This window comes from Nocardia sp. NPDC050718, assembly GCF_040654235.1.
Taxonomy (GTDB): Bacteria; Actinomycetota; Actinomycetes; order Mycobacteriales; family Mycobacteriaceae; genus Nocardia.
The window spans coordinates 1,569,317-1,653,631 of record NZ_JBFAHQ010000001.1 but is presented as its reverse complement, the minus strand read 5'-3'; the positions used below and the strand labels follow the sequence as shown (position 1 = coordinate 1,653,631).

The 84,315-nt window shown below is 69.8% G+C and carries 74 protein-coding genes (1 of these 74 running past the window's edge); 32 read left to right on the top strand and 42 right to left on the bottom strand.

What is annotated here, in order from left to right:
• Nucleotides 1-1,010 precede the first annotated feature (1,010 nt).
• Complete coding sequence (locus tag AB0H54_RS07740; protein ID WP_357343600.1) at nt 1,011-1,496, top strand: hypothetical protein; 486 nt, start codon at nt 1,011-1,013, stop codon at nt 1,494-1,496.
• 34 nt (nt 1,497-1,530) lie between these two features.
• Nucleotides 1,531-3,273, top strand: coding sequence for an NTP transferase domain-containing protein (locus AB0H54_RS07735; protein WP_357343598.1), 1,743 nt, complete (start codon nt 1,531-1,533; stop codon nt 3,271-3,273).
• A gap of 36 nt (nt 3,274-3,309) precedes the next feature.
• Here AB0H54_RS07735 and AB0H54_RS07730 read toward each other — a convergent pair whose 3' ends face one another.
• The 3 genes from AB0H54_RS07730 to AB0H54_RS07720 are packed head-to-tail and all read right to left on the bottom strand — an operon-like array spanning nt 3,310 to nt 6,703.
• Nucleotides 3,310-4,098, bottom strand: a complete 789-nt coding sequence (locus AB0H54_RS07730; RefSeq protein WP_357343596.1) for a hypothetical protein — start codon at nt 4,096-4,098, stop codon at nt 3,310-3,312.
• An 8-nt stretch (nt 4,099-4,106) separates the two neighbouring features.
• Nucleotides 4,107-6,359: a hypothetical protein gene (locus tag AB0H54_RS07725; RefSeq protein ID WP_357343594.1), complete on the bottom strand. Its 2,253-nt coding sequence runs from the start codon at nt 6,357-6,359 to the stop codon at nt 4,107-4,109.
• 20 nt (nt 6,360-6,379) lie between these two features.
• The gene (locus AB0H54_RS07720) at nt 6,380-6,703 is read right to left on the bottom strand and encodes a type VII secretion target (RefSeq protein WP_357343592.1); all 324 of its coding nucleotides are present in this window, start codon (nt 6,701-6,703) and stop codon (nt 6,380-6,382) included.
• 592 nt (nt 6,704-7,295) lie between these two features.
• Between AB0H54_RS07720 and AB0H54_RS07715 the strand changes: the two genes are divergently transcribed.
• Nucleotides 7,296-7,454: a hypothetical protein gene (locus AB0H54_RS07715; protein WP_218717989.1), complete on the top strand. Its 159-nt coding sequence runs from the start codon at nt 7,296-7,298 to the stop codon at nt 7,452-7,454.
• A gap of 50 nt (nt 7,455-7,504) precedes the next feature.
• On the opposite strand, the gene AB0H54_RS07710 is transcribed toward AB0H54_RS07715, so the two are convergent.
• The 4 genes from AB0H54_RS07710 to AB0H54_RS07695 are packed head-to-tail and all read right to left on the bottom strand — an operon-like array spanning nt 7,505 to nt 12,871.
• A complete protein-coding gene (locus tag AB0H54_RS07710; RefSeq protein ID WP_357343590.1) occupies nt 7,505-9,478 on the bottom strand; it encodes an ABC transporter ATP-binding protein in 1,974 nt (657 codons plus the stop codon).
• Nucleotides 9,475-10,341 (bottom strand): ABC transporter permease, encoded by an 867-nt coding sequence (locus AB0H54_RS07705; protein WP_357343588.1) that lies wholly within the window; start codon nt 10,339-10,341, stop codon nt 9,475-9,477. Before AB0H54_RS07705 ends, AB0H54_RS07710 begins: the two co-directional genes overlap by 4 nt.
• Complete coding sequence (locus tag AB0H54_RS07700; protein ID WP_357343586.1) at nt 10,338-11,297, bottom strand: ABC transporter permease; 960 nt, start codon at nt 11,295-11,297, stop codon at nt 10,338-10,340. Before AB0H54_RS07700 ends, AB0H54_RS07705 begins: the two co-directional genes overlap by 4 nt.
• On the bottom strand, nt 11,294-12,871 hold the full coding sequence (locus tag AB0H54_RS07695; RefSeq protein ID WP_357343584.1) for an ABC transporter substrate-binding protein: 1,578 nt from the start codon (nt 12,869-12,871) through the stop codon (nt 11,294-11,296). Before AB0H54_RS07695 ends, AB0H54_RS07700 begins: the two co-directional genes overlap by 4 nt.
• A gap of 273 nt (nt 12,872-13,144) precedes the next feature.
• On the opposite strand from AB0H54_RS07695, the gene AB0H54_RS07690 reads away from it, so the two are divergent.
• The 5 genes from AB0H54_RS07690 to AB0H54_RS07670 all read left to right on the top strand — a co-directional run bounded on the left by AB0H54_RS07690 (nt 13,145) and on the right by AB0H54_RS07670 (nt 19,999).
• Nucleotides 13,145-15,577 (top strand): arylsulfatase, encoded by a 2,433-nt coding sequence (locus AB0H54_RS07690; RefSeq protein WP_357343582.1) that lies wholly within the window; start codon nt 13,145-13,147, stop codon nt 15,575-15,577.
• A 259-nt stretch (nt 15,578-15,836) separates the two neighbouring features.
• A complete protein-coding gene (gene mtnA, locus AB0H54_RS07685) occupies nt 15,837-17,510 on the top strand; it encodes an S-methyl-5-thioribose-1-phosphate isomerase (RefSeq protein WP_357343580.1) in 1,674 nt (557 codons plus the stop codon).
• A 3-nt stretch (nt 17,511-17,513) separates the two neighbouring features.
• Entirely contained in the window at nt 17,514-18,089 is a 576-nt protein-coding gene (locus AB0H54_RS07680) for a cupin (RefSeq protein WP_357343578.1), read from the top strand.
• Nucleotides 18,086-18,778, top strand: a complete 693-nt coding sequence (gene mtnC / locus AB0H54_RS07675; protein ID WP_357343576.1) for an acireductone synthase — start codon at nt 18,086-18,088, stop codon at nt 18,776-18,778. Before AB0H54_RS07680 ends, mtnC begins: the two co-directional genes overlap by 4 nt.
• Before the next feature lie 102 nt (nt 18,779-18,880).
• Complete coding sequence (locus AB0H54_RS07670; RefSeq protein ID WP_357343574.1) at nt 18,881-19,999, top strand: hypothetical protein; 1,119 nt, start codon at nt 18,881-18,883, stop codon at nt 19,997-19,999.
• A gap of 8 nt (nt 20,000-20,007) precedes the next feature.
• Here the strand turns inward: AB0H54_RS07670 and AB0H54_RS07665 are convergent, their stop codons facing one another.
• Nucleotides 20,008-20,832 carry a hypothetical protein gene (locus AB0H54_RS07665; RefSeq protein WP_355280724.1) on the bottom strand — a complete coding sequence of 275 codons (825 nt, stop codon included), beginning with the start codon at nt 20,830-20,832 and terminating at the stop codon, nt 20,008-20,010.
• Nucleotides 20,833-21,115: 283 nt separating this feature from the next.
• Between AB0H54_RS07665 and AB0H54_RS07660 the strand changes: the two genes are divergently transcribed.
• Nucleotides 21,116-21,949 (top strand): alpha/beta hydrolase, encoded by an 834-nt coding sequence (locus tag AB0H54_RS07660; protein WP_357343572.1) that lies wholly within the window; start codon nt 21,116-21,118, stop codon nt 21,947-21,949.
• Here AB0H54_RS07660 and AB0H54_RS07655 read toward each other — a convergent pair.
• A complete protein-coding gene (locus tag AB0H54_RS07655) occupies nt 21,946-22,677 on the bottom strand; it encodes a helix-turn-helix transcriptional regulator (RefSeq protein WP_357343570.1) in 732 nt (243 codons plus the stop codon). The genes AB0H54_RS07660 and AB0H54_RS07655 overlap by 4 nt on opposite strands.
• A gap of 688 nt (nt 22,678-23,365) precedes the next feature.
• Between AB0H54_RS07655 and AB0H54_RS07650 the strand changes: the two genes are divergently transcribed.
• From AB0H54_RS07650 to AB0H54_RS07625, 6 genes are all read left to right on the top strand, one after another.
• Nucleotides 23,366-27,076, top strand: coding sequence for a nitrate reductase subunit alpha (locus AB0H54_RS07650; protein ID WP_357343567.1), 3,711 nt, complete (start codon nt 23,366-23,368; stop codon nt 27,074-27,076).
• A 10-nt stretch (nt 27,077-27,086) separates the two neighbouring features.
• Nucleotides 27,087-28,781 (top strand): nitrate reductase subunit beta, encoded by a 1,695-nt coding sequence (gene narH / locus AB0H54_RS07645; RefSeq protein ID WP_357344253.1) that lies wholly within the window; start codon nt 27,087-27,089, stop codon nt 28,779-28,781.
• Nucleotides 28,778-29,458, top strand: coding sequence for a nitrate reductase molybdenum cofactor assembly chaperone (gene narJ, locus AB0H54_RS07640; protein WP_357343565.1), 681 nt, complete (start codon nt 28,778-28,780; stop codon nt 29,456-29,458). Before narH ends, narJ begins: the two co-directional genes overlap by 4 nt.
• Nucleotides 29,455-30,210 carry a respiratory nitrate reductase subunit gamma gene (gene narI / locus AB0H54_RS07635; protein WP_355280716.1) on the top strand — a complete coding sequence of 252 codons (756 nt, stop codon included), beginning with the start codon at nt 29,455-29,457 and terminating at the stop codon, nt 30,208-30,210. The genes narJ and narI overlap by 4 nt, the downstream gene beginning before the upstream one ends.
• 88 nt (nt 30,211-30,298) lie before the next feature.
• Complete coding sequence (locus tag AB0H54_RS07630; protein WP_357343563.1) at nt 30,299-30,910, top strand: Uma2 family endonuclease; 612 nt, start codon at nt 30,299-30,301, stop codon at nt 30,908-30,910.
• A gap of 137 nt (nt 30,911-31,047) precedes the next feature.
• Nucleotides 31,048-32,472: a DUF1254 domain-containing protein gene (locus AB0H54_RS07625; RefSeq protein ID WP_357343561.1), complete on the top strand. Its 1,425-nt coding sequence runs from the start codon at nt 31,048-31,050 to the stop codon at nt 32,470-32,472.
• 3 nt (nt 32,473-32,475) lie between these two features.
• Here AB0H54_RS07625 and AB0H54_RS07620 read toward each other — a convergent pair whose 3' ends face one another.
• The 6 genes from AB0H54_RS07620 to AB0H54_RS07595 form a co-directional block, all read right to left on the bottom strand.
• Nucleotides 32,476-32,811: a hypothetical protein gene (locus AB0H54_RS07620; RefSeq protein ID WP_357343559.1), complete on the bottom strand. Its 336-nt coding sequence runs from the start codon at nt 32,809-32,811 to the stop codon at nt 32,476-32,478.
• 107 nt (nt 32,812-32,918) lie between these two features.
• Nucleotides 32,919-34,658, bottom strand: a complete 1,740-nt coding sequence (locus AB0H54_RS07615) for an amidohydrolase family protein (RefSeq protein WP_357343557.1) — start codon at nt 34,656-34,658, stop codon at nt 32,919-32,921.
• Between the two features lie 11 nt (nt 34,659-34,669).
• Nucleotides 34,670-36,322, bottom strand: coding sequence for a class I adenylate-forming enzyme family protein (locus AB0H54_RS07610; protein ID WP_357343555.1), 1,653 nt, complete (start codon nt 36,320-36,322; stop codon nt 34,670-34,672).
• 14 nt (nt 36,323-36,336) lie between these two features.
• Nucleotides 36,337-37,377 carry an NAD(P)-dependent alcohol dehydrogenase gene (locus AB0H54_RS07605; protein ID WP_357344251.1) on the bottom strand — a complete coding sequence of 347 codons (1,041 nt, stop codon included), beginning with the start codon at nt 37,375-37,377 and terminating at the stop codon, nt 36,337-36,339.
• Nucleotides 37,378-37,379: 2 nt separating this feature from the next.
• A complete protein-coding gene (locus AB0H54_RS07600) occupies nt 37,380-38,525 on the bottom strand; it encodes a serine hydrolase domain-containing protein (RefSeq protein WP_357343553.1) in 1,146 nt (381 codons plus the stop codon).
• Complete coding sequence (locus AB0H54_RS07595; RefSeq protein ID WP_357343551.1) at nt 38,522-39,895, bottom strand: NAD(P)-binding domain-containing protein; 1,374 nt, start codon at nt 39,893-39,895, stop codon at nt 38,522-38,524. The genes AB0H54_RS07600 and AB0H54_RS07595 overlap by 4 nt, the downstream gene beginning before the upstream one ends.
• 115 nt (nt 39,896-40,010) lie before the next feature.
• On the opposite strand from AB0H54_RS07595, the gene AB0H54_RS07590 reads away from it, so the two are divergent.
• On the top strand, nt 40,011-40,634 hold the full coding sequence (locus AB0H54_RS07590) for a TetR/AcrR family transcriptional regulator (protein WP_355280701.1): 624 nt from the start codon (nt 40,011-40,013) through the stop codon (nt 40,632-40,634).
• Nucleotides 40,635-40,637: 3 nt separating this feature from the next.
• Here the strand turns inward: AB0H54_RS07590 and AB0H54_RS07585 are convergent, their stop codons facing one another.
• Nucleotides 40,638-41,264, bottom strand: coding sequence for a DUF4203 domain-containing protein (locus tag AB0H54_RS07585; RefSeq protein WP_357343549.1), 627 nt, complete (start codon nt 41,262-41,264; stop codon nt 40,638-40,640).
• A gap of 86 nt (nt 41,265-41,350) precedes the next feature.
• Between AB0H54_RS07585 and AB0H54_RS07580 the strand changes: the two genes are divergently transcribed.
• Both AB0H54_RS07580 and AB0H54_RS07575 read left to right on the top strand, forming a co-directional pair.
• On the top strand, nt 41,351-41,782 hold the full coding sequence (locus AB0H54_RS07580) for a DUF6325 family protein (protein WP_357343548.1): 432 nt from the start codon (nt 41,351-41,353) through the stop codon (nt 41,780-41,782).
• Between the two features lie 12 nt (nt 41,783-41,794).
• Complete coding sequence (locus AB0H54_RS07575; RefSeq protein ID WP_357343546.1) at nt 41,795-42,142, top strand: SHOCT domain-containing protein; 348 nt, start codon at nt 41,795-41,797, stop codon at nt 42,140-42,142.
• Nucleotides 42,143-42,212: 70 nt separating this feature from the next.
• Here AB0H54_RS07575 and AB0H54_RS07570 read toward each other — a convergent pair whose 3' ends face one another.
• The 3 genes from AB0H54_RS07570 to AB0H54_RS07560 form a co-directional block, all read right to left on the bottom strand.
• Nucleotides 42,213-44,036: an alkyl sulfatase dimerization domain-containing protein gene (locus tag AB0H54_RS07570; protein WP_357343544.1), complete on the bottom strand. Its 1,824-nt coding sequence runs from the start codon at nt 44,034-44,036 to the stop codon at nt 42,213-42,215.
• A 104-nt stretch (nt 44,037-44,140) separates the two neighbouring features.
• Complete coding sequence (locus AB0H54_RS07565) at nt 44,141-46,741, bottom strand: LuxR C-terminal-related transcriptional regulator (RefSeq protein ID WP_357343542.1); 2,601 nt, start codon at nt 46,739-46,741, stop codon at nt 44,141-44,143.
• 173 nt (nt 46,742-46,914) lie between these two features.
• Complete coding sequence (locus tag AB0H54_RS07560) at nt 46,915-47,136, bottom strand: hypothetical protein (RefSeq protein WP_218718015.1); 222 nt, start codon at nt 47,134-47,136, stop codon at nt 46,915-46,917.
• Between the two features lie 187 nt (nt 47,137-47,323).
• Here AB0H54_RS07560 and AB0H54_RS07555 point away from each other — a divergent pair, with 187 nt between their 5' ends.
• A complete protein-coding gene (locus AB0H54_RS07555) occupies nt 47,324-47,746 on the top strand; it encodes an Ig-like domain repeat protein (RefSeq protein WP_357343540.1) in 423 nt (140 codons plus the stop codon).
• A 63-nt stretch (nt 47,747-47,809) separates the two neighbouring features.
• Here AB0H54_RS07555 and AB0H54_RS07550 read toward each other — a convergent pair whose 3' ends face one another.
• From AB0H54_RS07550 to AB0H54_RS07535, 4 genes are all read right to left on the bottom strand, one after another.
• Nucleotides 47,810-48,259 (bottom strand): VOC family protein, encoded by a 450-nt coding sequence (locus AB0H54_RS07550; RefSeq protein ID WP_357343538.1) that lies wholly within the window; start codon nt 48,257-48,259, stop codon nt 47,810-47,812.
• A gap of 90 nt (nt 48,260-48,349) precedes the next feature.
• Nucleotides 48,350-48,688, bottom strand: a complete 339-nt coding sequence (locus AB0H54_RS07545; protein WP_357343536.1) for a TfoX/Sxy family protein — start codon at nt 48,686-48,688, stop codon at nt 48,350-48,352.
• A 32-nt stretch (nt 48,689-48,720) separates the two neighbouring features.
• The gene (locus tag AB0H54_RS07540) at nt 48,721-49,686 is read right to left on the bottom strand and encodes an alpha/beta hydrolase family protein (RefSeq protein WP_357343534.1); all 966 of its coding nucleotides are present in this window, start codon (nt 49,684-49,686) and stop codon (nt 48,721-48,723) included.
• An 80-nt stretch (nt 49,687-49,766) separates the two neighbouring features.
• Nucleotides 49,767-50,708, bottom strand: coding sequence for an NAD-dependent epimerase (locus AB0H54_RS07535; protein WP_357343532.1), 942 nt, complete (start codon nt 50,706-50,708; stop codon nt 49,767-49,769).
• Between the two features lie 129 nt (nt 50,709-50,837).
• On the opposite strand from AB0H54_RS07535, the gene AB0H54_RS07530 reads away from it, so the two are divergent.
• Nucleotides 50,838-51,785 (top strand): helix-turn-helix domain-containing protein, encoded by a 948-nt coding sequence (locus AB0H54_RS07530; RefSeq protein WP_357343530.1) that lies wholly within the window; start codon nt 50,838-50,840, stop codon nt 51,783-51,785.
• Here AB0H54_RS07530 and AB0H54_RS07525 read toward each other — a convergent pair.
• The 7 genes from AB0H54_RS07525 to AB0H54_RS07495 all read right to left on the bottom strand — a co-directional run bounded on the left by AB0H54_RS07525 (nt 51,769) and on the right by AB0H54_RS07495 (nt 60,952).
• Complete coding sequence (locus AB0H54_RS07525) at nt 51,769-52,386, bottom strand: hypothetical protein (protein ID WP_357343529.1); 618 nt, start codon at nt 52,384-52,386, stop codon at nt 51,769-51,771. The genes AB0H54_RS07530 and AB0H54_RS07525 overlap by 17 nt on opposite strands.
• Before the next feature lie 518 nt (nt 52,387-52,904).
• Nucleotides 52,905-53,603, bottom strand: a complete 699-nt coding sequence (locus tag AB0H54_RS07520; RefSeq protein WP_355276538.1) for a CbiX/SirB N-terminal domain-containing protein — start codon at nt 53,601-53,603, stop codon at nt 52,905-52,907.
• 71 nt (nt 53,604-53,674) lie between these two features.
• Nucleotides 53,675-54,919, bottom strand: a complete 1,245-nt coding sequence (locus tag AB0H54_RS07515) for a uroporphyrinogen-III synthase (protein WP_357343527.1) — start codon at nt 54,917-54,919, stop codon at nt 53,675-53,677.
• A gap of 4 nt (nt 54,920-54,923) precedes the next feature.
• On the bottom strand, nt 54,924-55,325 hold the full coding sequence (nirD, locus tag AB0H54_RS07510; protein WP_357343525.1) for a nitrite reductase small subunit NirD: 402 nt from the start codon (nt 55,323-55,325) through the stop codon (nt 54,924-54,926).
• Nucleotides 55,326-55,388: 63 nt separating this feature from the next.
• Entirely contained in the window at nt 55,389-57,938 is a 2,550-nt protein-coding gene (nirB, locus tag AB0H54_RS07505; protein ID WP_357343523.1) for a nitrite reductase large subunit NirB, read from the bottom strand.
• Nucleotides 57,939-57,969: 31 nt separating this feature from the next.
• Nucleotides 57,970-59,430: a nitrate/nitrite transporter gene (locus AB0H54_RS07500; protein WP_357343521.1), complete on the bottom strand. Its 1,461-nt coding sequence runs from the start codon at nt 59,428-59,430 to the stop codon at nt 57,970-57,972.
• A gap of 265 nt (nt 59,431-59,695) precedes the next feature.
• Nucleotides 59,696-60,952: an MFS transporter gene (locus AB0H54_RS07495; RefSeq protein WP_357343519.1), complete on the bottom strand. Its 1,257-nt coding sequence runs from the start codon at nt 60,950-60,952 to the stop codon at nt 59,696-59,698.
• Between the two features lie 65 nt (nt 60,953-61,017).
• Between AB0H54_RS07495 and AB0H54_RS07490 the strand changes: the two genes are divergently transcribed.
• The 4 genes from AB0H54_RS07490 (at nt 61,018) to AB0H54_RS07475 (ending at nt 64,929) form a co-directional block, all read left to right on the top strand.
• A complete protein-coding gene (locus tag AB0H54_RS07490) occupies nt 61,018-61,689 on the top strand; it encodes a FadR/GntR family transcriptional regulator (protein ID WP_355276039.1) in 672 nt (223 codons plus the stop codon).
• A 208-nt stretch (nt 61,690-61,897) separates the two neighbouring features.
• Entirely contained in the window at nt 61,898-63,382 is a 1,485-nt protein-coding gene (locus AB0H54_RS07485; protein ID WP_357343517.1) for a nitrate/nitrite transporter, read from the top strand.
• Nucleotides 63,383-63,541: 159 nt separating this feature from the next.
• Complete coding sequence (locus tag AB0H54_RS07480) at nt 63,542-64,075, top strand: GNAT family N-acetyltransferase (RefSeq protein ID WP_357343515.1); 534 nt, start codon at nt 63,542-63,544, stop codon at nt 64,073-64,075.
• Nucleotides 64,072-64,929 carry a hypothetical protein gene (locus tag AB0H54_RS07475; protein ID WP_357343513.1) on the top strand — a complete coding sequence of 286 codons (858 nt, stop codon included), beginning with the start codon at nt 64,072-64,074 and terminating at the stop codon, nt 64,927-64,929. The genes AB0H54_RS07480 and AB0H54_RS07475 overlap by 4 nt, the downstream gene beginning before the upstream one ends.
• Here AB0H54_RS07475 and AB0H54_RS07470 read toward each other — a convergent pair whose 3' ends face one another.
• The 7 genes from AB0H54_RS07470 to AB0H54_RS07440 all read right to left on the bottom strand — a co-directional run bounded on the left by AB0H54_RS07470 (nt 64,930) and on the right by AB0H54_RS07440 (nt 73,272).
• Nucleotides 64,930-65,898 (bottom strand): SCO2521 family protein, encoded by a 969-nt coding sequence (locus tag AB0H54_RS07470; protein WP_357343511.1) that lies wholly within the window; start codon nt 65,896-65,898, stop codon nt 64,930-64,932.
• 41 nt (nt 65,899-65,939) lie between these two features.
• Nucleotides 65,940-66,941: an SCO2522 family protein gene (locus AB0H54_RS07465; protein ID WP_357344249.1), complete on the bottom strand. Its 1,002-nt coding sequence runs from the start codon at nt 66,939-66,941 to the stop codon at nt 65,940-65,942.
• A gap of 168 nt (nt 66,942-67,109) precedes the next feature.
• Nucleotides 67,110-68,030, bottom strand: coding sequence for an SCO2523 family variant P-loop protein (locus AB0H54_RS07460; RefSeq protein ID WP_355276050.1), 921 nt, complete (start codon nt 68,028-68,030; stop codon nt 67,110-67,112).
• Nucleotides 68,031-68,034: 4 nt separating this feature from the next.
• Nucleotides 68,035-69,891, bottom strand: coding sequence for an SCO2524 family protein (locus AB0H54_RS07455; protein WP_357343509.1), 1,857 nt, complete (start codon nt 69,889-69,891; stop codon nt 68,035-68,037).
• A 170-nt stretch (nt 69,892-70,061) separates the two neighbouring features.
• A complete protein-coding gene (locus AB0H54_RS07450; RefSeq protein WP_355276053.1) occupies nt 70,062-70,913 on the bottom strand; it encodes a TIGR02569 family protein in 852 nt (283 codons plus the stop codon).
• Between the two features lie 112 nt (nt 70,914-71,025).
• A complete protein-coding gene (gene moeZ, locus AB0H54_RS07445) occupies nt 71,026-72,207 on the bottom strand; it encodes an adenylyltransferase/sulfurtransferase MoeZ (RefSeq protein WP_355276055.1) in 1,182 nt (393 codons plus the stop codon).
• A gap of 105 nt (nt 72,208-72,312) precedes the next feature.
• A complete protein-coding gene (locus AB0H54_RS07440) occupies nt 72,313-73,272 on the bottom strand; it encodes a DUF3152 domain-containing protein (protein WP_357344247.1) in 960 nt (319 codons plus the stop codon).
• A 321-nt stretch (nt 73,273-73,593) separates the two neighbouring features.
• Here AB0H54_RS07440 and AB0H54_RS07435 point away from each other — a divergent pair, with 321 nt between their 5' ends.
• On the top strand, nt 73,594-74,256 hold the full coding sequence (locus AB0H54_RS07435) for a TetR/AcrR family transcriptional regulator (protein ID WP_019048689.1): 663 nt from the start codon (nt 73,594-73,596) through the stop codon (nt 74,254-74,256).
• Between the two features lie 197 nt (nt 74,257-74,453).
• Here AB0H54_RS07435 and AB0H54_RS07430 read toward each other — a convergent pair whose 3' ends face one another.
• Complete coding sequence (locus tag AB0H54_RS07430) at nt 74,454-74,681, bottom strand: DUF3107 domain-containing protein (RefSeq protein WP_355276057.1); 228 nt, start codon at nt 74,679-74,681, stop codon at nt 74,454-74,456.
• A 100-nt stretch (nt 74,682-74,781) separates the two neighbouring features.
• Nucleotides 74,782-75,318 carry a YceI family protein gene (locus tag AB0H54_RS07425; protein ID WP_357343506.1) on the bottom strand — a complete coding sequence of 179 codons (537 nt, stop codon included), beginning with the start codon at nt 75,316-75,318 and terminating at the stop codon, nt 74,782-74,784.
• 100 nt (nt 75,319-75,418) lie between these two features.
• On the opposite strand from AB0H54_RS07425, the gene AB0H54_RS07420 reads away from it, so the two are divergent.
• Nucleotides 75,419-76,291: a helix-turn-helix transcriptional regulator gene (locus AB0H54_RS07420; RefSeq protein ID WP_357343504.1), complete on the top strand. Its 873-nt coding sequence runs from the start codon at nt 75,419-75,421 to the stop codon at nt 76,289-76,291.
• 3 nt (nt 76,292-76,294) lie between these two features.
• Here the strand turns inward: AB0H54_RS07420 and AB0H54_RS07415 are convergent, their stop codons facing one another.
• Entirely contained in the window at nt 76,295-76,984 is a 690-nt protein-coding gene (locus AB0H54_RS07415; RefSeq protein WP_355276063.1) for a ferritin-like fold-containing protein, read from the bottom strand.
• A 28-nt stretch (nt 76,985-77,012) separates the two neighbouring features.
• Entirely contained in the window at nt 77,013-78,065 is a 1,053-nt protein-coding gene (locus tag AB0H54_RS07410; protein WP_357343502.1) for an alpha/beta fold hydrolase, read from the bottom strand.
• Between the two features lie 457 nt (nt 78,066-78,522).
• Here AB0H54_RS07410 and AB0H54_RS07405 point away from each other — a divergent pair, with 457 nt between their 5' ends.
• The 5 genes from AB0H54_RS07405 to AB0H54_RS07385 all read left to right on the top strand — a co-directional run bounded on the left by AB0H54_RS07405 (nt 78,523) and on the right by AB0H54_RS07385 (nt 83,424).
• Nucleotides 78,523-80,268: a DEAD/DEAH box helicase gene (locus AB0H54_RS07405; protein WP_357343500.1), complete on the top strand. Its 1,746-nt coding sequence runs from the start codon at nt 78,523-78,525 to the stop codon at nt 80,266-80,268.
• 106 nt (nt 80,269-80,374) lie between these two features.
• A complete protein-coding gene (locus tag AB0H54_RS07400) occupies nt 80,375-81,613 on the top strand; it encodes a hypothetical protein (protein WP_357343498.1) in 1,239 nt (412 codons plus the stop codon).
• Between the two features lie 36 nt (nt 81,614-81,649).
• Nucleotides 81,650-82,267, top strand: coding sequence for an acid phosphatase (locus AB0H54_RS07395; RefSeq protein ID WP_357343496.1), 618 nt, complete (start codon nt 81,650-81,652; stop codon nt 82,265-82,267).
• Complete coding sequence (locus AB0H54_RS07390) at nt 82,264-82,743, top strand: GNAT family N-acetyltransferase (RefSeq protein WP_357343494.1); 480 nt, start codon at nt 82,264-82,266, stop codon at nt 82,741-82,743. The genes AB0H54_RS07395 and AB0H54_RS07390 overlap by 4 nt, the downstream gene beginning before the upstream one ends.
• Before the next feature lie 3 nt (nt 82,744-82,746).
• The gene (locus AB0H54_RS07385; protein WP_357343492.1) at nt 82,747-83,424 is read left to right on the top strand and encodes an endonuclease V; all 678 of its coding nucleotides are present in this window, start codon (nt 82,747-82,749) and stop codon (nt 83,422-83,424) included.
• Nucleotides 83,425-83,427: 3 nt separating this feature from the next.
• On the opposite strand, the gene AB0H54_RS07380 is transcribed toward AB0H54_RS07385, so the two are convergent.
• Nucleotides 83,428-83,847 carry a hypothetical protein gene (locus AB0H54_RS07380; protein ID WP_355276542.1) on the bottom strand — a complete coding sequence of 140 codons (420 nt, stop codon included), beginning with the start codon at nt 83,845-83,847 and terminating at the stop codon, nt 83,428-83,430.
• A gap of 129 nt (nt 83,848-83,976) precedes the next feature.
• Between AB0H54_RS07380 and AB0H54_RS07375 the strand changes: the two genes are divergently transcribed.
• Nucleotides 83,977-84,315 carry the 5' end (the start) of a diacylglycerol kinase family protein gene (locus tag AB0H54_RS07375; protein WP_355276076.1) on the top strand. It continues 606 nt past the right edge of the window, so 339 of the gene's 945 nt are visible here — the first part of the coding sequence; it begins with the start codon at nt 83,977-83,979; its stop codon lies off the right edge, out of view.

The following is an 84,315-nucleotide window of genomic DNA, read 5'->3' as shown; positions in this document are numbered from 1 at the left end:
CCGAGGGCGAGTGCAGCGGCGGACGCGAACCCGGTCGCACCGGCGGCGGCGTCAACGACCCACCGACATCGGAACTCCACACCGGTCCCGAGGTCCGAGTCGGAGCCGAATGCCGTTCTTGGGGCAGCTCAGTGCTCATCCGGAAACGACTGCTGGACAGTCGGATCCGAAGGGGCCACGGGTCTCGACGGTGGCGTGATGGGCGACGATCGGCGAATCGGTCCGTCCGCGTGGGTATCCGCCGAGGGCGAGTGCAGCGGCGGACGCGAACCCGGTCGCACCGGCGGCGGCGTCAACGACCCACCGACATCGGAACTCCACACCGGTCCCGAGGTCCGGGTCGGAGCCGAATGCCGTTCATCAACAGGAGGTTCGGAGTCCCGCACCGGACCCGACGCCCGCGTCGACGCCGAATGCCGGTCATCAATCGGCGGCTCGGTGCCACGCCCTGGACCCGCCGTCCGCATTGGAGCCGAGTGTTGTTCATCGACGGGAGGTTCGGAGCTTCGCATCGGACCCGATGTCCGCGTCGGAGCCGAATACCGATCATCCACAGAAGGTTTCGGGGTGTCCGAGTCGACGGGGCGCACCGCAGAACCATTCGATGCTGCCTGAGGTCGCGGCCCTCCCGGCTGACCGGGCGGCTGTCCCGGGGTCTGGCGATTCCCCGCCACCGGAGCCCCACCACGCCGCTGATTCCCCGGACTCTGCTCACCGCCTGAACGCCGCTGCTCCGGCAGCTGAGCCCAGCCGGGCTGTTCCTGCGCGAGCGGCTGCGCCCCACCCGACTGCGAATGCCCAGGCGGCTGCGCCCCACCCGACTGCGATTGCCCAGGCGGCTGCCCCACACCGGACTGGCGATGTCCGAGTGGCCGCATCCCACCGGGCTGCGGGTGCCCCGGTAGCCGCACCGCGTTGGGCAGGTCCTGCGCGAGCGGATGCGCCTCACCCGACTGAGGAGGCCCCAGTGGCTGCTGGTGCCCCGGCGGCTGAGCCATGCCGGACTGCGGATGCGCGAGCGGATGCGCCCCGCCGGATTGCGGATGCCCTGGCAGCTGAGCCATTCCGGGCTGGTGGATCCCCGCCTGCACGCCGCCGGGCTGCTCGTATCCCGTGCCCGGCGTCTGCGCCGGACCCGGTCCCCCGGCCCCCGGCGAGAACGCCGAGAACTGCCGCCCCGCACCGACACCGCGCTTCCCGGGCGAACGCGAGGACTTGATCCACCAGAACACCAGCGCGCCGAGGATCGCGAACACCACCGACCACACCAGGTAGACGACGAGGATCTCCATATCGCGCTCGACGAGCCCGACCACCACGCCGAGCGCGCCGAACAGTCCGCCGAGCGTGGCGACCACGAACAGGAATCCCCGGACCACATCACCGAGCATCGTCGGCTGACCCGGCCCACCTGCACCGGACATCCCCACCCCCTTGCCGAACCGCGACGCCCCGTCCGGGCGCTCGAGCATCGACGTCACACCCCGCTAGCATGACTTTCGTGCCGATTACCCTACGCCGGATCAGCCGATGACCGCCGCCGATGCGATCGTGCTCGCGGGTGGGCGCGCGAGCCGGATGGGCGGGGTCGACAAACCGGCGATCGTGATCGGCGGTCGATCGATGCTCGACGCCGCGCTGGCCGCGGTGGGCGCGCGCGGCGAGATCGTGGTGGTCGGTCCGCATCGACCGGAGCTGGATCCGCGGATCCAGCAGGTCAGGGAAGTCCCGCCCGGTTCGGGTCCGGTGGCGGCGATCGGCACCGGACTGAGCGCGCTCGGCCCGGACCCGGCGCCGTGGATCGTCGTCCTCGCCGCGGACATGCCGTTCCTCACGCCCGCCACCGTCGACGAATTACTGCGCCGCGCAGCCGAATCGACCACCGACGCGGTCTTCGCGATCGATGCGTCGGGCCGCCCCCAGTACCTGGTCGGCGTCTGGCGGCGCACCGCCCTCGCCGCGGCCCTAGCCGGGCTGGACGCGCTGGTGAATCAGCCGATGAAGGCGATCGTCCCCACCGAGACCACCCTGATCGAGCTGCCCGGCACCGGCGACTGCGACACCGAGGAGGAGGTCCGCCGGGCCCGCGCGACGATCGCCGACCGCGCCACGACCCGCCTCGACCTCACCGCGGCCAGGGCCCGCATCGCCGCCGAGCTGACCCCGCTGGTCGCCTACGAGGCCGAGCTGGGCGAGGTGAGCGGCGCCGCGCTCGCCGCACCGATCGTCGCCGCGGGCGCGCTGCCCCGCTTCGACGTCTCCGCGATGGACGGCTACGCCGTGTGCGGCGACGGCCCCTGGCAGTTGCGCCGTGACATCGGCTTCGCGGGTGGTGCTCGCCCGGTCGGCCTGCTGCCCGGCGAAGCGGTCCGCATCGCCACCGGCGCGCACGTCCCCGACGGCACCACCTCCGTGCTGCGCGACGAGTTCGCCGACGTCACCGGCGACGCACTCACCCGCCGCCCCGACACCCCGATCCGCGGCGATGTCCGCGCCCGCGGCGAGGACCAGATGATCGGTGACCTGCTCGCCCCCGCGGGCACCCGCGTCACCGCGGCGCTGCGCTCGGCGGCCGCCTCGGTGGAGGTCACCGCCGGACTGGTCCGCGGCCCGGTCCGGGCCCGGATCGTCATGACCGGCGACGAGATCCGCAGCACCGGCCCGCTGCAAGCCGGGCAGACCCGCGACTCGATCGGCCCCGTCCTGCCCGATCTGCTCGCGGGTCTCGGCGTCACCGTGATCGACCGGGTGCACCTGCGCGATACCGACCACGGCTTCGACGACATGCTCACCGCCACCGCGGGTTTCGATCTGCTGGTGGTGGTCGGCGCCACGGGCGGCGGCGCCGCGGACCAGCTGCGCTCCGCCATCGCCCGCGCCGAGGCCAACGTCGTCGTCCCGCGACTGGCCATGCGCCCCGGCGGCTCCACCGTCGTCGCCGAACTCCCCGCGGGCCCCACCGTTCTCGGCCTTCCCGGCAACCCATTCGCCGCGATCGCCGTCCTGCTGGCCCTGACCCCCGCCATCGTCGCCGCCCGCACCGCCGCACCCCCGCCCCGCCCCGTCTACGGCCCCCTGCACAACGCCACCGAGACCGCGGGCCCCGTGCAGCGCATCACCCCCGCCCGCTACGTCCCCGAGGGCGGCTGGACCGCCGACACCTCCGTCCGCACCGCCCACCTGGCCGGCCTGATCGATCGCGACGGCCTCGTCATCGTCCCGCCCGACGCCACCGACGGCACCATCGTGGAATTCCTTCCGCTCCCGGGCTGAGGGTCGTGGAGGAGAGCGCGCAGCTCACGTTCGTGCTCATGCAGGCCAGCCCGGATAGGGGGAATGGACCTCGGGCGGCACGACCGGCACTGAAGGCTGCTCGACGTACTCACCCGGATCGAGGGCGGCGGGGAACTCCTTCGGGAGGCGGCAATGCTCCGGCCCGGATCCGCGTTGCACATCCGGGGTGTCCCGATTCGATCCCACGCTGATCCAATCCCCGAAATAGTTGCGAGTCGGGTAACCCACGGGTCCCGAGACTCGGGAATGAGGCTCGGCCGACCCGCCCGCGGGCACACCGAAGCTCAGCCAGAGTCCGCCCGACCGCAGTGCCGCGTACCTGCCGGAGTAGAACTCCCCTGCCTTGTTCCCGTAGGCCAGGCCGGTGCCCCACACGCATATCCGCACATTCAGCAACCAGGGAATCGACCCGACCGGCGGCGGAACCGGAAAGAACTCGACGCGTTCCAGGGATGCGTAGACCGTGCCGCGAATCGTCCAGTTCGGATCAGCTGCCCGATCGTCGAATCGCAGCGACAGCGACCTCGACAGGGAGGACGTCCCATAGTGCGATGAATGGTAGGGCACCACTCCCATTCGATCTCCGGCCAGAACGACGTCGTCCAGCCCGGCCCCGATCAGGAACGCGGTTTCGACATACGATCTGGCCTGAACAGCGACCTCGGACCGCAGATCGATTCCCGCAGGGGATGCCCAGCGAAAGTTGTACTGGTATCTGTCCTCCCACAAGGACGGTCGCCACGTGCCGTCCCCGGCACAGGCGAGCAGGACAGCAGCCTGCGCTGCCGCCAGCAACGCCACCACGTATCGCCTCATTTAGGGGCGGCTCCAGGCTCCCGCCCATGGCCGAGGTCCCATCGAGCACGGTACTCGGAGAGTCCACCGGAGTAGTTCCCCACGTGTGTGTTCAATTCCGCGAGATTGGTTTTCGATGATTGGCCCCCGTCGGAGCGGATATCTTCGAATGACCGAAGGGCCCCGGTTTCCTGGTCGAAGTACCTGCCGATGTTCGGATCCGAACGCAGATCGACGTTCCCGGGTGCGCTCGCGATACCCTGCAGAATGTTGTAGGTCTGCGCCGGAATGCTGCCGTACGGTGACGTGTCGACATGTTCCGCGACGTCGGGCACTGCGCCCAAGGTGCTGAGCCGGACGTCCGATGACACCGATTTCCAGCCGAGTTCCAGCAGATCGCCCGCACCAGGAACTCGCTTCAGGCCGAACGCCGCCACCTCACGCGCACCGTCGAACAGCGCCATCTTCTCCTTCTGCGCGGTCAGCGCGTCCGTGGTGCGGGCGCCGATCTCGAGCGCGGCGCCGTCCTGCGCAGCCTGGTCGATATGGCCTGCCCACTCGGCCAGCGAATAGTCCTTCATGCCGGTCGCCCCGAACAGCTGGTTGAGGTCGGCGACCGACTGGTAGGCGTTCGCAGTGAACCTCTTGCCTGCGTCCGGGTCGGTGTCGATCACCGCGAACACATTCTTCATCGACGACTGCGAGAAATCGCCGGCATTGTTGTCGTAGAACCCGTGCGCCACCAGGTCGCTGTCGCGCACACCGGCCATCGCGGGGATGTAGTTGGCCAGGGTGTCACCGAGCTGGGCGACCATTTTCGGGTTGGCCTCGCCGATGCTCACCGGATCCTTGTAGAGACCGTCGGGGCCGTCGGTCTCACCGGTCAGCCGGAACAGGGAGTCCCGGTGCTCGGCGACATAGTTGGCGATCTGGCGCGCCGACTGGCCCGCGTCGGAATTGATGTGGGGATTCGCGGACGTCGCGTCCGTGTCGACGGTCTTCAGCATCGTGGTCACGCCGCTGTCATCGCCGTGCCAGTTGTGGTCGAGCAAGGTTCCGATGGCGGCCTGATTGTCGAACTTCGTCCCCGGCGGCACTACCGCGTCCATGCCGTCACCGGTGAAGAAGTCGTGAACCGCGCCGCTGTCGCGCCCCGCCTGGCCGAGGATCTGGCTGGCGATCTTGTCGTCCAGCGGGTCGAACGTGTCGCCGACGTCGAAGGGCGCCGACACGACGGGGTGGTACTTGTGCGCGGCGATGTTCGTCGCCTGGTTCAGCAGCGCGCGGTCCGCGTCGGTCCCCTGGGCAAGCGACGGGCTGCCCTGCCCGAGCAGCGTCGAAATCGTCAGCAGGTCCTGCTTGGGGCCGATCGCCACCTTCGGCTCCTGCGTGAGGGTCGTCCGAACCTGCGAAGGCAACGCACCGAGGCCGCCGAAATCCACCCCCACCTTCCCGCCCTGCGCTGCCGTCAGCCCCGTCGACGTGATCTGCGGATTCGAGGCCAGTTGCATGGCGTCGGCCAGACCGGCCTGCACCATTTTGGCCTGATCGGCCGGGAGGCCGGATCCCAGCTGTGAGATCTGGGTGACCGACAGCCCGTCGAGATCCCGCATCACCGATGTCAGATAGTCGAGTTGCTGCTGGGGGATCGTCACCTGTTCGCCGCTCGACAGCGCATCGATCTGCTCGGGGCTCAGGGTCGTCGCCCACCGCAAGCGCTGGATTTGTTCCGTCGTAGCGGTCCCGTTGCGAAACGCGTCGACGTCCTCGCGGGCGAGGCGGGGATTCAATCCGGCGGTTTCTGGCGTGAGCTGGTTGATCGCGTCGACCGCCTTGCCCACCGCAGCGGCGCAGTTGTGGTCGGCCCAGCCGAGGTCGTCGGCGAGTCGCTGCAGGCGGACGGTCTGGTTGGCCGCCTCCTGCGCGCGGGTCTCGTCGTCGCTGGAGTCGTCGACCACCGTCCAGTCGTGGTGGATCGTGTAGCGGTCGCGCACCAGCGTGTCGTAGTCGGTCCGCAACTGCGAGACCGGCGTTCCCATCGCCGAGTCGCCGGTGTTCAGCGCGGTCGCCAGATCGTCGTAGGCCGCGGCGAGCACCCGCATCTGCGCGACCTCGCGCACGCAGCGAGTGTCCACCGATTGCCGTGCCAGGCCCGACCAGTCCAGCGCGTCGATGGCGCGGTACATCTGGTCGGCCGAGGTACGGATGCCCTCGGCGATGGTGGTCGCCTTGGTCGCCGTCGCGGCGAGGTCGATGTTCCAGTACCGCACCAGATCCGGACCCGGTCGCTTCACTGCGGCATCTCCCCGCTGTTCAGATCGCCCAGCGCCGCGAGCCGCGCCGCGGCGGCGAGATCGCTGTCGGTGTAGGCGTCCGCCGATGTGCGCAGCAGGGCGCCCAGTTCGCGGTACCGCCCGCCCGCCACTTTCAAGCTCCTGGTCCGGGCCGGCTCGATCTTATCCAGCTGGGGACCGACGTCCGACCCGGCCAGGAAGCTGCTGATCGTGCCGAGGAACCCCGGTGTGTCGACGACCGGCATGCGGCCGATCCCCTCGTCCGCGATCCGATCCATCTCGCCCGCGGCCGTTCGCAACTCTTCCGCCGAAACCTGCATGATCCCCCGTCCCCGATTCACGCCGAGTCGACCACCCCCGGTGCTCGGCCGTTGACGCTAGCAGCGGGAAATCCTCGCGGGCAGGGTCCGCACGCACAGTTCGATCAGTGTTCATCCGATGGCGATCTCGGCGGCGAAATGAATTGGTGTGCAACACATCACACGCGACCCTCGCACCGAAAACGACGACGGCTGCGCCTCGGACCCTTCCGTTTCGACCGACGACACCGCAGCCGCCTCGACTACTACCCCCGGGGGGGTCGGGCACGACGCCGACCGGAGCGGGTGACCCGATCATCGCCGAATCATTGGATCGCACCGGGATGAGCTGTGGGAATTTGTCGGATGCTGTTGCGCTCGCAACATCGTTACCGAGCCGAAGAGAATTGACGGAAATCCCGCAGTTTTGGCGGCGGATACCGCAATTCATGCTTGGTCAAATAATGTTCGAGAATTCGTCTCGAATCATCGACACGCCGGAAATCGGCAGGTCGGACCATTATTTTTCGCACACCTCTACCGGAGTGCATTTCCGCTGGTTATCGTTGGCGCGTTAGGCGAAACACTATCCCTCGGAAAGGACCGTGTGGAGATGGCTGACAAGTCCAAGAAAACGCCTAAGAAAATGCCCAAGCAGATGCCGCGGCAGCAGCAGCAACAGCGGCAGGAGCAGATGGGCGAGAACTCGCAAGGCATGACGCGAGCAGGTCAGGACGATCGGCGTGAACCGCGCCGCCCCGACCATCGCTGATCCACGTGTGTCGACGAGCCGCCGGTTCCCCTTCCGGCGGCTCGTCCACGTCAGGCCCCGATGCGCTGGAGCGCGCTCGCCGCGGATCCGTCCCCGCCCCGGCGCGCCGTCGACGGATCGGGAGCGGGCACCGCGTCGAGCAGGCGGCGGGTGTACTCCTGGGCCGGCGCGGCGAATACGGCGCCGACCTCGCCGGTTTCGACGATCCGGCCCTGCCGCAGCACCACCACCCGGTCGGCGACCTGGTGCACTACCGCCAGATCGTGGCTGATGAACAGGCTCGCGAAGCCGTATTCGGCACGCAGGTCGGCGAAGAGGTCGAGCACCTGGGCCTGCACGGACACATCCAGCGCGCTGGTCGGCTCGTCGGCCACCAGTAGCCGAGGCGCCAAGGCCAGGGCACGCGCCAGCGCGACCCGCTGACGCTGTCCGCCCGAGAGCTCGCCCGGCCGCCGCTGCGCGTAATCCCGTGGTAGCCGGACCGATTCGAGCAGATCGCCGACCTTGGCGCGCAGCAGCGCACCCGAGGCGGCGCGATGCACCTGGAGCGGTTCCGCGATCGCGTCGGCGACACTGCGGCGCGGGTCCAGCGAGGCACTCACGTCCTGGTGCACCAGCGCGACACTCTTGCGCAGACCCCGCAGTTCACGCCGCGACAGCCCGGCCAGCGACACACCCTGCAGCTCCACGGTTCCCGACGTCGCCGGGACCAGACCGAGCGCGGTGCGGCCCAGTGTGCTCTTGCCCGAGCCGGATTCGCCGACCAGACCGAGTACCTCGCGCGGGCCCAGCGTCAGCGAGATGTCCTGGAGCGCCGGGAAGTCGGCCGCGCCATGGCGTCCCGGGTAGGTCACCGACAGCTCGTCGATGCGCAGTACGTCACGGTAGCCGGGTTCGGCTGTGCCGCCGCCCTTCTCCGCGACCACGGCGGGACCGCGGACGACGACTCGCCGCAGGATCCGGCGAGCCCGTTCCGGCTGCTCGGACTCTCCGTCCGTCGCCTCCTCGGCCGAACCCTCAGCGGGGTCCGCACCCTCGGCGGACTCGTCGACGGCCACTCCCGCCGTAGCACCGTCAGCGGCATGCTCCGCGGCCGCGCCGTCATCCGCCACCGCGGCACCGGCGAGATCCGGCTCGGCCGCGGCCACCGCACCGGCGGCATCGCCCGCCCCGGAGGCGACCGCGTCGGGTGCCGAGGCAGCGGTCGCCGCACCGACGACCTCCCCCGCCCCGCGCTCGGACACCGCGGGCAACCGGGGCACCGCCGCCAGCAGGGTTCGCGTGTACTCCGCTTCCGGAGCGCCGAACAGCCCGAACACCGGCTGCTCTTCGACCACCTGCCCGGCCCGCATCACCACGACCCGGTCGGCGATCTCGGCGACCACCCCGAGGTTGTGGGTGATGAACAGGATGGCCGTGCCCCGCTCCCGCTGCAGGGTCCGCAGCAGGTCGAGGATCTCCGCCTGGACGGTGACGTCGAGCGCGGTGGTCGGCTCGTCGGCGATGAGCAGATCGGGGTCGCCGGACAGGGCCAGCGCGATCACGACGCGCTGCTTCTGCCCGCCGGAGAGCTGGTGGGGATACCAGTCCAGCCGCTTCTCCGGCTCCGGGATGTCGACGGCGGCGAGCAGTTCGATCGCGCGGGCCCTGGCGGCGGCCCTGTCGGTGGTGCCGTGTGCCCGCAGCGCCTGCCGAATCTGGGTGCCGATCTTCTGCACCGGGTTGAGCGCGGTCTGCGGCTCCTGGAACACCATGGCCGCCCCGGTGCCGCGCAGTGCGCGCAGCGCGGGCTCGGCCGCGTCGACGACCTCGGTGCCCGCGAGGCGGATGGAGCCCGTGGCGTGCGCGGTGCCGGGCAGCAGGCCGAGCACCGACCGGGCGGTGAGCGATTTCCCGGAACCGGATTCGCCGACGAGGGCGACCACTTCACCACGCCGGACGCGCAGGCTCACCCGGTCGACCACGGTTCGGTCGCCGAAAGCGACGGTCAAGCCGTCGATGTCGAGCACCAGATCGTCGGTCATGCCAGTCTCCTTGCCCGGCCCAGAGCCTGGGCGATCAACAGGAAGCCGAGCGTCAGCCCGGCCACGACGGTCAGCGGGCCGATCGCCATCCACGGGTTGGCGTCGAGGTTGGCGATGGACTCGCCGATGAGCGAACCGAGCGAGGGCTCCGGCGGCCGCACTCCGATGCCGATGAAGCTCATCGCGCCCTCGATGAACACCGCCAGCGACAGCGACAGCGCGAACTGCACGCCCAGCGGCTCGATCACATTGGGCAGCACGTGCTTACGCAGGGTCCACCAGGTGTCGGCGCCGATCACCTCGGACGCCTCGACGAACGGCTGTTCGCGCACCGCCAGGACGGCGGTGCGGATCTGGCGGCCGAAGATCGGGATCTCGGTGGCGATGATGACGATGACGACCGCGTGCCAGCCGGGTCCGGTGACGGCGGCCAGGGCGATCGCGAGGATCAGCGCCGGGAACGCCAGGATCAGGTCGAAGACCCGCTGCACGGTGATGTCGGCCCAGGGGTTCACGGTGGCGGCGAGCCCGGCCAGCGAGCCGATCACCGCGCCGATCGGCACCGCGAGCAGCACGATCAGCAGGTCGATCCGGATGCCGGCGAGCACGCGCGCCGCCACGTCCCGATTGAGATGGTCGGTGCCGAGCCAGTGCTCGCCGCTCGGGCCGAGCAGGTTGGCGCCGGGAATCTGGGCGAGCGGGTCGTAGGGGCTGAGGACCCCGGCGAACACGCCCGCCAGCGCGATGACCGCGATCAGCACGACGCCCGCGAGTCCCTGACCCCTGCCGAGCGCCGCCAGTGCCCCGGCCCGACGCGGTGACTCCGGCTGCGCCGCGGCCGCTTTCTCGATCGTCGCGGTCATGACCGGCCGCCGATCCGGATGCGCGGATCCAGCCAGGCGTGCGCGATATCGGTCACCAGCTGGATCACCACGAACACCGCCACCGACAGCAGCAACAGCACCTGCACCAGCGGGTAGTCGCGACGGCTGATGCCCTGTTCGATGAGCTGGCCGATGCCCGGCCAGACGAAGGCCGCCTCCACCAGCACGGCACCGCCGAGCAGCTGCCCGGTCTGCAGGCCGAGCACGGTGAGCAGCGTCGGCAGCGCGTTGCGTAGCGCGCCCCTGGTGACGATCTCGCGGTGCGAGACACCGAGCGAACGTGCCGTCAGCACATACGGTTTGGTGAGTTCGGTGCGCAACGACTCGGTGAGGAACCGGGTCAGCGCCGCGGCCACCGGCAGCGCGAGGCAGATCGCGGGCAGCAGCAGGTACTGCACGGCGATGTCGGGCCGGGCGATGAAGCCGTCCGGCGGCACACCACCGGCGGGCAGCACCGGGACGGCGACCGCGAAGACGAGCACGAGCAACGGCCCGACCACGAAGGTCGGCAGCGCGACGGCGACCGTATTGGCTGCGGCGACAACGGTGTTCAGCCACCGACTCGGCCACAGCACCGACGCGACCGAGACCACGACGCCGGTCACCACGGCCAGCAGCAGCGCCGTCACCGTCAGCACCAGGGTGTTGGTGAGACCACGGCCGACGAGATCGGTGATCTGCCCGCCGATGAGGTAGGACCGGCCGAGGTCGAGGGTGACCAGGTCACCGAGCCAGCTCAGGTACTGCACCGGAATCGACCGGTCCAGGCCCAGCTGCTGCCGGATCGCGGCGATCGACTGGGGCGTCGCGTCGTTGCCCGCCAGGATGGTCGCCGGATCGCCGGGCACCAGGCGCAGCAGCAGGAAGATCAGCACCGAGGCGCCGAACAGCACGAGCAGTGCCGACGGCAGCCGGCGCAGCAGATAGCGGGTCATGACAGGAAGGTGTCGGTGAGCACCGGTTCACGGCGCTTGGTCCAGGCGAACTCGTGCACCTTGGCGGCGGTGGAGTACTGCTGGAAACGGACGCCGATCTCGATCAGGAACAGCCCTTCCAGCAGCTGGTCGCTGACCGCGTGGAAGGCGCGCACCGCGTCCGGGCCGGTGCCCTGCGGCAGCTGCCAGGCCGCGTCCGCCGCCGCGGTGTAGGCGGGCGACTCGTAGCGGGAGGCGTTGCGACGGGCGTTGAAGGGGTAGGCGCTCACGGTGAGCGTCGACGGCACGAACTGCGCCCACGAGTGGTCGGTGACCCACAGGCCGCGGAACTGCTGGCCGGTGAGCTGTTTGACGAAGGTGGCGGCGTCGACCGGGTCGAGGGTCACCTCGATGCCGACCTCGGCGAGGTTGGCCTGCACGATCTGGGCCGTTTCCTCGTAGCCGGGGCCGAAGGTGAGCGGCAGCTTCGGCGGCTTGCCCGCCTGGGTGAGCAGATCCTTGGCCTTGGCGACATCGCGGCTGTACTTGGTGTTGCGTGATTCGTCGAAGGCGGGCGAGGTCTTGGGCCACGGCACGTTCAGCGGGTAGCCGGCGCCGCGGTAGACCTCGGCGATGATCCGCTCGCGATCGAGCGCGAAGGCGATGGCCTGGCGCACCCGCACATCGGCCAGCGCGGGCTCGGTCACGTTGACGCCGACGTAGGCCTGCAGTTCCGCGCCCTCGAGGTCGAGCACCCGATAGCCGCCCGACTTGGTGAGATTCTCGGCGTCGCGGTAGCCGAGTTCCCTGGCCACCGCGATCTGCCCGGACTTGAGCGCGTTCAGCAGCGCCTGCGGGTCCTGGATGATCGAGACCTCGACGCGGTCCAGGTAGGGGCGCTCCGGAACCCAGTAGTCCGGGTTCTTCTCGAACACGAGCTGCGAATTCGGCACGCGCTGGACGTATCTGAACGGGCCGGTGCCGATGTAGGTGTCACCGGTGCCCAGCTTGTCGATGGTCTCGCTGTCCAGGATGGGCACGGTGTCGAGCAGGTCGTAGATATTGCTCAGCGGGTGGGCCAGCTGCAGCACGATGCGGGTGGGCGAGACGATGTCGAAGCCGGTGACCGCGGTGGCGGTGCTGCGCAGCTGGGCCGACCACTTGGCGTCGGCGTAGGTGCGGATCGAGAACTCCACGTCCTTGGCGGTGAACGGCCTGCCCGAGTGGAACTTCACGTCGTCGCGCAGGTCCAGCGCGATGGACCGGCCGTCGGCGGCGAGCTGCCACGACTTCGCCAGCAGCGGTTGGGGTTCCAGCTTGTCGTTCGGGTAGCGGATCAGCGATTCGTAGACCAGGCCGATGACGACCGGCGTCGCGGCGGTGTTGGTCAGCAGGTTCGCGGGCACCAGGTCCTCGCGGATGCCCACCTTCAGGGTGCCGCCGCGCACCGGCGTCGCGTCGTCACCGCCGCCCTTCTGCTCCGAGACGGCCGAGGTGCAGGCCGCCAGCGCCGCGCCACCGAAGATGGCGGCCGCGGCGATGCCGCCGGCGCGCAGGAAGTTACGGCGATCGAGGCCGCCGGGGGTAAAGCTCATCGTGGGATTCCTCGAAGACACGTCGGCCCGCGGACGCGGACCGAACAGCGCGCAGCGGAAAGGCGCACCGGGGGAAGGGGACACATCGGCTCGTTCGGCCGCGCACGTCAGCAGACGTACGTCAGCCACGCAGGACGCGACACGAACAGCAGCAAGAGGGCTGATTCGTGGGCACGGCAGTGACGCTAACAAGTTGCGCCGCAGGGGTCACCGATTCCGCGCAGGATGCACATAACCCTGGTGACCAGCGAATATGTCACCTTTACTGCGAGCATGCCTGTTCCACCCCACGCTCGCGGTTACGAATCCTTCGGCGGCTCGGCCGGTCGCACCTCGGCCGATTCCACCCCGGAATGGACCTCGCCCCCGACCGCGCCCGCCGGCGCGCCCAATATCGTCGTCGTCCTCGTCGACGACATGGGGTACAGCGATATCGGCCCGTTCGGTTCGGAAATCGAGACGCCGACGCTGGACCGGCTGGCCGCCCAGGGCGTACGGCTGTCGAATTACCACACGACGCCACTGTGCTCACCCTCGCGCGCCGCGCTGCTGACCGGAATCAATTCCCACCGTGCCGGTTTCGGCTTCGTCGCCAATGCCGACCCCGGGTACCCCGGCCTGCGCCTGGAATTGGCCGACGATGTGCTCACGCTGCCGGAGATCCTGCGCGGCAACGGATACGCGACCTACGCCGTGGGCAAATGGCATCTGGTGCGCGACGCCACGATGAATCCGTCGGCGCATCGCGATTCCTGGCCGACGCAGCGAGGATTCGACCGCTACTACGGCTCGCTGGAGGGGCTGAATTCGTTCTACTACCCGAATCAGCTGGTCTCCGACAGTTCGGTGGTCGATATCGAGCAGTATCCGGAGGGTTACTACCTCACCGACGATCTCACCGACAAGGCGCTGTCCTATATCAAGGACCTGCGCGCCCACGACGCCACCAAACCGTTCTTCCTGTACTTCGCGCACGTGGCCATGCACGGACCGCTGCAGGCCAAAGCCGAGGATCAGGCGAAGTATCGCGGCCGCTACGCCGAGGGCTGGGACGAACTGCGCCGCAGGCGTTTCGCCGAGCAGCTGGCCCAGGGCCTGTTCCCGCCGGGCACGCAGCAGAAGCCGCGCAATACCGAGCCCGGTTACGAAGCCGCGGAATGGGATTCGCTGACCGAGGACGAGCGCCGCCGCTACGCCAAGTACATGGAGGTGTACGCGGGCATGGTCGACAGCATCGACCAGAGCCTGGGCCGCGTCGTCGACCTGCTCGACGACCTCGGCGAACTCGACAACACCATCATCGTGTTCACCTCCGACAACGGCGGCACCGCCGAGGGCGGACCGGAGGGCACCCGCTCGTACTTCGCCGAGTTCGCCCACATCGACGATCCGGACTGGATCGGCGACGTACCGCACAACGAGGACCTGATCGGCACCGCCCGGCTGGGCGTGCACTACCCGCGCGGCTGGGGTCAGGCGTCCAATACTCCGTTCCGCTTCTACAAGGGCCAGACCTTCGCCGGTGGTGTGCGGGTGCCGTTGGTGGTGTCCTGGCCCAAGGGTCTGCCGCGCACCGAGGCCGATTCCGGTATCCGGCACGAGTACGCGTACGTCACCGACCTGGCGCCGACGCTGCTCGAGCTGGCCGGGTTGACGCGGCCGACGGTGCGCAACGGGTTGTCCGCCAAGGAGTTCGACGGTGTCTCGGCGGCGGAGTTGCTGCGCGATCCGGCCGCGCCGACCCGGCACACCGAGCAGTACTCCGAGATGACCGGGCATCGCGGGTTCTATCGCGACGGTTGGAAGCTGCTGTCGCTGCACGAGGCAGGTGCCGACCTGGACGCCCCGCACTGGCAGCTGTTCGATGTGCGCGCCGATCCGACGGAGCTGCACGATCTCTCGGAGCAGTTCCCCGAGAAGGCGGCCGAGCTGGCCGCCGCCTGGGACGAATCCGCCTGGGCCAATACAGTTTTCCCTCTGCTGACCCGGGCCGACCTGTTCCGCCGCCGTCCCGAGGAAGCGCGCTTCGCCGCCCCGATCCGGTTGCTCCCCGGCACGCCGACGCTGGAGCGCTACCGCTCGCAGCGCCTCATCGCCTACCGCGACTTCACCATCACGGCCGACCTGACCGGCCGCCGAACCGGGGAGCCCGGCGCGACACCGGCGCCCCCGGTCGGCGGTGCTCTGCCCACCGGCGGCAACGCTCCCGGATCGCCGGGTACCTCGGGCACCGCAGACGCTGCGGACACCCCGGGCTACCGGCAGGGCGACGAAGGCGTGCTCGTCGCGCACGGCGACCCGCTCGGCGGCTATCTGCTCTACGTCGAGAACGGCGAGGTGGTGCTCGGCGTCAACAGCTACGGCCGCTACACGTCGGTGGCCGCACCGCTGCCGAGTGGTGCCCGCGAGATCGTGGTGCGCGCGACGATCCGTCCGCACCTGCGCTGGGACTTCGTGGTCGAGGTCGACGGGGTCGCCGTCGCCGAGCTGACCGATCAGGTGCAGCTGGTCGGCATGGCCCCGTGGACCGGCATTTCGGTGGGCGTCGACGCGCGCGGTCCGGTCGACTGGGAGCTGCGCGAACGTCGCGGAGCATTCCGGTACACGGGCGCGCTGCGGGCGATCACCTACACGCCGGGCCCGATCCAGGTACCGCAGGCCACGATCGATGCCGTGGAGCGGGAGGCCGAATTCGTCGCCGAATGATCGGCTGCGGCCGCCGGGCCGCTCGGTGACCGGACCTGGACCCAGGCCGCCGGACCACCCTGACAACCGGACCCAGCGGTCACGATCGGCCTGGGTTCGCCGGGACGCCGGTGACCCGGCCCCGCGGCCATGGGCAGGTGGCACCCGATCAGGCCGAGCGCGCCGACCGGCTCGCCCCGACCCGGACCCGGACTTCGCGCCCGGACCAGGTCGGATACCGTTTATCAGGCACGATGACCGACCCGAAGTAAGGACGCCGATGGACGACAGTTCGCTCACCTGGGACGACGGAGCGCTGCTCACCATCGACCAGCGCGGACTGCCGCACGAGGCGCGGGAACTGCGTCTCGGCACCGTCGACCAGGTCATCGACGCGATCACCACCCTGGCGATTCGTGGCGCCCCGGCGATCGGGATCGCGGGGGCGTTCGGCGTGGTCATCGCCACGAGGGCGCACACCGCCGACGGCGTGGTGGACGAGGCCGCCGTGCAGGCCGAGGCCGATCGGATCGCGGCGGCCAGGCCGACCGCGGTCAACCTGGCCTGGGCCGTCGAGCGGGTGCGTGGCCGGATCGCCGACGGTGCCGACGCGGTGCTGGCCGAGACCCTGGACCTGCTCGCCGAGGACGGCCGGGTCAACCTGGCCGCCGCCACCCACGCCGCCGACCTGGTGCAGCGGCTCTGCGGTGACGGGCAGCTGCGACTGCTCACGCACTGCAACACCGGCAGGCTGGCAACCAGCGCGGTCGGTACCGCGATCGGCGCGCTGCGGGTGCTGCACGAGCGCGGCGCTGTCGCGGACGTGATCGTCGACGAGACCCGACCGCTGCTCCAGGGCGCCCGGCTCACCGCGTGGGAGCTGGCCGAGGCGGGCATCCCGCACCGGCTGACCATCGACTCCGCCGCGGCCTGGGCGATGGCCACCGGCCAGGTCGACGCCGTGCTCGTCGGCGCCGACCGGATCACCGCCAACGGCGACGTCGCCAACAAGATCGGCACCTTCACCCTGGCGCTGGCCGCCCGCCACCACGGCATCCCGTTCCTCGTGGTCGCGCCGGAGTCCACCCGCGACACCGCGATGGCGACCGGCGCGCAGATCGTGGTCGAGCAGCGGGCGGCCGCCGAGGTCACCGGGTTCGGTGGGGTATCCACCGCACCCGCGGGCACCCCGGTGTTCAATCCCGCCTTCGACGTGACGCCCGCCGACCTGGTTACCGCCGTGGTCACCGAAAACGGTGTGGTCTACCGGAATTCGGATCGGTTCGACGAGCGGGGTCGCGCGACCACCACTGACACCGCCGCCGAGCAGGGCACCGCGATCGCGGCCACCGCGCGTCAGCTCTACGAGCGCGGCTGGATGCCGGGCACCGCGGGCAATATCTCGGTGCGGATCGACGAGGACGCGCTGATCACCGCCAGCGGCCTGTCCAAAGGCGAACTGACCGAACGGGATACGGTGCTGGTCGCCGTGGCCGACACGACGCCGCGCCCGGGCCAGAGCCGGAAACCGTCCGCGGAGACCAGCATTCACACCGCCGTCTATCGCACTCGCCAGGCCGGGGCGGTGGTGCATGTGCACTCGCCGTTCGCCACCGCGCTGGCGACCACCGCCGCGCGGCCCGGTGACAGCGTGGACACGCTGCGGATCACCGGATACGAACTACTCAAGGGCTTCGGCCTGGCCGACCCGGCCACGGTGGCGGTCCCGGTGTTCCCGAACTGGCCCGAGGTCGCCCGCATCGGCGCCGACATCGAGACCTACCTGCGCGACCACCCCGCCGCGCCACCGATTCTGTTCATCACCGGGCACGGCATCACCACCTGGGGTGACACTCTTGCCCAGGCGCGGGATCGCGCCGAATGTCTGGAAGCCCTGTGCGAGTTGATCACCCGCACCGGACGCACCGACGCCACGCCACTCGAGATCGGATAGACAATGACTCTGCTGCAAGTGATGGCCGCCGACAACGCCGCCGACGTGCGCGTGCGCACCACCGACACCGCCGAGATCGCCGCCGAGCTGGCCGAGCACGGTATCGCCTTCTCGCGCTGGGACGTCCTGGCCGATGCCGCGGGCACCGACTCCGAGGCCCTGCTCGCCCACTATGCCCCGCAGATCGGCGAGCTCAACGCCGCGGGCCGCTACGAGCACATCGATGTCGCCCGCATCCACCCCGACGACGACAACCCGGAGTGGCCCGCCACCGCGGCGGGCGCGCGGGCCAAGTTCCTCGACGAGCACCGCCACGCCGAGGACGAGGTGCGCTTCTTCGCCGCCGGTCGCGGCTGCTTCTACCTGCACCTCGGCGACGCCGTGCTGGCGACGGTCTGCGAGGCGGGTGACCTGCTCTCCGTTCCCGCGGGCACCCTGCACTGGTTCGACATGGGCACCCGCCCCGACTTCATCGCGATCCGCTTCTTCGAGGAGGCCGACGGCTGGATCGGCGACTTCACCGGCGACAAGATCAGCGCGGGCTTCCCGACGCTGGACGAACTGCTCACCGCCCCGTGACCCGCGCCGTCGTCCTCGACATCGAGGGCACCACCAGCCCCACCGACTCGGTGCGCAACGATCTCTACGGCTACACCGAGCAGCGCCTGCCCGGCTGGCTGGCCGAGAACGCTTCGGGCGCGGCCGAATCGGTGATCGCGGCGACCCGCGAACTGGCGGGCGAACCCGACGCGGACACCGACCGGATCGCCGAGATCCTCACCGGCTGGCTGCGTTCCGACGTCAAGGCCGAACCGCTCAAGGCCGCGCAGGGCGCGATCTGCGCCCAGGGGTTCCGCGCGGGCGCGCTGCACGGCCGGTTCTTCGCCGATGTCGTGCCCGCCCTGTCGGCCTGGCACGCGGCCGGTCTCCCGCTGTACGTGTACTCCTCGGGTTCCGAACGCAACCAACGGGATTGGTTCGCCTTCGCCGAGTCGGGCGACCTGTCCGGGTTGATCACCGACCACTTCGATCTGGTCAGCGCCGGCCCCAAGCGCGAGGCCACCTCCTACGACGTCATCGCCGAGCGCATCGGCATCCCGGCCGCGGAGATCCTGTTCCTCTCCGACCACCCGGACGAGCTCGATGCCGCGGTGGCCGCCGGATGGCAGGTAGTCGGCGTGCACCGCGACGGCGAACCGAACCCGCCGCGCGCACCGCACCGCTGGGTCGGGTCGTTCGCCGAGGTCGCGGTCGGCGCGAGCGCCTGACGACGGCGACGGACAGCCACAGCGGCACGCTGGATCCGCGCGGTCGCCCGCCGCGACACCGTCGCGCGGCACGACGCCCGCCGACTGATTAGTCTTCCGGACATGTGGACCCAGGGGGACAGCGACCGTCCGGCCTTGCCCGACGGTGACCAGTCAGACACCGCCTCGGCGGCAGAGCCGTTCACGATGCCCGCGCCGACGCTGCCCGAGCTGGTGCGGCCGGACACCGTGTACACCAATTCGCCGGGGGCGGCGCGGCATCTGGCGCGGTACAACGCGCGCCGGGCCGCCGTGAAACCGTCGGCGTGGTCGGTGGTGGTGTGGATGCCGCTGATCACCGTGTGCCTCACGGTGCTCGGGCTTCCGGCCCTGCCGCTGGTATGCGGGGTCCTCGCGGGCACGCTGTACACCCCGTACGCGATCTATCGCCACTTCCTGCGGCACTTCGAGGCCACGATCGGTGACACGGTGCCGGCGACGACCTGGCGGGTGCGGTTCGGCGCCGACGGGATCGCCCTCACCGATCACGACAGCTACTGCAGGATCGGCCGGGACCGGATCCGGTCGCTGTCGGTCGCCGAGCAGGTGGCCGTGCTGCGGTTCGACGGGATGCGCCTGGCCCTGCCCGCGCCACTGTTCCCCGCGCCGCTCGTCGAGCGCTGGCAGCGGGCCGCGCAGGACCCGACGAGCCTGGACGCCCTGCCGCCGCTGCCCGCGGTGCCGAGCCCGGACGTGGTCGTCACCGCAGATCACGACACCGCGCGGCTCCTGGCCGTCGCCCATCTGAGTGAACCGTGGCGCCGGGCGAAGGCCAGAGCCAATGTCGTGCTGCTGGCACTGCTCGTGGTCGGCGCTGCCGTGGTGGCGGGCCGGAATACCGGCCTGCTCGGTGCGGCGGTGCCGGTGGTCGCCGGCGTCCTGTACGCGCTGTTCGTGGGGTACTTCGCGCGGAATCCGACCGAATCGGTGCTGCGCAAGTTCCGGCACGCCGCCGTCCCCGGGGCCACGCTGTCCGCCCGATTCGGCTCCGACGCGGTGCTGGTGGCCACCACGAGCTATCTCGTTCGCCTGCCGTACACCGCCCTCGGCACCATCGAAATCCGTGGGCCGGTGGCCACGGTCGGCTACAGCGGCGTGCCGATCATGCTGCCCAGCGGGCTGTTCCCGCCGCACCTCCGGAGCGGCCTGGATGAGCGGGGCGTTCGGATCACCGTCCGCTGATCAGCGGCTCAGCTGACGTGCGCCCGGACCGCGCCCAGCTTCCCGCGCTGCACCGTGGTGAACACCCGGCGGGCGTGCACCGCGACCGGGCTGGTCGACCACGGCGCCAGGGTGGTGGTGAACATCAGTTCGCACCAGGACAGGGCCGGGATCTCCCCGGCGGCCAGGGTCGCGATCAGGGAGAGTTCGGTGTCGTGGCCGAGCCAGGACGCCACCAGCCAGGAGGCGTCGAAGCGGCCCAGGAATTCCTCGGCGTCCTCGGGCGGGCCGTTCGGTGTGTCGACGGTGAGATGGACGACGGCGGAGACGGCGTGGCGCATCTTGGCGTCCATGCCGATCGCGTCGTGCAGCAGCAGCCCCTCCAATGCCGAGCGCAGTTCCGACCAGTGATCCGTGGTGTTCTCCTGCATGACAGGCCCTTCCTGTGGTTCGGACTGCTGCTGTTCGAGACCGCCGGCGATCGAGCGGAGGGCCGGCGCCGACGGCGGCTCGGCGGGGTCGACCAGGCTGGTCAACGGACCCGAGTTCCAGTCGAGCCTGCCGAAGGCATGGCACCAGTCCTGGGCCGGATTGTCTTCGGTGACAATGAGTTCGAGGGCCAGCCCGGCCATCGACGCCGTGCAGGCCAGGGTGACGGCGTCGAGCTCGTCGTCGCTGACCGACAGGTGCAGGGTCGCCTTGTCGGCACCCGTGTCTTCCTTGGCCCGGCCTGCCAGCCAGATCGCGCGGCCCGCGGCGCCCATGGCCGCGGCCTGCCGGTCGCCGCGTGGATGATCGACATCGGCGTCGAGATAGGGGCCGTACCAGATGGCCCTGCCTTCCGCGCCACACACCGCGAAAGTGTCCGAAAGCCCGTCGCCCGCGGCGGCGAGCCATATGTGTGCGTGATTTCCGTACTCTGTCACCCTCATCAGTTCACTCCCCGAAATTCTCTGATCGAGCCGTACGTTGTTCTGGTCTGATCCAATCGGTCACGAACACGTGTGTCCATATCCCGGCGAGAATAGGCACGCCCCCCTGAGGTACATACACTCGCCAGTGAATTCACAGGACCGGCGGCATCGATGTGCCCCGGCGGCGGCGCGGAATCATCGTTAACACTTGTATGTTTCGAACATGCCCTTTGTGCACTCCGATTCGGTGAACATCCATTTCCGTACCGGCGCGGTTCGCGGACCGACCGTGCTGCTGGCGCACGGTTTCCTGATGGACGAATCCATGTTCGACCCGATCCGAACGATATTGGCGCACAACGGCATCAACGTCATCGCCTGGGATGCCCGAGGTCACGGCCGGACCGGTTACGGGGCCGACCCGCGCTTCGACTACTGGGATCTCGCCGAAGACGGTTTACGGGTGCTCGACGCGGTCGGCGTGGAATCGGCGGTTGTCGGCGGAATGAGCCAGGGCGGATATGCCGCGTTGCGGATGGCTCTGCTCGCGCCGGAACGCGTCCGCGGACTCGCCCTGCTCGATACCGAGGCGGGCGCGTGCTCCCGGGCCGACGAAACCTACTACGAGGGATTCTTCGACGAATGGTGCGGCACCGGAGAATTGGTGCCACTGGCCGAAAAATTGGCACCCCAATTGATCGGCGGCGACCGCCCGGATATCTGGCGCTGGTGGATCACCCGCTGGCTCACCCACGACCGCACGGCGCTGTTTCCGGCGGCGCGCTGCCTGATCGACCGCGATTCGGTGCTGGAACGGCTCGGCGAGATCACCGTGCCCGCGCTCGTCCTGCGCGGCGAACACGACCACAGCAGCACCGCCGACAAGTGCGCGCGGCTGGCGGCGGGACTCCCGGGCGCCCAGGGTGTGCGCATGGTGCCCGGCGCGGGTCACGGCGCCCCCGTGACCCATCCCGACGAGATCGCCGCCGCCCTGATCGAGCTGGTCACGACATGCACACCGCACTCCGCGGCGCCCGTCGCCGTCGCCGGCATCTAGCCGCCGTCGGGACCGCGCACGCCCAGGTAGTACTGGATGCGGCCGGGGTAGGCCACCGAGTCGAGGCGGAAGAGCTGGACATCGACGGTGTAGTACTCGCCGGTGTGCAGGTCGCACAGCCGCATGGCGGTGTGCTCGCGGCCGTAGACGGTGTCGCCGTCGTCCCAGATCCGGCGGAAGTCCTGGTACTGCGCCAGCTCCTCGAGCAGCTCGGTCGCCCAGTCACCGCCACCCTGCTGACCGATCAGCCCGCGCAGCCAGTGCACCGTCAGGGTCGATTCCCGCTCCCACTCCACCATCACCTTGCGCGAGAGCGGGTTGCCGAAGAACCAGCGCAGGATATTGGCGTCCTCGACCAAGCCGGGAAACGCGCGATGATAGGACTCGTTGCCCGCCAGCACATTCCAGCGCGTGTCGACATAGGCCGCCAGGTTCGGCTCCTGCAGCACCAGGGTCCGGCGCATTTCGGCGTTGATCTCGGCGCGCAGGTCCTCGACCGACGGATTGTCCACGGGCGCGAGCCCGGCCAGGTCGAACAGATGCCTGCGCTCGATATCGGTCACCGGGGCGATCCGGTCGAGGTAGCGCACCAGCGCCTCGACGACGGCCTGCGTCGGCCGGTCCCGGTCGCCGCTCTCCAGATGGGTGATGTAGCTCGAGCTGACACCGGCCGCGAAAGCCAGTTTTTCCCGGGAAATCCGCCGATCGTCGCGCAGTCGCCGCAGCAACCCGCCGAGTGTCGGCGGCTTCGGCGGACCAGCCGGCCCGTCGGACGATGACTTCGGTAGCACCGGAACCCTCCCTGTCTGCACCGCCCCATCCTGGATGACGTTTCAACCTCGAACCAATCGCCGAACGGAAAAGTTGCCGTTTCTTTATATTGACGCGTTGCCTATTGACTAGTTACCGTCCGGCAACTGTGGTCGCGGTCACGAAACACGCTGAGCTGGGGCGAATTAAAAGGATTCGAATTCTTTCCGTCCAGCAGTGCTATAGACTTCGCCGCCGCGTGGTGACGACACGATCACGACCACGATCCGGCACCCCGCGCACCAGCACCCATGGACCCCGACCAGCCCGCCGCAGTGTGCGGGGCGTCACATCAGCGCTGTTCAGCGAGCCCGTCAGGTGTGTAAACAAATGTAAACCGCCGGAGAACCAGTCGTTTCGGAAGCATCACCGCGGGCCGGGTGGCAGACCCCGCGATCCGCCCGTTCGGCCAGCTCGCGAGTCGTTCACCCAGGTCGGCCCCGGATCGCCCGCCGCCGCCGCGGCGGCCTCCGTGACCACGAGATTTCGCCGACCTCACAGCTCACCGAGGGGCCGACGGGGATGTGAAAAGTTCGTTTTGCCGGAGCACCCGGTCTCTTTACAGTTGCCCCTATCAGCCCGAAAGCACAGCTCGAAGGGGGCGTCGTGGTTAATTCGCGCACTCATGGTCCGTCGCCCACCGATATCGGCGACACGTTGCTGAACCTCGGTAAATACTTCCAGCGCGGTGAGGTCTCGCCGGACAACCGGTCGGTGTACAAGGTCGGTGGCCGCGATGCCGACGCGTTCTACCGCGACCGCTGGTCGCACGACAAGGTGGTGCGCTCCACCCACGGCGTGAACTGCACCGGCTCGTGCTCCTGGAAGATCTACGTCAAGGACGGCGTGATCACCTGGGAGTCGCAGCAGACCGACTACCCCTCGGTGGGCTCGGACAAGCCGGAGTACGAACCGCGCGGCTGCCCGCGTGGCGCGTCGTTCTCCTGGTACACCTACTCCCCCGCCCGCGTGCGCTACCCGTACGTGCGCGGCACCCTGCTGGACCTGTACCGCAAGGCCAAGGCCGAGCTCAAGGACCCGGTGCTGGCCTGGGAGTCGATCGTCGAGGACCCGGCCAAGGCCAAGGCGTACAAGACCGCGCGCGGCAAGGGCGGCTTCGTCCGCGCCGAGTGGTGGGAGGCCGCCGAGATCGCCGCGGCCGCGCACGTCTACACGATCAAGCAGTACGGGCCCGACCGGGTGGCCGGCTTCTCGCCGATTCCCGCGATGTCGATGGTCAGCCACGCGACCGGTGCCAGGTTCGTGTCGCTGATCGGCGGCTACATGCTCTCCTTCTACGACTGGTACGCCGACCTGCCGGTGGCATCGCCGCAGGTCTTCGGCGATCAGACCGACGTGCCGGAGTCGGCCGACTGGTTCGACGCGGGCTATCTGATCATGTGGGGCTCCAACGTCCCGGTGACCCGCACGCCCGACGCGCACTACATGACCGAGGCGCGCTACCGCGGCCAGAAGGTCGTCGTCGTCTCCCCCGACTACGCCGACAACACCAAGTTCGCCGACGAGTGGGTGGCGGCGCGCCCCGGCACCGACGCGGCGCTGGCGATGGCCATGGGCCACGTGGTGCTCAAGGAGTTCTTCCTCGAGAAGCAGACTCCGATGTTCCTCGACTACATCAAGTCCTACACCGACCTGCCGTACCTGATCTGTCTCGACGAGGCGGCGGATCAGAACGGCGCCCTGCCCGGGAAGTTCCTCACCGCCGCCGATCTGGGTCAGACCGGTGAGGGTGTCGAGCACAAGCCGGTGCTGCTGGATCAGGCCGGAAACCCGGTGGTGCCCAACGGTTCGCTGGGCCACCGTTTCGGCGAGGGCGACGCGGGCAAGTGGAACCTCGACCTCGAGGGCGTCGACCCGCTGCTCACCCTGCTCGGCCATTCCGAAGACGCACCGGCCACGATCGCCCTGCCGCGCTTCGACACCGACACCGCCGAGACGATCCTGCGTGGCGTCCCGACGAAAATCGTTGCGGGCAAGCGGGTCACGACCGTGTTCGACCTGCTGCTCGCGCAGTACGGCCTCGGTCGCGATGGTCTGCCGGGCGAGTGGGCGAAGGGCTACGACGACGCGGAGTCGCCGTACACCCCGGCCTGGCAGGAGGCCATCACCGGCGTCCCCGCCGTGCAGGCCGCGCGCATCGGCCGCGAATTCGCCGACAACGCCGAACGTTCCGGCGGTCGCTCGATGATCCTGATGGGCGCGGGCACCAACCACTGGTTCCACTCCGATCAGATCTACCGCGCCTTCTTCACGCTGACGCTGCTCACCGGCTGCCAGGGCAAGAACGGCGGCGGCTGGGCCCACTACGTCGGCCAGGAGAAGTGCCGCCCCGTGACCGGGTGGGCCACCCTGGCGTCGGCGTCGGACTGGCAGCGCCCGCCGCGCCAGATGCAGGGCACCGTGTTCTGGTACCTCACCAACGACCAGTGGCGCTACGACCCGTTCACCTCCGACGCGTTCGCCTCCCCGCTGGGCAAGGGCAAGTTCGCAGGCCGCACCGCCGCCGACAACATCGCCCTGGCCAGCAGGCTCGGCTGGATGCCGAGCTACCCGACGTTCAACCGCAACCCGCTCGACCTCAGCGACGAGGCCGCCGCCGCGGGCAACACCGCCGCCGAACACGTCGTCTCCCAGCTGAAGTCCGGTGACCTGCGGTTCGCCTGTGAAGACCCCGACGCCCCGGAGAACTTCCCGCGCGTGCTGACTGTGTGGCGGGCCAACCTGCTCGGCTCCTCCGGCAAGGGCAACGAGTACTTCCAGAAGCACCTGCTCGGCTGCGGCTCCAACCTGCAGACCACCGACGCCACCGGCGTGCGGCCGCAGGAGCTGGAATGGCGCGAGGAGGGCGCCGAGGGCAAGCTGGATCTGCTGCTGGCGCTGGATTTCCGCATGACCAGCACCACGCTGTTCGCCGACATCGTGCTGCCCGCCGCCACCTGGTACGAGAAGCACGACCTGTCCTCCACCGACATGCACCCGTTCGTGCACGCGTTCTCCCCCGCCATCTCCCCGCCATGGGAGGCCAAGACCGACTTCGAGGCGTTCCACCGCATCGCCCGCGGGTTCTCCTGGCTGGCCGAGAAGCACCTGGGCACCCGCCGCGACATCGTCGCGGTGCCGTTGCAGCACGACTCCCCCGACGCGCTCGCGCAGGCGGGCGGCAAGGTGCTGGACTGGAAAGCCGGTGAGTGCGAGCCGATTCCGGGCAAGACCATGCCCAAGATCGTGGAGATCGAGCGCGACTACACCAAGATCGCGGAGAAGCTCGCGGCGCTGGGCCCGCTGGTCGACACCCTCGGCGTGACCACCAAGGGCATCACCACCTACCCGGACAAGGAAGTCGAGTACCTCGCAGGCAAGAACGGCACCGTCGTCTCCGGCATCGCGGCCGGACGGCCGTCGCTGGCCAAGGACACCTTCGCCGCCGAGACCATCCTGGCGCTGTCGGGCACCACCAACGGCCGCCTTGCCGTCGAGGGCTTCCACCAGCTCGAGCGCCGCACCGGCACCAAGCTGGCCGATCTCGCGGCCGAGGCCGAGGGCAAGCAGATCACCTTCGCCGACACCCAGGCCAGGCCGGTGCCGGTGATCACCTCGCCGGAGTGGTCGGGCAGTGAGAGCGGTGGCCGCCGGTACTCGCCGTTCACCATCAATGTCGAGCGGCAGAAGCCGTGGCACACCCTCACCGGGCGCCAGCACTTCTACCTCGACCACGACTGGATGATCGAACTCGGCGAGCAGCTGCCGATCTTCCGGCCGCCGCTGGACATGACCGCGCTGTTCGCCGAACCGTCCATCGGCAATGTCGCCGGGGGCGGGGTCACCGTGCGGTACCTGACACCGCACTCCAAGTGGTCCATCCACTCGGCCTACCAGGACAACCTGCACATGCTGACGCTCTCGCGCGGCGGTCAGACGATCTGGATGTCGGACCGCGACGCCGCCAAGATCGGGGTCGCCGACAACGACTGGATCGAGGCGATCAACCGCAACGGCATCGTCGTCGCCCGCGCCATCGTCTCGCACCGCATGCCCGAGGGCACGGTCTTCATGTACCACGCGCAGGACCGCGCGGTGGACGTGCCGCGCATCGAGGGCACCGAGACCACGACCAAGGAGTCCAAGGGCAAGCGCGGTGGTATCCACAACGCGCTCACCCGGGTGCTGATCAAGCCGTCGCACCTGATCGGCGGCTACGCCCAGCAGTCCTTCGCCCTGAACTACCACGGCCCCACCGGAAACCAGCGTGACGAGGTCACCACCATCCGCCGCCGCAACCAGAACGTGGAGTACTGACATGCGCGTAATGGCTCAGCTCGCCATGGTCATGAACCTGGACAAGTGCATCGGCTGCCACACCTGCAGCGTCACCTGTAAGCAGGCGTGGACCAACCGCGGCGGCACCGAATACGTCTGGTTCAACAATGTGGAAACCCGCCCGGGACAGGGCTATCCACGGCAGTACCAGGATCAGGAGAAGTGGAAGGGCGGCTGGACGCTGAACAAGCGTGGCAAGCTGTCGCTGAAGTCGGGCTCGCGGTTCAAGCGCCTGATGAACATCTTCGCCAACCCGGATCTGCCCACGGTCGAGGACTACTACGAGCCGTGGAGCTACGACTACGACAATCTGCTGGCCTCCCCGCCCACCGACACCACCCCAGTCGCGCGGCCGAAGTCGCTGATCACCGGCGAGGACACCAAGGTCACCTGGGGCGCGAACTGGGACGACGACCTGGGTTCGGGTCCCGAAGCGGTCGGCAAGGACCCCTTGCTCGGCAAGCTCGAGGACAAGGTGAAACTGGAGTTCGAAGAGACCTTCATGTTCTACCTGCCGCGCATCTGCGAGCACTGCCTGAACCCGTCGTGCGCCGCGTCGTGCCCGTCGGGCGCGATCTATAAGCGCGAGGAGGACGGCATCGTCCTGGTCGACCAGGACAAGTGCCGTGGCTGGCGGCAGTGCATCACCGGCTGCCCGTACAAGAAGATCTACTTCAACCACAAGACGGGCAAGGCGGAGAAGTGCACCTTCTGCTACCCGCGCGTGGAGGTCGGCATCCCGACCGTGTGCTCGGAGACCTGCGTCGGGCGGCTGCGCTACATCGGCGTGATGCTCTACGACGCCGACGCGGTGCTCGAGGCGGCGTCGGTGACCGACGACAAGGACCTGTACCCGTCCCAGCTCGGCGTGTTCCTCAACCCGCACGACCCGCGGGTGATCGCGGAGGCCGAGGCGGCCGGGATCTCGCCGGAATGGATTCAGGCCGCGCAGGATTCGCCGGTCTACAAGCTGATCGTGGACTACCAGCTGGCACTGCCGCTGCACCCGGAATACCGCACCATGCCGATGGTCTGGTACGTGCCGCCGCTGTCGCCGGTGGTCGACGTGCTCAGCGAGACCGGTCACGACGGTGAGGACGCGGGCAACCTGTTCGGCGCCATCGACGCGCTGCGCATCCCGATCGAGTACCTGGCCGAGCTGTTCACCGCGGGCGAGATCGGGCCGGTGCGCGCCTCGCTGCAACGCCTGGCCGGCATGCGCGCGTTCATGCGGTCGGTCAACCTCGGTGAGGAGCCCGAACCCGGGATCGCGCCGTCGATCGGGCTCGAGCCCGAGGAGATCGAGGCCATGTACCGGCTGCTCGCGATCGCCAAGTACGAGCACCGCTACGTGATCCCGTCCGGCGCGACTTCTCGTGCGCACGAACTGGATTCGCTGGCCACCGGCTGCAGCCTCGACACCGACGGCGGACCGGGCATGACCGCGTTCGACCAGGTGGTGGAGAAGTTCTCGCTGGCCGACACCAATCAGGCCGCGCCCGAGGAGAAGTCGGGCCGGATCAACCTGCTCAACTGGGACGGCCGCAGCACCAGCGGGCTCGTGCCGAGCAGCGACAAGCTTGCGCCCACCGCGAACGGCAACGGCGCCGCCGCAGGGAGCAACGGCAACGGCAGCAACGGCGCTGCCGTCGCCGACTCCACGGTCAGCGGTGCGGCGCAATGAGTCTGCTCTCGATCCGCAGGCGGCCGCAGCCGGTCACCGCCATGCCCGAGCACGATCGGCGGGTCGTCTGGCGGCTGGCCGCGCTGCTGCTCGACTACCCCGGTGAGTCGACGCTGGCGCTGCTGGACCAGATGTCCTCGGCGGCGGCCGCATTGCCCGCCGAGGTGCGGGCGCACTTCGACGCGGTGCTGACCTATCTGCGCGAAACGCCCTCGATCGAGGTCGCGCAGAGCTATGTCGAGACCTTCGACATGCGCCGCCGCGCCAGCCTGCACCTGACCTTCTACGCCTACGGCGACACCCGCAAGCGCGGCATGGCGCTGCTGCGGTTCAAGCACGCCTACCGGCAGGCGGGGGTGGAACTCGGCGACGAGGAACTGCCCGACCACCTGCCGGTGCTGTTGGAGTTCGCCGCCACCGTCGACCCGATCGGCGGCGAGCGCCTGCTGGGTGAGCATGTGCCGGTGCTGGAGCTGCTGCGACTGTCGCTGGGCGACAACAACTCTCCCTACAGTGGCGTCCTCGCCGCGGTGCTGACGACGCTGCCGCCGGTGACCACCGCCGATCGGCGCCGCATCGCCGAACTCGCCGCGCAGGGCCCGCCCGAGGAGGAAGTCGGGCTGGAACCCTTCGCCATGGACCCCTCGTTGTTCGACGCCACGGAAGGCCGCCGATGAACGCCACCATCCCGCTCCCCGAAGGCCTGTGGCTGATCCTGCCCTACATCGCCGCCACGTCGTTCGTGCTCGGCCACGTCTGGCGCTACCGGTTCGACCAGTTCGGCTGGACCACCCGGTCCTCGCAGATCTACGAGTCCAAGCTGTTGCAGCTGGGCAGCCCGCTGTTCCACTTCGGCATGCTCGGGGTGTTCGGCGGGCACGTGATGGGTCTGCTGATCCCCGAGTCGTGGACCAGCGCGCTCGGCATCTCCGAGCACGCCTATCACCTGGTCGCGGTGGGCGCCGGGTCGGTCGCCGGGCTGATGGTGGTGGTCGGCGTCGCCATCCTCTGCTACCGCCGCATCGTCGTGCCCGCCGTGCGCAAGGCCACCAGCCGCAACGACGTGATGATGTACACCCTGCTGACGCTGGCCCTGGTCACCGGCCTGCTCAACACCTGGGGCTCCAACCTGCTGTGGGGCACCTACAACTACCGCGAGACCGTCTCCCCCTGGTTCCGCAGCCTGTTCACCATCAACCCCGAACCGGGCCTGATGGTCGGTGTCCCGTGGACCTTCCAGCTGCACGGCCTGGTCGTGCTGGCCCTGGTCGCCGCCTGGCCGTACACCCGCCTGGTCCACATGTTCAGCGCCCCCATCGGCTACCTGACCCGCCCCTACATCGTCTACCGCCGCCGCGAAGTCGACACCAAGGACAAGACCCGCTTCGCCAAGGCCTGGGACGCCCCGGTCACCCCCGACCGCTGGTAGGACCCGGTTTCCGCGCGCTCGTACCCCCTGACCCGGGCCAGTGCCATACTGGTCCGGTCAGCTGGAACACCGACTAGCGAGGGGACCGATGACTGCAGATCCGATGCCGCTGCAAGAACCCGCCGACCCCGAGGCATTCCCTGATTGGCTGGTGCCGCCGCCGGAAGGATTCACCGCCGACGATCTGGATCGTCTGACCGGCCTTCCCCCGCACACCGAGCTGATCGACGGGAGCCTCGTCTTCGTGAGCCCGCAGATGAAGTTTCATATGCGTGTCATCCGGTTTCTCGACACCGAACTGAACAGGCAAGCTCCAGAGCTGTTCGAGGTGTGCAGGGAGATGACGGTCACGATAGGCCCACGTCAACGCCCTGAACCGGACGTCATGATCGTCGACGTGGCGGCGGACACCGGGCTGGAGCAGACCACCTACCTCCCCCACGATGTCGTGCTCGCGATCGAGGTGGTCTCCCCCGACTCGGTGATCCGTGATCGCAAGCGCAAGCCGGTGCTCTACGCGGACGCAGGCATCCCCCACTTCTGGCGCGTCGAGAACGTCGACGGGCGCGCGGTCGTCTACGTCTTCGAACTGGACCCGGCCACCGGCCAGTACGCGCCGACCGGGATCTACCACGACACCCTCGAGCTGACCCTGCCGTTCCCCATCACCCTCGATCTGGCAGAGGCCACGGCACCTTAGGGCTCGGAGCCGGATGCCAACGGCGAGGCGCGGGTGATCGCGGCGGGGTGAAATCACCCGTTCCGGGTGAGGTGGGCGCGTCGATGCCGCGCTTAGCCTCGGGCGGGACCGTAGTCGGTTCCGCAGGGAGGTTTGTCATGTCCGAGACGCGGGGCTCAACGCCCGAGCAGATGCGCGCGACGATCGAGTCCATCTCCACGCCCGATGTCATCGACAGTCCGTTCGGCGTGCTGAAGTTCTTCGACGGGGTGCCGTTGCCGGAGTCGCTGGACACGCTCTACGACGGTCTCGACCTACTGCGCGGTATCGATGTGTTCCTCAACTGTGTTCCGGGTGCCTCGCTGGTCGCCTTCCGCGCTGGCCTGCGGTCGCTGGGCATCGGCGGCTACGCCATCGGCTTCTCCGATCCGCGCGCGGACTCCCGGGGCATCGCGCTGACCCCCAACACCGAAACCACCTACGGCACCACCTTTCTCGATCTGAAAGCGTGGGGGCCGACGGTGATCGAGGCACCGCCCCGGTCGATGTGCGTGATCGACGACTTCTGGTTCCGCTACGTCGCCGACATGGGTATTCCGGGTCCCGACCAGGGCGCGGGCGGCAAGTACCTGTTCGTCCCGCCCGGCTACACCGGCGACCTCCCGGACGGCTATTTCACCTACCACTCCGCGACCTATACCGACTGGGTGGTCCTGCGCGCGCTCGGCGGGGTGCCGGAGTTGCAGCGCACCCGGATCTACCCGCTGTCCGAAGCCTCGGATCCGCCCGTGAACGAGTGGATCGACTTCGCGCAGACGCCGTTCAACACCGTGCACGCCAACGACGTGTCGTTCTTCTACGAGGTCGACGAACTCGTCCAGGAGGAACCGGTCACCGCGCTCGACCCCGAACGCGCCGGACAGCTGGCCGCGATCGGCATCGTGCACGGCAAGCCCTTCGCCCCCGACGACCGCCTGCGCGCCGTTCTCGACAAGGCCGCCCGGGTCGGTGCCGGGCTGTCGCGCGCGATCGCGTTCACGCCACGGGACGAGGAGACGGTGCTCTACGGCAGCTGGCGCAATCTGTTCGTCGGCGGCAGTTACGAATTCCTGCGCGACGGCGCCCGTCTGCTCGACGCGCGCACCCGGTTCCACTACATCGCCACCGTCATCACGCCGGCGATGGCGCACGCGGTGGCCGGTGCGGGCTCGGCGTACACCTACACCGTGCACGACGCCAACGGCGACATCCTCGACGGCGCCCGCACCTACCGGCTGCACGTCGACGCCGAACCACCGGCGAAGAACTTCTGGGCCGTCGACATCTACGACACCCAGACCCGGTCGCTGTTGCAGGTCCCCGACACGCTGTGGCCTGCCGTTGCCTCGAACTCCGGCGACCTCGTCGCCAACGACGACGGTTCCTGGGACCTGTATTTCGGCCCGCAGGCGCCGACCGGCAAGGAGTCCAACTGGGTGCAGACCGTGCCGGGCAAGTCGTGGTTCCCGCTGTTCCGGCTCTACGGCCCGCTCGATCCGTGGTTCGACCAGACCTGGAAACTCAACGAATTCGAACCGATCTGAGGCTCAGCCCAGGGCCTTGCGGACGGAGTCGAACCAGGCCTGGGTGTCGACGAGACCCTTCTCGTTGTCCTTGCGGCCGCCGACGAAACCGAACAGGTCGGCGGCATAGCGGCTCAGGACGGTGGTGTCGGTCTCGTCGAGTTCGGTGAGCAGGTCGGTGTCGCCGAGCAGGTAGGCGACGACGGCGACCTGGCCCGCGGGCCAGGCCTCGCGGTGCTCGGCCCAGCCGTCGGCGCGCACGGCGCGGGCCTTGGTCAGCAGGTCGGCGCGCAGGGCGTCGCGGTCGGCGTCGCTGGGCCGACGCGGCTTGCCCCAGGTGATCCGTTTCGCGTCCGACATGGGCGATCCTCTCGCTGACGTGCGGCGTACCGGGTCGGCGGGCGCCCGGTCGTGCCTCGACTGTCCCAGATCGAGGTCCGCCGACCGCCCACCGGCCCCGCCCCGCGCTACCCGGCGCGCAGGAACCGGCCGGTGCGCTCGGCGCCGAGCGCGGGATCCTTGCTGCCCGCGCCGAACACGTACCGCCCGCCGACGAAGACCGCGGTGACCGTCTCGTCGTTGCGATTGACCATGCGCGGCAGGTTGTCGAACTCCGGGATCGGGTGCTCGGCGTACGCGTCGAGCGTGTCGTCGAGGTGCGCCGGATCGATGACGACGACATCGGCGCGGTCACCGACGCGCAGGTGGCCCGCGTCGAGGCCGTACCAGTCGGCGAGCTCGCCGGTGATCCGGTGCACCGCGTGTTCGATCGTCATGAACGGGGTGCCCGCCCGCTCGGCGTCGGCGACCCGCCGCAGCAGGCGCAGGCCGAAGTTGTAGAAGGCCATGTTGCGCAGGTGCGCACCCGCGTCGGAGAAGCCCAGCTGGATACCGGGATCGGCGGCGAGGATATTGAGCACCTCGGGCCGGTGGTTGGAGATGGTGGTGCGCCAGCGCAGCTTCGCGCCGTGTTCGACGACCAGATCCAGGAAGGCGTCGACCGGGTGCACACCGCCGCGGTCGACCCCGACCTGGCCGAAGGTCTTGCCGATCACGCTGGGGTCGGGGCAGTCGACGATGTCGGCGTCGAAGAAGTCGCGGTGCCAGACACGGGGCCCGTACTTCTGGTCGTAGTCCTTGCGGAACTTGCGCCGGTACTGCTCGTCTTGCATGAGGTGGCGCTGTTCGTCGATGTGGTTCGCCAGGTGCAGCGCGGCGGCGCCGGAACCGAACTCCTCGAAGATCGGCAGGTCGATGCCGTCGGAGTAGACCTCGAACGGCACCGGCAGGTGCTGCCAGCGGAAGTCGCCCCGCAGCGCGTTGATCGCTCGCGCGAGCAGCGGGAACACCTTGGCCACCAGCGGAATCGCCTTGATGTCGGCAGCCGAGAGCAGGCTGACCTTCAGCGGCTTGCGCCACAGGCCGATGCTGCTCGCGGCCATCGCGATCATCGTGTCGGAGCGGTTGACATCCGGTCCGCCTTGCAACGCGCGACCCCGTGTCCGCAGGATGGTGTTGAGCGTCTTACGCTCGGCCCTGGTCGAATACGTCGAGGGCAGGGTGCGCGAGCGGCACAGTTCGCCGTCGAGTTTGTCGAACAGCAGCCGCTGCGAGGACATGCCGACGAAACCCGCGTCGAGCGCCTCGGTCAGCTTCGCGGCCATGGCGGCGAGTTCGGTGTCGCTGGGCCGCACGTCCTTCCGGGTCGCGCGGTCCAGGCCCATCACCGCGGACCTGATGTCGGAGTGACCGATGAAGCTGGCCACATTCGGGCCCAGCGGCAGCGCGTCCAGCGCGGCGGCGTACTCGGCGGCGGAATGCCAGCTCTTGGTCTGCTCCACCGCCCGCACGACGTGGGCGCGCGGAATCGCCTCGACCCGGCCGAACAGGTCACCGGCGATCTCGCCGTCGACGTGCACCGTCGACAGCGAGCACGAACCGAGCAGCACGGTGGTCACGCCGTGGCGCACCGATTCCGACAGCGACGGATCGAGCAGCACCTCGACGTCGTAGTGGGTGTGGATATCGATCATGCCGGGCACGACCCACCGGCCGGTGGCGTCGACGACCCGGTCGCAGCCGGTCTCGTCGAGTGGCGTCGCCGAGATCGCGGCAACCTTGCCGTCCTTGATCCCGAGGTGGCGGATCGCGGACGCGGCGCCGGTGCCGTCGAACCAGCGGCCGCCCTTGATGATGCTGTCGAACATAGCTTTTCCTCTTAGAGCGCGAGATCGCGTCGGGTGACCTTGCCGGTCGCGTTGCGCGGCAGGGCGTCGGTGGTGAGCCGCCAGCGGGCGGGCACCTTGAAATAGGCGAGCCGCGCGGCGACGAAGTCGCGCAGTTCCTCCGCGTCGACCGCGCCGGGCTCGGCGACCACCACGGCCGCCACCTCCTGGCCGAGATCGGGATGGGCGACACCGAACACCGCGCACTCGGTGACCGCGGGATGCTCGGTCAGCACGTTCTCGATCTCGGTGGGATAGACGTTCTCGCCGCCGCGCAGGATCAGGTCGGTGCGCCGGCCCGAGACGGTGAGCCTGCCGTCGGTGACGGTGCCGAAATCGCCGGAGCGCAACCAGCGTTCGCCGTCGATGGCCTTGGCGGTGGCGGCGTCGTCGTGCCAGTAGCCGAGCATCACATACGGGCTGCGGATGCAGATCTCGCCCTCCTCGCCGTCGGGGACGACCGCGCCGTCGGCGTCGCGGATCTCCACCGCCACCCCGAAGATCGGCTTGCCGACCGAGGCGTCGTCGGCGAGCAGGTCCAGCGGCGTGGCCACCGTCGCGGCGGTGCCGCTCTCGGTGAGACCGTAGCTGGTGGTCAGCGCGAATTGCAGGGACGGGATCTTCTCGCGCAGGCTGGCCAGCAGCGCGGGCGAGGACGGTGCCGAGTTGAGCGAGAGGGCGCCCAGCGAGGACAGATCGTGCTGGGCGACATCGTGATCCAGCAACCGCGAAGCCATGGTCGGCACGGCGGCCCAGTTGGTGACCCGCTCGCGCTCGACCAGGCTCAGCACCCGGCCGACCTCGAACGCGCCGTGCGGGAACACCGCCGCCGCGCCCGTCACCAGCCGGGGGATGACGAGATTGTGCAGGCTCGCGATGTGGAACAGCGGGGCGGTGACCAGGTAGCGGCGATCACTCGGCGCGTCGCTGGGCGGCTGGCCGGCGAACGCGGCGAGCATCGCGTCGGTGAAACGGTGATAGTCGCTGATGGCCACCATGTTCCGCTGCGAGTGCACCACGCCCTTGGGCCTGCCGCTGGTGCCGCTCGTGTAGAGGATCACCGCCGGATCGTCCTCGTCGACCGGCGTGTCCGGGATCTCGCCACCGCCGAATTCGGCGATCAGGGCGGGCAGGTCACCGTCCATGGTGAGCACCGGGATATCGGTGCCGGTCTCGGCGAGCAGCGCGGCCCGTTTGGCGTCGGCGATCACCACGGTGGGCGCGGCGTGCTCGAGCCCGTAGGCGATCTCCGGCGGCGCCCACCAGGCGTTGTAGCCGACCGGGATGGCGCCCAGGCACTGCGCGGCCCAGAACGTGATCACCCAGTCCGGGCCGTTGGCGGCCAGGATGCCGACCCGGTCGCCCTTGCCGACGCCGTAGCGGGTCGCCAGCGCGGTGGCCAGCGCGCCCGCGGCCGCGGCGTGCTCGGCGAAGGACAGGCGGCGGTCCTCGGTGATCAGGTAGTCGCGTTCACCCCAGCTCCGCGAGTGTTCGAGCAGCTCACGCAGGCTGCGTCGGCGCTCGGCCAGCACCGGGATCGGCACGCCGAGAACGGGTTCGACGGTCAGCTCGAAGGGCGCGCCGGGCGCGGTCAGGCCCGCGGCGACCTTGGCCACGAATTCCTGCGGGTCAACTACATCGGTCATGGTCTTGTTCTCCATCAGGGGATGAGGACGGCGCGTCCGCGGATCGCGCCGGCGTCGAGTCGGTCGAAGGCGGTTCGGGCGTCGGCGAGGTCGAAGCGTTCGACCTCGGCGCGCACCTTGCCCGCGGCGGCCAGGGTGATCACGTCGACGAGGTCGCCGCGGGTGCCGCCGTAGGACTTGCGCACCGTGGCGCCCCACGGCAGGCCGGGTCCGCCCGCCGGGCCGGAGTCGATGCCGGGGATGCCGCCGGCCAGCCCCACCATCCGGTAGGCGCCGTTGGGGGCGACCGTCTCCACGGCCAGCTTCGCGGTGGCGTCGGCGCCGACGAAGTCGAACACCGCCTCGGCCCCGCGGCCGCCGGTCAGCTCGAGGATGGTGGCGGCGGTGTCCGCATCGGCGGTCAGCGCGACGTCGGCGCCGCAGGCGGTGGCCAGCGCGAGCTTGTCGGGATCGACGTCGACCGCGATCACCCTCGTGTCGGTGAGCGCCTTCAACAGCTGGACCGCGACGTGGCCGAGTCCGCCGATGCCGATCGCGACCGCGGTGGCGCCCGGCCACAGCTGGTCCAGCGCGCCGCGGATGGCGTGCATGGGGGTGAGCGCCGCGTCGGCCAGTGGGGCGGCCTGCGCGAAGTCCATGTCGCCGATGGGGACGAACGAGCGCACCGGGATGCGCACGTACTCGGCCATCCCGCCGTCGGGGCCGAGGCCGGGGCACGGCGGCATGGCCGTGCGACCGGCCGCCAGGCAGACGTTCTCGTTGCCGTGCAGGCACTCCCGGCACTCACCGCAGGACCAGCACAGGTACACGAGTCCACGCTCGCCGACCCGGCGGCCCGCGACCCGCGAGCCGACGGCCTCGATGGTGCCCGCGATCTCGTGGCCGAGGGTGAGTGGCCGCTCGCTCATCGGGAACGGCAGGCTCAGCACGAACGAATCCGAATGGCAGATCCCCGCCGCGCCGACCCGCAGCAGCAGATCGTCGGGGCCGAGGTCGGGCACCGGCACGGTCCGCAGTTCGAGGGTGCCCGGCGCGGTCAGCTGCATCGCGCGCATCGTCATCGCCGCTCTCCCATCGCGTCGAAGGTGGCCTTCAGATACCGGTCGCAGCGGTCGGAGCCGATCAGGCCGGTCGCCATCCGATTCATGGTGTAGGCGAAGGTGATCCGGCGATCCAGGTCGTTGACGACCATCGACCCGCCGTAGCCGGCCCACCAGCAGACCCGGCCGTCGGGGATGTGCGGGAAGGTCTGCGGCCGGGGCAGCCCGTAGCCGATGCCGAAGCGCAGCGGGGTCAGCAGGGCCAGGTCGACGCCGTCGGCCTGCTCGCGGAAGATCAGCTCGATGGTGGCGGGCGAGAGGAATCGCCTGCCGCTGAGCTCGCCGCCGTTGGCGATCAGCGACTGGATCCGGGCGACCGAGCGCGCGTTGCCGTGCCCGTTGGTGCCGCCGATCTCGGCCGCCCGCCAGGCCGGCGTCGCGGTCTCGCCGATCTCGAGCCAGGGACTGGTGAGCGTCTTGATCAGCACGCTGTCCTGGTCGAGGGTCGACAGGTCGAACTCGGGCAGTTCCGGCGGGATCAGGGTGGCGATCCGGTCGGCGTGCTCGGGACCGGTGCCGATGTGGAAATCGGCGCCCAGCGGGCCCGCCAGTTCCTCGGCGAAGAAGCGGCCGAGCGAGCGGCCGGTGATGCGGCGCACCAGTTCACCGATGAGATGCCCGTAGTTGATGGCGTGATAGCCCGACGCGGTGCCCGGCTCCCACCAGGGCGCCTGGGTCGCCAGCCGGGCCGCGGCGGCCTCGGTGTCGTAGATGTCGGCCAGCTCGATCGGTTTCTCCCAGCCGGAGACACCGGAGGTGTGCGAGAGCAGGTGCCGGACCAGGACGGCGTCCTTGCCGTTGGCCGCGAACTCGGGCCAGTAGGCGGCCACCCGCGCGTCGAGGTCGAGTTCGCCGCGGTCGACCAGCAGCAGCGCGCACAGGGCGGTCATCGTCTTGGTCACCGAGAAGACGTTGACCAGGGTGTCGGCACCCCAGCGCCGGGTCTTGCCCGGGTCGGCCCAGCCGCCCCACAGGTCGAGGACCGGCTCACCGTCGATCGTGACACACAGGGCCGCGCCGACTTCGGCGCCCCCGTCGAGTTCCTCGTCGAAAGCGGCGCGCACACCGGCGAATTCGTCGTGACAGAAACCGGCGGCGCTCATCGCGGCACCCCCGCGGTCGCCCGGGCCGGAACGGGGAGCGTATTGCCCGCCGCGGCGGCACGTTTCGCACCGCGCGCCAGCTCCTTCGTCATCGAGCGCACATACGGCTCGAATTCGATCTGGATGGTGTGCCGTGGCGAATCGTAGTAGCGGCCGGTGCGCCGGGATTCCTGCTCGCGCAGCACCGTCTCGATCTCCGCGCGCGCCGGCAGGTGGTAGCGGCCGGTCAGATAGGCGGCCACCAATTTGCTCTGCTGCTCGGCGAAGTTCACCAGCGTCGGCATCGGCTGGGCCAGGCCGAGATAGAACAGATTGTCCACCCCGGGCTTGTGCATCATCTGGAACAGCGGGAACCGGTTGGCCGCGTCGGGGACCAGCGCGGCGTCGGTGAGGAACGGGAAACTGATGTGATAGCCGGTGGCGCAGACGATCACGTCGACCTGTTCGCTGCTGCCGTCGGCGAAATGCACGGTATCGCCGTCCAGGCGGGTGATCGCGGGCTTGCATTCCACGTCACCGCAGCCGGCCCGGTGCAGGAATTCCTCGCTCGCCGACGGGTGCGCCTCGAACGGCTCGTGATCGGGCGCGGGCAGGCCGTAGTTGCGCATGTCGCCGCGATTCTTGCGGACGAAGCGCTGCTTGAGTTTGAGCGCCAGCTTGGCCGGAATCCAGGACGGCATCGAACGCCGGTCGCCCACTTCGCCGTTCACGTATTTGGGCAGCACCCAGACACCGCGACGGGCCGAGACGAACAACTTCGACGCGATGAAGCGCTGGGACAGTTCCGAGGCGATATCGAGGCCGGAATTGCCCATGCCGACCACCACGACCCGCTTGCCACGCATGTCGACCGGATCGAACGGGTCGTTGTAGGCGTGGCTGTGCATCAGCACGCCGTCGAATTCGCCGGGGTAGTCCGGGAATCGGGGATTCCAGTGGTGGCCGTTGCAGACGATCAGCGCGTCGTAGACCTCGGTGTCGCCCGCCGCGGTGGTCACCCGCCAGAGCCCGGCGTCGTCGCGTTCGGCGGCGGTGACCAGGGTGTTGAACCGGATGTGGTCGCGCAGGTCGAAATGGTCGACGTAGTCCTTGAAGTACTGCAGCAGCTGCGAATGGTGCGGGAAGTGCGGCCATTCCTCGGGCGCCGGGAAGTCCTCGAACTGCAGGCGGTACTTCGAGGTGTCGATGTGCAGGCTCTGATAGCAGGCCGACATCCCGTTCGGGTTCTTGTAGTACCAATTGCCGCCGACTTCGTCGGATGCCTCGTAGCAGTCGAACGGAATTCCGTTCTCGGCCAGTCGCTTGGCGACGGTGATACCCGAAGGTCCGGCGCCGATGACGCAGACCCTGGGCAATTCGCGTGTATCCATGCACAACTCCTGAACAGCGCGGTCGTCGATGACCGCGCCGAGTGACGTGAACCACATCGTAGCGTCTCACTAGACATGGTGTCTAGTGAATGGGCGGATCGTCTAAGATAGGCTCATGCCGACCGAACCCGCTGCGCGCCGCGGCTCCCTGCGCGAGGAACAGAAGCGCCTCACCAGGAACAAGATCGTGGAAACCGCGCGGTCGCTGTTCGAGACCGAGGGCTACTCCGCGGTCCGGGTCGACGACATCGTGGCCGCCGTCGGGTGCAGCCGGGCGACGTTCTACCTGCACTTCACCAGCAAGGGCGAGGTGCTGCGGGCGATCGCCAACGAGGGCACGCTGACCAGCGTCCGGGAGTTCTACGCCGACCTCGACCGGGTGCTCACCACCGGTTCCAGGGCCGCGTTCGAGGAGTGGATGACCCGCGCGATCTACTGGTTCCTCACCAACAAGGACATGCTCCCGGCCTGGGACGAGGCCACCGCGCTGGAGCCGGAATTCCGCGCGGTCGCGCGCGAGGGCATCATGACGCTGGCCGACAGCATGCCCGCCTACCTCGCCCGCTGGCCCGAACACCGCCGCGACGAGGCCCGGCTGCGGATCGAGCTGCTGGTGGCCCAGCTCGAACGGTTCTTCACCCGGTGGGCCATGCAGGGCGTCATCGACGTCACGGCCGAGAAGGCCGCCACCGTGCTCACCGACGTCTGGTTCCCCGCGCTGCAGACGCCGACCGAGTAGCCCTCAGCGGGTGGGCCAGCCGCCGTTGCGTTTGCTCTGGTCGATCTCGTCGTCGCCACCGCCGGCGAGGTGCTGGATCCCGAGCTTCTCGGCGAACAGGTGCCGCTGGGTGATCCAGCCGAGCAACGACAGACCCACCCAGGCCAGCACGGAGGTCACCTGCTGCCAGCCGGGCTCGGGATCGCGCAGGAACGCCAGCGAGTCGCTCATCCGGCCCAGGCCGCTGACCACCATGCTGGCGCCGCCGATCGAGGTCAGCCACAGCAGGGCGCGAGCGCGGAACTTCTCGGCCAGGAAGGCGCCCGCCACACACATGGCCAGCGCCACGATCATGCTCAGCGCGACGTTCTTGTCGCCGGGCTGCAACACCGTCGCCAGCTTGGTGCCGATCATCGCGCCGGTGAGGCCGCCGATGAAGTACGACGCGAAGCGGAACACCAGCGAGGTGATCACCCACGAGGACACCGCGCCGATCAGGCCGATCAGCACCAGCCAGGCCAGCGAGGCGTTGAACAGGTCGGCGATCATCCAGCCGAGACCGAAGCCGATCGCCAGAATGCCCAGGTGGACCGACCGGATGCCGTAGAAGCACAGCAGCGCTCCGACCACGACGACGACGATGCCATTCATACGATCCACGCTAGAACTCCGGACGCCGCCCCGGTTCACCCGATTCGGGTGAGGTGGGCGCCGCGGGATCGGCGCACGATCACGCCATGGGAACAACACCTGCGCTGGGCCCGGTCGACTTCCTCGTCCTCACCTTCCCCGGCACCGCGGTCGACGAGTCGGTCACCGACGCGCTCGCCGAGGTCGTCGAGAACGGACTGGTGACCCTGCTCGATCTGATCGTGCTGACGATGGACGACGCGGGCACCATCACCGAGAAGGAGATCGACGACGGCCTGGCCGAGGTGGGTCTCACCGGGCTCACCGCCGCCGACATCGACCTGGTCAGCGCGGCCGACGTGGAGGTCGTGCGCACCTCGATGGCGCCCGGCAGCACGTCGGTGATCCTGGTCTTCGAGCAGACCTGGGCCGCGCGGCTGGCCGGCGCCGTGCGCGGTGCCAGGGGTGAGGTGACGCTGCACGTTCAGGTGCCGCGCGATGTCGTCCAGGCCGCGGTGTCCGCGGCGACGACCGGCTAGGGAGGAATCGTCATGCCACTACGAAGGGGCCGCGTCGGGCGGCCGGGACTGCTGGGCACGATCGCCCGTACCGCGGTCGTCGCGGGCACCGCGACCGCCACCTCCAACGCCGTGAACAACCGGGCCAGGAAACGCTCGGCCGAGCAGCAGGCCTACGCCGATCAGCAGAACTACGACCAGCAGCAGGCCTATGCCCAGCAGCAGGCCTACGCCGCGCCGCCACCGCAGCCCGCGCCCGCGCCACCGCCCGCCGCGCCGGTCGACCTGGTCGCGAAGCTGAAGCAGCTGAGCGACCTGCACGCCGCCGGTGCGCTCTCCGACGCCGAGTTCGCCGCCGCGAAGGCACAGCTGCTCGGCTGAGACCACGCGCGCAACAGCGCCCCCGGCCCTGGGCGGCCGGGGGCGCTGTTCATGAACCCCGAGCTGGGTCTCAGGGTGTGACGATCGGGAACCTCGGGTCGGGCGTCTCGATCAGGCCGACCAGCGTCTTCAGCACCGCCTGATCGCCGTCCATCGTGACGCCGTCGAAGCCCTGGCCCGCGAGCCCGAGCAGCAGTTGTGTCTTGGTCAGCGTCAGGGTGAGGTCGGCGGGGCCGCGCAGCGGGGCGTGGTCGGACGCGGTGCGGTGAGTGAGCGCGCCGTTGGACATGGTCAGCCGGGTGACCGTGGCGCTGTCGGTCAGGTTCAGATCCAGCGCGAAGTCCGATTCGGCGGCGCGCAGGCCGTTGATCCGGATCGCGATCGAGTCGATGATCATGTCGACCGTCAGCGCCGCCATCATCTCCGGATCGGCGGTGTCCAGGCTGACCGGCGTCGGGCCGGTACGCAGCTCGGTCGCGCCGACGAGGAAGAAGTTGCGCCAGGTGCCGTTCTCGCTGCCGTAGCCGAGAGTCTGGTAGACCTCCGCCAGCGCCTCCTTCGCCGCGGTGTTGCCCGGGTCGGCGAAGACGGCGTGATTGAGCAGCGTGGCCGCGAACCGGTGATCACCCTCGGCGGCGTAGGCGCGCCCCTTGGCGACGACGGCGTCGACCCCGCCGTAGTCGGCGACGTAGCGCTTGGCCTGCTCCACCTCGGTGTGCTCCCACAGGTGCGCCGGGTTGCCGTCGAACCAGCCGAGATAACGCTGGTAGATCGCCTTCACGTTGTGGTTGAGCGAGCCGTAGTAACCGCGGTTGGCCCACATGCCGTCGAGCCCGGGCGGGAAGGTGAGGATCTCGGCGATCTCGGGACCGTTGAGGCCCTGGTTGAGCAGGCGCAGGGTCTGATCGTGCAGGTAGGCGTACATGTCCCGCTGACCGGCCAGCCACGCGGTCCAGTTGTCGGCACCCCAGGTCGGCCAGTGATGGGAGGCGAAGGCGACGTCGGCCTTGTCACCGAACAGCGCGATGGCCTCGTCCAGGTAGCTGGACCAGATCCGCGAGTCGCGAACGAGCGCGCCGCGCAGGGTGAGCACGTTGTGCATGTTGTGGGTGGCGTTCTCGGCCATACACAGCGCCCGGCGATCCGGGAACAGGAAGTTCATCTCGGCGGGCGCCTCGGTGCCCGGGGTGAGCTGGAAGACGATGCGCACGCCATCGATCACCTCTTCCTGGCCGGTCCGGGTGATATCGACCGTCGGCGGGATCAAGGTGACCTTGCCGGTGGAGGTGGTCATCCCGAGGCCGCAGCCGATCTGACCGTCCGGCGCCTTCGCCAGGCCGGTGCCGTACATGAAGATCGCCCGGCGGGTCATCGCGTTGCCCGCGTAGACGTTCTCGCTGACGGCGTGCTCGAGGAAGCCTTCCGGGGCGAGGATCGGCACCTCCGGGTGCCCCTCGGGAACCACGCCGCGCGCACCGCCGAAATGGTCGCCGTGGGAGTGCGTGTAGATCAGGCCGGTCACCGGCCGGTCACCACGATGCTTGCGATAGATCGCCAGCGCGGCCGCGGCGGTCTCGGCGGAGATGAGCGGGTCGATGACGATCACGCCCGTCTCGCCCTCGACGATCGTCATGTTCGACAGGTCGAAGTTGCGCACCTGGTAGATGCCCTCGGTGACCTCGAACAGGCCCTGGATGTTGCAGAGCTGACCCTGCCGCCACAGGCTCGGATCGGCCGTCGGCGGGCATGGGCCGTCGAGGAAGTCGTAGGCGCCGAGGTCCCAGACGACCCGGCCGTCGGCTGCGGTGATCACCGGCGGGTCGAGCTTGTCGATCAGGCCGCGGTTCGCGTTGTCGAAGTCGGTCGTGTTCCCGAAGTCCGGATTCGTGCTCATGGTCCACCTTGCCTCGTCGGAATCCTGGCGGTCCCGCGACCGTAGCCGCGCCGGGCGGCGCGGAAATCATCCGTTGCGGGTGAGTTTCGGCTGGGCCGGTGTCGTCAGATCAGGCCGACCCGGCGGGCGTTACCGATCGCGTCGGCTCTGGCGTTGACCCCCAGCTTCTGATAGATGCCACGCAGGTGGGTCTTCACGGTGTTCACCGAGACGCCCATGTTCGCGGCGATATTGATCGCCGTCATGCCGGACGGGAGCTGGCGCAGCACCGCGAGTTCGGTCTCGGTGAGCTGTGGCGCGTCGGTGGCGGGCGCGCGATGCGACCGGACCAGGTCGACGAACGCGTCGAAGCGGCCGAACCGCCCGCCCAGCCGGTCGAGGGTCTCGGCCGCGCCCGGCACATCGAGGAACGGGCGGATCAGCCGCTCACCGCAGGCGAGCGCGAGCGCCTGCTCGAACGCGCTCTCGGCCTTGCGCGGGCGGTCCAGCCGGTCGGCGGCGACGCCCTCCAGCAGCCAGGCCGTCACCAGCGCACCCGCCGTCAGCTGCGGGGTGCCGCCGAGGACCGGCTCTAGCAGGGTCAGCGCGGCGCTGGGCCGATGGGTGTAGACGGCCAGGCCCGCTTCGGCGACGGCCAGCTCCGGGGTCGGCCCGAACACCCGCGTCGCGTGATCGATCAGGTGCTGGGCGTCGGTCTTGGCCTGCAAGCGCAGCAGCACCCACAGCACGTCGGTGACCAGCGTGCCGATGCCGAAGGCGGCCGGGGAGTCGTCGAGCAGCCGGTGAGTTCCGGTGCAGAGCATGGTCGCGGCGGCCGCGCGGTCGGGGGCCGCGTCGAACATCAGCACGCCGGTGATCACCGCGGCTTGGCGGGCGGGCGCCGGGGCACTCGCCTCGGCCGCCGGTCCACCGGGCTGGCCCGGCGGCGGCAGCTGCACGGCCTCGCCCTGCTGGTAGGCGCCGTAGGCCGCGATCAGCCGGGCGAACACGCCCTCGGGGGCCTGTGCCAGGTCGTAGCGGTCGGCGCAGTCGATCGCCACCTCGGCCAGGGCCCGCAGGTCACCGACCCGGCCCGCGTACCCGGCGGCGACCGCGACCGCGGTCCGCGCGCGCACCGCGACGCTGCCGAGCCCCACCTCCTCCGCGTGCACGATGGCGTGCCGCAACGCGGCGGTCCCGCTGTCGAGCGCGCCACCGGTGACCTCGGCGGTGCCGCAGTGCAGCGCGGCGTAGCAGTCGAGATCGGGCTGCCCGGTGACCGCGGGCAGCGGCCAGCTCATCGAGGCCGAATCCCCCACCAGCACGGCCAGTCCCGCGCTCACCGCGCGGTCGAGCGAGGCCGTCCAGGTGTCCGGGACCAGTCGCGAGACCTGCTCGGACCCGACGTGCGCGGCCTCGAGATACACCTCGGCGGCGGCGATCTCCCCCGCCTCCACCGCGACCGCGGCGCGCAGCAATCGCACGAAGGTGTCCTCGGTCGCCTCGGGCAGGAACTCCATGGCGGCCAGCAACTGCTGGCCCGCGCCGTCGAGGACCATGCGCGGACCCCAGTCCCGCAGGAACGCCACCAGACCGGGGGTGCCCGGTTCGGCCAGCACGTGATCGAGCGCGGCGCCCGGCAGCGCGGCCGCGCCGAGCCACTCGGCGATGCGACGGTGCACCGTCGGCAGCCGGTCGGCCCGCGAGTGCGCGGCCTCGGCCAGCAGATACGCCCGCAGCAGCGGGTGGTAGCTGTGCCAGAGCTGACCCGCGTCGGCCACGGTGTGCATGGGGAAGTTGGCCCGCAGCAACTCGTCGACGATCCGCGCCGCGTTGTCGTCGGTGAGTTCCTCGGCCAGCGGCAGGCAGAACCGGGTCGGAACCGCGGTGACCAGCAGGAAATCGAGGGTCGACGCGGGCAGCGACTGCATCAGCTCGGCGACGAGGAAATCGGCGACCGCGTGCGAGGGCCGGGCCAGCGTGGTCAGCGCGGTATCGCGATCATCGCCGTTGGCGGCCACGTAGATCGCGGCGATTCGCACCAGCGCGGCCCAGCCGCGGGTCAGCGCGTGCACCATGGCGAGCTCGTCGTCGTCGAGCCGGCAGCCGTGCTGGGCGAACAGCTGGGCGATCCGCTCCGGCGACAGCGCGAGTTCGCCGACCCCGATCCGGGTGAGCCTGCCCGCCAGTTCCAGCGCGTGCCAGCGCAGCGGCGGATCGAACCGGCCCGCGAGCAGCACGGTGACCGTGCCGGGCAGATGCGCGAGCAGGTATTCCAGGCCGGCCAGTTGCAGCGGGTCGGTGATCAGGTGGGCGTCGTCGAGCACCAGGACGGTGTGCTCGCCGCGCGCCGCCAGCGCGTCGACCAGTTCGGCGGCCTGATCGGCCGGGGTGCGCAACGTGGTGTCGACGGCGTCGGCGGGCCGGTGCGTGATCCGCGCGAGCGCCGGGATCAGCTCACCGCTCTCGGCCAGCGGCGCGGTGACGGTGAGCCAGCCGACGGTGGCCGCCCTGGCCTTGCGCGACCTGGTCACCCAGTCGACCAGCGCGACGGTCTTGCCGCTGCCCGCCGGACCGGACACCAGGACGGTGTGCCCGCCCGCGGTCTGCGCGCGGTCGAGCCGGGCGCTGAGGTCACCGGAGCGCACGGCGGCGAAGGACAGCTCGGGAATCTGGGCACCGGCCACGGAGACGTTGTCAGCTAACGCGCGGTACGAGGTTGTCACCACCACACTCCTCAGCTCGTCGACCCCCTGCGGGGTCGATCCACCAGCAGGTTCGACGGTAGGCCAAACGCGACCAGCGCGTTCGCCGGAGTTGCGGCGTCGACGCGCTCGTTATGAGATCGACGTCATCGTGAGGGTTTGCCGCGACCGGCTACCGTTCGGCAACCTCACGATCAGTCGGGCAGGCGGGACATTCCGAGCAGGGTGAGCCCGAGGACATCGATGCGGGCGAGCACGCCGCGCATGGCGGTGTTGTCGGCGAGCTCGCCGTAGAGGGTGGTGGTACCGGTCGGCGAATGGGCGCTGCGCCGGAGTTCCGGGAACGCGGCGACAGCGCGTTCCGTGAGTTCGCCCTCGATGACGAACTGGTAGCGAACCGCATCCGACGTCGGCATGTGTCCAGTCTCGACGACCGGCGCGGCGATCGCCTCATCCGCACGGGATGATTCCGGCGCCACCAGCACCGACGCGGCCCCGAGAGTTTTAAACACTCGTTTTTCTGTTTCCCGGACAGCGCGCTCACCCGGTCGATAGTGTCGCCCACACCCACAGCGGTGGGCCAGCGCGAACAGGAGAACAACCATGAAGACCAACCAGGCTCGGCGGGCCGGCTTCGGACTCACAGCTTTCACCGCGGTCGCCGCGGCCGGCGTCCTGGTGGCGCCGCAGGCCTCGGCGCTCGTCCAGGGCGTCACGGTCAGCGGCAGCACCCACTACGTCGGCACCGCCTACACCGTCACCGCCGATGTCACCGCGACGTCGTTCCTGTTCAAGGTGACCTTCACCGACAACGGCACCCAGATCGGCGAGCCGGTCTCGGTCTCCGACGGCAAGGCCACCATCACCTGGACCCCGTCGACCCCCGGTTCGCACGAGATCAAGGCCGTGCAGGAACTGATCAGCTCCAAGACCGTCACCGTCGAGGTCTCGGCGAAGCCGACGACGCCCGGCGGCGGCACCGGCTCGGCCGACCTGGGCGGCCTGCTGACCGGCTCGGCGGGCTGACCGAGCACGCACCGAACGGCCGCCGCGGACTACCGATCCGCGGCGGCCGTCGACGTTTCCCGGTCAGGCCCGGTCGTAGGCCCGCTGCAACTCGGCGATGTCGAGCTTGGACATCGACCGCAGCGCGGTGCCGACCGCGATGACCCGGTCCGGTTCGCCGCTCATCAGCTTCGGCAGGACCGAGGGCACGATCTGCCAGGACAGGCCGAACCGGTCGGTCAGCCAGCCGCACGGGCCGGGCTCGCCGCCATCGGACAGGGTGTCCCAGAGCCGGTCGACCTCGTCCTGGGTGTCCACCACGACCTGCAGCGAGGCGGCGTCGGTGGGCGGATGGCCCGGTCCGCCGTTCATCAGCGTGACGGCCTGACCGTCGAGATCGAGGGTGACGACGAAGGCCGAACCGTCGCCCTGCCGGGTGACCTCGACGACGCGCGAATTCGGCACCGTCGCGGCGTAGAGCTCACCGGCCGCTTCGGCGTCGGTGTCGAACCAGAGGAAGGTGTTGACGGACATGACGTGCTCCTTCGGGAGAGTGCGTTGGCTTGCTGTCACCCTCTGGTCGGAGCCGGATTCGCCGCCTCGACACATCCGCCGAAGTTTCTTCTATTTCTTTTTTCGCGGCAGGGTCTTGGCGTAGTTCACGCCGCGCTCGACCCACTCGCGCAGCACCGCGTCGTCCTCGACGGCGGCGGTGGCGACGCGCAGCCAGCCCACCATCTCGCGCCCGCCCATCACCATCGGCGCCACCGCGTGCCCGTCGACGAGCGATTCCCCCTCCGCACGATCGACCCGCACCATCAGCCCGCCCTTGCCGCTGGCGGCGACGGCCATGTTGCCGCCCACCAGGAAGGCGAGTCCGCCGAACATCCGTTGCTCGACGAGATCCTGCCCGGGGTAGACGATCTCCCGGATGCGCTCGGCGAGTTCCTCGTCATAGGCCATGGCCCCAGTGTGCGCCGGGGCACCGACAGTTTTCAGACGCCGAGGGCGGCGGCGAACATCGGCCACGAGTCGTGCACGTCGTCCTGCCAGTACGGCCAGGCGTGTGTGCCCGCGGCGCGGAAGCGCACGTCGGCGGGGATGCCGAGCTGGGCGAGCCGGGCCGCCATCGGGCCGGTGCAGCTGCCTGCCACGGCCTCCATCGTGCCGCCGACCAGCAGCCGGTCGACCAGGACGCCGAGATTGCCCGCGATGCTCGGATCGTTGATCGCCTCGTGCTGCCCGGGAATGCCGTTGCCCGCGGACAGGTAGATGGCGGTGCCGCGCAGGCGTTCGGCCTGCACGACCGGATCGTTGACGGTCCAGGCCGGGTCGATCGGGCCGCCCCACATATTGGTGGCGTCCGCGGCGAAGGTCGCCAGCTGGGCCCGCACCAGGGCCTGCGCCACGGGGTTCGCGGTCTGGGTGCAGCCGCTGAACGCGCCGACCGCGCGGTACAGGCCGGGCGCGGCGATGGCCAGGTTCAGCGCCGAGGTGGCCGACATCGACAGACCGGCGACCGCGTTGGCGCCGGTCGTGCCGAACCGCTGAGCCAGCAGCGGCGGGAGTTCGCCGGTGAGGAAGGTGGTCCACTTGTTGCGGCCCAGGATCGCGTCGTCGCGCTGCCAGTCGGTGTACATGCTGGCCCGGCCGCCGATCGGGACGACCACGTTGACCGGCTTGTCGGCGAAGAAATCGACCACGTCGGTGCGCCGCATCCACGGCCCGCCGCTCTCCCCGCCGTCGACCGCGTTCAGCAGGTACAGCGTGGGCGCGCCCGCGCCGGGATGCGACAGCCACAGCGTGATCGGCCGGTTCATCGCCGCCGAATACACGACCACTTCGTACTGCCTGCCACCGAGCGGCCGGACGTCGATGATTCCCGGTTCGGCCGACGCGGGCGGCGCGATCACGAACCCACAACCGAGCAGGACTAGCACACAGCACAGGAGCCGACGCATCCTCCGAGCATGCCCTACCGAACAGCCGATATGCGGCATTGACCGGCCCGTGTCCGTCTCCGCGCGCGAGGCTGGCAAACCTAGGGCATCCCCGCTGTCGCGGTGCTCGAAACACCCGAGGGCAGGACCGCGCGCAGTACGTCGTCGAGCGCGGAAGCGGTGACGCCGAAGGTGGCGCGCAGGGCGGAATCGTCGGCAACGAACTCGCGGTGCGACATGTGCGCGGTCTCGAACAGCTCGCCCCAGAACGGATCGCCCTGCGCGAGCTCGGTGATCTCGGCGTCGGTGAGCACGGCGAGGTCGGGCTCGGGCGCACCGGCCAGCGCCGCCAGCCTGCCCGCGACCGTGCGCACCGTGGTGGTGAGCATCGGCGCGTGCCAGGCCCGGCCCCACGCGCGGTCGTCACGGGCGACGGCGACCAGCGCGGCCGCGGCGTCGTCGATCGCGGTGAACGAATGCGCCAGGTCCAGCTCCTGCGGTACCCGGGCCCGCGCACCCGCCAGCACGGCGGGCTGCACCAGCAGGGAGAAGACCGAGACCGCGCCGGCGCCGAGGAACTGACCGGCGCGCACCTCGGTGACGCGCAGCCTGCCCGCCTCGTGCGCGGCCAGCGCCTCGGTCCACATCCTGGCCCTGACCACGCCCTTGCTGCCGGTGGCGGCCAGCGGGGTCGTCTCGTCGACGATGCCGTCGACGGGGCCGTAGCCGTAGAGATTGCCCATCATCACCAGGTTCGCGCCGGTGGCTTCGGCGGCCGCCCGGATCGAACCGAACAGCGGCGGAACGGTTTCCGGCCAGGTGTGATACGCGGGCATGGCGAGGTTGAACACCGTCGCGGCGCCGGTGGCGTGCGCGATCAGCGCGGCGGTGTCGGTGGCGTCGAGGGCGACGCGGTCGATCCCGGGGTGCTCGGGACCGAGGCCGCCGCGGCTGATCATCGTCACCCGGTCACCGGACTCGGCGAGCGAGAGCGCGGTCGCGGACGCGGTGGCCCCGCGACCGATCACGACATGTTCTTGCATGTGAATTCCCTTTTCCGGCAGGCGATTTCGTGCGATCCGGCAACTGTTCGCCGGGCGCGAAGACAACGATGCCGGGCGCGGGCGGGCTAGACTAGTGGCCGGAATGCCAGCTATCCCAAGGATCAGGCCATGAAGACTGTCGCCGTCGTCGCCGTGCCCCCGGTGAAGTCCTTCGATCTGGCCATGCCGGGATCGCTGATGGACGCGGTGACCGTCGACGGTGCGCCGGGCTATCGGGTGCTGGTGTGCACCGCCGAACCCGGTGTGGTGCTCGCGAACTCGGGCGGGTTCGATGTGGTGATCCCGCACGGACTCGACGTGCTCGAGTCTGCCGACACGGTGATCGTGCCAAGCACCGGCGCGCGGACCGGCGCCGATCCGGCCATCCTGGCCGCACTGCGCGGCGCCGCCGAGCGGGGCACCCTGGTCACCTCGATCTGTAGCGGCGCCTTCGTCCTGGCCCAGGCGGGGCTGCTCGAGGGGCGCACCGCCACCACACACTGGGCCCTGGCCGACGAACTGGCCGGTGCGCATCCCGGGGTCCGGGTGCGCACCGACGCGCTGTTCGTCGAGGACGGCCCGGTCACCACCTCGGCGGGCGCGGCCGCCGGAATCGACCTGTGCCTGCACCTGATCCGCCGGGACTACGGCGCCACCGTCGCCAACGAGGCGGCCCGCGCCGCCGTGGTGACCCCGGTGCGTCCCGGTGGCCAGGCCCAGTTCGTCGACACCCCGCTCCCGCCGGATGACGACCTCTCACTCTCGGCCACCCGCGCCTGGGCGCTGACCAGGCTCGACACTCCCCTGTCGCTGCGCGACCTCGCCGCGCACGCCACCACGAGCGTGCGCACGCTGACCCGGCGTTTCCACGAGGAGACCGGGCTCAGTCCGCAGAAATGGCTGCTGCACCAGCGCCTGCACCGAGCCAGGGAGCTGCTGGAGTCGACATCACTGCCCATCGACCAGGTGGCCAGGCACAGCGGGATCGGGTCGGCGGAGTCGTTGCGACAGCACATGATCCGCCAGCTCGGCGTCCCCCCGAGCACCTACCGGGCGAACTTCACCACGGCCCGGTAGGCGGGTAGGGCTGATACCCCGGCGGCGGAGCCTTGGCGAAGAAGGCGGCGGACCGGGGGTTCCAGAGCAGGACGACCGCGGCCAGGCCGATGAGCACGAGCACCACGGTGAAGGCCAGCGATTGCGGGTCGGCGCCGGTTCCGGTGGCGAGCGCGCTGATCACGCTGACGGCCGAGGACAGCACATTGAGGCCGAAGAACACCGTGCCGGTGATCCGGGCCCAGTTCTTGCCCGCCCGGCAGGCGAAGGCCATCCACACCCACAGCCCCGTCGTCACCAGCGAAGTCAGGATGCCGCCCGCGAGGCCCGCGTACACGAGGACGTCCAGGTCGTCGCCACGGAACACCCCGCCGGACGCGTCCAGCGCGTCGGAGCGGATCTTGTCGATGGTGGTCAGCATGTAGGCGGCACTCAGCACAGTCACCACCGCGCCCGCCAGCATCACATAGAACGCGATCTGCACATTCTGCGGAACGACTTTCGGCCCCGCGTCGACCGGCGCGGCCGGATAGGGCGTCGCCGAGGGATACGGCACCTGCCCACCGGGGGCTGCCTGCGCGTAGGGCGTCGGGCCGTTCGACCCGGCCTGCGCGTAGGGCACCTCGGGTTGCCCTGATGTGTTCGAATATGTCTGGGGCGCAGCTGGATTCGGATAGAGCTCCCCCGCCACACCCGGATTAGGCAGGGGTGCAGCCGAATTCGGGTAGGGCGCTCCCCCCGCCCCTGGATAGGGCGGGGGTGTGGCCGGATTCGGGTAGGGTGCCCCCGCCGCGCCCGGATAGGGCGGCGGGTACGACGCCCCAGTACTCGGCGGCGGCACGGCCGGATTCGGGTAGGGCACGGGCCCCCCGGCACCGCTCGGCGGCGGGGGTACCGCCGCGCTGGGGTTGGCCGGTGCCTGCGGAACCGCGTCGGGATACGACGTCAGCTCGTCCTGCTCTGGTCGCGGACCGTCGTGATCCGCCGACGAATCTGGCACGGTGCCCCCTCCTGTGAAGTCGGGCCCAACTCTAGTCGTCGGAACCCGCCCTCACCGGACAGCGACAACGCGCGTCCGGCCCGGGTGAGCCGTCGCGCGTGGCGGCGGCGCACCTCTCGGCGCGGGCTGGAACGGAATGGTCAGCGCACCCGGGCGCGGACGAGTTCCCGTGCGGCCGTGCGGTATCGGTCGGCGATCAGCCGGACCACCGCGGGGTGCACCCCGATCGGCTCCGCGACGCCGTCGGCGCCCGCGTCGTGCAGACGCTGGTGGAACAGGCCGTGGGCCAGCAGGTAGGAAGCGATGAAGACCCGCCCCGCACCCGATTCCCGCAGTTCGGCGACGACCTCGGGCACGCGCGGCGCACCGGTCGCGACGTAGGCGATCCGCACCGGAACGCCGAGTTGCTCGGCGAGCATGCCCGCCGCCCGGCGGACGTCCTGGCGGGCCCGCGCGTCCGACGATCCCGCGGCGGCGAAGACCACCGCGTCACCGGGACGCCAGCCCGCGGCGCGAAGGCGCACCGCCATGATCCGGGTCAGCGCCGGATCGGGGCCCATGGCCGCGGTCACCGCGACCTCGGTGTGCCCGCTCTCGTCGACCTCGCGCGGCACGTCCTGGTAGACGTGGTAGCCCGAGGCCAGGAACGCGGGCACCACGACGGCCGGGCCGTCGAGGTCGCGCAGCACCTCCGACGGCGACGGGCCGAGCACGTCGACGAAGGCGGTGCGCAGCGCGGCGTTGGGCGCCGCGCCCTCGGCTTCCGTGCCGTCGGCGCCGCGCCCCGAAACCGCGGCGCCGAGTTCGGCGGCCACCGCGTCGGCGAGCGCGGCGATCATTTCCACACCGCGCGCGCTGCGGGTGCCGTGCGCGACGAGCACCAGGGCCGGCTCACCCGGCCGCGCGGTGCTCACCAGACGCCGATCGGTTGCGCCGGTCGCGGCGACCGGGCGGGCGTGCCGATCCCGGCCTGATGCGGCGGCTGCACCGGCGGCCTGCTCACGGGGGTGTCGGAGCAGTCCGCGGCGTCGAGCGCGAGCCGGTAGCCGCGCTTGACCACGGTCTGGATCGCCTTGGGCGTGCCGAGGCCTGCGCGCAGCCGGGCGATCGCGGTCTCCACCGCGTGGGTGTCGTCGCCACCGCCGGGCAGGGCCGAGAGCAGGTCCTCGCGGGACACCACCCGGCCGGGCTGCCGGGCCAGCGACCGCATCAGCGCCATCGGCGCGGGCGCCAGCTGGCGCACCTCACCGTCGACGACGACGCAGCCACCGCGCACGCTGATCAGATGACCGGCCGCGTAGATCCGGCTCGCCCGGCGCGGCAGTTCCTCGGCGACGTGGCGGGCCAGCGCACCGAGCCGCGCGCGGCCCGGCATGGTGGTCGGCACGCCGAGTTCCTCCAGCGGCGCGGCGGTGATCGGGCCGACACAGGCCGCGAGCACCCGCCCGCGCAGCGCGTGCAGCACGGACTCGAGCAGGCCGGTCTCCTTGGCCCGCATCAGCATCGACGCCACCGCCGGAGCGCTGGTGAAGGTGACGCAGTCGAGGCTGCCGGAGATGATCGACTCGATCATGGCGTCCATCGGGCCGCGGTCGGCGGGCGGCTCCCACCGGTACACCGGGACCGGAACCACATCGGCGCCCGCGCAGCGCAGCACCTCGCAGAAGTCGGGAACCGGCTCCCACTCGGTGGTCGCGCCGTGCAGCTGCACCGCGATGCGGACCCCTTCGACGCCCTCGGCGAGCAGGTGATCGAGCACCTCGGCCGAGGACTCCGAGGCAGGCGACCATTCCTCGCGCAGCTCGGCGGCGCGGATGGCGCCCTTGGCCTTGGGGCCGCGAGCCAGCATCCGGGTCGAGGCGAGCGTGTCGCGCAGCGTCTCGGCCAGGCCCCAGCCCTCGGCCGCTTCCATCCAGCCGCGGAAGCCGATGCCGGTGGTCGCGACGGTGATCTGCGGCGGATCGGCGATCAGCAGCTCGGTGACGCGCTCGAGCTCGGTGTCGTCGGCCAGCGGGATGATGCGGATCGCGGGGGCGGAGACCACGGTCGCGCCCTTGCGGGTGAGCAGGGTGCCGAATTCCTCGGCGCGGCGCGCGGCGGTGACGCCGATGGTGAAGCCGGCCAGACCGGGGCCGGTGTCGGTGGGAGAGGTCATGGAATCAGCCGTCCGAGGATTCGAGGGCCGAGACCTGCACCGGCTCGTTGGATACCGAGACGACGCCACCGTCGAGCTGGACGGCGTAGACCGGCAGGGACTTGGTCGCGTCGTCGAGACAGCGACCGTCGATCAGCGAGAAGGCCTGCTTGAGCAGCGGCGACGCGACGACGGGAACCCCGCCGCGATCACCGACGATGCCGCGCGACATCACCGCGGCCCGGCCGAACGGATCGATGTTGCCGACGGCGGCGAGCGTGCCGTCGGTGAGTAGGAACAGGGCGGCCTGCCTGCCGCCCCGGAGCAGGACAGCAACGCCGCGGCCCGGGATCAGGAAGTCGAGTCGGCACGCCTGAGTCCAGGTCGCCGTCTCCGTGGTGATGGTGGGTGTGTCGATAACGGTCATCGGTTCCTCCTCCGAACGCCTTACCTATTGGTACAGGCGCCCTGTTTCCGCAGGGTTAAGCGCTTATTTCCCGGCCGCTGCTGTGTCGGAGCCAACACCGGCGGGCATGCCGGGCAGGCCGAGAAGCACTGGCACCTTGCGCTCGCCGCTGTCGTCGAACGAGATGGTCGGGTCGGCTTCGTCAGGGGCGTTGACGAAGGAGACGAAGCGCGAGAGCTTGTTCTCGTCCTCGAGCACGGCCGCCCACTCGTCCTTGTAGCCGTCGACGTGCTTGGCCATCGCGGCCTCCAGGTCGTCGGCGATGCCGAGGCTGTCCTCGCACACGACGGCCTTGAGGTAGTCCATGCCGCCCTCGAGCGCCTCCTGCCAGGGCGCGGTGCGCTGCAGGCGGTCGGCGGTGCGGATGTAGAACATCAGGTAGCGGTCGATGTAGCGGATCAGCGTCTCGTCGTCGAGGTCGCCGGCCAGCAGCACGGCGTGCTTCGGGGTCAGACCACCGTTGCCGCCGACGTAGAGGTTCCAGCCGTGCTCGGTGGCGATCACGCCGACGTCCTTGCCGCGGGCCTCGGCGCACTCGCGCGCGCAGCCCGAGACGGCCAGCTTCAGCTTGTGCGGCGAGCGCAGGCCGCGGTAGCGCTTCTCCAGCAGCACGGCCATGCCGACCGAGTCCTGCTGGCCGTAGCGGCACCAGGTGGAACCGACGCAGCTCTTGACGGTGCGCAGCGACTTGCCGTACGCGTGGCCCGACTCCATGCCGGCGTCGACCAGGCGCTTCCAGATCAGCGGCAGCTGCTCCACGGTCGCGCCGAACAGGTCGATGCGCTGGCCACCGGTGACCTTGACGTAGAGGTCGAACTCCTTGGCGACCTCACCGATGACGATCAGCTGCTCGGCGGTGACCTCACCACCGGGCATCCGCGGCACCACCGAGTAGGTGCCGTTCTTCTGCATGTTGGCCAGGAAGTGGTCGTTGGTGTCCTGCAGCGCCGCCTGCTCGCCGTCGAGGATGTGATCGCTCGAGGTCGAGGCCAGGATCGAGGCGACGGTCGGCTTGCAGATGTCGCAGCCGGTGCCCTTGCCGTGCTTGGCGATCAGCTCGGAGAAGGTGCGGATGCCGGTGACCTGCACGACCTGGAACAGCTCGGCGCGCGACTGGCTGAAGTGCTCGCACAGCGCCTTGGACATCTCCACGCCGGACTGCTCAAGCAGCTTCTTGATCATCGGCACACAGCCACCGCAGGAGGTGCCGGCGTTGGTGCAGCTCTTGATGCCGGGGATGTCGCAGGCGCCGTCGGCGATGGCGCCGCAGATCGCGCCCTTGCTGACGTTGTTGCAGGAGCAGATCTGGGCGTCGTCGGGCAGCGCGTCGGCGCCGAGTTCGGCGCCCGCGGGCGAGATCAGCGCGGCGGCGTCGGCGGGCAGCGGGCGGCCGACCAGCGGGCGCAGGGCCGCGTACTGGCTGGCGTCACCGACGAGGATGCCGCCGAGCAGGGTCTGCGCGTCGTCGGAGACGACCAGCTTGGCGTAGGTGCCCTTGGCCGCGTCGTGCAGCACGACCTCGAGCGCGCCCTCGGTGGTGCCGTGCGCGTCACCGAAGGAGGCGACGTCGACACCCATCAGCTTCAGCTTGGTGGACATGTCGGCGCCGGGGAACTCGCCCGCGCCACCGAGCAGCCGGTCGGCGACGATCTCGGCGGTGGTGTAGCCGGGGGCGACCAGGCCGTAGCAGATGCCCTCGATCGCGGCGCACTCACCGATCGCGTAGACGCTCGGGTCCGAGGTCTGCAGGGTGACATCGGTGAGGATGCCGCCGCGGGCGCCGATCTCCAGGCCCGCGGCCTTGGCCAGCGCGTCGTGCGGGCGGATACCGGCCGAGAACACCACCAGCGAGGCGTGGATCTCCGACTCGTCCGACAGGTGCAGGGTGACGTTGTTGGCCCCCTCCTCCTCGATCGAGACGATCTTGGCGGTGCCCACGCCGGTGTGCACGTTGAGGCCGATGTCGGTGACCAGCTTCTCCAGGATCGCGCCACCACCGGCGTCGACCTGGGCGGGCATCAGGCGGTCGTTGTACTCGATGACGTGCGGGGTCATGCCCATCAGCCGCAGCGCGTTGGCGGCCTCCAGGCCGAGCAGACCGCCACCGACGACGACGCCGTGCGCGCCGGGACCGGCCGCGTCGGCGGCGGCGCGGATGCCGTCGAGGTCGTCGATGGTGCGGTAGACGAAGCACTCGGGCAGGTCGTGACCGGGCACCGGCGGGACGAACGGGTACGAACCGGTGGCCATGACCAGCGCGTCGTAGGCGATGACGTCGCCGTTGGAGCTGGTGACGGTCTTGGCCGCGGTGTCGATGGACTCGCCGCGCTGGCCCAGCCGCAGGTCGACCAGAGGGTCGCCGTCGTAGGTGTTACCGGGCAGCGCGAGCTCCTCGGCCTTCCAGCTGCCGACGTAGTAGGACAGGCCGACGCGGTCGTAGGCGGGCAGCTTCTCCTCGGAGAGGATGACGACCTGCCATTCGCCTGCCTCGTCGCGCGAGCGCAGGGCCTCGACGAAGCGGTGACCGACCATGCCGTGGCCGACCACGACCACTGTCTTGCGAGTGCTGTTCATGAGAGTGACCTCCTTGGTTGTGGTCGGGTAGTCAGCGAGCCGACGTAGTGGCCGACGAAGCGTTGTTTTCGGCCTCGAGGACCAGGGACTCGGCCTCGACCACGACATCGGAGTCGGCAGGCACGGTGGACAGGCGGGGACGGCGCAGGAACACCGTCCAGGTGACGGCCGCGCAGAGCACGTAGAAGGCGAGGAACACCCAGAACGCGGTGGTGGCCGAGGAGGTGCTGGCGTAGGAGCTGCGCAGCACCATGTTGATGCCGACGCCGCCGAGGGAGCCGATCGCGCCGACGAAGCCGATCAGCGCGCCGCCGGCGTTCTGCGACCAGGCGGCCTGCTCGGCCCGCGGGAGCGGCAGGCTCTTGGACTTGGCCTCGAACACCGACGGGATGATCTTGGTGACGGCGCCGTTGCCGAAACCGGAGAGCACGAACAGGGCGATGAAGCCGACGACCAGCAGGGCCATGGTGGCGCCGGAGGCGATCCCGTTGTTGCGGTCGGCCATCGTCGAGGCGGCGATCACGATCAGCGCGGCGGCCATCATGGCGCCGAAGGTGCCGAGCGCGACCCGGCTGCCACCGATCCGGTCGGCCATCTTGCCGCCGTAGGGGCGGGCCAGCGAACCGAGCAGCGGGCCGATGAAGGCGATCGAGGCGGCGTGCACGGCGGCCTGGGCGGCGGTGTCACCACCGGCCTTGAAGCTGATCTGCAGGATCTGGCCGAAGGCGAAGCTGTAACCGATGAACGAACCGAAGGTGCCGATGTAGAGGAAGGCGATCGCCCAGGACTGCGGCACCCGCAGGGCCTTGCCCATGTAAGACAGGTCGGCCTTCTGGTTGGTCAGGTTGTCCATGTACAGCGCAGCGCCGACCGCGGTGAGACCGACGAGGACCAGGTAGATCGCGCAGATGAGGTAGGCGTAGTCGCCGCCGAGGGTGACCAGCACCAGCAGGCCGAGCAGCTGGATCACCGGGACACCGATATTGCCGCCGCCCGCGTTCATGCCCAGCGCCCAGCCCTTGAGCCGCTGCGGGTAGAAGGCGTTGATGTTGGTCATCGACGAGGCGAAGTTACCGCCGCCGACACCGGCGAACGCCGCGACGACCAGGAAGGTCGTGTACGAGGTGCCCGGCTGGGTGACGAAGTACAGCGTCAGCAGCAGCGGGACCACCAGCAGCAGCGCGCTGAAGATCGTCCAGTTGCGACCGCCGAAGCGCGCGGTGGCCACGGTGTAGGGGATCCGCAGGAACCCGCCGACCAGGGTCGGCATGGCGACCAGGAAGAACTTGCCCGCCGGGTCGATGCCGAACTTGTCGGCGGGCATGAACAGCACCATCACCGACCAGATCGACCACACCGAGAACCCGATGTGCTCGGCGAAGACCGACCAGATCAGGTTGCGCTTGGCAATGTCCTTGCCGCCGGCCTCCCAGGCCGCGACATCTTCGGCATCCCAGTGCTCGATGTCGTGGTTACGCTTCAGCGTGCTCAAGTTGGGCCTCCCAAAAGTGCGATGGCCCAACGGTAGGAAATGGGTATTGCCGGAATGCTGCGGGAAATGTCGCGCGAATCAACGGTTTCTCACCTATGCCGCTCAGAGCGGGTGAGATCGGCCCTTTTGTTTCCGGCGTGTGACACAACGATTTCCGCAGGTAAGGAAGCGGCCAGAAATCGTCGGAATCACCCGTGAGGGTGTGACGTACACAGCATTACCCTCGACGCACACGCGCGCAACTCGAGCGGTGAGATTTCCCGGCTCAATTCCAGGTGTCTTCGAGCATGCGCGGCTTGCACGCCTGCCAGGCACCCGCCAGCAGCACGCCGAGGGCGACCAGGAGCATGCCGAACGGGACCGCCCAGCCGCCGGTCCAGGTGTGCAGCATGCCGAACAGCAACGGTCCGACGCACGCCACCGCGTAGCCGACGCCCTGGGTGAACCCGGACAGCGCCGCCGACCCCCGCGGGGTGCGGGTGCGCAGGTTGATCAGCGTCAGCGCCATCGGGAAGGTGCTCGGGCCCAGCCCCAGCAGCACCACCCACAGCACCGGGGCGCCCATGGGCGCGATCAGCAGACCGGCGAAGGCGATGACGAACAGCACCATGCAGCCGACCACGACGGGGAACGGATTACGCATCCGCGAGACCACGGTCGGCGCGCCCAGCGCGGGGATCAGGCCCATGAGCGCGAACAGGCCGACCATGCTGCCGCCGAAGCCCGCGCTCGCGCCGGCGTCGGACAGGATCTTGGGCAGCCAGGCGAACATGGCGTAGGTGGTCAGCGAGGTCATGCCGAACATCGCCGCCATCCCCCAGGCCACCGGCGAACGCCACACTTTGCCTGTCGCCGTTGACGATTCGGCGGGCAGGGCGGTGACGTCGTGGCGGTCGCGGCCCTTGCGGTCGCGCAGCACGAACACCCACGGCACCGCGGCGGCGAAGCCGACCAGCGCCCACACCCCCATCGAGATCCGCCAGCCGTGGTCCTGCGCCAGCGGCACCGCGACGAACGCGGGCACGACGGTGCTCAGCTGCACCATCACGATGTAGAGGGAGCTGATCGCGGCCAGCTGATCGGCGAAATACCGCTTCACCAGCGGCGGGATCACCACATTGCCGATGCCCATGCCGAGCAGCACCACCGCGGAGAACCCGAGCAGTTCCCCGGTGCCACCCGCGAACGCGCGCACCAGCGACCCGGCACCGGCCAGCAGCATCGCCAGCAGCACCGTGCGCTCGAGCCCGTACCGGCGCACCAGCAGCGGCGCGACCAGCCCGGCGAGGCCGAACATCGCGGTCGGCAGCATGCCGAACACCCCGACGATCGCCGTCCCGTACCCGATATCCGCGCCGATCTCCTCCGCCAGCGGACTGAACGCGGTCACCGCGGCCCGCAGCGTGAGGGCCGACATGATGATCGCCGCCAGCACGAGCAGGCGGCCTTCGATCAGCGCGCGGGTACGACTGCGCGTACCGGAATCGGGCAGGGTGCGGGCATCGGGGAGGGTCGCGGTCACTGGCAAATCATAGGATGACCCGATGATCGGTGCAATGATTTGTGAGCAGCGGTACCCTGGCTGACGTGCAACCCGTCCGGCGAACCAGCCTCATCGCTCAGGTCACCGAACAGCTTCGGGCCGAGATCCGTTCCGGCCGTTGGCCAGTGGGCCAACGGATCCCCACGGAACCCGAACTCACCGAGCTCACCGGGACCGGGCGCAACACCGTCCGCGAAGGCGTCCAGGCCCTCGTGCACGCGGGCATGCTCGAACGCCGCCAGGGCTCGGGCACCTATGTGATCGCCACCTCCGAGGTCGGCGGCACCCTGGGCAAGTACTTCGCCGACGCCGAGGAGCGCGACATCCTCGAACTGCGGCAGGCGCTCGACACCACCGCCGCGGGCCTGGCCGCCCGCCGTCGCGACGACGCCGACATCGCCACGCTGCGCCGCCTGCTCGCCGAGCGCAGCAACCGCAACTGGACCGAACCCGACCCGGTCGCCATCGCCGCCGACGTGGAACTACACCGTGCGATCGTCGTCGCCAGCCACAACGCGGTATACCTGGAGTTCTACGATTCGCTGCTGCCGATCATCGAGCACGTGATCCACGCGCGCACCGCCCGCTCCGACGACGCCTACGACACCGAGCACGCCGAACTCGTGCAGGCCGTGATCGACGGCGACGCCGACAAGGCGATGCAGGCGACCCGCTGCTTCCTCGGCTCGCTCATCGCCGAGTACCCGGATCGCTGAGAAAAGCGAACCGGCGGCTCTTCTACATCCAGGTTTCCGGCCGGTCACCGACCCGCGATTTCGGCGGTGAGCGTGAGTTGGCTGGAACGTCACCTGAGGCCATTGTCACGCAACAACCGGCTTCTACCTTTATCTCGACCCCGCAAGAAGCGCATCGAACGCCACGAAAGTCGATGCGCTTCTATCGAGCCCGATCGAGAGGAAGCCGATGACCGCAATCGCCGCCACCGGCCAGGAGACGGAATCCCCGTCCTTCGAATATCAGAAGAAGGGCCGCTGGCTGACCCAGTGGAACCCGGACAATCCGGAGTTCTGGGAAGCCGGCGGCAAGCAGACCGCCCGCAAGAACCTCTGGTTCTCGGTCTTCGCGGAGAACCTGGGCTTCAGCATCTGGGTGATCTGGGGCTCCATCGTCACCGCCATGGGCTCGGCCGGCTTCGAGTTCCTGGCCGGACTGGGCAAGGGCAACCCGACCGCGGTCAGCAACGCCCTGCTGCTGACCTCCATCCCGACCCTGGTCGGCGCCGCGCTGCGCATCCCGTACACCTTCGCCGTCCCGAAGTTCGGTGGTCGCGCCTTCACCGCGTTCAGCGCGGCGATGCTGTTCATCCCGACCCTGGGCATCCTCTACTTCGTCAACCAGCCCGGCACCCCGATGTGGGTCTTCCTCGTGCTGGCCTCGCTGGCCGGTGTCGGTGGCGGTAACTTCTCGTCGTCGATGGCCAACATCTCGTTCTTCTTCCCCGAGGGCAAGAAGGGCGCCGCGCTGGGCCTCAACGCCGCGGGCGGCAACCTCGGCGTCGCGCAGACCCAGCTGATCGTGCCGCTGCTGATCACCTTCGGCACCCACATCATGGCCAAGGACGCGGGCGGTTTCCGCTTCGGCATCACCCTGGCGGTGCTGTTCTGGCTGCCGTTCATCGCGGTCGCCACCATCGGCGCGCTGTACTTCATGGACTCCATCGCCGAGGCGAAGTCCGACGGCAAGTCCTACAAGCTGGCCCTGACCAACCGGCACACCTGGATCATGGCCTTCCTCTACATCGGCACCTTCGGTTCGTTCATCGGCTTCTCCTTCGCCTTCCCGACGCTGATCAAGGCCACCTTCCCCGACCTGGCCAAGATCGGCTGGATCACCACCCTCGGTAACCTCGCCTTCCTCGGCGCGCTGGTCGGTTCGTTCAGCCGTCCGTTCGGCGGCTGGGTCTCCGACAAGATCGGCGGCGGCGCCAAGATCACCGTCTACGTCTTCGGCGGCATGTCGATCGCGGCCGCGTTCATCGTGCTCGCGGTGGACCTGAAGAGCTTCCCGCTCTACCTGGCGTCCTTCCTGGCGCTGTTCGTGCTGGCCGGCATCGGCAACGGTTCCACCTACCGGATGATCCCGTCGATCTTCAACGCGACCGCCAAGAAGTACGCCTCCGAGCACGGCATCGACATCGCCGAGGCGGCCATCTCGGCCAAGCGCCAGGCCGGCGCCGCCATCGGTGTCATCGGCGCGGTCGGCGCCGCGGGTGGCTTCGTCGTCCAGCAGGCGCTGCGCCTGTCCAACGTCCACCTCAAGACCATGGCCCCCGCCTTCTGGGCCTACGCCGCGGTGTTCGTGGTGATGGCGGCGGTCACCTGGTGGTGCTACCTGCGCACCAACTTCGCCACCGACCGGGCGCCCTCGCTGGCCTACGCCAGCGTCTGATCCACCCAGCGAGACCCCGAAAGCCACGTTCGGCTCCCCTCACCGAACGTGGCTTTCGGCTGTGTGCCAACACTTTTCGGCCGTGGTTGTGGCCGCAATCACCGATCTGCGCTTACCCTGGAGTTCAGACTTGCACCGGGGCGGCAGAGGTGAGCGGTATTGAACATCTCGAACGAGCAGGCAGAGCTACGATTCCGATCCGCCACCGTCGACGATCTGGCCGCCATCGCCGAGCTCGAATCGCACGAATTCATGCCGCTGGCCTATCCGTATTTCGCCATCAGGCAATTGTTCGATATCCACGGAGCGCATTGGCTGGTCGCCGATCTGGCAGGTTCGATTTGCGGGTATGCGATGGTGGCGGTCGGCCGTAGCACCGCCTGGCTGATCGGCCTGGCCGTCTCGGCGGGCTATCAGGGCCGGGGTCTCGGCCGCTCACTCCTGGATCTGGCTGTCGCGCAATGCCGTTCGTCGCAGGTCGACGCTGTCTTCATCACCGTGCGCCCGTCGAATGTGCCGGCGGCGACGCTGTACAAGAATTCCGGCTTCGTCTGGGCGGGTTACGAGGACCAGTACTTCGGCGCGGGGGAACCACGAGATCTGCTGGTGCACCGCATCGTTCCCGATTGGCCGAGCGCCGATCCCACCGATCGCCGGTGGTACAAGGACCGTGGGCCGGTCGACGAGGGATGACCGACTACGCCGAACACGATCGGCTCGGCGACTTCGTCGCCTCCAAGACCACCCTGATCCGCAGGCACGCGGGCGCTTTCGCCGACGTCGTCGCCGATTTCCTGCGCGCGCCGGGACCGGCCGACGAATACGCCCTGCTCGACGAACTCAATCACCGGGTCGAGCAGTTCCTCGCCGACTACGTTCCGCCCTCGACCCGCCGCGTCGGCGACAGCCTGGTCTTCGCCCACCTCTATCGCGACGCCGATCCCGACGTGCTCGACAACGCCGGACGCGAGCTGTCCTGCGAGACCGTGCTCACCGCGCTGTTCGCCGCCGAGGTCGAATTCCGCGGCCCGCTGCGGCTGAGCCGCACCCAGTCGATCCTGCTCGCCGAGGTGTACGAGGAACTCGGTGAACAGCTCTCGGCGCACAAGCTGCCCGCGCACGCCGCGCTCGCCTACCGGCAGGCCTACCGCCTGCACACCACCACCGAGAACCCGCGCGGACAGGACCGGTGCGGGCTGAACATGGCGCGCGCCAAGACCAGAGCGCGCAGCCCACGCTGGCGGCGACTACCCGGAATGACCTCGGACCTGCTGTGCGGCTACGGCTATCGGCCGTTCCTGCTGCTGGCCTGGATCGCGGTGGAGATCGCGCTGTTCGTCGGGGTCTTCTACCTGTCGAGCACCGGGATCGGCGTCAACACCGCCGTGCGGGTGGGACTGCTGAACTTCCTGAATCCGGTGGGCACCGACGATCTGCCCAAGCTGGGTTCGTTCGCGCAGGCCACCCTGATCGTGGAGTCGTACGCGGGCATCGTGTCGACCTCGGTGTTCTTCGCGTTGCTGGTGCGGCAGCTGTTCCGGCTGTGATCACCAGCGCGACTGGCTGCGGGTGAGCGCGCCGAGCGTCGCCACCGCGACCCGGTCGCGCAGCTGCCCGATCCGGGAATTCCACTGCACGGTGAAGCCGGGTTCGGCCTCCAGACCCGTCCACAGGCCGCGCAACGGCGCCGGGGTGAAGGCGCCGGGCAACCACAGGTGCACCAGGTGCTCCAGCAGCGGGGTGAGCACCTGGGCGGGCGAACTGCGCGAGAGCTCGGCCATCTCGGCCTCGTCGATGACCTCGGTGAGCACCGTCAGCAGCCAGTCGTGCATGGCCAGGTCCTCGCAGAAGGCCTGCACCATCGCCAGTTCCGCCTCGTCGCCGACCACCACCGAGGCCAGCCGGGTCTCGTCGTCGAGCAGGACGAACGACATGCTCGGCGCCTGCCCGCGCTCCACCCGCGCGGCCCACCGCAGCCGCGACGCGCTGGTCTGGATCGGCGGCTTCTGGTTCAGCATCGGATCGGTGCGGACCCGCATGTGCAGGCGGGCCGCGATCGCGCCGGGGTCCAGCGTGGCCGTCGTCGCGTCCCCCGCACCGAGGAAACCGTCGACCAGCTGGGTGCTGATGTCCGGCGGTATCCGGGTGAGGATCTCGACGATCCCGATCCGGCCCAGGTAGTGACCCCAGCTGCGCCGATGGGTGCCCTCCCCGGCGGTCACGGTGGCCGTCGCCGAGCTCTGCAGGATCCGGCCGCCCAGCACCACGGCGTGGGCCGCGACCGTCCCGACCGCCCGCACCCGGCCCCGCGCGGGGGTGGCGAGCCGGCAGTCGACGCCCTCGGAGATCACCGGCGACTGCGCCCAGCTGACCGGACGTTCCCGCGACTGCACGCGTCGGCCCCGCACGAGAGTCAGCAATTCCGCCGCCGACCCACGGCTCAACGCCGCCGACTCCGGCAGCAGCCCGGTGCGCACTTCGCCCAGGAGCGCCAGCGGTCCACCGCTGAGATGCATTGCTGCAGCGTAGCCCGTATGCGCTGGTGACGGCATCGGATCTACAGGCTGCTGAGGAAGAAGTGCGAGAGCCGGTCGGTGACGTCGTCGGTCATCGCGATCCCCTGTTCGCCCGCGCGGCGGGTGAGCAGCCCGACGACGGCGGGGTCGGGCTGGACGTGGTCGAGGATCATCCGCACCGCGTGCTCGATGCCCACGTACCGCTGCGGCAGCAGCGACAGCGAGCGGAACGCGGCGAACGGCGCCGCCCGCTCCTGCAACCGGATCACGCTCGGGAAATCCGCCCAGCGCGCCGGCCATTCGTGCCCCGGCGGCCAGTACTCGGCATCGACGATGGCCTTGCCCTCGTAGCGGAGCATGCCGAGGCGCAGCAGCTGCCAGACCGAGGCCAGGAAGGGGCACGACCAGAGCACCTCTTGGCCCGCGCCACGATCGCGCCACATCTCGACGTCGAGGAAGATGTTGTGATTGCGCGCGGCGAACTCCACCGGCGGCCGGTAGTTGACCTCCATGGCGTGCCCCGGCTCGTGATCGCTGGACCGCTCGCCGTTGCACAGCCAGCCCGACTCCGCGGTCGGTGGCCTGCGCCCGGTGCTTCCCGGCGCCGGTTCGGCCACGATCGCGTCGGCGACCATCTGCGCCAGCGGAATCCGCGGCTCGTCGTGCTGACGGCGCAGATACCGGCTGCACCCGGCCTCACTGGCCAGGTAGTCGATCCGGACGCCGCATTCCTCGGCGATGCGCAGCAGTTTCGGCACGATCCGGCGTGGATCGGCGTCGGTCTGGAAGTAGTCGTCGAGCAGGAAGCAGGTACTCACCCGCACCCGCGAGGCGCCACCGGCGGCCTCGGCGAAGTCCTGCCTGGCGATCTCGGTGAAGGCCTCGAGCAGCGGTGCCACCCGCCGGAACTGGGCCGCGATCGTCGCTTCGCCGTTGAGCAGGTCCGACATGTAGAAGTGCCCGACCTCGATGGACACGTGCGACAGCGGTACATCCTCGACACGCACTGACGCCGTCGACTCGGCGTAGACGGCGCCACCCACAACCACAGCCCCTCGTCAACCCGTCCGGATAGAATCGTGGCGATTCTAGCCATCACGACGGCGCGCCCATCGATCGGACACGCCCATCGAATTTTCCCCTCCCCCAGTCCCTTTCGCAAGTTATGTCGCGATTGCGCGCATTGTGCCCGAGCGGGCGTTTTCCCGCGGTTACACCCGCACCCAGGTCGCGCGATCCCAGAGCCGCCGCGCCAGTTCCTCGAAGGCGTCGACGGTGGCGCGATTGGCGATGCCCGCGTTCACATCCGCGTCGAGCACGATCTGCTCCCGCCACTGCAACACGGGCTCGACCGGCGTCTCCCCCAGCAGCGCGCCCGCGCCGAGCCGGTACTCGGCCGCCAGCGAACGCAACGCGTCGTTCTGCTTGAGCAGCCACGCCGCCTGGGGGCCACCGCTGGCCGCGTGCTCGTCGGTGACGCGCGGAACGGCGGTGCGGACGAAGCGGATCCGGGCCAGCAGGTCGTCGGGGGCGTAGCCGAGTTCGACCCCGGTCTTCAGCAGGCCCTTGGGCCCGTGCACCAGCCCCTGCGCGGCCATCAGGTGCTGCCGGGTCCAGCGGTGGTAGACCAGCCAGCACACCTCCTTGTCCGGCATGTCCTGCGGGCGGGTCGCTTCCAGCGCGATCTGCATGGCCACCGACCGGCCCGCGCTCAGGTCGACGATCACCACCTTGTAGGTGCTGTCCAGATCGAGCAGCAGTTCGCGGCAGCGGCGCACCACATGCGCGTCGTTGGCCGACATGGCCTCGCCGCCGCCCTCGTCGCCGGGCAGCAGGACCAGCTTGCCGCCCCGGGATCGCTGGCTGCGCAGGGCATCCCGATTGGTGTTGGCCCGCACGTCGATGCGCTGCGGCAGGCTGTTGTGGCCGCGCAGGTACGAGTGCAGACCGCTGCCGGAGGCGGTGCCCCGCTCGACCGCGCTGATCTCGAACAGCGCGCCCGCGGTCGGTGAGCCGAAGTCGAAGTCGAGATAGGCCGTGCTGATCCCGCGCAAGCCCAGCCGGTAGGCCAGGTTGCAACTGGTCACGGACCGTCCGGTGCCGCCCTTGTCCGAGGTGGCGAAAACGATCATGGGGTCACGTGCTCCTCATCGCGTCGAGACGAGCGTAGGCGAGCCGGTCCAGTTCGATCAGGGCCGCCGAGGCGAGCGTGAACGCCGTTCCCGGTTGCAGATTCACCACGTCGCGGGCCCTGGCCAGCTGCTGCTCGACGCCGTCGAGCGCGATGCGGTTGGCCGAGGTGTCCTCGACGCTGACATTGAGCATCTCCTGATTGAGCAGGTGCTCGGCCTCGTTGAGCAGTTCGACGGCGCGCACCACCATCGCCGGGGAGCGCAGCGGCGCCTCCCGGTAGGTGCGGTCCGCGGTGACCAGGCATTCGATCACGCGCTCGGTCATGTACCAGGACGGGAGCGTCTGACCCGCCCTGGCGGCGGCACCGAAGGCCGCGCCGGGATCGTCCCACAGGCCCGCGGCGTCACCGTCGGTGATCATCCGCAGGTCCAGGTGGTCCATCACCTTCTTGGCCAGTTCCATCAGCCGGTCGCGGGCGGTGATGTTGCCGGACAGGCGGGCTGCCTGCAGGCTGCGCTTGAGCAGCACGGGCGCGAAGTCCGAGGCGATCCACTCCAGGCGGGAGCCGCCGCCGTCGACGAGTTCGCTGCCGCGCAGGGTCATCCGCACGCCGGGGTGGTGCAGGGCCAGGGACGGGTCGTCCTGGGTGGGCCTGCGGATGATCCGGCCGCGGCGGGCCAGCTCGTCGAAGATGCCGATCGCGCGGGTGAGGTCGTCGTCGGAGGCGGTGCGGGCCACCAGTTCCTGGATCAGCACCGCGGACACGATGAGGGAGAAGTAGTCCGACTCCTCGCCGTCGGAGGTCCGCCACGGGATGTCCTCCAGCGGCCAGGTGCCGCTGCCGAAGCGGGCGACCGTCGCCCAGTAGCGCTGGGTGATGTCCCAGCGGATGCGCAGCGCCTCGGCCAGGCGGTACTGGGTGTCGTCGAGCAGGTCGAGCTCTCTGGTGCGCTGGGAGAGCACGTCGTTGATGCCGTCGAGGGCGGTGATGGTGAAGTAGAGGTAGGGCCTCGGGTCGGCGTAGCCGATGCTGGAACCGATGGCGTCGGGGACGAAGTCGACCGGGTCGGCGCCCTGCACCACGCCCCAGCTCCAGCCGCACTCGAAGAGCAGATCCTCGTCGTCGAGTTCGGATTCCGGCGCCCGGCCCAGCGTGACGTCGTTGCGCAGCCGGGCGCGCACGCGATCGAGGCTGCGGGCGACGGCGTCGACGACCACCTTCTCCGGCTGCCCCGACTGGTTGAGCATGCCGAGCATCGCCTTGCCCGACGGTGAGCGCGGCGAGGCCGTGTTGACCACGAAACTGCGCACCAGGCCCGTCATCGCGGCGGTCAGCCGGGTACTCAATCCGGTACTGAGCTCGGCGATCCTGGCGCTGATGTCCTTGCGCCGCTCGGTGCGCGCCCAGCGGTCGAAGACCCGGGCGAAGCCGAGCGCGGCGATGCACAGCGTCACCGACATGGAGTAGCCGTCCACCACCTCCAGCGCGTGCTGGGCGGGTGTCGGCTCGGTGTCGCCGGTGGCGCGCAGGTAGCTGCCCGCGTCGAAGCGGGGCAGGCCGTCGGGATCGGTGTTGCGGGCCAGGTACTCCTCGACCAGGCCGAGCACCGTGATGCCGATCCTGGCCTGGCCGCCGAACGCCTCGAGGACGACCCTGACGTCGTCGGACATCGCCTCGGGGCGGTCCAGCGCGAAGCTCTCGATCTCGGTGGCCGGATACAGCAGGCACAGCAGCTGTTCGGAATCACTGATCGAATTGGCGCCGAGGACTCCGTCCCAATGCCATTTCTCGTCCCGGTAGCAGGCCGAGAGCATGGCGCTCCAAATATCCAGAATCTGTTGTCTGGGCTGGATTCTCACCCGCAGCAATCCTCACCGCTCGTGACGGGCCGCACGGGTCCCCCGGTCCGGCGCAGGACACATGGCGGCGATGCTCGATGAAGATAGCACGGGATATCCCAGGAAACGTTGGGTCTCAACGGATTTGAAACCACATCAGACCCATCGGTCACTATCGGCGCAATTCGCCCTTACAACGCCAAACGGACCATGTCCGCCGTGCGGGCCAGGCCGGGAAACGCCTCCGGGGTGGACCGCGGGTGCAAGGCGTGCACGGCCAGCCGGAAGATCAAGGCGCGCAACAACATCTGCGGCCATTCCGGCAGGCTGGCCCAGCGGTCGAGCAGGCCGTCGTCGCCACCGCCCCAGGCCAGCGCGTCGACGACCACCACCCCGGCGGCCCAGGCGGCCGGACGCCAGTACGGGGTGATGTCGGTCAGGCCGGGCGTGTGCGCGCCGGCGAACAGGACGGTGCCGAAGAGATCGCCGTGCACGAGCTGATCGGGTCCGCGCACCGGCTTGCGCAGGGTGGCCAGCTGACCGATCAGTTCCAGGCTGCGCTGCCCGTCGGGGGTCGCGGCGATCGGGACGCCGCCCGCGCGCAAGCTGCGCAGCGGCACCGATTCCCAGGCGGCCCGGTCGGCGGCCACGAACACGTCGACGTCGACCCACGGCGCGACCGGCGGCTGCACCAGGAAACGCGGACGTTCCAGGGGCGCTGTCGCCTTGTGTAATCGCAGCGACACCGACACCACCTCGTCGTGCCGCGGCTCCGGCGCGCCGTCGACGAAGGTGTCGGCGCGCCAGCCGGACACCACGTACCGGCCGTCGGTGGCGCGCACCGGGCGCGCCACCCGCAGACCGTCGACCGCCAGCGTCTCGCGCACCTTCGCCGACCACGCGGCCCGCGCGTGATCGGCCACCGGACTCAGCACCACGTCACCCAGCCGCCAGCCACCGTCCCAGTCACCGAGGGAGACCGGTGTCACTTCGCGAAGCCCGAATGTGGCCCGCACATGCTCGGGAGGTTCGACTGAGGTCACGGCCGTACCGTAACCCCGCGGCTACCGCCCGAGCCCTAAGGCACGCTGGCACACTCCACTTTGCGACCTCGCCGCAATCTTCGGCGAGGTCGGCAACAGCGCAGTTACCGGATCAGTAGACCGGCAGCGACGGATCGACCTGCTTGGCCCAGGCCACGACGCCGCCCTGCAGGTGCGTGGCGTCGGCGAAACCGGCGCGCTTGAGCGCCGCCAGCGCCTCGGCCGAGCGGATACCGGTCTTGCAGTGCAACACGATCGGCTTGTTCTGCGGCAGTTCGGCCAGCGCCTCACCGGACAGGATGCGGTCCTTGGGGATCAGCGTCGCGCCGTCGATGTGGACGATGTCCCACTCGACCGGCTCGCGCACGTCGATCAGCTCGACCTTGTCCGCGTCGAGCAGATCCTTCAGTTCGGCGGCGGTGATCGTCGACCCGGCCGCGGCGGCCACACCCTCTTCCGAGACCACACCGCAGAACGCCTCGTAGTCGATCAGCTCGGTGATCGGCTGACGCTCCGGATCGCGGCGCAGCTTGATGGTGCGGTAGTTCATGTCCAGTGCGTCGTAGACCATCAGGCGGCCGAGCAGCGTCTCACCGATGCCGGTGATCAGCTTGATCGCCTCGGTCACCATCACCGAACCGATCGACGCGCACAGCACGCCGAGCACGCCGCCCTCGGCGCAGGAGGGGACCATGCCCGGCGGCGGGGCCTCCGGGTACAGGTCGCGGTAGTTGATGCCACGGCCGTCGGGGGCGTCCTCCCAGAACACCGAGACCTGGCCCTCGAAGCGGTAGATCGAGCCCCACACATAGGGCTTGCCCGCGAGCACGGCGGCGTCGTTGACCAGGTAGCGGGTGGCGAAGTTGTCGGTGCCGTCGACGATCAAGTCGTACTCGCGGAACAGCTCGACCGCGTTGTCCGGCTCCAGCCGGATCTTGTGCAGCCGCACGTCGATCCCGGAGTTGATCTCGCGGATCGAATCGCGGGCGCTGTCGGCCTTCGACCGGCCGATATCGGACTCGCCGTGAATGATCTGGCGCTGCAGGTTCGACATGTCGACCTCGTCGAACTCGACGATGCCGAGGGTGCCGACCCCGGCCGCGGCCAGGTACAGCAGCGCGGGCGAACCGAGACCACCCGCGCCGATCACGAGCACCTTGGCGTTCTTCAGGCGCTTCTGACCGTCGACGCCCAGATCGGGGATGATCAGGTGCCTGCTGTAGCGAGCGACCTCGTCCTTGGTCAGTTCCGCGGCCGGCTCGACGAGCGGCGGCAGGGACCCGTTGAATGACACGTCAGAGCTCCTGTATCTATGGCGAAAACCGTGCGGGTTGGCAATGGTGACAACATCGCCGGCCGCGGGGTTCTTCCCGTCTATGGTCGCGCATCGCCGGGGGCCTCACCCCCTCGGGTACGGCCAGGGGTTGAAGCGGCAGGTCTTGCCGTCGGCGGGCACCACACCGTGCGGGTCGAGCAGGGCGATGTCGTTGTTCTTGGTGCCGAAGGTCTGCTGCATCATGATCGGCGCGAGTCCGCCGTCGGTCTCGCAGGGCTGGTGGCCGTGGTAGCCGATGGCGTGGCCGACCTCGTGGTTGATCTGGTACTGCCGGTAGGAGCCGATGTCGCCGTCGAAGGCCAGCGCGCCGCGCACCCAGCGCACCTCCGAGAGCACCACGCGGTCGATATCGGCGTTGTAGCAGGAGGAGTCGATCGGGATCTCGAATCCGCACGCGGCGCGGGTGCTCTCGCGGGAGGTGAGCGAGAGCCGGAAGTCGGGTTCACCGGTGTCGACGCGCTGGAAACCGAAGCGCGGGTCGTGGGTCCAGCTCTTCGGGTTGGCCAGGGTGGTCTCCACCATCTTGGCCACCGCGGCGTCACCGCCGAACGGGCCGGTGTCGATCCCGTCCTCGACCTCGACGGTGTAGCGGAACACCCGCTCGGTGCCGGTGCCGACCTGGGGGCTGGTGCCGGGCACCACATGCCAGGTGCCCGCCGCGCGATCGACGTACTCGCCGCCCTCTGGCAGCGCGCCCAGCGGCAGATCGGCGGGGAACTTCCCGTCGCCGGGCGGGGCGCCGATGATGCCGGACTGGGCGACCTTCGGGCTCAGCGCGCCGAACCCGGGTTCGACCGCGGCGGGCATCGGGCCCGCGCGCACGGCGTCGACGACGACGAGCACGGTGACGGCCAGCAACACCGGCAGCGCGTAGGCCCGCCAGCCGTAGCGGCGCACGAACCGGCCGATCGCGCTCTGCTTCTTCGCCTCCCGCTGCGGGCTGCGCGGACGGCCGCTGTCGGCGTCGGTGGGGTTCCAGCGGGCGCGCAGTGGCTGCCGCGACTTGTCGGCGGGCTGATACAGCCCGAGCGGGTCGTAGACCTGGAGTTCTCGCCCTTCTGGCGCCGACGTCACAGAACCGGACTCGGTGGGTTGCGTGGGGCGAGCGACATCGCGCCCGCCGCCGGATGGTCGTTCCGGTCGGTCGGTCACCCCACCAGATTCTCACAGTGCGCAACCCCGGCTTCGCGGCGGCCGCAGGAGATCACGCGGTTACGGCCCGGCGAACCCCGCGGACTGGTACTACATTTCCAGGGCGAAACTTGATGGGAACACCGTGCGGGTATCGTTCGTGGGATACCGGACCGCACCCCTGGGCCGGGGTAAACGACAAAGAGAGCCGAGATGACAGACCTCGTGGACCGCATGACCTCGCGCCGATCGGTGCCGGAAACGGTCCCGGCCAAGCGCGGCACCCGGCTGCCCCGTGACGAGCGACGCCAGCAACTGCTGCTCGCGGCCAGCGAAGTGTTCGTCCAGCGTGGCTACCACGCCGCGGGCATGGACGAGATCTCGCAGGTGGCAGGCGTCAGCAAGCCGGTGCTCTACCAGCACTTCGCGAGCAAGCTGGAGCTGTACCTGGCGGTGCTGCAGAACTATGTCGACATCCTGGTGTCGAGCGTGCGCCAGGCGCTGCGCTCCACCACCGACAACAAGCAGCGCGTGCGGGCCGCGGTCGCCGCGTACTTCGACTTCGTCGACAACGAGATGCAGGGCTTCCGCCTCGTCTTCGAATCCGACCTGACCAGCGAGCCGCAGGTGCAGCGCCGGGTCGAGCAGGCCACCGAGGCGTGTGTGGACGCCGTCTTCGACCTCGTCGCCCACGACTCCGGCCTGGATCCCTACCGGGCCCGCATCCTGGCCGTCGGCCTGGTCGGCGCCAGCCAGTTCACCGCTCGCTACTGGCTCGAGGCCGACCGCCCGATCCCCAAGGACGAAGCGGTCGACACCACCGTGGCCCTGGCCTGGGGCGGCCTCAAGCACGTCCCGCTGCACCCGATCGGCTGAGAACGAAACAGCGAAGGCCTGCCATCCGAACTCGATGGCAGGCCTTCGCTGTTTCACGACCTGAGCAACTGATCTCGCGAGAACATCGGTACCTCGTCGGGCACGCCCAGAACTCGAGCGGCTCCTATCCGCAAGCCCGATCAGGAGATCGGCCGGTCCCTCAGCCGTCGGCCGAAATCGCGGGGAGGCGGGACAGCTCAGACCGTGGCGAAGCCGACGCGGCCGGTCGCGGGCGAGCCGATCTCCACGTAGGCGACCTTCGCCGACTGGATCAGGAACTTACGGCCCTTCTCGTCGGTCAGCGAGACCACACCGCTCGCGCCGCTCAGCGCCTCGGAGACCAGCGCCTCGATCTCGTCAGGGCTCTGCGCGCTGTTGATGACGAGCTCGCGCGGGCTATCCGAAATACCGATCTTGACCTCCACGGCCAAACCTCCGAACGTAAGAGTCCTGTGTTGTCGACTCCAGGCTAGTGCAGGCGGCGGATGCGGGTGCCATGCCCGCCTGCGCTCTGAGCGAACGGGATCAGGCGGGCTCGATCAGTTCGATCTCCAGTTCGATCTTCACGGTGTCCGACAGCATGCCCGGCATCGGGACGCCGACGCCGAAGTCGGTGCGCTTGATCGCGCCGGTGGCGGAGAAGCCGGCGTGCCGGGTGCCGTCGGGGAAGTCGGCGACGCCGCCCCACTCGACGTCGAGGGTGACCGGCTGGGTGACGGTGCCGAGGGTGGCCTCGCCCGCGACGGTGAAGGACTCGGCGACGCGCACCGGCGCGGTGGCGCGGAAGGTGAGGGTCGGGCGGTTGGCGACGTCGAGGAAGTCGGCGGCGCGGATGTGGGCGTCACGGTCGGCGTTGCCGGTGTCGAAGGAGTCGAGGGCGATGGTGGCGCCGATGGTGGCCGCGCCCGCTTCGTCGACCACGAACTCGGTCTCGAAGCTGGTGAAGCCGCCGCGCACCTTGGCGATCCCGAGGTGGCGCACGGTGAACGAGACCGAGGAGTGGTGGGTGTCCAGCGCCCACGATCCGGTCTTGATCTGCTGGGTCTGTGTCGAGGAAGTCATGCCTCCACCCTGACCGGACCATGGTCCGCTAACCAGACCGCGCTTATCCTGGACCCCGCAGGGCGTGGCTGCGGGAGCGGGGACCGGGCACCATCGAGACATGGCAGGCGAAGACATGACAGATCGGCAGCATGCCCGGTCGGCGTTCGCGGAACTTCTGGTCGCGCGCCGGGCCGAGCTGCGGCCCGAGGACGTCGGCCTGCCCGGCGGCGGCCGGCGGCGCACCCCCGGCCTGCGGCGCGAGGAGGTGGCGGTGCTGGCCGGCGTCAGCGCCGACTATCTGGCCCGGCTCGAACAGGGGCGCGACAGCAATCCGTCGATGGCGGTCGTCGACGCGCTGGCCACGGCGCTGCGCTTCAACGACACCGAGCGCGCGCACTTCGGCTGGCTGGCCCTGACCAGCAGCGCCGAAGCGCGCTGCCCGAGCACCGCGTTCGACCCGGAGCTCGATCAGGTGCCCGCCGCGCTGCGCGGGGTCGTCGACGCGATGGCGCCGACGCCGGCGTTCGTGCTCGGCCCGCGCGCCAATGTGCTGGCCTGGAACAGCGCGTGGGCGGATCTGGTCGGCCCGATCGGCCTGCTCGACGATCCCGACCAGGTGAACCTGGCCGTGTGGACCTTCCGGCACGCGCAGGCCCGCGTCACGGTGACCGACTGGGCCCAGCTCGCCGATCACCTGGCCGACCAGCTCGCCAGGACTCGGCTGCGCAGGCCCGAGGACGAGCGGGTGGCCGGGATCATCGCCCACCTGTGCACCGAGCCGGAATTCGCCCGCCGCTGGCAGCCGCATCGCCTCGCCGAGGACGTGCCCGCCCTGCTCGGCTTCGAACACCCGGTCCGCGGCACCCTCACGTTCACGGTGCAGACCCTGGCGGCCGAGCGCGATCAACAGGTCGTCATCTGGCTGCCGCGCGAGGCAGCGGCCCGCGCACCGGAACTGCGCCTCGTGCCGGGCCACGCGGTCGGCGAGTAGTACCTACAAGCCGAGTTCGGCCATGCGGGCGGCGTGGCGCTCCTGCATCCGGTCGAACAGGGTGGCGATGCCGTTGAGGTCGCCGGTCGCGGCCAGCACCAGCTCGGCCAGTTCGTCGCGCTGGGCCATCACGTACTGCGCCTGGGTGATCGCCTCGCCGAGGAGCCTGCGGCCCCACAGGGTGAGGCGGTCGCGCTCGGAGCGGCTGGCCGCCACCGCGCTGCGCACCTCGTCGACCACGAACTGGGAGTGGCCGGTCTCGGCGAGCACGTCGCGCACCACGTCGGCGACCTCGGCGGGGAGCACGCCGACGATCTCGGAGTAGAAGTCGGCGGCCAGCCCGTCACCGACGTAGAACTTCACCATCGACTCGAGCCAGGTCGAGGGGTCGGTGGAGGCGTGGTAGGAGTCCAGCGCGCCCTGGTACTGCGCCATCGAGGCCTCGGGATCGGCGCCCCGCGCGGCCAGCGCCGACTCGAGGGTTTCGAAGTGCGCCAGCTCGGCGGCGGCCATCTTGGCGACGGCCACCCGGCCGCGCAGCGACGGCGCCAGCTTGGCCTCTTCGGCCAGCCGGTAGAACGCGGAGATCTCGCCGTAGGCGACGACCGCGTACAGCTCGGTCACCCCCGGGTGATCCGCGGCGAGCGGTTCGGTCGAGACAACATCCGGCGCGGCAGAGGTCTGTGCTCCCATGGGTATCAACCTTAGTCCCGATCGATGATCAGTCGCGCTCCGCCAGGAACTTGTCGAGGTAGGTCCAGGTGGTGTGGCGGGCGTCCGGCCCGGCCAGGATGCCGAGATGGCTGCCCGGCGCGATCTCGTAGGTGACCGACGGCGATCCGGTGAGGGTGCGCAGGCCCGCCTCGACGGCGGCCTTGGGCGTGATGACATCGGACGTGCCGCCGACCAGCAGCACCGGCACCCGTACATCGGCGAGTTCGACGACCCGGTCCCGCAACTGGAGCCTGCCCCGGCCGATGTCGTTGGCCAGGATGAACCGGCCCCAGATCTGACCGTAGAAGCGGCCGGGATAGCCGGGCATGGCGGCCTGGAACCGGTCGATGGATTCCATCTTGGCCAGCGTCTCGGTGCGGGTGATGTTGTTCGCCAGGAACATCGGCCGCGCCAGCTCGCGGTCGAAGGCGGCGAGCCGGTAGCCGATCTTGACCAGCGGCGCGGGGATGCCGCCGGCGGCGCGCACCAGCGCGGTGGTGGCCTGGCCACCGGTGATGCTCGCGACCGCGCGCAACTGCGGCATGCCGAGCATCTTGTTGTAGTCCAGCGGCGAGCCGACGCCGGTCACCGAGCGGATCGGCAGTTCCGGGTTCGCGGCGGCGGTGAGCAGGGCGAACACGCCGCCGATGGACCAGCCGACCAGGTCGACGGGAGCACCGCCGCGATCGGCGCTGGTGCGCAGGATCGCCTCGGGCAGGATGTCGGTGACCCAGTCCTCGAAGCCCATCCGGCGATCGGCGAAGGAGATGTCGCCGTAGTCGACGAGGTAGGTGGACCGGCCGGTCGAGACCAGGTGGCGGGCCAGGCTCTGGTCCGGGCGCAGGTCGAAGCAGGTCGCGGGCGCGGCCAGTGGCGGCACCAGCAGCACCGCGGAATCCGATGTGGCCGAGGGCGATTCGGATTCGTAGCGGCGCAGCAGACGATGCGGTTCGTCCCACAGGACGGTCGAGGGGGCCGGGGCCGGCGCTTCGATGCCTCCGCCGAAGCTCAGCGCCCACGCGTTGCGCGCGGCGGTGGTGACGGTCTCGGTGATGCTCACGTCAAGAATGTCTCACACGCGGTACCGGCGGTACCAAGTGAGTTCTGTTACACGTGACAGACACGCGCGAAATCGCGGCCGTCGAATTGTGCTGTGACACAGGGTGGGACCACGAGAATGTGACGTCGCACCGGTATTCGCGGCACTGTGCGCCGAGCCGAAATTCGGGCTGCGAAGAATATCACGCTACAATCTCCGTGGACAACGCTAGTTTCCTCGCCCCGGCAGACCCTGCGGGCGCGACTCTCCCGCTCTCGCGGGCGCTGCGCTCCACCGGCGTTCAGCGCGGGCGGACGGCGGCGATGTCCACGGAAAATGTGCGCGCACCGAATCCGCATCACCGATGTGCCGCGCCGATGACGCGATAGCGCTCGGTGCAGGCCCGGTGAATATCACAGGCGGATATGTGGTCGTCGCGGGCCGACCGGCCCGCCCCACCTCGTGCGTGCGAGATGCAATGACGAGGAAGGCACGAACCCTGAGCAAGATCACTGTCGAACAGGAACCCGGTTTGACCGACACTCTCCTGACGGCCGAACTGGACAACACCCACATCCCGCCGAGTTTCGCCGAATTGGGCGTGCGCGAAGAAATCGTGCGCGCGCTCGGCGAGATCGGGATCGAACGCACCTTCGCGATTCAGGAACTGACCCTGCCGCTGGCGCTGGCCGGCGAGGATCTCATCGGTCAGGCCCGCACCGGCATGGGCAAGACCTTCGGTTTCGGTGTGCCGCTGCTGCACCGCATCGCCACCGCCGACACCGGCACCACCCCGCTCGACGGCACCCCGCGCGCCCTGGTCATCGTGCCGACGCGCGAGCTGTGCATCCAGGTCACCAAGGACTTGGAGAACGCGAGCAAGTACCTGACCAACCACCAGGGCCCGCTGAAGGTCGCCGCCATCTACGGTGGCCGCCCGTACGACACCCAGATCGCCGCGCTGCGCGACGGTGTCGACGTGGTCGTCGGCACGCCAGGCCGCCTGCTCGACCTGGCCAACCAGAACCACCTGATCCTCGGCAAGATCGGCGTGCTGGTCCTGGACGAGGCCGACGAGATGCTCGACCTGGGCTTCCTGCCCGACATCGAGCGCATCCTGTCGATGGTCCCCGACGCCCGCCAGACCATGCTGTTCTCGGCGACCATGCCCGGCCCGATCATCACCCTGGCCCGTACCTTCCTGACCCGCCCGACCCACATCAGGGCCGAGGAGGCCAGCGATTCGGCGGTGCACGATCGCACCGCGCAGTTCGTCTACCGCGCGCACGCGCTGGACAAGAGCGAGCTGGTCGCGCGCGTGCTGCAGGCCGAGGGCCGCGGCGCCACGATGATCTTCACCCGGACCAAGCGGACCGCGCAGAAGGTGGCCGACGACCTGGCCGAGCGCGGTTTCGCGGTCGGCGCCGTGCACGGCGACCTGGGCCAGATCGCCCGCGAGAAGGCGCTGACCAAGTTCCGCAAGGGCACCATCGACGTGCTCGTCGCCACCGACGTCGCCGCGCGCGGCATCGACATCGACGACGTCACCCACGTCATCAACTACCAGTGCCCCGAGGACGAGAAGACCTACGTGCACCGGATCGGCCGCACCGGCCGCGCGGGCCGCACCGGTGTCGCGATCACCCTGATCGACTGGGACGAGCTGCACCGCTGGGAGTCGATCGACAAGGCGCTGGGCCTCGGCATCCCCGACCCGGCCGAGACCTACTCGCGCTCGCCGCACCTCTACACCGATCTCGGCATCCCGGAGGGCGTCACCGGCGTCATCCGCAAGCCGAAGCCGGTCCGCGAGGAGGGCGACGTCGTCGAGGAGCGCGCCGAGCGGCCCAAGTCGACCAGGAGCCGTCGCCGCACCCGCGGTGGCAAGGCCGATCCGGCCGCGGGCACCGAGGCGGCCGACACCACCGCCGACGAGTCGACCCCGGCCGACGACGCCGACGGCGACAAGCCCGCCCGCCGTCGCCGCCGTCGCCGCAAGCCCGCCGAGTCGGGCGAGGCGACCGCCACCGAGTCGGGTGCCGAGGCGGCTCCGGCCGCCACGGGCGAGTCGGCCACCTCCGGCGACACTGCCGCCGAGTCCGCGACCTCCGGTGACGCGCCCGCCGAAGCCAAGCCCGCCAGGCGCCGTCGCCGGCGCAAGCCGGCCGAATCCGCCGCCGACAGCCCGGCGACGGCCGACAGCCCGGTGACCGTCGACGCCTGACGCGGAAACACCCCGACCGCCCCCTGCCCCACGGGCCGGGGGCGGTCGCGTCTTCGCCTGTCGCCCCTGTCGGACTTGCCATGGCGCGCCGAATACACTCGCCTGTGTGCTCGCACCCGAGCGGCGGACGCGCGCCGATATCTTTGCCGCAGCAGCGATCGCCGTCACCCTCGTGCTGGCGGCGATCGTGGTGTGGGCGCGGGCCGACGCCACCGGGACCGATTCGGTCACCGCGGCCTCGCCCGCGCCGACGGTGACCGCGGCGACGCAACTTCCCGCCACCCTCAGCGAACGCTGGCACGCGGCCGACACCGCGAGCAGCCGGGCCCTGACCTCCGGCAATGTCGTGGTGACCGGCGACGCCGGCACCGTCAGCGGCCGGGACCCGGTGAGCGGTGAGCAGCTGTGGTGGTATCGCCGCGACATGCCGCTGTGCGCGGTGGAGTCCCAGTTCGGCACCGTCATCGCCACCTATCGCGATCAGCGCGGGTGCAGCCAGACCACCATGCTCGAGTCCGACACCGGCGCGCGCAAGGTCGCGCGCAGCAGCTACATGGACGACGAGATCCGGGTCACCGGCGACGGCACCTACCTGCTCGCCCTCGGTCCCGACCGGCTGGAGATGTGGCGCTCGGACCTGGTACGCACCCTCGAGTTCGGTTACGTCGACGCCCCGGTGAACCCGAACACCCAGCCGCGCACCGGCTGCGCGCTGACCTCGGCCGCGTCGAGTTCCTCGCGCCTGTCGGTGCTCGAGCGCTGCCCCGCCGACATGACCGCCCGGCTGACCGTGCTCAATCCGGCGCCGAAGGAATCGACCGACCCGGAGGAGTACGGCTCGCGGGTGCTCACCGCGCCCGGCGCGGACTCCCCCGAGGTCCGGGTGATCGCGGTGTCGGACAACAAGACCGCCGTCTACTACCCGGCCACCCCGGCGACGGCGACCGGCCTCGGCCTGCCCGCCCGGATCGCGGTGCACGACGGCACGGGCAACGAGATCGCGGTGCACCAGCTGGCCGCGCCGTGGAACCCGCGCACGACCACCGTGACCCGGCTCGGTTCGGCGATCTACGTCTTCACCGGCGACAGCCTGATCGCCTTGAGCGCGAACACCTTACAGCCGGTCTGGACGGTCCGCGACGCGCTCGGCACGCCCGCGCTGATGGCGGGCAGGCTGCTCGTCCCGGTCGCCGACGGGCTGATCGCGGTGGACACCGCCAACGGCGAGACGGTCGCCCGGATCCCGCTCCAGCGCACCGACTACCAGGGCGACACCATCTCCACCGCGGTCCTCGGCCCGACGGTCTTCGAACGGCGCGGCGGACAGCTCTACGCCCTCGGCTGACGATTCCGCCGCGACGGCGCCTGCCATGATGGACTCATGTCCACTTCCGACGTCCGGCTGGTCCTGCTGCGCCACGGCGAAACCACCTGGTCCAGTCAGCGACGGCACACCAGCCACACCGACCTGCCGCTGACCCCGCTCGGCGAGGCCCAGGCGCGCTCGGCCGGACTGGTGCTGAAATCACTCGACCTGCGCGATCCGCTGGTCTTCACCAGCCCCCGCCTGCGCGCCCGGCAGACCGCCGAACTGGCCGGGCTCACCCACGCCGCGATCGACGAGGACCTCGCCGAATGGGACTACGGCGACTACGAGGGCCTGACGACCGTCCAGATCCGCGAAACCGTGCCCGGCTGGACGGTGTGGACCGCCCCCGTCCCCGGCGGCGAGGACGCCGAGCAGGTGGGCGCGCGGGCCGACCGGGTCCTGGCCCGGGTCGAACCGGTCCTGGCCGACCGCGATGTCGTCCTGGTCGGCCACGGCCACTTCTCCCGCGTCCTGATCGCCCGCTGGGCCGAATTCGCCGTCACCGAGGGCCGCCGCTTCGCCCTGTCGACCGGCGCGATCACCGAACTCGGCTACGACCACGACGCCCACACCGTCTGGGGCCACAACCTCACCACCCGCACCGAACCCATCGAAGGAGCCGCCCGATGAGCGTGCGTCGCGCCACCCCCGCCGATGTCGCCACGATGGTCCAGCTCGTGCACGAGCTGGCCGAGTACGAGAAGGCGCCCGCGGAGTGCACGCTGACCGTCGAACAGCTCGACACGGCGCTGTTCGGGCCGGCGCCCGCGCTGTTCGCCCATGTCGCCGAGCTCGACGGAGTGGTGGTGGGGTGCGCGATCTGGTTCCTGAACTACTCCACCTGGGACGGGGTGCACGGGATCTATCTGGAGGACCTGTACGTGCGGCCGGAGACGCGCGGCACCGGGCTCGGTCGCGCGCTGGTCGCCGCGCTGGCGGCCGAGGCGGTCGCGCACGGGTACAGCCGGGTGTCGTGGTCGGTGCTCACCTGGAACACGCCGTCGATCGCGTTCTACGAAGCTCTCGGCGCCGCACCGCAGGACGAGTGGATCGGCTACCGCCTCGCGGGCGACGAACTGTCGGCGCTGGCCGCGACCGTGCGCTGAGCCGTGCGGATCGACGCGCCCCGCGCCTGGCCGCGCACGCCCGAGGAGGCGACCGCGCTCCAGGACGAACTGCGCCCGCTGGTGCGCGCGGAAAACCCCGCGCCGCCGCGATTCTCGACCGCCGCGGGAATTGATTCGGCCTACGCCGAGAACGGCACCGTGGCGACCGCGGCGGTAATTCTCGATATCGCCACCCTGGAACCGGTGGAATCCGCGGTGGCGCATGGAATCTCGACATTTCCGTATGTGCCGGGACTGCTCGCGTTCCGGGAACTCCCGGCCACCGTCGCGGCACTGGAGAAACTCACCGGCACCCCGGATCTGCTCGTCTGCGACGCCCAGGGCCGCGCACATCCGCGCCGCTTCGGGCTGGCCTGTCACGTCGGATTGCTGGCCGGAATTCCCACCATCGGTGTCGCCAAATCGGTGTGGGGCGAGTACACCGAGCCCGGCCCGCGCCGCGGCGACGCCACCGACGTCACCATCGACGGCGAGGTGGTCGGGCGCGCGTTGCGGACCCGCGACGAGGTCAAGCCGCTGTTCGTCTCGGTCGGCCATCTGATCGACCTCGACACCGCCTGCGCGCAGGTGCTCGCCCTCACCCGGGGCTTCCGGCAACCGGAGACCACCCGCAGGGCCGATCACCTGTGCCGGGCGGCGCTGCGCGCGGCGACGGGCTGAGCACTAGGCGTCCCGGTGCTCGGGGTCGGGGAGCTCGCCGTAGTCCTGTGCCATGAAGCGGCTCGACGCGGGCGCGAACAGCGCGGCCAAGCCGCCGAGCGAGATGATCGCCAGCAGCGTGCCCCACAGCGGCTGGTGCGAGTCGGTCAGCAGCGACCACGCGACCGGCAGCAGCAGCACCTGGGCGATGACGGCGATCGCGCGCCCCCAGCGCTTGCCGCGCAGCAGGCCGATGCCTGCGGCGAGCACGCCACCGAACAGCACACCGAACCACATCGCGGTGCCGACGCCGCTGGCCACCGACTGGTCGTGGCCGGTCAGCGCGCGCACCACCAGCACGACCGCGGTGCCGACGCCGGCCAGACCCTCGAGGGTCACCAGGGCGCCCGCCACCCGGATCGACGCCGGAATGCCGGTCGGCACCGGTTCGTCGTCACGCTGTTCGCCGCTGTCTGTCACGTCCTGCTCCGCCACGGCCCCCAGCCTACGACGAGCTGTCGTGGTGGCCCGGCGCGCGCCGGGTGTTCACGCCCTCCCATTACCCTCGACATCGTGCGGACGCTGCTCATCGTCAACCCGAATGCCACCTCGACCACCCCGGCGACCCGGGATCTGCTCGCCCATGCCCTGGAGAGCCGGACCCAGCTGACCGTTGCGCACACCCAGCATCGCGGCCACGCGGCCGAACTGGCCCAGTGGGCATCCACGCAGGAGATGGACCTGATCGTCGTGCACGGTGGCGATGGGACGGTCAACGAGACCATCAACGGCTTCCTGCCGGTGCCCCAGGTGGGCGACGATCAGGTCTGGCGACCGCGCCTCGGCATCATCCCCGGCGGCTCGGCCAACGTCTTCGCCCGCGCCCTCGGCATCTCCCCCGATCCGGTCACC

Excerpts from the sequence above, each read along its gene's own strand:
- AB0H54_RS07425 (WP_357343506.1), bottom strand. The coding sequence starts at position 75,318 with ATGACTTCCTCGACACAGACCCAGCAGATCAAGACCGGATCGTGGGCG.
- AB0H54_RS07690 (WP_357343582.1), top strand. The coding sequence starts at position 13,145 with ATGCCTGTTCCACCCCACGCTCGCGGTTACGAATCCTTCGGCGGCTCG.
- AB0H54_RS07710 (WP_357343590.1), bottom strand. The coding sequence starts at position 9,478 with ATGACCGACGATCTGGTGCTCGACATCGACGGCTTGACCGTCGCTTTC.
- AB0H54_RS07695 (WP_357343584.1), bottom strand. The coding sequence starts at position 12,871 with ATGAGCTTTACCCCCGGCGGCCTCGATCGCCGTAACTTCCTGCGCGCC.
- AB0H54_RS07475 (WP_357343513.1), top strand. The coding sequence starts at position 64,072 with ATGACCGACTACGCCGAACACGATCGGCTCGGCGACTTCGTCGCCTCC.
- AB0H54_RS07605 (WP_357344251.1), bottom strand. The coding sequence starts at position 37,377 with ATGCGCGCGATGCAGCTGACCGCGCCGGGCACCCTCGAACTGCGGACC.
- AB0H54_RS07705 (WP_357343588.1), bottom strand. The coding sequence starts at position 10,341 with ATGACCGCGACGATCGAGAAAGCGGCCGCGGCGCAGCCGGAGTCACCG.
- AB0H54_RS07575 (WP_357343546.1), top strand. The coding sequence starts at position 41,795 with ATGCCACTACGAAGGGGCCGCGTCGGGCGGCCGGGACTGCTGGGCACG.
- AB0H54_RS07435 (WP_019048689.1), top strand. The coding sequence starts at position 73,594 with ATGACAGACCTCGTGGACCGCATGACCTCGCGCCGATCGGTGCCGGAA.
- AB0H54_RS07535 (WP_357343532.1), bottom strand. The coding sequence starts at position 50,708 with ATGCAAGAACATGTCGTGATCGGTCGCGGGGCCACCGCGTCCGCGACC.
- AB0H54_RS07470 (WP_357343511.1), bottom strand. The coding sequence starts at position 65,898 with ATGCATCTCAGCGGTGGACCGCTGGCGCTCCTGGGCGAAGTGCGCACC.
- nirB (WP_357343523.1), bottom strand. The coding sequence starts at position 57,938 with ATGAACAGCACTCGCAAGACAGTGGTCGTGGTCGGCCACGGCATGGTC.
- AB0H54_RS07415 (WP_355276063.1), bottom strand. The coding sequence starts at position 76,984 with ATGGGAGCACAGACCTCTGCCGCGCCGGATGTTGTCTCGACCGAACCG.
- AB0H54_RS07545 (WP_357343536.1), bottom strand. The coding sequence starts at position 48,688 with ATGGCCTATGACGAGGAACTCGCCGAGCGCATCCGGGAGATCGTCTAC.
- AB0H54_RS07715 (WP_218717989.1), top strand. The coding sequence starts at position 7,296 with ATGGCTGACAAGTCCAAGAAAACGCCTAAGAAAATGCCCAAGCAGATG.
- AB0H54_RS07580 (WP_357343548.1), top strand. The coding sequence starts at position 41,351 with ATGGGAACAACACCTGCGCTGGGCCCGGTCGACTTCCTCGTCCTCACC.
- AB0H54_RS07485 (WP_357343517.1), top strand. The coding sequence starts at position 61,898 with ATGACCGCAATCGCCGCCACCGGCCAGGAGACGGAATCCCCGTCCTTC.
- AB0H54_RS07600 (WP_357343553.1), bottom strand. The coding sequence starts at position 38,525 with ATGAGCGCCGCCGGTTTCTGTCACGACGAATTCGCCGGTGTGCGCGCC.
- AB0H54_RS07460 (WP_355276050.1), bottom strand. The coding sequence starts at position 68,030 with ATGATCGTTTTCGCCACCTCGGACAAGGGCGGCACCGGACGGTCCGTG.
- AB0H54_RS07560 (WP_218718015.1), bottom strand. The coding sequence starts at position 47,136 with ATGCCGACGTCGGATGCGGTTCGCTACCAGTTCGTCATCGAGGGCGAA.
- AB0H54_RS07620 (WP_357343559.1), bottom strand. The coding sequence starts at position 32,811 with ATGTCGGACGCGAAACGGATCACCTGGGGCAAGCCGCGTCGGCCCAGC.
- narH (WP_357344253.1), top strand. The coding sequence starts at position 27,087 with ATGGCTCAGCTCGCCATGGTCATGAACCTGGACAAGTGCATCGGCTGC.
- AB0H54_RS07625 (WP_357343561.1), top strand. The coding sequence starts at position 31,048 with ATGTCCGAGACGCGGGGCTCAACGCCCGAGCAGATGCGCGCGACGATC.
- AB0H54_RS07700 (WP_357343586.1), bottom strand. The coding sequence starts at position 11,297 with ATGACCCGCTATCTGCTGCGCCGGCTGCCGTCGGCACTGCTCGTGCTG.
- AB0H54_RS07595 (WP_357343551.1), bottom strand. The coding sequence starts at position 39,895 with ATGGATACACGCGAATTGCCCAGGGTCTGCGTCATCGGCGCCGGACCT.
- narI (WP_355280716.1), top strand. The coding sequence starts at position 29,455 with ATGAACGCCACCATCCCGCTCCCCGAAGGCCTGTGGCTGATCCTGCCC.
- AB0H54_RS07405 (WP_357343500.1), top strand. The coding sequence starts at position 78,523 with ATGACGAGGAAGGCACGAACCCTGAGCAAGATCACTGTCGAACAGGAA.
- AB0H54_RS07740 (WP_357343600.1), top strand. The coding sequence starts at position 1,011 with ATGCGCGAGCGGATGCGCCCCGCCGGATTGCGGATGCCCTGGCAGCTG.
- AB0H54_RS07590 (WP_355280701.1), top strand. The coding sequence starts at position 40,011 with ATGCCGACCGAACCCGCTGCGCGCCGCGGCTCCCTGCGCGAGGAACAG.
- AB0H54_RS07555 (WP_357343540.1), top strand. The coding sequence starts at position 47,324 with ATGAAGACCAACCAGGCTCGGCGGGCCGGCTTCGGACTCACAGCTTTC.
- AB0H54_RS07420 (WP_357343504.1), top strand. The coding sequence starts at position 75,419 with ATGGCAGGCGAAGACATGACAGATCGGCAGCATGCCCGGTCGGCGTTC.
- AB0H54_RS07680 (WP_357343578.1), top strand. The coding sequence starts at position 17,514 with ATGACTCTGCTGCAAGTGATGGCCGCCGACAACGCCGCCGACGTGCGC.
- narJ (WP_357343565.1), top strand. The coding sequence starts at position 28,778 with ATGAGTCTGCTCTCGATCCGCAGGCGGCCGCAGCCGGTCACCGCCATG.
- AB0H54_RS07630 (WP_357343563.1), top strand. The coding sequence starts at position 30,299 with ATGACTGCAGATCCGATGCCGCTGCAAGAACCCGCCGACCCCGAGGCA.
- AB0H54_RS07610 (WP_357343555.1), bottom strand. The coding sequence starts at position 36,322 with ATGACCGATGTAGTTGACCCGCAGGAATTCGTGGCCAAGGTCGCCGCG.
- AB0H54_RS07585 (WP_357343549.1), bottom strand. The coding sequence starts at position 41,264 with ATGAATGGCATCGTCGTCGTCGTGGTCGGAGCGCTGCTGTGCTTCTAC.
- AB0H54_RS07515 (WP_357343527.1), bottom strand. The coding sequence starts at position 54,919 with ATGACCTCTCCCACCGACACCGGCCCCGGTCTGGCCGGCTTCACCATC.
- AB0H54_RS07660 (WP_357343572.1), top strand. The coding sequence starts at position 21,116 with ATGCCCTTTGTGCACTCCGATTCGGTGAACATCCATTTCCGTACCGGC.
- AB0H54_RS07720 (WP_357343592.1), bottom strand. The coding sequence starts at position 6,703 with ATGCAGGTTTCGGCGGAAGAGTTGCGAACGGCCGCGGGCGAGATGGAT.
- AB0H54_RS07390 (WP_357343494.1), top strand. The coding sequence starts at position 82,264 with ATGAGCGTGCGTCGCGCCACCCCCGCCGATGTCGCCACGATGGTCCAG.
- AB0H54_RS07540 (WP_357343534.1), bottom strand. The coding sequence starts at position 49,686 with ATGCGTCGGCTCCTGTGCTGTGTGCTAGTCCTGCTCGGTTGTGGGTTC.
- mtnA (WP_357343580.1), top strand. The coding sequence starts at position 15,837 with ATGGACGACAGTTCGCTCACCTGGGACGACGGAGCGCTGCTCACCATC.
- AB0H54_RS07550 (WP_357343538.1), bottom strand. The coding sequence starts at position 48,259 with ATGTCCGTCAACACCTTCCTCTGGTTCGACACCGACGCCGAAGCGGCC.
- AB0H54_RS07395 (WP_357343496.1), top strand. The coding sequence starts at position 81,650 with ATGTCCACTTCCGACGTCCGGCTGGTCCTGCTGCGCCACGGCGAAACC.
- AB0H54_RS07570 (WP_357343544.1), bottom strand. The coding sequence starts at position 44,036 with ATGAGCACGAATCCGGACTTCGGGAACACGACCGACTTCGACAACGCG.
- AB0H54_RS07670 (WP_357343574.1), top strand. The coding sequence starts at position 18,881 with ATGTGGACCCAGGGGGACAGCGACCGTCCGGCCTTGCCCGACGGTGAC.
- nirD (WP_357343525.1), bottom strand. The coding sequence starts at position 55,325 with ATGACCGTTATCGACACACCCACCATCACCACGGAGACGGCGACCTGG.
- AB0H54_RS07735 (WP_357343598.1), top strand. The coding sequence starts at position 1,531 with ATGACCGCCGCCGATGCGATCGTGCTCGCGGGTGGGCGCGCGAGCCGG.
- AB0H54_RS07520 (WP_355276538.1), bottom strand. The coding sequence starts at position 53,603 with ATGATCGCCGCGCTCGCCGACGCGGTGGCCGCCGAACTCGGCGCCGCG.
- AB0H54_RS07530 (WP_357343530.1), top strand. The coding sequence starts at position 50,838 with ATGAAGACTGTCGCCGTCGTCGCCGTGCCCCCGGTGAAGTCCTTCGAT.
- AB0H54_RS07615 (WP_357343557.1), bottom strand. The coding sequence starts at position 34,658 with ATGTTCGACAGCATCATCAAGGGCGGCCGCTGGTTCGACGGCACCGGC.